This window comes from Peribacillus sp. SRI_006, assembly GCF_057586375.1.
This window is the reverse complement of sequence record NZ_JBYCZT010000015.1, coordinates 1-115,343: the sequence shown is the minus strand read 5'-3', so window position 1 is coordinate 115,343 and position 115,343 is coordinate 1. Positions and strand designations below refer to the sequence as shown.

Below are 115,343 nucleotides of genomic sequence, written 5' to 3'. Positions count from 1 at the left end.
CATTGTAAGGCTGCATTTGAAAGTGGAAAAAATGTTGTCATGACAAATAAAGGTCCTGTTGCTCTAGCTTACAAAGCGCTTTCTGAAATTGCTAGTAAACATGGCGTATACTGGGGATTTGAAGGAACGGTCATGAGCGGAACACCTGCTTTACGTATGCCAATTGCAACGTTGGCAGGAAATGATATCACCGAAATACGCGGAATTTTAAATGGTACAACAAACTACATTTTAACCAAAATGGAAGTAGAGGGTGTGTCTTATGAGGAAGCGTTAAAAGAGGCACAAGAGCTAGGGTTTGCAGAAGCAGATCCTACTAGTGATGTTGAAGGCTATGATGCAAGATATAAAATTGTCATTTTATCAAACTATGTCATGAACGCACCACTTACTGTGGAAGAAGTATCATGCAAAGGGATTACTGACATTACATTAAAAGATATTGAAGATGCGAAAACAGAAGGAAAGCGTTGGAAGCTATTAGCCAAGGCACGTAAAGAAGGCGACAAAGTCATTGCCTCAATTGCTCCAGAAAAAGTCGATGTTACAGATCCGCTTGCCTCAATAAGCGGTGCCACTAACGCGATTGCGTACGAATGTGATCTTTTAGGCACAGTGACTTTAAGCGGTGCAGGTGCCGGGAAAGTTGAAACAGGATTCTCCCTCTTAATAGACTTAATTACCATTGATCGTGAAAGGAAATTAGTAAATATCTAATATAAGAAGGGTGGTAATGTTATGACAACTCAAGTTGCTGGTCGAAAGATGTTTCTTGCGGGTGAATGGGTGAATAGTGACCGAATTATTGAAGTGAGGGATCCACAGGATAACAGTATTATTGATACAGTGCCTGCTGCTTCAGCCGAAGATATGCTTAAATGCATCGAGGCAGCGAAAGAAGGGGCAAAAATTGCTGCTGCTATGTCTGTACATGAACGAATGGAAGTCCTTAATAAAGCAGCCGATTATATCGAAGCGAATAAAGAAAAATATGCAAGAACCATTGCGCTGGAAGGAAGTAAAACAATCCGTGAAGCGACAAAAGAAGTAGCAAGATGCATTCAGACACTTCGAATTAGTGGAGAAGAAGCAAGAAGGATTCATGGAGAGACGATACCATTTGATCAAATGCCAGGAAATGAGAATCGGGTCGGGTATTATTATCGAGTTCCAATCGGTATTATCGGCGCTATTACCCCTTTTAATGACCCATTAAACCTTGTTGCCCATAAAGTAGGGCCGGCGATTGCATCAGGAAATGCCATTATCGTAAAACCGGCAACTGTCACTCCATTAAGTGCTCTTTTACTTGCAGAAGCATTCGCTAAAGCCGGACTTCCTCCAAAAGTGTTAGCCGTGGTAACTGGTTACGGACATGAGATTGGTGACGTTCTTGTGACACATCCAGCGATACGAATGATCTCATTTACAGGTGGGCTTGAGGCAGGAGAAGGAATCGTTCGTAAAGCAGGATTGAAAAAAATCGGTATGGAGCTAGGTTCCAATTCACCTGTTATAGTATTGGAGGATGCCGATGTAGAAGAAGCCGTAGAATCAACGGTTTCCGGTGCTTTTTGGGCAGCTGGTCAAAACTGCCTTGGTGTCCAGCGGATATACGTTCAAGAAGATATTATTAATCAATTTGAAGTAGCATTTGTGAAACGTACCAACCAATATAAGATTGGTGATAAACAATCAGAATCTACCGATATGGGGCCACTTATTACAGAAAAAGAGGCGATACGTGTCGAGAATCTGGTAAATGAAGCCCATCAAAAAGGTGCTGTATTATTGACAGGCGGAACGCGTAACGGGGCATTCTATTCACCGACCGTTTTGAAAAATATACCAGAAGATTCTACGATTGCAAAAGAGGAAATCTTCGGACCTGTTGTTTTGCTTTTCCCGGTTTCGAATCTTGATGAAGCAATTGAAAAATCAAATGGAGTAAGTTACGGATTACAGGCAGGTATCTTTACAAAAAATATCGACAAAGCCCATAAAGCCATTGCAAAGATGGATGTTGGTGGCATTATGATTAATGACAGCAGTGACTACCGAATTGATGCGATGCCGTTCGGTGGTATGAAAAATTCAGGGCTAGGACGTGAAGGGATCAAATTTGCGATTCATGAAATGACAGAACCAAAACTTGTTTGTTATAAATTGTCGAACTCAACGTTCTCATCCTGAAAACAGACTGAAGCCTTTGGTAAGTAAATCAATAAGTTCAGCCATTATGCAATTCATCTATTAGTATAGATAACTTAATAAATTTTAATAATGCTGAACAAGACCACTTATATAACATTCTATTATCATTTATGACAAGTTTTGAATCTGTGGTTGGGTGAAACATTGAAATAATTATCACGTTGAGTAATTACTAAAGGAGGTAATTTATGGATCATGAACAAAAGTTTAAAAAAGAGGATGTCACTGTTGTAGATACTAATATTGCTAAAAAAACCGTTTTTGCGACCTCTCTTGGTAACGCCATGGAATGGTTTGACTTTGGTATATATGCATATTTAGCTGTTACGATTGGTAAAGTTTTTTTTTCAGAAATCGATCCTTCTCATCAGTTGATCTATTCTCTTGCGACTTTTGCTATTGCATTTATAGCACGTCCGATTGGCGGTCTGGTTTTTGGTATGATGGGAGATCGAATCGGGCGTAAGAAGATCCTATCTATTACATTAATCATGATGGCTGTAGCGACTTTAAGCATCGGTCTCATTCCAAGCTACGCCTCTATTGGTATTTATGCTCCTGTCTTGTTAATTATCGCTAGACTAATCCAAGGGTTTTCAACAGGAGGAGAATATGCTGGTGCAATGACTTTTATCGCAGAATCAACCCCAGATAAAAAACGTGGTTTCATGGCGAGTGGTTTAGAAGTTGGAACGCTCGTAGGCTTCTCTGCTGGTGCTGGGTTAGTCACTTTTATTACATTCCTTCTTGGTCCTGAAAAGATGGTCGAATGGGGTTGGCGGATTCCATTTTTGATTGCTGGTCCTTTAGGATTTATCGGTTTATATTTTCGGAATCGCTTAGAAGAAACACCTGCCTTTGAAGCTTTGATGAAAGAAGAAGATAAAAAACACCATACTTCCCTTAAAGAAATTGTTATCGATCACTGGAAACCACTTTTAATTTGCATAGGTATAGTTCTCTTTTATAACACGATGGCCTATATGGTACTCACTTATATGCCAGCTTATTTAACGCAAGAACTCGGTTATGGTGAAACCAAAGGATTGATTCTAATGATTATCGTTATGATTATCATGATGCCTATTATCTTAGCAATGGGACATTTGAGTGATCGTATTGGTCGTAATCTTATTATTAAGGGAGCTTTAATAGGCGTCATTTTACTCAGTGTACCAGCATTTATGATGATTGGTAACGGCAATAATTATATTGTCTTTTGCGGGTTGCTCCTTCTTAGTAGTTTACTCGCTGCATTCCAAGGAGCACTTCCAGCAACACTACCTTCATTATTTTTTACGAAAGTACGTTACGGGTCACTTGCAATTACCTACAATATTTCAACATCATTATTTGGAGGGACCACACCCCTTGTAATCGCTTGGCTCGTTGGTATCACCAAGAATAGTATGTTGCCAGCTTATTACCTAATGACTGTTTGTCTTTTCGGACTCATCATTGTTTCCTTATTTGTCAAAGAAACAGCTGGTAGATCGTTACGTGGATCTATGCCGGCTGTTGAGGATCCAAACGAAATTGGTGAAATTTTGAAAAATCCAGATAAAGCACTATGGTGGAAAGAGGAAGTGCAAGAATTGGAAGAGAAGGATGTCGAGGGAAGTAATCAGGACATAATTTAACCTATACAAAAGTTAGATATCTTTAGGGGAGCTTCAGGAGCGTGTTTACAACGTAAAGAAAATACCAAGGAAGATTCCCCCATTAACTGTTGCATTCTGCCTATTCTTTGCTTGAAATAAATACTGAAGATTAATCTAATGATACAGAATATGAGAAAAAAGATGGAATAAATATTTAAAAAGGGTTCTTTCCATTCTGTACAGTCTGTAGTGCTACCCCACGAAGTAGGTTTAATAACAAGCGATTCAATTTCTTATAGGAACGTACGGAATACCGAACGAGCCTGAACTCATTAAGATTAAGGGATTATTAGAATAAAGAATCACAAGGATAGCAGCCGGGCGGCTGCTTTTTTTTATTATTTTTTCCCTTTGCCTTCCGAATAGTAAAAAAGGGCAGGCAGGCTAACCTCCCAATCATTGAGTGGTTTAACGTATTCAGGCAGCATCATTGCCGATTTACATTTGTAACATTTAGACTATCTATAAGTAGGGGCTTTATGGATCCTATTTGATTACACATTCATTTTCTAGTTTACATAAGATTGATTATAGGAAGTTAGAAACCTATAAAATTAGCTGTCTCAAAATTACAAGTAATCTTATTGTAGTGAGACAGAATAAAAGTGTTAAAAAAAAAGTACACAACTTACACATATCATTTCACAGAACACTCACAATCTTTCGTTGTATAATATAGGTACTCCTTATTTTGATCTCTGAAATGATTGTCCAGGACCAGTCGTATTCAGAGAAAAAGCCTCTAAGATTTTTCCTTAGAGGTTTTTATTGTATCTCATTACTACTAGTAATCTTATATTTTGAGATGAAGTAGAAATTTTATGCTAATGATTTTCTTATTTTTGGATTTCTTGTATCCGCTTTATCTATAGTGATATCTACAGCGTATACTGCTTCCTTAGTCATTGGATTAGCTGCCTCAGTTTTAGTTTTCACCTTTTCAACCTCTTTACCGTGTTTCTCAACTTCTTAATTAGCCATTTCAATTTCTTTTCCCAGTTCAGCCACTAATTTATCAGCTTGTTTAGCTTTTTCTTCTGCATATTTAAGCGTAGCATTTAAATTTTTAATTGAATTGTTAGCTGCAGCAAGCTCTTTAACCTTTGCCTCATATTCAGCTGTTTTAATGGCTAACTGATCCTTTGTGGCCTGATGGTTAGCAGTTTTAGTATTCAATTTTGTTTCCAAAGCTTTGATTTGTTTACTTAAATCTAACATTTGATTTTATTATTCAGTTCTACTTTTTGAGCTTCTAGATCTGCCTTTTGATTCGTTAGATCTGCATTTTCACTCTCAAGATTAGTAATTGTTGCATTTGCTAAACCGATTTCATGGTTAGCATTATTTCTTAGAGTATCTATTTTTTCTTTAAATGATCCTTCCTTTTCTTTGAAATGTACAAAACCATTTCCAAAATCTTTAACCTCTTTCGTTGCGTTATCTAGAATTGGAGATTCTGTGAAAGTTAATCCTAATCCAACTGGTAAACCTGTAATAATAACTCCCGCAATCTTACTAGAAAATAACCCTTTTTAAATTTCCACCTGTTAAATTAAATAATAGTGTAGTTAAGTTTTCGACCAGCTTTGTTTAAATGATTTTGTATAAACGAAACTGATAAGTTAACATAGGAAATGGCTTTTATTTTGTCGTCCTATTTAAGCTATACTGTGCAAATAATATTGAAAAGGTTAAGCAAGTTGGAGAATTAGTGGTCGTATGTATAACACTGCGTACTTCAACTTTTGATGCATAAAATTATTAATAGTATGAAAACAATAAAAACTGATAATACTAAAGATGATTTTCCGGTATATAATGATCACAGTCATGAGCTTAGGAAATACCACGGTAAAACAGATTAAATACCAGTATTCTTATTGATACAAATATGTTGAAAAAAAATACACAAAAAAACAGACGTTTTTTATTGCATTTTACGGGTATTAGTATTAATATTAACATTAACAATTAATGTTCAATATTAGTGAACAAAAAAGTATAATACGTAAAATTATATATAAAAAAGAACGTAAAGTGGTAGAGCACTTACGTTCTAGTAAAAGGGCCACTTATTTTTTGAGATTAATGTAAGTGAGTAGTGCAATAATAAAAATACCAAAATTCCAATCTATCATGAGTGCGACCCCCTTTCTGTATTCAATTGTAATAGAGAAATGTGTAGCTCTTAACAGATTACCCCCAGTAATACTTATAGAGACTACCACTATCTGGTTCAGAATACCATTTTTTCTATATTAACGTCAAGTTAATTGGATATTTTTTCTGATCTTTTTTATATCCATAGACTTTAGTGAATTAACGTATACGTAACGCCAGCACCCAATGGGTGTGGCGTTTTTTTAATTACTATATTTCTCGATTAATTCTGTGATCGCAAGCTTGAGAATATCTCTGATATTTCTGCAGACGATTCAAAGGATAGGTTCTCCTTCGCCAGTTTGATAGTTTATGAGTCTTTTATGGTGATGCAGCGGCATAGGCACTTCTCTCTTTAAATTTAAAGTGTGCATGGATGACCGCATTGGCAGTGGAGTTCATGACAGCATTCATGGTTGCTAATTAAAGTGTCTAACTTTTTGGGTTCACTTCATAAGCAAGAGGGGCACTTTAAATGAATATTGAACAGGATATGAACTATGCAAAAACAATCTATGAAACGTTGACTGACGAGGAAAAGCGTACGGCAACTTTACAAGTTGGGAAACAAGGAGCTTCTCAATTAGCAGAACGTCCAATTGCCGACTTTATCGTTCCTTTTTCTGAAAAAGAAACATTTATGGAATGTTCCAACCGCACAATGTGTTACGTCCACCTGGGCGTTTGGAACACTCTTTCATACTTGGCAGGCCGTTACGCAAGGGAAAGAAAGCTACAAAGAAAGATTCTTTGACGTTATCGATGTCTACAGAAAGTTAATGCTTCGTCTCTAAATGCTCATTATAAAAACTCATATTTTACATGTAACCTTTAAAATAGTTTCGAGGGTATATGATCCCATTCTAGATAACAATAATGATATATGTAAAGTGTTTCTAATTTATAATCCTTTTCACTACTCCTCTTAATACACTTCTTCAAGTGATGTGATTCATTTTTTAGTAAGTAGGCTTTTCTATATCAGAACTCTTTTATAGTTGAGAAAATAAATTGTCAATATATTCCTCATGCAGATACTTATAGAAATTGGCTTCTAAAAAGGCATCAGCCGAATTACATTTCCTTACTCTTCTGCCCTTTTCTTGAGCTTGCAGGAAATTTTTTAACCATTGTTTTATATCACCTTCTTCAGTATATTCTATGGTTTCTCTGTGGGCTTTTATTATCGCCAGCAAGTCGCCAAAGCGTACACCAATTCGAGCAGTCCATCTTTTTTCTAACTGATAAATTCTATTCAAATTACTAACTCTTTCGACAAGAATAGGATCGTCCTGGTTAACTGCACAAATATTCACCCGAAATCCCCCTGGAACACTAGTGAATTTTGTGATTATATTATCAATGGCTGTACGATAATAAGGTAAAAAAACTTTTAAAATGGCACCCGGTCCGTGAGTAGTAATCGGATCTTTCGAACCATGAATTGTCGGGGAGTTACAATCACTACAAATAGGAATTAAATTATGTTGGGAAAACCCTAAGGATGGATACTTTTGTTTTGGGAAATAATGTTCGTTTTGCGCTATAAATGTTTCTTCATATCCCTGAATATTTCCCAGGCACACTGGACATACTTGATATCGATCCTGATTCTTTTCCTTATAATATTTAAGATATATCTCTCGGTTAAAGCCACTAATTTGTAAGCCCGTAATGTATTGATAACTGGATTGGCAAAAAATTTGTGTGTAGAAAGGTTCTATGAAGTTTTTTAGAATTCCCAAAAGATTTTCCGGAAGACACTGAACCTGAAAGCAAAAATCTTGATCATCAAAACTAGTATGAAATGCTAAGTCATTCTCGAAAACTTTTCTCAAAATACTTACTTCAAAAGGAGATACACTAAACAAACCTAGTAGGCCTTTTCGAACAGGCCCCTTCTCTGATCTACTCAGCCCAACAAACCAATCTCCGGTGTTACCAAAATGAGTCTTAAAATCCTCTATATTAAAAGGTCTTTTATCAGGATCCGCTGCATATTCAAAAATTCCATCAATAAATTTGCTCACATGATCAAAGTCTTGACAGCAATCTGGTTGCTCTGTTTGAAGAAGCAATGTTATCACCTCTAAATAAATTAGTCTTCTTCTATTTCATATATGCGATTTCGAATTGAGAATTGTAATCGACCTGGCCCTACCTTTTTCTCTAATTCTTCAAGTTTTTCAATTGTATCGGCTTCTTCTAAAAGTTGAGATAAGCGATTTTTAGAAAATTCTCCAATATAACCTGACGTTCCAAAAATACGCATAGAAATCTCATCTCGACTTGCTCCAAAAGGTGAAATTGTATTAGCTTTAATACGTGGATGACCTTCCTTATCTACTACAAAATGATACAGTTGATTTGGTTCTACATCCGTAAGTACCAATGTTGAATGGGTAGCAATAATAAACTCTTGTGAATTATTAGCTGTTTCATATGTAAATTCGAAAAGGAGTCGAACAAAATCAATGTTCCAGTTCTCATTTAAATAAACATCTGGTTCATCAAAAAGAAATAATGAATCACGCTCATATCTTGATAATAAAGCAAGGCCTAATCTAGCTAACCACATATACTCGCCGTCACTAAGTGAGCCATTTGTCAATAAGTCCTCTTCTTCGTTCAACTGAAAAGCCAAATGGGCAGATAAGAGGAATCCTTCTCTACGGGCGTGCAACAATGTAGTTAATAAAATAATAGGATCATAAGTCTTATCTAACTTCGGCGCATGATATGAAAAACCTTGAGAGCTAGCCATCATTTCGATATAGAACATTGCTACGAGCTCGTGTTTCTCGTTTCCTTCCTCAAGTTCTTCCCATTTCTGAATTGAACTTTTCCTTCTAGTGACCAGGTCGGAAAAATCTGCCTCTGAATCCATTAAGCTTAGAAAGAAGCGTTCCGGAGAAGTTAAATTTTCTGGCCGTTTCTTCAACTCATCAAGAGCCGTTTCTTCAACCACTAATGAAAAGGAAATAGGCTTTATATTACCTACAACGCTAAAAAGTTTATCTCTCAAATCGCAGTATTTTTCTATTGAATCAGAAAACGGTGAACAAGCACACAATGCAATCATTACAAAAATAGCATTTTCACTATCAATAAATAGAAAAGGAGACTCGTCTCTTATTAATTTAAGCTTTCCTTCTAGCAACGAAATCTCATTTGCTCGCTCATTATAGTCCCTATTTGTTTTTGAACCCTCTCGCACATCATAAAGATCACTTTTTAAAGACATCTCCGCAGATTGAATGAGTACATCTTCTAAAATCGTCGTAGGACCAGATGCTTGTGCAATAATTCTTTTTGGGTGATACTGTCGACGTTGACTAAATGGCTTATCTCTTAAAGAAAGGCGTTGTTCACCATGTTCCTGTGTTTTAATAGTAATCATTAATTTTGACTGGAAATCTATATCTTTTTGGTGATCGTTTACTTGTCCTAGCAATAGTGAGTCGCAGTCTCCATTGTCTAAGTCTTCATTATTACAAACCGTTACTTCGGTCATAATATCGTCAACCTCTATCATATAGACTATTTTAAAACGGAATCCCGGTGTCTCGTCCTGCAAAATTCGAGTAAAAATCAAACTAATTGCTTCAATAGCTGCAGATTTTCCTGAACCATTTTTCCCAATAAAAAAACGATATGCCGCAGGATTAATTTTTTCGTCTAATGGACGGAAATTAAGTTTAAAATTATCTAAATGCTTATAATGTTCAATTTCAACATATTTAAGCCTCATTTCTTTTCACCTACCTTTTCGCTTGAAATCCTCTGGTACTTGCCATCGCTCAATCGTTGTTTTAACCTCGAAATTTAGGATATTCTTTGTGCCCTCCTGCTCTGTCAGCTTTGGAAACTCCATCATTTCAGTTTGTTCACGCTCCAACATACCAAATGCTTCAAACAACGTAATTGAATTCTTCCCTTCCTGAACACTAAACTTTTTTGGATAATCATGGCCCTTTAGTTCATCTTGAATTAATTTTGTTGCCTCATGACCTGCTAAAGGCCGGTTTTCATAATAGAAAGTCTCCAGTAACTTTTGTTGTGGTAAAGAGAACTTTTCGAACAACTTACAGAATTGTTGAGGGATTTCTAATGGCCCTTCATAGATATCTATTTCATCAAAGTTATCTGGTTCTGATACGGATGTTTTTTCTTCTTCTGCCTGTTTCAGCTGCTCTTGTTGATGTTCATCTTTATCTTCATTAATTTCTTGCCACTTTGAATCGTCTAACAATCCAGTCAATTCCTGCAAATTACTTCGTATTTCTTGGTCAAGTTCTTGAATTTTCAAAATTAATTCTTTAGGAGTGACATGAGCAACAATTTCTTCCTCTACCTTCTTGTAATGGGTCATGGACATGTTAAAGTTATTGTTTTCTAATTCATCGTAATGAACAAAAAAGAAATTTTTGAATTGCCACTGTTTTGGAGGATGAAAACTTGCTTGTAGTTCATTAGCTCCTTGCTCACTTAGTTGTTGCCACTTTTTCCAATCTTTCTGACGATTTTTCCAACGCAATAGCAAATCTGTGAACGAGCCTTCTCCAGTAGCTGTTGAGCTTTCTTGTGAAATCTCATAGAACCATACGTATGGTGTAGCTAATTCATCGCTCATATTCTGCAATTTTGACAAAAATAAGATTGAAGTCTTGACAAGAGTGAAAGGTTTAAAAATGCCTTGAGGTAACGAAACAATACCTTCAATCCTGTAACTCCTAATAAGCCTACGCCGAAATTCACTTTTGTTTCCAAATAAAATACCTTCCGGTACAATAATTGCCGCTCTCCCTAGTTCCTTTAAGAGAGCAATAGACAGTTCTATAAATAATTGATCTGTCGTACGAACCGAAGTACCTCCAATAAGAGTTGTTAAATAATCCGTATATCGAATAGAAAATGGTGGGTTTACCATAATTACATCATAATTTTTTGTAACTGTTCCCTCTGCTAAGCTATCAGCATGGGTAATAGAAAAATTATTTATATCATGAAAAATTAAGTTATATACAGCTAGCCGTGCCATGGTAGGATCAAAATCTGTTCCATATATATTTGTGTTAACGCTACCTTCTTTTTCTACCAAATAATCGTATGTCCCTAGCAAAAAACCGCCACTTCCACATGCGGGGTCAAATATGGTTTCCTGTGACCTAGGTGCTAACATCTCGACAATGGGTTGAATGACATGTTTAGGGGTAACATATTGTCCCCATTGCCCGATTGTCGTAATTGTTTTTAATAATTCCTCATATAGATCTCCCATTAAATTCAATTCGTATTCTTCAAAAAAATCGTCAACAATTTTATGTGCCTTTACTATAACCCTAGGGTTAGTTACAGTAAATGAAATATCTTTCATATACTCAACCCGGAAAACAGGATATATGCTTTTTAAGCTTCCGATGGCATGATTTAGCACTAACAGCAATTCTTTGAATCGCTTTTCATTTTCAACTGGGTCTTTATCTAGACTATTCACTTTTATAAATTCTTTTAAGTAATACCACAGATCTCGAGCAGTTAAATCCAAGGAAGAGTCCTGATGAATTTTTCCCTTGGAGCTACTTTTTTCAGCTATCAAACGAAAAATACACAGTTGTGAAATCTCTTCTATTATTGTATAAGAGTTATTAATTCCACCTGCCCAAAATACATCAACTAATGAATCAATGACTCCTTTTAGTTTTGTAGTGTTCAATAAATACTTCTCCTCCTTATTTAGTTGGAACTTTATACACATTATGAGCTAAAGTATTATAAAGCTGTTCAGTTACTTGAAAATTACTTTGCACTTTTTTTTCTATTTCTCGAATTTGTCTTACCATACGTGAAAATTCCATTTGAACCTTCATTGGGGGGACAGAAATTTGAATTTGACGAATTGTACCGATACTTAACCCCTTCATAATTGCACCACGATTTAGTTGATTCATTTGCCTAATCACTTCGCTATGGTAATTAAATGCACTTGCAATAAAGTCACAGTGTACTAAGTCTTTTTTTAATGTTAGCGTTGCTAGATGTTTAGTGGTAATAGCATTTGGGATATCATTAGGAACAACTGCTGCTCGCCCTATAGTTCCCATAATAGTTACAAGTACATCTTCTGGATAAGCTGAATATCGGCATAATTTTTTGTATTTTTCCCTAGTAATGTAACGTTCATTCTTACTCCAAACAAATTGTCTCTTAACAGCGTTATCTATTCCTAGTACTAAGACATCTCCATTTTCAGTGAATTCCGAATGAAGGAGCTGACTTCCAAAAGGTCCCGATCTAATATTGGAAGCTAGCTTATCAATAGAAACCTTAGACCACTTCTCATATCCATCTCCCAGAGGTCCTACCTTCTCTTGGAAAACTGCTTGGACAAGTTGACCTATCAAATCTAACTTACTTTTCTCTTTCTTAACAACTTCACTTGTTTTTTCTAGAATTTTGACAAATTTAACTTGAAATTCCCAAGGGGGTAATGGAAGTACCAAGTTTAATAGACGTGATTTATTTAGATGCTTGATCGTAGCTCCTTCTGCATGCTGATTTAGGTAACCAAACTTTAATTTCAAGAAATGGTAGAGATACATATAGTGAACCTTCTTTGAGTTCATAATTTCCATTTTTGCAATAGTTGATCCTACATACCCTTGAAGGTTGGTGCCTACTTGGCCTGCATTCGTACCATCCCATACAATTAATATATCATGAGGTGAACATAGAACGCCTTTTTCGTTAAACCCAAACTCTTTAGGCACTTCTCCACGTAAATTATCGATCTTCAGAATAGGATAAACTATTTCTTCTGTACTTTCCGTCATAGGAGTTACTTTTTTTCCTTTTTTAATTTTAACCAAGTCGCTTAAAGGAACGATGGTTACTTGCGGCATACGAAAGTCACTATTCATCACTTCAAGGTTACCCTTATATTATTAAAATTCATTATTAGCTTCTTTTTCAAGACTCTCACTTCCTTAAAGGTATTTCATGTTCCTCACTTATACACTAGTAGTAATAAAACTTTGAAATGTACTTTATAAATATTAAACTTTAATTGATATTAAAAAAAGTGTTATGAAGTAAGTCAACTCATCATCTATTCTAATCTCTTTGAAATTGTTACTTCCTTTTTGCATATTCTTCTTTGTATTTAAAACTATTTATTCGTTTGATAGGAGTAGCTATACTTGCGCTATCTGATTGACGGCATGAACTGCACGTAACAATCGTTGTCGTTTTTCCTGAATCGGAAACAACCCCATCACACCCAACTGATGATAGTTTGTGAATGGTCTCTCTTGAAACAACATTTTTACATCTAAACGACCATTTTGTACAAAGAAATCTATAATAACATTAATAAAGTCAATTTGATTTGCGCTTAATGTCTTATCCTCTAAAAATTCTGCAAATGCCTCTTTTGCTGCTTTTACGTCCATTCCTAACAGTTCGCGGATTAACCCTATTAGTGACTTTTCAGTACCAAAATGTTGTTGAAATTCCAACTTTGTGCCCGGACGCTCCTGGAATATCATTTTTTCAAGTTCTTCTAAGTCTTGTCGGGTAAGCTGTTTATTTGTTCGAATTTTTTGAATTGCCACGTGTGATTCATGTTGCTTAACATAAGATTTAATATACTTACGATATTCCTGATAGCTAGATTGTACCGGTAACACCGTTGCCTCATGCTCTATGATACTGTCGTGGAAATCTGTATATAAAGGTTTACGTGTAGCCCTGTCCATATATACAATGCAGTTACGAAGATGTTTACGCACTTTTTCCAAAGCCGGAACCGTGAGTCCTTCATAAAAATCTACTTTTTGGATTTGACGAATTAGTTCAATATTATTTTTCACTTCATCGATTGTACGCTTTTTTTCTAGATGTTTTCCAATTTCACGAAGACGAGACATTTGTTGAATATTAATTTTGTTATTTTCTACAAAAGTTAGCTCCATATCATATATTAAATTGTCAAACCGCTTAATTGCCTCTTCATCGTCCAGAATAAGCAGTGGCGTTATATGGTTAATTACCTCACGTGCTTCACTGTTCAAAAGTGATTCCCAAATCTCTTGATTCTCATACTTCTCTACATATTGACGAACCGGGCGTACTGTAAAATGATTTTTATCAAGGGCTTTAACTGCCTTGACCATCTCTTCAATCATAGTTTGTCGTTGTTCTTGCAACAATTCATCATTTCGTAAAGAATCTTTTCCTAGAGTAAGAATTAGCCTTGTTTTTGACTCTGCTATCTTTTGACTTACTGATATCTGTATTTGTGACTCTTTCCCCTCTGGAAATGCTTCAAAGAATTCAATATTGCCACAGAAGTCAAATACATAAAATTCCTCTTTATCTTTATTTGGTCCAAACAAGTTCCCACATAATCGTGTGCCTCTTCCAATCATCTGCCAAAATTTCGCTTTTGAATATACCGGTTTTATTATCAATAGATTTAGAATTTCGCAGATATCAATCCCGGTATCTAACATATCAACAGAAACAGCGATTATTGGAAACTTTTCAGGGTGTTTGAAATATTGCAAAGTCCCTTCCGCATGACGTACATAATTATCGATAATTTGTGTAAATTCGGGTGACATATGTGGATATAATTTATAAAAACGATCTACTAGAAACTCAGCATGTCTGTGATTTTTGGCAAATACAATTGTTTTCCCTATCCTGTCACCTCCGTTAACTTTAAGCCCCTGCTCCATAATCACTTTCCAAATTGCATCTGCCGTCGGCTCATTAAACAACCATCTATTGAGAGCATTTGATTCTATTACTTCTGGCATTACTTCTGTTAATGGATCTGTAAATTCCTCTTCATATCGCAACTTTTCTTCTTCTGACAATTCACTATATTTAATACCATCACGCATATATTTTGTTTTTACTTTAATAGGAACAGCTGGTACCAGAAATTTTTCTTCTACTCCTCGTTCATATTCATAAGCATAGGTTGGTATATTATCCTCTAGTTTAAAAATGCGATATGTATTTTTATCAAGATCAGCTTTTGGCGTCGCTGTCAATCCAACAATATAAGAATCGAAGTATTCAAATAACATACCATATTTTTGGTATACAGATCGATGGGCTTCATCGATGATAATCAAGTCAAAAGAACCTACGGTAAAGCGCTTTTGTCCATTAGGCAACCGCTGTTCCAAAGCATTTATCATGGTTTTATATGTAGATATATATATATTGGCAGAAGTATCGTATTTATCGTTCAGCATATTTGTAATAGGCTGTGTTGGCAAATACTCGGCAAAAGCTGTAGCGGCCTGATTAACCAACTCCCGACGATCTGCAAGAAACAAAATTTTATTAGCCCATTCAGAACGAGTTATTATATCCACAAGTGATATAACTGTTCTTGTTTTACCTGTACCAGTTGCCATTACAATCAATGCATGTCGCTTTCCACTTTCAAATGCTTCCGTGGCGCGCCGTATTGCTTCTACTTGGTAATAGCGATCTGCAATATCATTGTTTAAGGGCTGGTCGCTCAGTTGTAATTTCTTAGTGCGACGTTGAATGATACGGATGCATTGTTCCGCTGTATAAAAGCCATGTACTTTACGAAAATAACTCTCTTTATTTTCTGCAATATATATCTCTAATCCATTTGTAAGAAAGACTATTGGACGTTGGCCAAATTTTACTTCTAATGCATCAGCATAGTATCGTGCCTGTGACCAACCCTCTTTTGCCGATCTAGAAGTTTTTTTTGACTCAACAACGGCAAGAGGTTTTTTATCATCTCCCCATAATATGTCGTCCGCATACCCCCAGTTAGAGCGAGTAGGTAGTCCTTCTATTCTATATTCCGATGTTACATTTTCAAAATCCTTACTCCAGCCTGCTTCTTCAAGCATTTCGTTAATTATGACCCTCCGCGTTTCTGCTTCTGTATACAATGTAATATTATTAGCACGTTCCTTATTAAGTGTTTTAATTTCCTCAATTCTTGGACATAATTCTTCATCTTCTCGTTGTAACTCTTTTATTGCCGCTTGTTTCTGCTGTAAATCCTTCTCCAGTTCTTTTAGTTCTTTTTGTGTCTTTTCCTTAGTAAAAGTATTGGCATGTTGTTGAAGAAGTATTTCATCTAATTTAAGGTCTCCAAAAGGTGCTTCACTGTAATATGTATAAATCCAACTAAGAAAATCGTATAAATACGAAAATACCTTATAAGCCTTCTTTATTCGATATCTCTCACTGCTATGTAGTACCTTATTACCTACCCGACATATATAATCCAGTGTAAACAACATACCAGAATTCAAATTTTGCTGAAATGTTTGTTCCATCAGTAGTTCATTGAGTGTAACTTGTAATGGCATTCTTAATGATTTATCATTAGCATACAGCCAACGTATGGCCAACTCCATAGTGTAACGACTATAGAATATAGACGTATGCGGCGCAGAATATACATGTTTCTCAGCTTCAATCGCTACTTCATATAGTATAGGAAATTTCGATTTTAGAAAGTCCACATTATACCCCATCTTTTCTCCTCCTCATTATTATAAAATATACCCTTACAAGACTTAGGAATGTTTTGTAAGGGTATATTTATCAGTTATTAAAAGTATCTTTTATATTTAATTCACCATTAAATCCTCTTTTTAACAATGATTGATAATTGTTATTTAATAACTGATATATACAGTTCATTTTTTCTTTCTGCTTATTAACTTCTAGATATACTCTTAAGAAATCTTTCTGGACCTCAAGAGGAGGTAGTCTTAGTTCTAGCTCTTTAATTATTTTTAAATTCAATCCATCCATTATCGCTCCTTTGTTCGCTTGCTTGATTTGAGTTAATAGATTAGGATGAGAATGAATAGAGTAGGATAGATACTCTGGAACTAACTTTTTATTATCAACAGTTATAGTTGCTAAATGCTTAGTAGTGATAGCTAACTGTATATCTTTGGGAACAACTGCACTACGCCCAGTTGTTCCCATAATTGTAATTATAACATCTCCGGGTTTGACAGTATATCTCTTTAACTTTTCATATTTTTTATGTGTAATATACCTTCGTTGTCCCCATTCAAAGACATTATTCACAGCATTATCTATTCCTAGTACTGCTACTTCAGGTTCTTCTATAAATTCGGAGTGTTTTAGATCACTACCAAAAGGTCCGGTTCTCATACTTCCTTTCTCCGGACTAACGAGATCCTTAACCTTAACCATTTGCCAAGCTTCATAACTACTGTTCTTGGGTCCCGCCTTCCAAATAAAAAATGATCTCAAAAATTCGTCCAACTTAACAATGTTCTGTTGTTGTAAGTTAATTAGGGTTTGCGCTTCACCCAAAACTTTAGCAATGCGTTTCTGCTCTTCTATGGATGGAAAAGGAATATTAATTTCAAGTAGAATATCCTTTTGAATGTGAGGTACTGTTGCACCTCTACTACGCTCTCTTAAATAGCTCGATTTTGTTTGTAAAAACATACCTATAAATGGAGTATATACTGGCTGTTTCGGTCTCAACACAGCCAATGTACTTCCAATAACACCATTAAGTCCATAGCCTATAGTTCCAGCATTAGCCCCGTCCCATGCTATTATAATATCCTCCTCTTTAGCGAAAACTGCTGTTGTATCTGGGATACAATATTTTATATTCTTATTATTCCTTAGGTCCCCTATTTGGATAAGACGTTCTATTTTTATGTCATTTTTTTTATTGATTTGTTCAACTTTCTTACCTTTTTTTATTTCAAAAAGTTGACCCACTTTCATTTAAGCATATCCTCCAACGCATCCATTTTTTCGATAATTTCTTGATGTATTTTTCTAATATCAGTTAGAATAACCTTTGGATGTTCATATTGCACTTCCTCGTACTTTACTTCTTTATAACGATTAATACTTAAATCGTAATTATTCTTATGGATTTCTTCCACTGGTATAAAAAAGGATTGTTCAGACCGTTTACGATTCTGCTCCCCGACTAAATTGTGGAAACGTGAGATGATATCAGGAATGTCATTATCATTAATTTTATTTCGTTTATCATCTAGCGAATATCCATCGGATTTCATATCATAAAACCAAACGTCGTTTGTCCCACCTGTAGTTGTCTTTGTAAAGATGAGTATAGCCGTTGATACACCTGCATACGGTTTAAATACACCCGACGGCATTGAAATAACTGCTTCCAGTTTGTGGTTATCAATAATTTCCTTTCGCACTGCTACGTGCGCCCGACTACTACCAAATAAAACCCCATCTGGCACAATAACTGTCGCTCGGCCACCAATTTTTAATAACCTTAGAATCAATGGTAAAAACAACAATTCAGTTTTAGCCTGAGAAATCGTTTTGCCTTCTTGCTTTGACTTGGAAAGAGGTATGATTCTTGTCAAGTCTTCTGCTACGACAGAACCTTCAACAGTCCCTTTAAATGGTGGATTCGCAATAACCATAGTATACTTTTCTTCTTCTATATTTGTCTTAGATAACGAATTTTTAAAATAGATGTTTGGATTATCAATGCCGTGTAGATACATGTTCATTGCACCAATACGTACCATAGTTTCATCGTTATCAAATCCATAAAATAAATCATTCTGATATCTATTCTTAAGGTCAGACCTTTCCATATTTGTAAATATGTCTCCGTAATGCTTAAGAATATATTGTAGAGCAGATATTAAAAAACCTGAAGATCCCGCAGCAGGGTCACAAATACGGTCTTCTAGAGTTGGCTGCAACAATTCTACCATCATATTTCGAATATGCATCGGTGTTCGGAATTGTCCATTTCGACCTGATGTAGAAAGTTTCATTAACAGATACTCATATAGGTCACCTAATGTATCAATATGAAGTATACTTTCTGCTGAACCTTTCCGATCTGTATGTGTATGCAGCATTTCAAGAGCTCCAATAAGCAAGTCTATTTCATGAATTATCCTACTAAGAGCAGACGGCTCTTGAATAGCAAGTGCGGCATTTTTTAGGTAGCGGCTAAACCCAACTTCCTTTTGGTCTCTTGTTTTATCCTCACCAAGTGTTTTAATAAATGGAAAGACCTCGTCGCGTATCAATCTATGCATTTCTACGGTATTAGATATTTCTTTAAGGTAAGACCATCGATATTTATGCTGTTGTTCTGTTACAAAAATCGGCTTTTCAATTGGTACTTTTTCCCCTGTAACAAGCTCCATTTCTTGTACGAATGCCTCTTTCTTGATATGAAGTTCATCCAAACCTCGAATGAATAGTAAATATGTAATCTGCTCAATCGCTGTGAGCGGATTATTCACACCATTTGAATAAAAAATATTCCATAAGTGGTCGATCTGATTTTTAATTGCTCCTGCTGTTACCACTATTACACCTCCGACTAAATAAAAAGCTCCATTTACTGAAAAAACTTTATTTAAAATGAAATCTCAATACGTATCGTATCATATCAGTAAATAAGGTTTCCATTCTTTTTCTCGCTTTACCCGTTGTGTAGCGATCCTCAAATTTTACTCTTACTTATAAAAATATCAAATTCCATGTACTTCATTTAGCAATTAAAGATGTTCCTCAAGTGATCACCTTAAAAATTTCAATTGTATTTATGTTAAATGTTCGATCGTATGTTCAGGCTGGGACACGATATAAAAATAACGTCAGTGGCATCTTGAAGATTATAAAAGGTAAAAGACTCTTTCCGTTACCTTTTATATATAGAAGAAACTCGTCAAAAATAATATGATTTTACTGTTTGTGATTGAAAATAAATTAGTGTTTCTAGGAAGCTGTATTATAAAATAATTTAGAAATGTGTTTGGAAAATAAATTTATTTTTGACTGAGGGTTAATTAATTTCAATTCCTAGTATCTTTCAACACCAGTGTGCTTTTCTCCAGTAATTATTTAAAATGTAAACCTCACTTAAAAATTAGAATAATGCTTATTGTATTTCAAAGCTCAGCATAGATTTGCTGAATATCCCCTTCCTTATACTTTTCCAATGTTATAAAACAGACTTTGGTAAAGATTAAATAGCTTAAAGACACACTTATGTTTGACAACATCTACAACGGCATCCTGCGCCTGCTTGGAACCCTTTAACGGGATTCTGGTACAAATATGACCTGTTAGAAACGTTTTTACCTAGCATAGAACAGACTAACTTCTTTAATAAGCGATGATCTTGCTCCACTATGTTATTTAAGTACTTCTGTTGTCTAAGTAGCAAACCACCAGGTATGCTTTTCTCTTTTTTCAACTCTTCAATTGCTATAGGATAAGCCGGATTATTATCGATCGTCATTACACGAGGTTTAGTAACATGGAAAGACCCGCAAAGCCTTCTTGTTTTACTGAGATAAAAATCAATAGTTTGTCCTTTGGAATCCACTGCATAATACAGATACATCCATTAACCTTTTACTTTGATATACGTTTCATCGCCTCTCCCGGAGTCATTTGTTGGCTTAAGATGACGCCGTACCCATTCATCTAATTCCGGTACATATTGATGATAAACTCAACGCATAACCGTTTTGTGAGGAGACATCCATAAGCCGTGTTCTTCCATCTTCTCCACTAAATTAATTACGAAAACTCAAGTTGTACCGCAGATATCATATAGCTGTTAACAAAATCATATCAGGCTGATATATAATGTTTCCACTTGAACAAATTTTGATCTATCACGTACCTTAATTAAGATAAATAGTAATAGTATTTCTGATGTAGAGATTAATTACTATTAATGAGGTTTTTGCACCAGAACCAAAAAATCTTATATTTATTTTATAATCGACAATAATTTTTTCTCAACCCATTTACTGATACTTAACCCTTCTTGTTCAGCTAAATCTGAAATTTTTCCTAACAATTCGATAGGTAATTCAAAACTAGTTTTTCTATTTGGACTACGTAATATCAAAGTATCTTCTTCATGATGCATTTCTCCATTGATTAAATACGGTAAGATATCAGCAATACCAAACACCTTAGATTTTAACGGCTTTTCCCCTGCCCTGACATAGAGTAAAACTGTGTCATTTTGTTCCCTAAGTCGAATGTTTTCCACTCCCCAAATTTCATATAGATAATCAATGAAGGGATAAAATACTACTTCGTTTTTCGGTACCTGAAGCTCCACATAACCTTTATAATCCAAAGGAGGTTGGTGAATCGAGTATGAGGACTTTAAGGTATAATTTTTCATCCCTTCTTCATACGTCAACCACTTTTGGATATTGGGTAGGTAAAAACCAAATACATTATCTTCATTACGAACCACACGTGCCTCTGGTATTCTAGTCGAATGAAATCTTTGATACAAAGCAATGTCATTTTTCGAATCATAATATTCATATTTTTTTGGTCGTTGTGTTTCAGATGGTTTGAGCGATTTTTCTGCTTCCTGATAGGCAGTTTCCGAAATTACATACGTGATTCTTTCATCCCCATAAGGGACAGCCTCAGCATTTATTGAACCATCTTGTATATACTTATAAACACTTTGTACTGATAATCCCAATTTCTTTGCAATCTCATTGGGACTCATACCTGTAGGGAAAGATTTCCTTTCATACACTAATCGATCCACTTCCGCTTTTTCATAACGTGCCTCTTTATGTAATCGATGTGGGTCCAGAATTTTAATGATTTTCTTCTGTTTTCCATAATGATAGACCGTTGCCTTGGATACTCCGAGTAAATCAGCTACTTCTTTTTGTGTATACCATTCCACTTTATCCTCCTCCCATCCTTCTTGATGATCCGTACCTGTTATGGGAACATCCCGTTGATTCCCATTTGTCAATTCCTCATGATACAAGACTGCCTCCGCCTGGCCAAATTTTACACGATATTGGAGACGTGGGTGTTCGATCACTTCCAAAATCACGCCTTCTTTTTTTTCAAATTGTTTAAAGTAGTAAAAGCTCTCTGGGTCTTCTTCTTCCGTACACGTTGGGAGAACATAAACCGTTTCCCCCATTTCATAGGATGTAGTTTGTGTGTTTCTTTCATGGTTTAGTTTATTCATTATTTGTCTATTCACCCTTTATCTTTTATTGCTATATGTCTATATATCTCAGGATTAATTATTTATTCGTATATCAATTATAATATATAGTTTTGATTTAAATAAGTATAATTATAAATCCCTCTTATATAATCATTATATATTTAATGTTTTAATCCTATAATATTATTATAATTATTTAATCTAATTATATACTAATTATTATAGACCTAAATAAAGATAGAATTTATTTAGGTCTTTCATAATTAATTATCTCTTCTCATTTGTTATAATGTAAGTAGGATTCATTAAATGGGATGTATTAAATATAGACTTTATCTTATAAATAGTTGATTTATAAAAGTGAGGGACACAGGTATGCATGAACTGATCGGAAAAACGAAAGAGATTCAGAGCCGTGCATGGAAAAAGCGACTTTCAGACATTTCGATCCATACGTTACAGCAACGATTAGATACGACAGAAAAGAATGGACATCATCCTTTTTCAGATTTTAGCGATATAGACATGTTACAGTGGTTTCTTCAACGACGAGAACATTTAAATCGGGAACATGATAAGTCTAGCCGCACCGTACATGCCTATGAGCGAGAACTAATTCAATTTATTGAACAATTACTTACTTATTCAGCGGAAATCCATGTAGACTTTAAAAAAGTTGTGGACGGTTCCCTCTTTAAATCTCTATCTCCCCGCCACATTCGAAGGTATCAGGAATGGTTATCAGAAAAAAGCCCCTATGTCTTAAAAAAAGGAGCGTATTCCGTTGCCACATTATCCAGAAAGACAACCATCATTAAGACTTTTTTGAAATTCCTGTTCGAATCAAGATATATCACGGAGCCCATTCATGAAGGTTTCTTTAAGGTCAATATCCGAAAGGATGATCGGCCGAACCGTGATTTGGGACCGAAGGAAGTCATTCAGCTACTTGATTACTTCAGGGAAATCAACCACCCCATCATTTTTTCGATTATTCATATTCTAACCATGACAGGCATGCGTAATGAAGAGTTTACAAGACTCCGAGTCAAGGATCTTCAATATGATTCCATTACCAGCTCGTATTTTTTAGAGGTCCTAGGTAAAGGAAATAAAAAAAGGCAAATCCCATTGAAAGAAAAAGGAATGAATAGTATTCGCATGTTCCGTTCAGCTAGAGGAATCGACGATATAGACGCAGCAGAAGGAGACGACCCGCTCTTTACGACCAATACCGGCCGTGCCTACTCTCCCTCCTATTTGTCTCAATACATCACAAAAGCCATTAAGGAGAGTGGATTGCCTTTTTTGAAGTTTCGTTCCTCTTCCATTGGTCCTCATACCTTCAGGCATGCTTTTGCCATCATTTCTCACTTAAATGGAGTGGATGTCTATCAGATTATGAAGAGTCTGGGCCATGAGCAGCTCTCCACTACAGAGATTTATTTGGAGAAGGTTTTTGAAAAAGAACGACATGCGATTCATTTGTGGAAATCAGATGTGTTTGGGGAGTATATATAATAGAAGAAACTCGTCATATTTAGAGAAGTTTTTGCTGAATTTAGGACTCCAATTGACTTAAAAGGATCCATTTAAATAAAAGATATTTCTACTACACCTTGCAAGTAGTTTATTCAAACGTTTATACAGACTTCCAGGTTTAATAATATTAAAAAATATTAGGAAAAGTGTATAACGCGTTATATAACTTTCTATGACCAAAAGAGATAATGTCTAAAGTTGTTAAATCTAAATTAGGTATTTCTTTTATAAAGAATCAAAAGGAGGAACAAGTCATCCAGATGACTTGTTCCTCCTTTTTTAGAATAATCACTTATTGTATTCCAATGCCCAGCATGAATTTAATGCATATTTCCATCTTTAACAATGTTAGAAAAAAACAACCTTCGTAAGGCTCAATGAATCTCGAACCCTTTTATAAAGCCTTTATGTTCTCTTGAATGATTCTTGCGATAGCTTTAAAATCATACTTATGGTTGACTACATCTACAACAAAATCCTGTTCTTCTTCTATTCCCATTATCCATTGATAATGATTAATCTTAAGAAACATAATAAGGGAAGCGAGTGCTGTCCTCTTGTTTGCGCTGTGGAATGCATGATTTTTTGAAATGGATTCGAATAATGCTGCAGCCTTTTCATGAATAGATGGGTAAGCATCATTCTCGAAAACAGTTTGTCTGGGTCTGTTCACAGCAGAATCAAGGAGACCAGGATCTTTTACTCCGATTTGTTCAGTAGGAGAATAAACTTTTATTTGAATGGCATTGATAGCAATAATTTGATTCGTGGAAAGATAGATAATATCCAATGTCATATTATCTATCCACCAATCCTTTGAATGCTTCGTCATGTTCTTTAATAACTTCTGATAACATTTCCATAAATTCTGCATCTACACCTTTAGGTAATTTTACATTTTTATTTTTCCTTAAAATGATTTCTTCACCCTTAAACTCAACCTCTAATTCGTCTCCAAAAGCTAAATTAGCCGTTTTTAACATTTCAACTGGAAACGTAATACCCAAGCTATTGCCAACTTTGGTTAATTTCCTAATAGCCATTAATCTTTCCTCCTTCAAAAAGTTATAATTGTTATTACTATTATAACATTAGTCATTATTGTTTATACTACTTTTATCTTAAATTTGTTAGCCTTCGATCATTCGAACATCCATTTTTTTACTCCATTCTTATTTTTTGCTCTTATTCTATAAAAAACGTTCGTAAAAGTGTACTTTTACGAACGGGCGATATAGCTTTCTTAAACAACATTCATTTCTCCTCAATCAGCTACCACTAGTACATCTAAATACCTCGTCTCGCGAAGAAGACGTTCAACTATGGAGCCTTCTTTTATTTCTTGCCACCTCGACCTAGCTGAATGTCCTATAATTACTTGTGTTGCTTTTTTATGTTTTAATTGTCCCGTTATTTCTTTTACTACTAAACGCCGATGTGTAGCATAATATATTTCAAATATACCTCCTAATCGTTCCGTTAGAACCATGACTCTTTTCAATATGACTTCCTCTTCATTAGACAAGTTTTGATGGTCTTTTACATAAACAACAAACCATTGAGCCTTCAAACGATAAGCTATTCGAAATCCCCTTCGTATTAAACGTTCTGAATCTTGACGTAAATTTACACAAACAAAAATGACTTCCTCTTTTCGCCAAGGTCCTCTTACGCCATTTTTCCGTTCAAATGATTCCAACCGATCATCTACATCGTCTGCTAACTCACGTAAGACTTATTTTTTAAATGATCAAATATTAAGAGTGTGTAAATTCATTGTTAGAATTTAAAATTAAACATTTCTAAATATTATACTTCAATATAGATAATCGATATTGGACTAGGATATGGAAGTTAGAAAGAAAGTTTATGAACTTTTCAAAGAAATTAAAGAATAGGAGGAATAATGTAGTGGATCAAAACAAAACGAATAGAAGTTTTAAGTCGCTAATTGAAATACTATTTGTTTCAACAAGGCTTGGTTTAACATCGTTTGGTGGACCAATAGCACATTTAGGTTACTTTCATAATGAGTATGTTAGACGAAGAAAATGGGTGGATGAAAAAAGCTATGCTGATTTAGTTGCTTTGTGTCAATTCTTGCCTGGTCCAGCTAGCAGTCAGGTTGGAATTGGAATAGGAGTTATGCGGGGAGGTTTCATCGGTGGAATTTTAGCTTTCCTTGGTTTTACAATGCCTTCGGTGATAGCCTTAGTAATATTAGCATTATTTCTCCAAGGAATGGATGTTTCAAATGCAGGCTGGATACACGGATTAAAAATAGTAGCCGTAGCCATAGTTGCACACGCCATTTTGGGGATGTCAAAAAATTTAACTCCAGATATAAAGAGAAAAACAATTGCATTAATAGCCTTGGTTGGGACCTTGATGTGGCAGACTGCCTATGTGCAAGTAGGTATTATTATACTGGCCGCATTGATTGGTTTTCTAACTTCCAATTTTACGGGAAGTTACTTCATCAAATTGGATTGCTCTGTTTGATAGCTTTTATCGGTCTGGTTCTTTAGTGTTTGGTGGTGGACACGTAGTCTTGCCTTTGCTTGAACGTGAATTTGTCCCTACTGGATGGCTAGACAAAGAGACATTTCTTGCTGGATATGGTGCAACACAAGCTGTACCAGGACCATTATTTACGTTTGCAGCATATATAGGTGCCGTGATAAATGGATGGCAAGGTGGCTTATTAGCAACAATTGCTATTTTCTTACCTGCATTTCTTCTTATTTTAGGGACATTGCCATTTTGGGACATATTACGCCGTAATTCTAAAGTAAAAGGGGCATTAATGGGAGTAAATGCAGCAGTTGTAGGCATCTTGATTGCGGCATTTTATAATCCCATTTGGACCAGCTCCATCTTAGCACCTATAGACTTTGCTTTTGCTGCGATCTTATTCAGTATGCTTGTGTACTGGAAATTGCCGCCTTGGGTTATAGTAATAACCGGAGCTATTGGTGGCTCACTTATGACGTTAATATGAATCGAGGTATGTTATTAATTTATCGTTCCTCCTTTTATTGACACATTTTTATCTTAATCATTCTATATTTCTTGTTGAACTAAACTGCCCCGTTAGTTCTATAAGATAAATGTAGAGTTGACACAAATTTTGCAATAAGTTAGAGGGATGAAATAAAAAAGACCTTATTCAGGTCCCGAAGATTGCGATCGATTTAAGAATTCTCTAATTTCATCAATAGATATACCTAACTCTCGGGCATATAATATCAATTCTGCCCATTCCTTATCTAAGCCTTTTTCGATAAATAAAGAATTTGACATGTTCACTCTCCTGATTTTAGATGTTCCAATCTCCCGATAGGATTTACCTGAAATTATTGCCTGATATTAACATTACATATCTTCCCTCTTCTATTTCTTTAAAACCACGTTTAAACATACAATAAAAATATTAAGTGATAAATAATAATATAATAACTCAAGAAAAATAAGATAAATTATAGTAATTAATAATTAACGAAGGTAGTCTCTAACTTAAAATATAGAGTGAACTTTTTTGAAACAAATAGGGTTCATATTTATTCTATATTTCAATCTACATTAAACTACTTAAACCGACATCATTAAACACAATATATTTAGCTTTCCTATTTTACATAATACTGATTAGTAACATAACAGTTAAAAATCACCGATTAAAATAATAATTTATTTTGATATGAATAGACGGTTCTGTAGATTTCAATTAAGTGGTTTATTTTTGAAGATCATAGCTTTCATTGTTGTAGCTTTTTCCTATGCAACTAAAGGGGATTTACTTCAATAACAGGGTTGCTGCGGCATCCTTCCTTATTGAAGTAAAGCACACGTTAGTGATTAAGTTCTGTCTTTTCAATTTACGTTTTCTATTATTAAAACCTTGGTGATTTAGAGTTTTAATAAAAGCTTTACCTTGTGAACACTCCAAAGAGCTAAGGTTACCGTTATAGCTGAAATAATGTATTGTAGGAAGATTTCCATTTCTTGACCACTTGTTGAGTAAGGATCTGGTGTATATATTAATGTTAGAATAATTCCCTGAATTAAATCAGCCATTCCTATTGAAATGAGTACAACGATAAAAATCCCAACATTTTTTTTCATCTTTCTTCCTCCTTTTTACAATACTTACGGAATATACATACAGAAAGTTTCGAAGTTTAATTTTTTATATTTTATTTCATCCCTTTTATAATGTCAGTTAATTAAACTAACCTGCCCCTTTAGTGCCATAAGAAAAAGCTGCCTTAAAGACAGCTCCGATTTTCAGCTAACGCACCCGTTAGTTGAAGAACATTCTATTCACTTGTTAATATTAACTTTCGTGTTTTGGCATCATATATTTTATAACCAATTTCAAACATATGATCTTTTGTAACTGTCACCTCACAATGATAAGGGACTGAACTTCCATAAGCATCAAGTGCAGGAATATCATTGAAAGTAAACATTTCACCTGTATCGAACATTTTAAAGTCAGCTACAGAAGAACGACCTGCTGAATCTATTTCGATAACACATTTCCCGTTGACGACATCATATACCTTTAGCACAACATATTTTAGGCTTGGGACAGTAATCGCTAAAATTAATACACCCATTAAAAAAATTCCAAAGCTTTTACCTACTTTTAATAATGGATAGGCTTTATCATGATACATAGCAACAAAAGCAAATAATGCGACTATTACTAACAAAGTTCCAAGTATGGGCATAAAATAATAAGTAAACATTTTTTCACTTCCGATAACAATTGAATGGAATCTCTTATAATTCTTGTTTCAACTATAAATTTTCACTTGCTTTCATATACGTTTCCCGAACCAATGATGTTTCAATTCATTTGTTGCCAAATTAACCCACAAAAAAGTAAATCCTTATTTAACTAAACTGCCCCTATAGTTGCAAAAGAAAAGGAGCTGCTGATCAGCTCCTGATAATGAAGTAAAGCACCCGTTAGCTTAATAACTTAAAAGAATATAACAGGCTTTTATTTACCTACATATTCAATATTAATCCCATTCACCTTTTTATCCATTTCGTAAGTTTCAGAAGATTTATCATAGATAACTTTTAGGTTCTTTTCATTAAGCCATTCAAATGAAAAATCTTTATCTGACCTAAATGTATTTCCTGATTCATTTTAAAAATCATCATCTTGATTTAAAATCGATAATTGGGGTGAAAATCCCGTTGTCGCACCACAACTTCTTTCGAAAATGTAAGCCAAATTCCCACCACTGGGAGAAGGGATTTTTTGTTTAATATCATTTCCACACATATCCTCAAATAAAAAGTCCAAAAGATATTTACCAGCCATAAATACAAATAATATTATGATTAGCGTCATTAAAATAGTTTTAAATCTTTTTGTCATTAGAACCACCCAAAATTCAAGTAATAGAAATTAGCTTTTAATGTTTTTATTATGTTTCTGCCCCTTTAGTTGCATAACAAAAAGGTTGCTTCAGCAACCTCCCTTATTGAAGTAAAGCATCCGTTTGTTCGATCACAAAAAATATATAACCCACAATAGAGATAAAATGCTTAGTGAAAATGTCAAACCTAGCCCAATTAGTTCCTTTTTTGTTGCCTTTTCTAGTAAATACCGTTCAATTAATATTAAAAACAGCCCAATGATTATGAGGATATAAGCCATTGACCGATAATCATTGTAAACACCGTAATACAAGGTCGAAACAAAGTGGATAATTCCTGCTGTTATCCATAAGAGTAACGCTGGAATAAACAAGGGCTTTATTCTGTTTTTTAATATTTTCATTGTCATATCACTTCTCCATAAAGACATCTTACCAAAAATCATCCTTTATACCTCAAGAAAAATTTTCCTTATCTTATTGAACTAACCTGCCCCTTTAGTTCATTAAGAAAAGGAGCTGCTAATCAGCTCCTTGTATTGAAGTAACGCATTGTTATTTATCGCTTTCTCCTCCAAAACGGAACCCGTTAACATATTATACATATTAAATATGTACGCTCCTTTTATTTTCATACACTAAAGCGTTATGACCCTAAGATAATTAATTCCTAGCTTACTTTTTTGTATGATCAAATATATTTGCCTCTTTAGGCGCTTCGATTTTAAACAGGTCCAAATTAGACTTCTTATCTATTGTTTTAACTGAAATTAGTTTACCTTCTTCGTAAGTTTTACCCTTAATAATCTGTACCTCTCTTACTAAAACATCAGTAGTTTTATCAAACCAAAGCTCAAGTGTTTCTTCATTTGAAATTGTTATTTTGTAGACTTCTGCATCTCTATCTAATATTTTTTTCGTCCCTAACGACTGAATTTTTTCTTTTTCAAATTCAGAAAATATCTTTGATTCAATAGGTGGTCCAGGATTATCATTTGCTTCAATTAAAAATTTATTATCATTTTTTGTGTATGAAGCGATAGTTTTACCATCCGATACTGAAAAATCCCCGTTTTCATTTTCAGTTCGTTCTTGACTACCAGAAATATATGTTGTGATTAGTTCTCCATTGCTGTTTTCTTCAACACTTACTAGTACTTCTTCGGGTGGTATTTCGCTTCCAAATTCCATTTTTTGAAATTTATCAGCCAGTATTACATTTAGAGCGTTTTGAATGGATGCCTTTACAACGGGTGTTGACAATGATCCAATACTAAGCAATAGAATTGCAGCACTTGCAATAAACCCAATTAACCATTTTGATTTTTTTCTATTGTTATTCATTTCACTATAGGCTTTGTTAATTCCTTTTTGACTCATCAGTTCGAACTCTTTGGGTATTTCAATATTTTCAAGTTCTTGTTTTATTTTATTTTTCATAGGATATCCTCCTTATTTAATCTTTTTCTTAACTTTTCTAATGCTCTATACAAGGTAGTTTTTATTGTACCTAAAGGTATATCCAATGTTATTGCGATCTCATTTAAAGTGTAATCATGGAAATATTTTAAAAGAATAACACTTTTTTCAGTTTCACTAATCTCTTCAACCAGAGTTTGTAAATACAAAGATAATGCGATATCTTCTTCTTTACCAATGGTTATTAGTTCCATGTGTTCGGGTTTTATGGAAAAAACTTTATTATGCTGTCTTAACATATCAATAGAGCAAGTTATAACAATCTTTATTAACCATGTTTTAAAATACTTTGGTTCTTTTAAGAATTTGATCGATTTAAAAGCTTTATAAGCTACTTCTTGTACAATATCTAATGAATCTTCTTGAGTTCTCATATAAATAAAAGCAGTTCTATATATTTCCTCTTTATAGTTTTGAAATAATGTTTCAAAAGCATTTTTGTCACCCTTTTGTGCTTTTCTAACTAACCTTTCAATTTTCATCACCTTCTTTTTCTCTTATTACAAATATTAGACGAAAACCTAGAGTATTTGGCTTTACTTTTTTTATTTCATTTAAATATTTTCCATTTTTCCACTTTAATTCGAATGTATGAAAATACTAAGATTCATACGTGCAAAAGGCCGCCAATTGGCGGCCTTCTTATTCAGCTAACGCACCCGTTAGCCATCCATGAATCGCAAAAATCGGCGATTCACCACAAAGAATGAAAATGGTTAGGAAGTGTCAATACTGATACTGACCTTAATCCAGTCAACCCTAATCCATAGACTAATTAATTAACGCTCTCCTCTTTTTTTAAAACGATTGAGCAGGGTCTTCTTAAGTATTGTTATTTTTCATTTTTAAAGAAACTTATTTTCATGGTAGTTCATTAAGGGTAGTTTTTCACTTGAATCGTACATTCAAATCATTGGTACATAAGGGTTTGAAGGAAGAAAGGTCGATGAAGATGACGCAACCAAAAGATGTGCGGCGGATCCGTGATCAGTAGCATTTAGAAAATATGAAATGGGCGCTGAAGCGCCATTGTTCGGAGCGTGATTACATCCTGTTTGTTGCAGGTTGCGAGACTGGCCTGTCGGAGACCCACTCAAGCTCACCACGAAGCAGATCCTGGACCTCAAAGGTAAACAAAACAAGACAAGATTCTCCGGGGCAAGGAAGGCAAGACGCAAAAAATCCGCGACATGTATATCGCGAATTGCTTTCAGAAGGTCTATGAGTATGCCAAAAACGTCCAGACCCCTTATTTATTTCCCCTAGGAAGGGAGAACGCCCCATTACCCCTACTCAGGCCTACAGGTAGCTAAATAAGGCTGAAGAGTTCGCCGGGGTGGAACATGTGGCAACCATACCTTACGGAAAACGTTTGGCTATTGGTTTTACAAGGCCACTAAGGATATTGCTATGCTGCAACGGATTCTGCATCATTTGCATCCATCCGTTACCCTGCGTTATATCGGCATTACGGAAGAAAAAACGAACAACGTATTGAAAGATTTTAGCGTTTTTCACTAATCCATCTTCTTTATTTTCTTCAAGTAATTTTATTCATTTTGATGCAGCAAGAACATTACTTTAAGTAGCTGGATTAGAACCAAGACTGTTGAACTTGTTGAAGTTGTTGTTGAGCTTGTTCAAGCTGTTGCTGTGCCTGTTGGAATTGTTGGGGATTTGTATTAGCTTGAGCTTGAGCTGATTGAAAAGCCTGTTGGGCTTGTTGAGCCGCATTGATAGCTTGCTGATATTGTTGTTTCCGTGTCATTTTAAAAGTCTCCTTCACCATTGACCATTTTTGTTAAAGGCTAACCTTTCACCCTGTTTATTTTGCATAAAAATTTTGAGATTATTCATGTACAAGAAGATCTGTTTGCTCCTTTTTCTTTAATCAAAATGAAAATAGGAGTGAAGGCATGAAGGAGAAAAAGCCTGATCTTCGTGAAGTCAATGAACTGCTGCGTAAAATGAAAGGCGAAAAAGAATAAAAATGCATAAATTCAGATAGAAGGTGATAACTAATTTATAAAAAGACAGGAGTTATTATTGGAATAATCGGCTGCCTATTTTTATTCATCTATGGATTTTACCGTGTGATTTTTAGTATCATTGAGGGATTTAAAATTTTCTCGGGTTGAGGGAAACTGTAAGTTTACGGAGCAGACAACAATAGTAAGTGATTTTATCTAAGTATGATATAATTGTTGTATTACTAATAAGAATAATAATATGTTTTTGGAGGAGCCTGTCACCAAGGGATAATTATGTCCTTTGGTGGCAGGCTCTTTTTGTATTTTTTTAAATATGAAACAAATAATAAATAATGAAAGGTGGTATTTTTGTGCTAATACTTCAGTTAGCCATTATTTTAGTTACAGCCAAAATAGCCGGGAGCTTAAGTGTAAGATTGGGGCAGCCTTCAGTATTGGGGCAACTATTGATCGGCATTGTTTTGGGACCTTCGGTTTTGGGGCTGGTGAACGAAACAGAAACTTTGGCAGAGTTCAGTCAAATTGGCGTTATATTGCTGATGTTTATAGCCGGCTTAGAAACGGATTTGGACGAATTTAAACGAACCGGGAAAGCATCCACATACGTAGGTTTAGGTGGTATCATTGTTCCCCTATTACTAGGGTTTATCGCAGGTATTACATTAAACTTAACAGCTTTCGAATCTTGGTTTCTGGGTTTATTGCTCTCTGCTACCAGTGTTAGTATCTCTGTACAGGCTCTTAAGGAAATGAATCAATTGCAAACCCGTGAAGGAACCACGATTTTAGGGGCGGCTGTTATTGATGACGTGGTTGTGATTATTGCCTTGGCATTCTTAATGAGCTTCGCTGGTGGAGATGTTAATTTAACCACAGTCATACTAAAGAAAGTTTTATTCTTTGCAGGAGCGATTCTTATCGGATGGACGCTCGTTCCTTGGTTCTTGAAAAAGTTCTCAACGTTAAAGGTTTCAGAAACCGTGATATCGTCTGCTCTCATCATTTGCTTTGTTTATGCGTACCTGGCTGAATATACAGGAGTTGCAGCTATAATCGGAGCATATATTGCAGGTGTTGCAATCAGCGTAACTAACTTCAAACACGAAGTTTTTGAAAAGGTCGAAACGATTAGTTATTCTATCTTTGTACCAGTGTTTTTCACTTCTATTGGTGTGACAGCCCAATTTGCTGGCATTGGTGAAAATTTAGGTTTAATTATCGTTCTGAGCTTTATAGCCATAATGACGAAATTAGTTGGTTCATCGCTTGGGGCAAAATTTTCTGGCTTTAATTGGAACAGTTCATTGGGAATTGGGGCTGCAATGGTATCAAGGGGAGAAGTGGCATTGATAATTGCAGCATTAGGACTTGAATCTCATTTGCTGTCCCAAGATATGTTTGCTGTCATTGTCGTGGTGATACTGGTTACAACCATTGTTACTCCTCCAATGATGAAGTGGTTTTTTAAATCAAAAATGCAAACAAGGAATTTGTCATAACCTTTTAGTAGAAGTTAAGACCTCCAAGTTAACTTGGAGGCTTTTGTTTGTTTACACAGTTCAGAATCAAAGTTTTTTCCTGAATCTTTTCCAACATGTGCTTTAGTAAAACGACTTAGGAGTCCATTATCCAGCTAATTTTGTAAACAAAAATAGCGTTAACCCTTTTGGTTAACGCTCTAAAATCGATTTAAAATACATTAATAATTAGTACATGAACCATTCGACTATGCCAAGCTTAAATTTCAATATCAATCTTCATTCTCTTCTTCTTCATATAAATCGTGTTCACCAACATAAATTGGGCCGTTTGCATAATCAATTCTGATTGGCCATTCATACGGAACGGATAAACGGCTTGCTATACCTCTCCAAAATTTACTCGAATCGGTTTCAAAATCTTGAAACTCTTTTAATAGTTCTTTATATGACGCACCGTCAAATTGTATATTCATTTCCTGCAACCTCATGAAAGCCATATGTCTAATTTCAAGCTCTGCTGCCTTTTCCATTTCTTCTTCAGTTGCCACTTCGATAATGGTTCCTGGCGGGGGTAAAATAGCGTAGATATTATCTACTTCTTCTCCCATTTCTTGTGCGGGAATCAATTTATTCCGAATCCGATTAAGCATAAAGTCAACTCCTAATGTTTTTCATCTATTATATATAAGCCTATCGAGCTACGTAAACTAAATAATCTTCATGTTCAACTAAGTACCCGTTAGATAAATAAGAAATATCATTTATTTAGACTTAAGTGCAATACTTAATCATTCTTTACCGATTGATTTTTAATTCTAAAATAGAGTCTTACAAGGATAAGCAGAATTGACCAATTATGAGATATATTATTTTGTCCTGGAAGAGCCCCAAAGCTAAAGAAATAATGACGATAATCATTTCTAGTAACTTTTCTTTTTTTGTTTTTTTCATAAGTGTTTATATCCTCTTTAACAGTGTGATTAGAAAATGAATTTCATATTAAATTGTAGCAATGAATGTATAATCTGTCCTTGGAATTAAAAAGTATTCTTCTTCAACTAACCTGCCTGCCCCGTTAGCTCAATAAAAAAGTGCTGTAAAGAGCTGTAAACATCCCCAATCAATCTATGTTCTTTAACTAATGCGACCCGTTGAAGAACAAACCTAGTTTTTACTTTTTCGACTATAATAAAAAGAAATGAGAAGGTATGTACCATAAAGGCAGGATATAAAAAATATTAAAAGTCCTAAATTAACTGTTCCTGTCTTAAACCAAATAGTTAACGCAGCTAAAATGACTGCTATAAGACAGGCGATAAAACCTTGAGTATGTGGTTTCAAAATCAAAACCCCCGTTCTGTTCTTAAGGCATGTCTTAACCTATTTTAGCTTATTTTTCTATTCTCCTATATGGAGATGTTTCACAATCTTCCTTTTGTACTGGTTAAACAAACCGGACCCTTTAAATAAGCAAAACGATAAGGACCCAATTACTGAATTTTAAGGGTTGAGTTATAAATTCACTTTATGTATGACGCAAGTGAAATTCTTGCGTTTTCTCTAAAAAAAGGCTTTTTTTACTAAATTTCCCCATCATAAAAATCCCAATTTATCTATTAACACAAAGATAAAATTGGGATTTGCTTATTAATTTAATGTAGTTCTACTTACTTTTCCAGCTTCAATTTTAATATTCTAAGAATAGTTATTTATTTGAAAAGTATAACTACCTGGCGTTAAATCAATTATTTGAAAGTCGCCACTTCCATCCGTATAGGTCTGACGGGTCTCAGGTCCACTAAGCTTCACCAATTGATGATCTGCATGATTGGTTGAGGCAGATAAATGACCTTTGGTTGGTGCAATCTTCCATGGTAAATCAGGGACTGAAAAATAAGTGGAGAACGCTGGCTCTGAACTGTAAGATGTTACACTGCTTAATGCTTTGTAAAATTCATTATTCATTACATTATCTTTATTGGTAACAGCATAACTATAAAGACTTACACCACTTAATTTCTTACCTGTTGCAGAAGGTGCTTGAGCTTTTTTGATTTGTGATAAGCCATCTTTAATAGAATTTAAATAAATACCTACTCCAGATAAGGTCATTCGTTTACCTTGATTATTTTTCTCCCACTCTGACCAGTTTTCAAAATAACCTTTTTGATTAGCATCGTATTCTCTAAAGTAATTCATTGGGATAGCTAGATCGATGGATCCCTATTCCTGCCAACTTCGCCAGTCTTGAAGTGCACTGTTCATTGTAAAGGAATTATTCCAATCATCCATTGTCTTTGGACCATTGCCCCAAGCAATCGCAGCTGCAGAAACACTGACAGACGGTTTTGCACTTTGAACAGACGTATATATTTTACGGACCATATTACTGACCTGATCTTTTCTCCACTGTTTCCATATAGGATCAGTCGGTTGTGGTAACCCTGTTTTACGATAGGCTTGATTGTATCGCTGTACACTAACGTCGTTATACCCCCACTCTTCTCCCATATAGCGAACAAGGTCCATGTGAATACCATCCACATCATAGTTTTTAGCAACATTCACTATGATATCTCTTGTATAATCAACAGCTCCTGGATGACCTGGGTCAATCACATAGTCCGAACCACTTGTATAACTTCCCGTATACGTCTTACTCAACCAATTATTTTCTCTTGATTGTTTCAAACCATGTGCATTAAATATATGATTTTGATCTTTAGGAGGGGTTGTTTTGTTCCAAATTGGCATCATTGCAAACCATGCTTGAACTTGGATTTTCGGATTGGCTGAATGTGCTTTTTGAATCAAGTCTGCAAGAGGATCATAGCCACTTTGCAAAAACGAATCTTCCGTTTTTGGTTCAAGCGAAGCATCTCCACGGCGCCTTACCTGTAGAAAAATTGTATTAGCGTTACTTGCTTTTACATCTTTTATTAGTTGATCTACTTGAGCTGGGGTTTTTGCCCCATCATGGAACATATCTACCCAAAATGCTCGATATTCCTTTTGGGGTTCCGGAATAGAATACGTAATAGTTAATTTTGGCTTCAGAGTAGTATAAGTTGAATGATTGTTAGAATAAAAAATCTTTGTGGCCTGTGTTTCATCACGAAATTGAACAGCAACACCCTGATTGGCAGCCCCCCCACTATACCAACTTTTCACAAGGTTTGTGATAAAAAAGTCTTTCCATGAAGGTTTATCAACAATAGCATTTGAAACGTTGCTACCCACTGAAGGTTTATTGTTCCAATTAAGTGTAGTAGCACTCCATGAACTGTTAATAGGTTTAATGTCAACGGTAACTTGATTCGTTGAGTTGTAATATTGATAAAGACTAAGTTTAGCTGAAGTAATGACTGCTCCTTTAGGCAGCGTTGGCAACTTAAATTTCAAAAAGGAGCGAGTTGTTGCAAATGTTTGATGTTTCCCGACAACTAAATATTGACTCGATGAGTAATTAGTAGTAGGGGATTGACTACTAACAAAAGAATCTTCAACATCTGAAGGCGTGCTTACCCATGATTCTGATAGTGAAGATGTGGCTGCTTTAACCTTCGAAACTTTGAATATTGTAAAATTCTCAAAACCAGATAATAAGACAATTAATACAATAAAACCTAAAAAAATTACTCTATTCACATTTTTTGTCTCCTTTTTCTACAATTTTCCTACTAATCTTTTGGTTTCTATTAATATTATATCTGCTAGCGCCTAAACGATGGTGCCTTCACCAAATACAAAGAAGCCGGGCTAGGTTTCTCTCGCCCGGAATCATGGTACAACAACTTCTTTTGATTCGATCGAGGAATGGAACCAGAAATTACCATAAATTTCTTTCCTAATCACTAACGTCATAATCAAATAATTTCGACCCGAAAAGACTCTTGTCCTTAAAAAGGGAATAAAACAGGCTTAATTCTGCCCATCCGTTCTAAATGGAGGTTTTGTAAGTTGTTTGTCTGTTTCTCCTGACATTAGTATACACATAGGTTAAAAAGTGCACGGTAACCGGAGCGAAACTAAAAACATAACTTTTTAATTCTTATCGCAGAGTCGACACAAACTGTGATGTTACTTCAGTTAGTTGAGGTAAAACCACATAGTGGTAAATAATAATCCAGTGATAATGATAAACATACAAATTGTGAATATTCTCATCAGTTAAGACTCCAAAAAATTTAGTTTTTTATGTTTTTTTAGTTGCAAAATAAATAAAGAGAACGGATAGTACCATCCATACTCCAATCACTACAATCACGAAGAAACCTGTATTGATGAAATTCCTATAAATCCAAGTATCATACATTAAATCGCCTCAGTATTGTTTTCATTAAAGAACAAAGTATCGGAAGACATAAGAGCTGCTGTAATAAAGAGAAAAAGAAATAATGGTAGTCTCGGTTCTCAACACGCACCCATTAGTTGCATAAGACCTATTGTAGAGTTGACACAAACTGTGAGATAGAAATTCTGTGTCATAGCATCAACTAAAAGAATAATCAAATTAATATCTTACATTTTATTCTGCTTTTCATATAAATGTAACTTTGTCATAAAAGTTTCCTCCATTTTTTTATACTTATGAAAACCAAAAGAAGAGGCAAGTATAAAACAATGAAACACACGCAGTATGGATTGATTATTTTATCTAATATATATAAGGAATCGACATCGGAAAAAAATATACTGATAAGTAGTATGATTATAGACATTACCCATAAGGGATACTTTTGTTGGACATTGAATAAGCGTTTGACACCCCTGCTGGCAGCCCACAAAGGAATGACCATATTGGGTATGATAACAATGGCCCACCAAGAAACAGTTATGTATTCGAAACGTTGAATAAAGGGTAATTCAATGACGCTGGTCATTGTGAGTGTTGGCCATAGGGAAATGACCAACTGTTTCTGTGAATAAAAGGCTGTTGAAACAAAATAAATTAATAGGAGCAATAACGTAGTGGCTAAGGCTCCTCCGTGAGCATACTTTTTTGATGTTTCAGCATTCTTGATGAATGGATAAAACATCAGGAGCATTTCAAAACCAAGCATTGCTAACGAAACGCTTCTAGTACCTTTCATTATTTCGATTAAAGTATGATCGAAAACAGGAAAAAGACTGGTGAAATCAGCGTATTTAAACCCATATATAGGTACAATTAAAAGCCAGTATGAAACGATAACAGTTAAAAAGGCGATACCAGTAACGGTTCGTAACCCTCCCGTGTGAATATAATAAATCAGGATCAGGAAAACCAAAGCTAACGCCCAAGAAGGTACCTCCTCAAACATCCAAATATGAACAACATTTATATAGCCGATAATGATCGTCATTCCAAGGACAAAAAAATAAATAATGAATAAGAGACTAAAAAAATTCCCTATCCATTTACCCAATGCATAATTATTAGCAGAAATGATATCACCAGGAACAATACTAAAAATCTTATATATAAGCCAAATGAATATCTGAACCATCAGTCCGGCTAGAAGTATGGAGATCCATCCATCCCTTCCCGTCGCCTTTGCTAAATCTCTTTGAAAATTCAACACGCCTAATCCTGTTTGCATAGAATGCACTAAAAAAAATACATACAATGGAGATACTTTATCCTTTTCATTAACACCAACTTGGTTCATAAAGGACCCTCATTTATATCAGTCGAATTTATCATTTTTATAATCTGGCTTTTATAGGTGAGTTTTATTCAAAAAGATACAAACTTTAAGTACACAGTACGAATAAACCGAGAGACAGTACTACACATATCCATAAAGTCACATTGTGACAGCAAACGTCATTCACTGTGCGAGTAAACTTTGTAATAATGCAACTAACCTGCCCCTTTAGTTCCATAAGAAACTTCTATGGCGGCGATTCTCGCCGCCACCATCTACTACGAAAATCTAAACTCAAAATAGAGTCTAACCCTTTAACTCCTTGACGATAATGGATGATAACAATACAACCAGGCTGAACTTTTTTTGGTGGATCTTAAGGAAGATACCCTGTATAAGAAACTGGTTGTGACAGTATGGAAGAACCATTTAGTGTACTGCTAGTACGTATACAAAAATGTTTGTAACAAATCTCCTGTCATATGTATTGTTAATCTTTTATTGAGGTGATTCTCCTATGGAAGCAATGAGTGAACGGTTTGCTGGCCTAGATGTACACCAAGAAACAGTAGTAGCCTGTGTATTATTTGGTCCATTAGATAAAAAGCCAAAAACCTCTATTGAAACGTTTTCAACTACAACAACGGGACTCTTGGCTTTAAGTGATTGGTTAACTACCCTTCATGTATCCGATGTTGTAATGGAAAGTACCGGAGTCTACTGGAAACCAATATGGAATATTCTCGAAGATTCTTTTCACCTTGTTCTTGCCAATGCCAGGCATGTCAAAAATGTTCCAGGGCGTAAAACTGATGTGAAAGATGCCGAATGGCTTGCCAAGCTTCTAAGATGCGGACTTATTGAAAGCAATTTTGTTCCACCGGAGGATATTCGTGATTTACGGTATCTTACTCGTTATCGAAAAAAATTGATTCATCATCGCACATCCGAGCAGAATCGCATTCACAAAATTCTTCAAGATGCTAATATCAAGCTAACATCCGTACTATCAGACATTTTTGGTGTATCGGGACGCCGTATCCTTGAAGCGATTCTAAACGGTGAAAAAATAGAGACCGATGGTCTTCGAAAAATGGTGGATTGGCGAACAAAAGCTAGTATTACGGACATTGCCAGTGCAATTAATGGACGTATTCGCCGTCATCATCGTGATATGTTGCGTTACCATTGGGAGCATATGAGTTATTTAGAAAAAGCCATAGAAGAATTGGAAAAACAAATCGATCAACTCCTATCCCCCTATCGTAAAGAAGTAGAATTATTGGATGGAATACCTGGTGTGAACAAAGCTGCCGCAGCTACTTTTATTGCAGAGATGGGCGTGGATATGTCCGTATTTAAGTCAGCTAAACATCTTGCCTCTTGGGCTGGTGTGAGTCCTGGAAATTACGAAAGTGCTGGTAAAAAAAAACGAGTAAAACCACACAAGGTAACAAAGCTTTAAAAACGATGGCTGTAGAGTGTGTACTAGCGACATCAAGGCAAAATAATCGAATGGCTTCACATCGAAAAAGGATTACCAAACGGCAGGGAAAAATAAAGGGACGAATCGCTTCTGCTCATTTACTATTAACGATTGCTTACAACATCTTAAAAACAGGAGAACCCTATCATGAACTAGGTTCAAATTACCTTGAAGAAAAACAAAATAACAAAGAATTAAAAATGATCGAATACCTAAAAAAGAAAGGATATACAGTCGCTCCATCTGAACAACAAACTGCATAACCAAACCAGTTAATATAACGACATGGTACATTTACGTCCTTCAAAAAATTAGAATATGGTGGGCTTATTTTGTATGGCCATTCACGAATATATTTTCATACAAAAAAGCTGCCTTAAAGACAGCTCTGATCTTCAGCTAACGCACCTGTTAGTTCAACAACAAGGGATATGTTCAATCAAAATTTATGTCACCTTGTTGTTTCGTCTTTTTCTTAATAGTACGAGCTATTTTATCCGAGTTCCACCATTCCTCTGCATTAGGTAAAAGAGAAACAACCTCGCTGGCTAATTTTGTAAAAATGTCAGATGGAACGGGTTCTTCGTCATATCTAAAAGAGTCGTGATCTTCCGTTGGTTCAAGTCGTGTCATAGGAACATGGTGGGTAGTGTTTACCTTATTCGGAGGAAAATGAGGTCCACCCTTAATTGTAAAACCATTGGCTGGTGACGCACCTATTTCAACAATGAACCCACCACCATACTTGTCAAAGAAGAAAGAAATAAGGTCAATTCGGGTTTCTAAAATCCTTCGAAAATGAGGAAAAGTACCTTTAAATCCCTTCTCTCTTAATAATGGAATAAGAATTGATTTCAGTGCTTTAATCATTTCATCACGTCCAGAAGCCATACAAAAACCCCTTTTTTATGATTACTTTAATTTCTCAAATCCTATTATATCCCAATATTCCTTCTTCAACTAAACTGCCCTTTTAGTTGCATAAAGAAAAAGCTGCCTTAAAGACAGCTCCGATCTTCAGCTAACGCACCCGTTAGCTTAATAATTTCTATTCATTTAATTTCAATAGTTCAGAAATAATATCAGAACTTCTTGCCATTAACAAAATAATTGCCAAAACGATAAAAAGAATACCAACAACCTATCAGAAGTAATAATAAATAATAAAATCCCACTCAATCATCTCATAACACTAACCAGATCTTATCCAGCATTTAATAGAGGAACTATTATTATTGATAAACCTAAACTTATTAAGAATGTTATAAGCCAATCTCTTTTTTTCGTCAGTTTAAAAAGTATATTCAGAACCGAACTAATACATATACAAACTAAAAATACGAATAAAACCATAATAAGTTCCAAGTGATCCCCCCCCCAACAATAAGTTTTACTTTATATTTCAACATAAAAAAACCCAAATCCTTTATTGAACTTTCCTGCCCCTTTAGTTCTATAAGAAAAAGCTGCCTTAAAGACAGCTCCGATCTTCAGCTAAAGCACTCGTTAGCTCAATAGCAAATAAATTACAACTCGTTATTTCTCCCAAAGCTTGATCAGTCGACCTTCAGGATCTTCAATCTATATAAACTTTCCAAATTCACTAATCTCTTTTTTCTTTGCAAGAGGCACACCAATATGTTCAAGATGTTTAATAGACTCGTTCAAATTATGTACTTGGAAATTTAACATCACTTGTTGTTCTGTTGGAAAATAACTGTCATTCTCGGTAAAGAAAGAAAAGATCGTCTCATTTCCTAATTGGGGTTTTATCACAGTCCCATTCCAATTTTCTATTTCAATCTTCAACACTCTCTGTACCATTTTTTTACAACTTCAAGATTCTTAGTTCTCCAAAATATTCCTCCGAAACCTTTTATCATCGTATCTGACTCCTGTCTGTCATCAAATTTTAACTATCCGATTACATTAGATATTCGAGATTTAAATATAAGTTCCTTTTTCAACTATACTGCCCCGTCACTTCAATAAGAAAAGAGCCAGTAAAGGAAGCCCTTATCTTTGCCTACTTATAGATTTTGTTGATTAACATTTAGTTCAATCAAATTACCATCAGGGTCAGCACAGAAAATTTGTGCGAATCCACTTTTCCCGTATGGTTTTTCAAGGATTTCAACTGCATTCTGTTTTAACCATTTAAGAGTTTCATAGTAGTTCTCGACTCTAAGGGCAAAGTGACCTTCTCTGCTGGATAATCTTTTATCCTTACGAATCGTCTGTGAAGAGGGATCGACTATCAAGTGAAGTTGATGTCCCCCTATTTCATACCAGGCACCTGGAAAATCAAAATTAGGACGCTGTATTTCTTTTAAACATAAAGTTTTGCCATAGAATTCTTTTGCTCTTTCTAAATCTGTCACGGTAAGACTTACATGATGGAGACATTTATATTTAATCAAAACCTTCACTTCTTTCATTTCAACTAATTTATTTTTTACTTTAGTCGTTTTGTGGCTAAGATGCCCCTCGCACCCCATCTGAAGCTTGATCGGAATTTATACAATTTGGCAACTAGAATCAATAATCCTTCTTCAACTAAACTGCGCTCGATAGATGTATAAAGAAAAAGCTGCCTTAAAGACAGCTCCGATCTTAAGCTAAAGCACCTGTTAGTTTAAGTACATTTCTTCACAATCCAGAAGCGTAGGAATCATATATTTCACCAATGATCCCTTTCAATTGATGGACACCTAAATCAGTATTTGTCATTATAACTAATCCTTTTTCTAAATAGGGATATGCAACCATCATACATTGAAAGCCCACTCCCCAACCAAGCGATGAAATTTCTAGTTCTCCTTTTGAATCATCCAAAAACCCCCCTAGTCCAGACCACTCTTTACAACCTTGGGATGTTATCATTTCTTTTGCTTTACTTACAGGAAGTCCAATCTTACTTTTACCTTTTAAAGAATTAATTAATTCAATAACCAAAATAGATAAATCTGAAGGTGTCGTCCATAGCCCTGAAGCAGCTTGATAAGGGTATATAGCATATTTTCCATCAACTAATTCTCCACTTTTTTTATGACCACAAGAAAAGTTATCGCTTTTCTCTTCTGAAATGGTCATTGCTAATGAACTGTTGTGCATTTTTAATGGTTGAAATATTAGTTCGTCTATTATATCTTCGAAAGGTTTACCAGTCACATCTTCTATCAGTAGTTGTATTATACAATAGCCTGCATCTGAATATTGAAAGTCGCTCTTAGGTTCATAGTTCACTTGAATAGGTACTTTACAATAGGGTGTGTGTCCCTTTAATAGGTCAACGATTGAGGGAATACCGTCATTCGAATTAAGTTCCATAAAACTATCTTCAGGGTCTATAATTCCAGATTGATGACTTAGCAAGTTTCTTAATGTTACATATTGGTTTTCCGTAAATTTATTATCAGGAACTTTCCACGAGGTTAGCTTTTTGTTTATATTCTCATCTAAATCAACAAGACCTTGTTCAGTTAGTAGCAAAACAAGCGTCCCGGTTAAGAACTTACTAATCGAACAAGCACTAAAAATAGAATTACTATTTACAATTTTAGTCGTTCCTGCCTCAAGTAAACCATAGTGTTCTGCCATACTAATTTGAGCGTTATTAATTACTGCAATGCTCAAACCATTTACATTATGATAATCCATACGCTCTTTAATGCTTATATTAGTAATTCCCATCTAACCCCTCCGTTTTTATAACATTATTTTACCATTAGTGGGGATATACGGTGTATTTTATTTCCTATGCTTGTGCAGCTAACCTGCCCCTTTAGTTCTATAAGAAAAAACCAAAATCAGTAATGATTTCGGTTTATCATGTTTATAAACGTTTAACTTTTCTGATTGGACGTTGTCAGGCAAGGATATTCTACTATTGCTGTACTGATTCTTAAAATGTTTTCTATATTTTTAGCTGTACTTCATAGTTAAAAATGGATAATTTTAAAAAACAGAAAACCTTCTTATAAGTACAATCGTCTATTACTAGGGAAGGAAGTGTGAACTGTTTTGGAGGAGTTTGTGTTGAAATGGTCTCAAATGAAAGATGACAAATCCTTACTTGATGAAATCATGTCCCTTTATGGCCAGGATATTCTACAATTGGTCTATTCCTATGTAAAAGATGCGGTTGTGGCAGAGGACCTGACACAGGAGATTTTCATCAAATGCTATAAGGCGCTACCCACGTATAACCAACAATCAAATATAAGGACGTGGCTTTGGAGAATTGCTATTAACCATTGTAAGGATTATAGGAAAAGCTGGTACTTCCGAAATGTTTCGACTGCGGAAGAGGACCAGGAATGGACTTCTACCGATAATGTGGAAGAAGAGGTCATTCAGCAGGATGAAGACATGCAACTTGCTTGTGCAGTCATGGAGCTGCCAATCCAGTATCGCGAGCTCATTTATCTCCATTATTTTCAGGAAATGAAGCTCAAGGAGATTTCTGAAATTACCGGGGTCAAACTTGGAACGGTGAAGACCCGGATGCGCCAGGCGAAAAGAAGGTTAAAAACCTATTGGGAGGAATCCACCGATGGAAGATAAATTAACACGCTTGAAATCGGCAATGAAAAAGCATACATTTCTTGATTTGAAATTCACAGAAAACCATAGAAACTCCATCCATACTGCCATCGAAAAGCAGGATGTAAGTAAGGAAGACATCTTGATTGGTATTTTCAGATCTTTGGATAAGGAAAAAAATGGTTATCAAATTAATGAATCTCTTTACCAGAAAGGCATCCGGAAATTTGAAAATAACGAAGGCTCCTTGTATGCTACGTTGCATGAGCTTGAGAAGGAAGGCTGGCTCCAGTCTTCTTGGGAAACGGAAGAAAGGAAGCTCTATTCCTTGGATGAACGTGCGAAAAAGTGGCTAAAGAAAACGGAATCTAAAAGTGGTTCCGCCTCTGCTAGTTGGCGGACAGCATTTGAAGGAGGAAGAACCGATTGAGAAGCAATCATTTTTTAGAAGAGGTTTCGTCGTATATCCGATCAAAAGAAGCAAAAAAATATATAGAAGCTGAATTAAAAGCCCATCTGCATCAAGCTAAAACTGAACTGATCAAAAAAGGATATAAAGAGGATGAAGCAGAGGAACTGGCTGTCCGGAATATGGGAAGCCCCTCTGACATTGGGCAGAAGATGGACAAGCTGCACAGGCCGAAGATTGATTGGAAGCTGATGAGCATGTTTCTGTTCATGTCAGCTACGGGCCTGTTTTTGTTTTGGCTCTTATTTAAGGATGGTAATTCATTATCAGTACTGAAGCAGGTATATTCTGTCACAGAAAGTGTAATTTTGGCCTGTGTCCTTCTTTTTTTCGATTATCGGAAATTGCAGAGATGGGGCTGGGTTTTCTTTACGATGGGATGTCTGATTCTTTATCAGTTCCAATTTTCCAATGTATTAGTGAACGGCAATCCTCGAATTAATATTGTGGGTTTATTGTCGGTCGATTCGATTGTGGTTCTGCCAATTTTTCTGCTTGCCTGGGCCGGGATGCTGCAATCAAAAAAGATGAATGTTTATTTGGCTGCCATTTTATACGTTTGTTCTGCCTTTTTGTTTATGTTTACAGCCAACGAGCAGGCGGTAGCGATTTATTCATTGATGGTTGCTGTAATGGTCTGGAGGAGCAGCCTAAATAAAAGGAAAATCCTTATCACTGCAGCAGTCCTGCTTACTACATGTGTTTCACTTCTGCTTATATCCTTGAAGGATATAAAGGCCTATCAATTAGAAAGACTTTATTCGTTTGTTACGCCTGAAAAATTCAGTGAGACCTCGGGGTATATGCCTTTAAAACTAGAAAAGCTAATTGAGGATGCCGGATGGATTGGCCATTTTGGTTCCCTCGGAGCGATTGATTTTTCTAATGAAATGATGACGGATTTTATCTTTGTCACAATTACCTATACGCTTGGCTGGGCCGGGGCCTTACTCATGGGTCTGCTGTTTTTATGGATGATCTGGCGAATTTCCCGTATATTCCAAACTGTGAAAGACCCATTTGGGAAAATGCTTGTTTCCGGCAGTTTTGCCATATTCACTGCACAGGTAACTGTCAGCATCGGAATGTCTCTCGGCTTATTACCACTAATAAGCCTATCCCTGCCATTTATGAGTTATGGTGCTTTATCAGCGATGATTAACGCCTTCTTGTTTGGTCTGGTTTTAAGTGTGTATCACAAAAAAGATATTATACTGATGAAGAAAATATGAGAGTATGGTATTGTAGCTCATACTCTCTTTTCTGAAGAAACTAGGAATGGGTAAAGGCCAAGCTTTGAAAGATGCAATGAATCATGAGGATATTTATCAGGTGGAAAATTCCCTAAAAGTTTAATATATAGGAACTGATAAATGATCAGTAAGTCGATTTATCAAAATATAGAATTAATTAAGATCTATGTGTAGTTTTGGAATCAAGATTGATCAAAATTCCCTCCTGAACCCCCATATTAGCGTAAATAAAAAGAATCCATTTTGAAAAGATTGATCGAAATGGATTCTTTTATTGTGATTCAGTATACAGTTATATAAAATAGTTTGATTATTTTTAGTAATCCTTAATGAACTAACGCACCCGTTAGTTTAAGTACAATACTTCACAAACTAACTTTGAAATAAGAAAAAGGTTTCCTTACATAGTACAAAGAAATATTTTGATTGCTTATTATTTATAAACTTTCAGTAAACGTTTACTATGAATAGTAATAAATACAGTCGCTATTTTTAGCATCACCCTATAAATATCCCAAGATTATAGACTTAAAATCTCGTTTTTTAATTCAATTTATCAGAAAATAATAAAAATATTGACAATTAAACGCTTACATTATAATATAAGTTACGTAAACGTTTACTATAAAATTCAGCAATTAACCGAGGAGGAAATTGGGTATGAAAAACAAATTGAAGTGGAGCGGTGTGTTTCCAGCAGTTCTTATCCCTTTTAAAGATGACTATTCTATCGATGAAGAAGGATTTCGTGCTTTAATCCGATGGGTAGCAAGCCATGAAGGAGTCAATGGTATAGTAGTAAACGGACATACAGGAGAAATTATGACTCTACTACCAGAAGAACGTGCAGAAGCTGTACGAATTGCTGCTGATGAATTAAAAGGTCGTATTCCTGTCATTTCCGGAGTATCTGCAGAAGGAACAATTGAGGCCATTCAACATGCTCAAGCTGTTGAAAAGGCAGGAGGTAGTGGAATCCTTCTTATGCCTCCACATTCCTGGTTACGATTTGGTATGCAAGAAGAATCATCTGTTCAATTTTTTAAAGACGTTGCAGAAGCCATTAACATTTCTATTGTTGTTCACCAATATCCGACTTGGACTAAAACTTCTTACACAACTAACCAATTGCTAGAAATGGCTGCAATCCCAAACGTTGTTTCAATTAAAGTCGGTCAAAGAGATATGGCACAGTATGAAGTAGATGTTAGAGCATTGAAAAAGAATGCCCCAGATGTTTCACTTTTAACTTGTCATGACGAGTATCTTTTACCCACTTTAATTCAAGGTATTGACGGTGCACTTGTTGGTTTTGGTTGTTTTGTACCTGATTTAATTGCTGAGTTAGTGAAATGCGTTAATGATCAGGATTTAGTTGCTGCTAATGCTGTCTATGATCGCATCTTTGAATTAAAGCATGCTGTATATAAAATGGATGAGCCTTCCTCTACTTCTCATTTACGTATGAAAGAAGCTATGTATCAACGTGGATTAATTAGTAGCTCCCTAGCTAGACGTCCGGTTTTACCTTTAACAGAAAAAGAAAAAGAGGAAATTCGCCAAGGCTTACTAAATGTAGGATTATTGAAGGATGGAGTTAAATCATAATAGACTTTATATGTAGTGGTTGCAGTCTTGCAACCACTACTCTTTAGCATTTAGGTGGGTCTAGTTTATAATGATGTATATCTATAAACGTGAACCACGGAGGTATGTAATATGAATGTAAGTATAAAAGATGTGGCACTTAAGGCTGGTGTTTCAATAGCTTCTGTATCACGAGTATTAAGTAGCAAGCCTGGTGTTGGTGCTGAAACAGCAGAACGAATTCGTAAAGCGATTGAGGAATTAGATTATCGTCCCAATTTAGGAGCTAGAGGGCTAGCTAAACGAAATACAGGGAATATTGCAGTTGTGGTTCCAAGGGGTTCATTTATACTTAATAACCCATTTTTCTCAACCGTTTTAGAAGGCATAGCAAAAGGTATTGATCAAACGGACTATAACATGTTGATGTCGTTTACCTCTTCTCAGCAAAAACGACTGCTAGAAACTCAATCCGTAGATGGTGTTATTCTTTTCTCGCCTAGAAATGAGGAACTGAGCTTAGAATGGCTAAAAAGTATTGGGTTACCTATGGTTGTAGTGGGAAGTTATTTAGAAGATTCTCCATTTCCTTGTGTCCGCCCCGACGATGAAGATGGAATAAGACAAGCAGTGGTAGCTCTTCATCAACTAGGACATCGCAACATCGGGATCGTTAATGGACCAATGAGTTCTATGCATAGTGTAAGGTGTCTAAACGGATATAAAAGCACGCTGCTAGAACTTGGATTAGATTATTCTTCTGAAAATGTTTTTGAAATTGAGGAGTTCGATGCATTTAAGGCAACAAAAGAAGTGGCTGAATTTTTAAAAGACCACAGAAAAATTACTGGCGTTGTCTGTTCATCAGATTATTTGGCAATAGGTGTGATTAAAGCAGCTTCTATGATTGGGTTATCAGTGCCTGAAGATTTATCTGTCGTTGGTGCTGATGATGTTCCTCTTTCCAACTTTATCACACCATCTTTATCGTCTGTTCATGTTGATTTAGTTGGTATTGGAAAAAGATCCACTTCCATACTGATGGATATGATTCAAGGAAAACATATCAGAAAAAAAGAGGTCGTTTTTAACATGGAATATATTAATCGTGCAACAACTGACGTTCCGAAGATTAAATAAATTTCACATTCAGACTCTAGAAAGATCACTTTTAAGAAATAATCTTGGAGTCTGATTTGTATTACACCTAAATGGAAGCACTTTCATACAAAACATTTAAAAATAACTTTTAAAAAGATTGGAACATTCATTTTTATTAGTAGGACCCCCTTACAAGGAGGATGTTAGTATGGAGATACAGTTGAACCCAATTGAAGGAAATAGGAAATCAGATCGCGCCTCGGAACTACTTACACGCATGGAAAGCGTTCCTTTTTCGCGCTGGCACATCAAACCCCGTATTATCATGGGATCCGCAACATTTTTCGATGCTTTTGATGCCTTATCCCTCGCCTTCGTTTTGCCAGTATTGATTGGTCTATGGAGTTTGACTCCCGGTGAAATTGGTATCCTCATTGGTTCTGGATATCTTGGACAAGCTGTGGGCGCAATATTTTTCGGTTGGCTAGCAGAACGATATGGGCGTGTTTATAGTGCAAAATGGACGGTTTTTTTAATGTCTGTGATGGGTATCGCCTGTGCGTTTGCGGGCAATTTCGAAATGCTGTTGATACTTCGTTTCATACAGGGCATTGGAGTAGGCGGTGAAGTTCCTGTTGCAGCTACTTATATTAATGAGCTCTCACGCGCCCATGGACGCGGACGTTTTTTTATGCTATATGAAATGATCTTCCCTCTTGGATTAATGTTGTCCGCGCAGCTTGGAGCCTTAATCGTACCTAGCTTGGGATGGAAGTGGATGTTCCTGGTCGGTGGTATAGGGGGATTAATTGTTTTCTTATTTTTCTTCAAGCTGCGTGAATCACCTCGCTGGTTAATTTCTAAAGGTAGGTTTGATGAAGCCGAGGGTGTCATCAAAGAGCTCGAAGCAAGTACCGACGAACGCATGCCTGTGACAATGGGTGCGCATGCAGCCACTCAAGCAGTTGCGAAAGGAAGTTGGAAAGAGTTGTTCTCGCCTGTTTACCGCAGTAGAACATTAATTGTCTGGACATTATGGTTTACAGCTTATTTTGTCGCTAACGGACTTAATAACTGGCTACCTAGTCTGTACACAACTGTTTACAATCTTCCTTTAGAAGAGTCTTTGCGGGCAGCATCTGTCACGAATATCGTACAGTTAGTTGCCGTATTCGCTTGTGCTATGCTGATTGACAGGATTGGCCGTAAGAGATGGGCAACCATTGCGTTCCTGGTGGCTGGAACTCTTCTGGTGACACTTTGGGTTAACGGTGCTGAGTCAGCACAGAGCGTAATGTATTTAGGGTCAGCGGCTTATGGCGTCATGGGTACAATCACTGTTCTACTTTACCTGTATACACCAGAAATTTATCCAACGCGGGTAAGGGTCCTTGGTACTGCATTTGCTACAGCCTGGTTGCGTCTCGCTTCTGCTATAGCCCCTACGATACTTGGTTTTATTTTAGGTGCCAGAGGTATATCGACTGTCTTTATGCTTTTTGCTTGTGTTACTGTCGTTGGTGCGTTTATGGCCTTTCGAATGATTGAAACAAGTGAAAAGGTTCTAGAAGATATTGCACCATAGGTAACAATCTCTAAGGGGTAAGGTTGAAAAAACCTTACCTTTAATTTTTTTACTAACGGGCCTTAAGTTCCATAATCTCCTTCTCTATCAATTCGTTTTTATCCTTTTACAGGTGAAAGATAGATAAATAAAAAATGAGTAATCGCATTGTTTCTTTGATAAACCAAAATATATGTTTACTAAGTTGGTATTTTTTTAAAAAAATTTATTATTTACGTTGAAAGGCAGAATACAAATGTTTATAAAATTGGAACATATAGCCATTATTGTTACTAATGTGGATCTTTCTATTCAATACTACTCAGATATGTTTGGATTCAAAGTTCGCCTTCGAGGATCTTCTAAAACAAGAGAGATGGCATTTTTGTACTTGGAAGAACAGCCCAGTATGGAAATTGAACTAATCCAAGACATTGAACCCATTGGTAAGTATAACAAAAGTGGAATTGTTAACCACCTTGCTTTTACAGTAGAAGATATTAATATAGCAATTAACCATTACCAGAAAAAAGGAGTTAAATTTTCATCCCCTCAACCACAACCAACACTAGAAGGTGGACGTATGATTTTATTCTATGGACCTAATGGTGAATTGCTACAATTGGTAGAACGAGCAAAAGATTAAAGATACTTAATTTAAGATGAGTTGTGGTTTATGTGTATTAATAGAAACTATATGTGGAGTTAAAATAAATCCTCGATCGCAGAATATTCACACCCTCGTTAGAAGAAATGAAAAAGCCCCGAATTAAATAAATTCAGGGCTTTTTCATTTCTTCTAATTAGTATTATGCAAACTTATCACCTGTCTTTACCCTAATTTGAAAGTACTATTTACTTCGGCCACCCCATTTTTAGAGATAGGCAACATTTATTTCCTTGTGTTCAAACCTTTATTGGTTTTCTTGAACTAACCTGCCCCGATAGTTCCATAAGAAAAAGCTGCCTTAAAGACAGCTCCGATTTTCAGCTAACGCACCCATTTCTTAAGAAGAATTGCTTATGTGTTATTGTAAAGCATGTCCTTCCAAGACTTACTTACCAAGTTCCATCTCTTTTTTCAACCGGTCCACAAAATGATCATTAATATAATTCCGAATAAACTGATCCTTTTTCTCCAAATCAACGTCTTTTCTAAAAAAGCCCACCCTCTTAAGACGTTGATCCTCCGGCAAGTTGGACCATGCCTGGTTCGCTTCCTCTTCTAGTGAACTTTCAATCTTTCTCTGGATCACCATCGCTTGAAAGCTTTGGTTCTTTCTTTCTTCTATAGATGGTGGTTTGGGCAAGCCGTTTAGTAACTGTTCATATTGGCTTTTCAACTCTTCGACCTTTGCGGTAGCCATTTCTTCAAAAGTTTTCTTTACTTCATCTGTTATCTGTTTTTTCAAAGTCTCCATATTGTCTACATATGGAGCAGGTTTCTCTTTTTTTACAGGGAATGGTCTTAACTCAAAAAAGTTTGAAAGATCATTTGAAATCGCTGATAAGGCCCACTTCTCTTCCCTTCTCTTCTTTATAAACATTGCAATTTTTAAATCTAATTCATCGTACACCTTTTCATTGGTTTCTAGAGTACGATTTATATAATGGAGGCGTTCTTTCTCTAACCGTTTAAACCAACCGTCCACTGTATTAATATGTATATTTTGATTGTTCAGATGAGTTTTTAACGTTTCTACAAAATCGCTAATTTTCCAAAAGGTTTCTTCTGACATTTTTGAACCTCCTAAATTTTTTTGTCTTATTTATTAAAAGTCTCTAAATAATGAACTATATGTAGAACACAAAGCACAAATGGTCTACATATATAACGGTTTTACTGGTAGTAAGAATAATAAGATGCTCTGTTTATGTAGACTATTTATAGATTATAGAGTATATGTGCTCTATATCCTTTTTCTAATTAAGTAAGAAAATGACCGTTGATCGTAGACTCGGAAATTCTCGCCTGGAAATTGGTTTTTAGTATTGAAATGTAGCCTCTTGATTATAGTCTATATGTAGTATACAAAACACAAATGGTCTACATTAGTAACTGTTACAATTAAAGTAGCAGTTAAGTAATGGAATGGAAAAGGGTAATATAATTATCTAGCTGTAGTTCCAGATTCATGTAGGCTATATATGGTAATGCTTTATAGACCATTTATGGATTATAGAGTATATGGGCCCTCTAAGTTTCTTTTCTTAAGTTAGCAACAAGAAATATATGGTGTAGATATTGCCTCTATATTATGGTCTATATGTTGAATACAAAACATAAATGGTCTACATCAGTAATTGTTATATCTGCAGTAACAGTTAAATGGTGAAAAGAATATGATTAAAACAACAGTCTAGTTATGGATATGGATCCGGGTTTATGGTATATAAAGTAATAATTTATAGACCATTTATAGATTATAGAGTATATGTGCTCTATAATTTCCTTTTCTTAAGTAAGATAAGATCATTATTTTGAAACTTGAAAACTACCTATCTAGATTTAGTGAATATATGGAGTAGATGTAGCCTCTAAATTATAGCCTATATGTAGAATATAAAATACAAATGGTCCACATGATTAATAATATTATACAAGACTAGTAACGAATAACAAAATAAAAAAGAATTATAAGATGGCCAACTTTGATTTATTATTTTTTATTTGATCTTATTAAGGAGAAAGTTATAGCCAGTTATGGAGCAGGGGTAGATTGTTCCTTTAAATCACCATCTGTAGCTTAAATCCTTTAAAATTTATAGACTATATATAGCTTACAGAACACAAATGGTCTATATAAAGAGATTCGTTTGGTACAATTTGAGGGGAGGGGTAACATTCTAAGCGATTGAGTAACCAAATAAATGTAGAATACAGGTTTTTTGTGCTCTATATAGCGTTATATATGTATTTGACTTTCTATAAGCAATGTCCTTTCTCTGATTTTGACTGATTTTGTCTATAACAGGAAAAACCCCATCAAAGGATAGGGTTAGTCGTCGTCGTCGTCAAAATCTAAGAATGTTTTTTGTGCAAATCTTTGAATGGCTGCATTTGCTTTAAATGCGGTTTTTTCTTCTTGCTTATTTTCTAGAGGCTGATTAAATTCAAAGGCTTTAGTAGGCTTAGTCACTACCTGATAAAGAAGTTGACCAATCAATGCTTTTGTATTAGGGTGGTTCATCCATTCCTTTTGTTCAGCTGTCAAACCTTCGGGCAAGCTAATGGTGATTTGATCGCTATCTGTATTCCCCAAGGCTTTTTGCGAAACAGCCTTAACAAAGATCGGAGCTATTTCACTACTGAATTTCCTGCCTAATTCCTTTTTCCTGCTTATTAAATACTCACTGACATGTAAAGGGGTATCAGAGGGTAAGCGAAAAGAGATGGTTTTTCCAGGTTCAAATTGTTCCATGGATTTATATCACTCTTTTGTAGCTGCCACGTTTTGTGTAGATATCCCTTTACTTTGTAAATACATAAGCAAAATTTTAAAATAGGCTCGTGTAATCATCCATACGCTGTCATCTTCCGAAACGAAACGGAGAGGGTAGTTTTTGTCGGCTTGATTCAGAGCATTCAAGTAAGGTTTTAACACCAAGGATCCGCCCCCAATTTGATAGGCCAGTCTTATGTCCGGAACATTCCGCCACATATCTTTAATTAATTTATATTCTTCTTTTGCCAAAACGGAGAGTTCTTCATCTATGATATCCTTGATGGAGACCCTATTCCCATTAACCCAGATATGATATTGTTCATCAGGCTGTTCATTTGTGATGATTTCTACGAGCGTGCGTCTACTTTTAATGGTGTATTTGTATTTGGAATAGACTTTCTTGATAATGTTATCCAAATAGGTGGATACACCTCTTTTTATTCCATTGCTGTATTCATTATCCACTTCAGCTTCATCGGTGATGATGGCCGAATCCGTTGATAAGCCCCCAATATCGTTTATGAGTATTGTTTTTCCGATGAGTTCCTCGTTTTTGGTAGAACCGTCATCATTTGTAGTTAAATCCACAAACGCTGCGAATCCTTCCGTATTCACAAGGATTTGTTCGAATTTAATCCGAACAATTTTACCTTCTAGGGAAGGGGTTTTCAAGAATTTTACTTCATGTTGGGAGTTTTTCAGCTTTTTTCGGAAGTCTTTGGCTTTTCCTTGTTTAGTTTCATCGAGGGGCAATCCTGTTGATAAATAATAAGTGGCTTCAATTACACCATCTTCTTCAGGGAATTGTTCCACCGCATCATAAGCAAGGGTTGTCAATAGCATAATGACAGGTTGGTCACTCTCGGATTTATCTTGATCTGGCGTTAATTCGTCATTATTTGGATACTTGGATGCTAACTTTCCGACAGCAAAACTTCCGTTTTTATTTTTCAAGGCGGAAGAAGTAATCTCCACATGTAATCCATTCAATATGTTTTTTTCCATCTCCACAATTTCCCGATCTTGCACTTCTGCAATGACGTTCGGTATGTATACTCGATTTTCAATACTTCCCAAGAATCCTTTCACCGCATCATTACCAACATCAACTGATACAAATCTACCCATTTTTAATAGATTCCTCCTCGGTTTCATTTATTTTCATTGAAATCTAATCTCATTGTATGCTTTTTGTATGCAACTGTCAAATTTGAATGCAAAATGTATGCAAGTGAAATTTCCTCGTTCCGATGTAGGAAGAACAAAACGACAAAACTCTAACGTTTAATCAATTAGAGTTTTGTCGTTTGGATTTTTCTTTTATCCAATTGAGCATTTTTTCATCGTTCTTATTGTTTTGACGCTTATTTTCCTTTCTGAGATATCGCGAAAGGGTAGAGTGGGAAATGCCGATTTCCTCTGCTGTCTGTCGGATACTCATATTTTGGGAGTCCATCATATCTCTCATCGTCTCAGGAGAAAGCGCCAATTCCTTTTCTGGTCCAAAATGAAATGCCTGCTGCTCTGTTTTCGGAAGGCTACTGGTGACCACGGAGGTCACTTGAGATGGAACCTCAAAGGAGTCTTCCATTTCAAGTGTTGGAGCCAACTCATCTAGTGAAAAGTCCTGGGAGAAAAAAAGGTCTTCTGAAATCGAATTTTCGTGACTTATCTGATTCATCCGTTCAATAATTTCCTCATTCACCAAGTGGTTTGAACCTATCATCATTTTTTTCTGATTCTCTTTAACGACTATGTCTGTTGGTAGAATAAGCACATTCAACTTGGTCCAATAGCCTTGGAACCATCCTTTTTTCCCAACTTGTTCTTCATCGATTTCCTCGGTGTAGCTCCAGCTACTGATCACGCTGTCCTTTTGCAATTCATCCAAAACATTTTCAAACTTATCCCTTTTTTGCACCCCGTTATATCGACTGGATATGTCCATTGTTTTCAACAGGGTAGAGACCTTAAACGGTTGATGCAAGGACCTTCTAATGGTCCTGATTTTCCACTGCAGATTCAGGTAGCGGGTTAATCGCTTGTGTTCACGCTGTGTGTAGTGGCTATACTGAAACACTTTTAAATCCAACAAACCCAGTGTGCGATTTGGTCCATCTAAGTAAGGGGTAAGAACAGGGGACGGCTTCACCTGTACGGCATAGATCCCTTTCGCTTCACCGGTCTTTTTATCATAAGCAACACGGATTTTTCCGATTTCGAACATTCTCTGGAAGTCCTTGAATTCATAAAGTTCATTGTCCTGGATATCCTGGGTGTTGATCACCTTTACCTGTTGATTGCCCAGAGAGATCCAAATGCTTGATAGAGCAGCAACCCGTTTCATGATATTGAAGCGATCTTCCTCACGAAAGTCCAGTTCCCGTCCTTGTGCAGTCCGTTTCTTCAGGTTCCTAAGCTGTAAGGCATCATTGCTATGAAACTCAATATAACCATCAATGGACTTGGGTGAGACCATCCATAAATATGTAATTAAGTCAAAGAGGTCGGCGGTCATTTCATCCAATGAATTTATAGTGGATTCTATCAATTCAAGCCACATTTCCTGTTGATCGGAGGCTAGTTCCGCTTTCTGTGATTCTGGGGGCCTTATTTCAGCTAATCCTCTAACGTGTCCACGGTTGTCTATAATCTCGGTTGCCAAGAGACCAGCCTCTCCTTTTTTAAAGTCCTTTTTCTTTGTCACGATGTCTCTCATTAAATGATAATCAATATCCATGCTTGAATAGATATAGTGACGGCTCAAGGCCTCACTTATTTTCTCTTCGTTCGCACTGCGTTTTATCTCATCCATCGGGAATTCGTGTATGAAATGGCCGGCCAATATGACCTTGATTGTATCCTGATAGCTGTCCACGGCCTTTTTTATCATTTCTTTTGTTATAAGTTTTTCGAAGTATAACGTTTGTGTGAACAAGGAAAATAAGGCCCTGAAGCTTGGTCCCATGGTAAAGCCCGGAACCTGATTTTTTACCTCTTCCTCTGTCATACGATAGGCTTCCTGTCTCCATTTGTCCAAAATATAAGGACGATCTTCAAATAAAATCTTTGTTTCTTCGAAAATAGAAATTTTCAGAAACTCATAGTTCAAAATCATACGATCATGTATGTCCTGATACCTCAACAACAACCCCATCCTCTCTATTGCAGGGAATCCTTGGGTGGAAAGATTAGAACCTGTTCATCTAAAATGCACCACTTTTTTATCATTATATCAAGAGTGGGCCACATTTCGAAGAGTAAATGCACCATTTACTACACAGGTTTCGAATTAATGGTGCAAATGCACCAGTTCCAGTCTAATTCCTTCCATACCTCCAATAATAAGGAATGCTGCACAGCTAAACTCTTTAAAACAAGGAGGAATGGTCAGTCACTTCACTATTAGCACGATTTCTTTGAAATTGAGCTTTCAAAATGCACCAATCATTCTAGAAGTGAGCGGAACCTGTGTACCATTTCATAGATGAAATGCACCACATATGCCCTATATGTGGCACATTTATTAGTGATCATGAATTCTTAGAAAATGCCACCTTGAAATCTTTTTGGGGCATATTGAGTATAATTTGCACCAATGCAATGAATTCGAGCGGAACCTGTGCACTATCCCATGAAAGAAATGCACCAAACTTATATTTTCGGAGACAAAGTGAGCGGAACCTGTGTAGGAGGGGGAAGTGTTGGTGAAACAACTATTCAGCAAAGATTTTCTTTTTCTTCACCTTAAAATTGCACTCATTTTTTGAAGGAATATTTAGAGATCGAGCGGAACCTGTATACCAAAAGTGCACCACAAGACCATAAAGGTGAGCGTAACCTGTTTGGAACATTTTTTGGTTTTACGTTCAAGATGCTTAATATGACTGGTTTTTTCAGTAACCTATTCAATTTGATATATGTGCACAATTGGTCCATTATTAACCTTTTTGGTGCAAAATGCGAGCGTAACCTGCATAATAAAAAAATTTAATTTTTTTTTCTTTCCCTTGGGGCTCTAAGCCTCAAGGGCCTTTTTAGTTTTGGTGCATTTCCCTTAGAGAGCACCATTTTTCAAAAGTCGAGTTCGATATACTTTATTCAACAAAAAGTTCCATGCAAGAAGTGGAAATCGGTGCAATTTAATTTAACTTTAGCTGTTTGTATTCAAGTATTAGGAGGAAGGTGCAAATCATGGGAACTCCATTGGCAGAAAATCGTAAAAGAGGCTTTCATTCAATCGTTGAAATCATGCAATTTATGACCCATGATGGCTTGCTTCTATACAAAAGAAGGGGTACACGCCAACCTATAAGCAGGGTGGTTGCATACGAGAAAGCTATGAGCGAATCTAAGAATCATAAAGGAGTGGTCTTCGTATCCCCATCCAAGGCCGAACTTGTGGAGGGAAAAGGCTACGTCGTGACCTCTTACGAAACGCTTCAGGAAAAATATCAAAACCTGTCACACTGGACACCCAATACCTACCGAGGTGGTACATACTATGATTTCAAAAACCGCATCATCAAGGGGCATCAGCGTGAAAACCTAAAACAAATCCATGTTATAGGCCTTGATATAGATTCAAAGGATGTGGATCTGTACGCTCTTTATCTTGGATGTGAGGAATTGGGATTGCCAAGGCCAAATCTCCTGCTGGAAACGCCAAGGGGATTCCAGGTCTTCTTTGTTCTGGAAACTCCCTTTCATATAAACAAAAACCAAGAATACAAGGCTTTAAGAGTGGCCGAACGCCTGTCGGAAAATATTCGAAAAGCGCTTAAGAAGTATGTACCGGTCGATACCGGATGTATCCCTTTCGGCTTCTACCGCATCCCAAGAGAAGACAATGTACTGGATTTCTATGACCAGCCTGCCAATACAAGCCAATTGCTTACCTGGTCCAAACAGTATGAAGAACAGGAGAATAGGAACTTCCTGCGTGTGGTCTACAACAAGAATGCACCAGCAATCGATCAAACATCTTCGGACTGGTATCGTGCGCTTATTAGGGCTACACATATCGAGAAGGGGCATTACGGCTCCAGCCGAAATAATGCACTCATGACACTTGCACTTGCCAATTATGCGAGTGAACGGCCAATCGAGGAAGCCTATGATGAACTGGATCAATTCAACAGCAACCTGGAACACCCCCTTAAGAAAAGAGAATTTGAACGAATCCTGAAGAGTGCTTATTCAGGAAAATATAAAGGGGTAAAACGTACATATGCGGAAGGCTTACTCGAGCTTTGGACAGATGGACAAGCTAAATTCAAGGGAAGGGAAGGCTGGTATAAATTCAAAAAGCCTCGGGAAGAACGAGTGCGATCCCATTATAAGGAGTGGGAAGAGGACATCATTGCCTACCTGGATACCCATACAAGCCCTGAAAATCCGTTTTTGGAGGCTTCTTTGAAAAACCTTGCAGAAACCTTTGGGATTCCCCTATCCACGCTAAAAGAGGTTTGCAAGCACTCTAGTAAACTGAAAAAGTTTACGATTGGCCGAGGACGCGGGGCAGTCACCAAACTAGCAAGCCGTTCCATGCTATTCCAAAACTTGTTGTTATTGCGTAGGAATTACATTCGCCAATCCCAGCTGACGTTTGCGGAATTGCTGCCCCATCCGAATCAATTTACTGCAACCCTTCCAATACCCACATTGGAGGCCGAATTGTTTAGCCATGAAGTGGACATAATATATAGTTCCGGAGCTTCTCCGCCGGATAAGATGACCTCTTGAAAATAATAAGCCAGTCTGCCAATACATATCTATAGTATCCTGCTTGTTGGGTCTTTAATAATTACTGTTCCTCTTTATTCTTAGTGTTTTTCAAGGGGCTAGGGTGTGAAAGTTGATGATCCTTCTTGTTTTATTAGGGAATGTGATGGTGTTTGAATGGGTAATTAAAGCATTATGGGGGAGAGTAGTAGACGTCTAGTTAACTGTTAGTTATTATTTTCATGCGTTATTTTATACATATAGGTGATTTAAGTATGGGTTTTTTTGAGACTTCATCTGTTAATCTTAGATCTCCAGTAATATTTAGTTGTTTTGGTTAAGAAATCTAAACTAGGCATCGTAAGTCCTTATTTTGTTTCATGAGTAGGTGAGTTTAGTATTAGATTTTAATTCGATATAGTCGATAATACACAAGTGATTTCCCAATAATATGGTAATTTTTAATCAATTATCTTTACAAACATTGCCAAACAAATGTACGTTTAGTAGACTGAAAATAAGTAAAAAAATAGCAAATAATATAGATTCATATACGTAAATGGAGGGGTAATGAATCTCTTTGTTATTTGCGGTCTAAAATGACGACCACCCCAATCACACAGGGGCTGAACACCTCCTGTTTATTCTCGTTACTCGCAGAAGACCTCGCCCATACTACGTAAACATAGCCGAGGTCTTCTGCTACTCAAATAAAGGCGGAGGTATTCAAAGTGTGATTGGGGTGGTCAGGTTAGATTTTAGATAATGGGGAGGAGTGATAGTTAGGTAGTTAAAGAGATATGAATTAAGTTCAAGTGATTTAGTTCAAGGTCAAATATAAAAGTTCAAAGATAAAAAAGTTCAAGATCTAGTTTAAGGCCAAAGGAATAAGAAAATGGAGAAATGGTAGGAATGGGAGATTAATATAGAGGGGTTTAATAAGGGCAATCTTATTTTAAAGGATTGTATAAACATACATTTTTAATCCATTCTTATTGTGGTGGTTGACTAAATAATAGCTTAACTGTGTTATGGATTTTTCTTAGTTGTAGTGTTGTGGCTGGTCCTGAATATATTTCAATTTTTATAACTTTAGTTGTGGTTTTACCTGCGGTTTTATTTATGAAAATAGTAACAATTTTGGTAAACTTCAAGAGGGAGAGTGGTTCCTATATTTTCTAGAAGAGGATGATATTTTTGGTATTGCTAAAGTACACTTCATTGAAAGAGAAAGATTTGGAGTATTTATCGTTTATTTTGAGGAATGGTATGGTGACGGCCAAACAAATCATGTTGAAATTCAGGGAGCCGAACATTCACCGTGTTTATCGCAGGCTACGAAAATTAGAAGGCCAAAAGTTTGTCAAGCATGAACGCATTGCGCATAAAGTAGGGGTTTATCTTGGAACGATTGAGGCCAGGAAATTAACGAATGTCCATGTAACCGTTCCAAATAAGGCAACGATCTACACCATGCAGCATGATCTTCTTATTACCGACTTGATCCTGTTTTACGAACTACAATCGGAAAAGCAGGCCGTTGACTTTAAATATCGGACAGAGAGGGAAATTCGTTTTTCTATGATAGGAGAAGGAGATAATCGAAGTAAATTGAAGGCCTACAATGATAATCGGGACCGAATTCCGGATGCCGTTTTCTTTTTTAAAGGAACGGATGGGAACGTTACGACCACTTGGGTTGAACTGGAATTGAACAAGAAAGATCGTAAGCGTTATGATTACAAGTTTAAAATGTTTGATGACATGCTTTCCGGTGAACGACAGGACCATCAGTTTTACTCCTACGATCAGGTGATCTATTTTGCGAATGACGTAAAAATTCATAACGTGATCAATCAGGCCAAACAGCAGTTAATTAATGCCAGCAAGATTACTGTGCGTAATGTACCTTCTATCATTTTGGAAGAACGTTGGGAAGAGGTGTTGCCGGTTGGAACCGATGGAAAGCCAGGGAGAGCCGAAGCAGACTGAAACCGATCGGATCGTTGGAGATCTAGTGGTTTACGGATTAATCGGCATAATTGGAGTCTTGTTTTTTCTTCCGGCCATGCTTGGAATGCTGATTTTTGCGATTCTTACCCTCTTTAAGCGGGATTGGATCTCCTACGTTATTCTTGCAGCCGGGTTCATCCTTTTGTTTTGGCCATTTCAAACAGGGCAACTCCTCAGTTATTTTGGATTGATTTCAGACATGAACATTCCTTATATGTCAGATGTTTTGGAAAGATTCCTCAATCAGGGGGATGCCATTGCCGTGACCAGTACTTCCTATCTTGTTTTACTCGGTTTAGCTTTTCTATTCTCATTTGGATTTTTTATCTTCGCCAAATACTTTTGGAAAAAGCAGGTGACCACCAAATCTGGAGAGGTGAAGATAAAAAAAGAAGAGCAGAAATATAAGGCTTTCCGCAAAAAACGAGTGAAGTTTTTGAATAAGAAGCAAAAACAGTATCGACATAAACCGTCCAAAGAAGTGTTTGTCGGGTACTCAGATTTTAAAGAGCGTGTAACGCTTCATTCAAAAGAGCTCAATTATCACATGCTGGCAACAGGTGGAACCGGTACTGGAAAGACTACGTTGATTGCCTCCCTAATGGAAGCGGCTTTGCAACAGGAAAAACCGATTATTTTCATGGATGGGAAGGGCGAAAGGAAGTCCATGCTTGAATTTAAGGCCTTGTGTGAAGCCTATGGCAGGAAAGTGTATCTATTTTCTGAAATGGACGATCTCACATACAATCCGATCAAGAATGGCACCCCAACCGAAACACGGGATAAGCTCATGTCGCTTTTTAGCTTTTCGAATGAAGGGGATGGGGCTTACTATACCGATATTGCTTCCCGTTATTTACAATTGGTGGTCAAGTTGATTGATGAGGCAGGGGTTCCAAGAGACATCAAGACGATTGCGAAATTAACCAATCATAAATACATGAGCGAATTTTTTAGGGAACATAGCAGCCAAGTAGAAATCGAGGAAGAGTTCGAGGTGGAAGTAGAGGAAGAAGTCATCGTCGAAGGACAGGCGCCACCTACAATGGATGACGATTTAAGCGGTTTTATAGCCAATGCGGAACCAAAGAAGGAAACGATCAAAAAAATGGTTGTAGAGAAACGGAAGCGATATGTCACAAAGCTTGAAGAGGGCATGCAGCATATAAAAAAGGTGTTAGATGACGAATTTCCGGAAGAAATTGTGGAGGGATGCCTGACACGATTGAAAATGCAACTGGGTGAGCTCCTGGAATCCGATCTTGGTCATTTATTTGTTGAAAGGGAGAACGGAATTGATCTTCAAAAAATTACCGATCATAACGACGTCGTCATTTTCAGCATTTCCGGAAGCCGATATGCCGAATACATTAAAAAGATTGGGAAAATGATCATTTTGGATGTAAATAGTTTGGTAGCTTATAGACAAGCCCAAGGGCGTAAATCGATTTTTGGAGTGTATGATGAGTTTTCTGCCTATGGTGACCGCAGGATCGTTGATATCGTCAATAAATCACGTTCTGCTGGCTTTGAATGCATTATCTCCACCCAAACGTTGTCTGATATTGATGCCATTGACCCAATCATGACGGAGCAAATCATTTCAAACTGCAATATTATCGCAACCGGCCGTGTCAATTCCTCCAAAGACGCCGAACGGATCGCCCAAGTTTTTGGTACGTATTCCGACCAGGAAATCACGCAGCAAATTGAAAAGAAATATCCCCGGATCCGTTATGAAGCAACCATGGGGACGGTTCGGGATGTAGAACGGTTCAAGGCGAATCCGAGCGAGATCAAGAATTTGCAAATCGGTGAAATTTTTATCAATCGTAAAATGGTAGAAGAAAATATGGGTGATACCTATTTTCGGCGAGTCTATGTTCGAAATGCACTAGAATTAGGGGGGATTCCACCAAATGAAGCTTCTTGATACGCTCAAGCATGCGGTGAAGAACAATGCAGACCGAGGGCGCAAGAAAGTGATGAAAGATGATAGGCGACTCAAGTCGTCGCGATTTAATGGACGAATGACCTTTAGCTTTATATTTTGGGTTGTACTTTTAGGGGTGATCTTTTTGACCTTTCTATCATGGTCCCGGACAGGCTTCCTGAACGAGAAGGTTAATGGATACCAAGATAAAGCCGCGGCGCAAATCGCGAGCCTGAATGAAGTGGGTTTCGCCAATTCACCGGCTGGTGAAGGTTATTCTAGACAGTTTATTGAAACTTATATCAACGTACCCGATGATGAAAAGAAGCGAGAAGAACGATCCAAGGCACTCCAAAGCTTTCTTGCAGAAGGGTTAGAAGTTGGACAGTTGGAAAACCTTTCGGAGTTTAAAGGGAAACGAGTTTTGAAGAGTGCTAGTTTATATGATGTGAAAGATGTTTCGGAAGCAGCTGCCAGTTATGTGTATCGTATAGAATATGAACTTTTCAAGAGCGTCGAGAAAAAAGAACAGGTGGAAGTGAAGAAGAAAAATAAAAACGGCAAAGTAGAGGTCGTGAAAGAAGAAAAGACCACGAGGAAAAATGAATCGCTAGGAAAGAAACAGCAAATGATTGTCGTTCGGCTTGGGACAGACGGGAATTCCTTTAACGTAATGGAACAACCATACTATCAAGTTCTTCCGAATGATACTCGATTGACGGCCATTGCCGATAAAACCGACCAGGCTGACAAGAATACTGAGATAGAGAGTGAACTTCAGCAGTTCGCGACACAATTTTTCACTTCTTATACGACGAATTCTACTGATGAAATGTCGTATCTCATGGAAACCCCCGAATCTCTTAGAGACCTATACGAGTATAAGGGCCTGGAAGGCTTTGTGGTCTATGACGGGGAGAAAAAAGGGCAATACATCGTGAAGACGCTGGTCCTCTTACAAGAGTCGAATACGGGGCTACAATCAAAACACCCGTTTACCCTTGTTGTGAGCAAGCAAAATAATAAATTTTATGTTCATGAATTAAAACACACTAAAGGAGGATGATTTTCATGCCAGATATTACAGGTCTTACAGATTACGTGTCGTCCCAGGTCGCGGCGGTCTTGTTCATTGTGATGGTTGTCATGATTGTTCGAGCTTTCATATCCCAACGTTGGGGCATGTTCTTCTCTAGCTTCATCTTTGCAGTCGTTTGCTATGTGATTGTCTCCAATCCGGGTGAATTCGAAAGCATGGCCAATGCCATTTGGAATCAAGTGAAAAGTGGAGGGCTTTCATGAGGTCAGCTGCTTATAGCTACCGGAAATTCTTTAAATACCCCTTGAAAATTTGGAAAATTGGAAAAAATGAAAAATCCCTCGTCTTTTCCAAAGGGATTGAGATTAGGCAAATCATGGTTGCACTCGTCCTTTTCAGTGTCTTCTTTCTTTTCAGAGGGAGCATTAACCGAGTCCTTCCAACGACGTTGCAGCTGGCTTTTTATGCCGTGTTGCCTTGGATGATCGCAGGCGCGATCTGTAGAAGCAAATTGGATGGTAAACGACTTGATCGTTTCTTTATTGGGTACTTCCTATATTTGTATACGAAACGATTTAGTTACAGCAGCCATAAACCCGTTTACCAACCACAGATGAAGAAAGCACAATCATACGAGCGATTCCAATAAGGGGGTGATCCCGTGATCCAATTTCCGATTCATTCTTATAAAGACAATGTGATCTATACGCATGAGATGGAGGCTTGGTCTTATTATCGGGTACATGAGAATACAGTAGGCGTGAATGAGCAGGAAGCGGAAAATAACCTGGTGAACCGACTTCAAAGGCTCGCTTGGCAAATGGCTGCCTTTGAGGAAATTGACTATAAAATCGTGCCGATACCTGTGGATATTGATAAGCGTATGGAAAGCCTGCAACAACAATATGAAGGAAAATATGCAGGAACAGGAAAATACTATGCGGAACGGGCAAAAGAAATCTTGCGTGAAGAAGCTAGAAATGTCGTTGAATACAAATTTTTTGTAGGCGTGAAGTTAAAGAAAAGGGAGCTGGATGAAAGTATCATCCGTACGTTTACATCATCCTTTAAGAACATGAACCGTTATTTGCAAAAGCTTGCCGGTTTTGGAGGGCATGAAGTGGACGACCTTACTGCCAGTATGTTCGAGGAATCCGAGGAAGATGCCTTTACGACCTTGAATCATTATCTAGGGGCCTTCAGGGTGAAAGAGAAGGAATTACGTTATATCATCCGTCATCAGTTCGTAAGGGGCCAGAAACAGCCTGAGGGTGACGGAAGTGTCTACAGCCTTACGGAAGGCATTCTCGATCCAGGGAAAGCCGGGTATCTCCATATCAGTCAACTGGATGATGAATCATGGTGTGCTTTCCTTCCTGTTTCAGAATTTCCTGTTGATCTAAGCCATAAGGAGTGGGCTTACTTTTTTCAGTCCTATCATTTCCCAGTAGAAGTCAATATGAGGACCATTTACAAAAGGAAAAAAGAGGATGAGAACCAAACCAATACCATAAAAAAGAGATTTCGCGATCAGGACGCTCAATTGATCGAAGCGAATGAGGATGATGACAGTTTAATCAATACGGGACGTGAGCTCCTGCATGAACTGGAAAATGAAATTAAAAACCAAGGAAAACCACTTCTTAGAACGCACATCCACTTTGTTGTATATGGTCCAACAAAAGAAGAAGTCCGAAAACGAGCCAGAAGGCTCAAATCAGATTTTAAGGATCAGCAAATTGAACTTGTGCAGCCACTTGCGGACCAACTCCTTTTATTCCATCAATCGTTACCAGCAGCCAAGATTATAGCAGGGGATTGGGAGCAGATCCTTACGCCTGAATCCTTTGCCGAATCCCTTTTCTCCCTTACACGAAAAATCGGAAATACCGTGGGATTCTATCTCGGTAAGAATTTATCGCATGATGGGGAAAGCATGGAAAGCTCTCCCTCTCTCGTCTTTTACCATCCGTTCCTAGCCCACTTGGGTTTAAAGGGGTCCAAGTATTCCTCCCCGCATGTGACCATCTCGGGACCGACTGGGATGGGGAAATCATATCTACTAAAAGATATTTTATTAAATGCCGTCTTTTTCGGAGCGAAAGTCCTGATGACGGACCCGAAGGACGAGGTGGAAAAGAAATTTAAGCAAGCCCTTACGCCTGAAATGAAGCGTACCGCCCCCTTCTTTCAAGAATTAATTGAGAGTTTCAACTATATCACTCTATCAAGCGAGAAGAAGGATGCTGGAAAGTTGGATCCACTTACTTTCCTTGAAGGGGAAGAGGCGCAGGATGCAGCCGTTAGTGTGCTTGAATACTTATCGGAGCTTCAATCGAATGAAAGGAATGTGAAAACGGCCATTTATAAAGGGGTTCGTCATGTCCTTCAACAGGAAGAGAAGCCAGGCCTTCTGAAAGTCGTACGTTATTTGCAGGCAGCCGAGGATCAAGACATTAAAAATGTGGGAGATCTACTTTATGAGATTGGAACAAACGGGATTGCAAAACTGATGTTTTCAGAAGGTGAAGTTGTCGGAATCAGCCTTGATGAACAGGTGAATATCTTGCAGATTCAAAATTTAAACCTGCCGGACGAAGGCGAAAGGGCGGCCACGAGGGATGAACACATAGCCGTTGCCCTCATGCAGCCACTGGCCAAGTTCGCAACGAAATTCGCGCGGGATGATTCGGTCGTCAAGATGACGGTGTTTGAGGAAGCATGGATGCTCATGAATACGGGTGCCGGGGATCGCCTAATCAATGAATTACTTCGTACAGGACGTTCCTTACGTTCTGCCGTTTATATTGTCACACAGTCTACGTATGAATACAACAAGCCGCAAATCAAAGAGAATATAGGCACGAAGTTTGCTTTTAAAGCGAAAACAACCGAGGAAGCTGGAAACATCATTGAATTCCTTGGTATGGAAGATAACAAGGCCAACCGGGATATGCTGAAAAACCTTTCGGAAGGCCAATGCATTATTGAGGATATGTACGGGCGAACGGCCAAGATTCAGACGGATGTCTTGTTTGATGAGTGGATCAGCGCCTTCAATACAAAAGAAAGTGATCGTGGTAGAGCTGAGACCGAGGAGGCGTTCATATGAAAAGAATATTCATCTCTTTTATTGCTTTGATGTCACTTTTAACCGGTTGTAATCAAAGCGCATCAACTTCTGAAGATATTTCGAAACTAGCTTATGAGTGGGAAAAAGCAAATTTCAATCGGGATTATGATTTACAGCAAAAATATATTTATAAAAAGGGGTCCTATGAAGCCTATAAAGGAGATAAAAAAATCAATTCGGGATTAAAGTATGAAGATATTCGCTATGAAATCTATTTCGATGAAGATTTAGAACAATATTATGTTTTTACCGATTTTAAAAATCCGAATGGTGAAAATTCAGTAGAGGATAATATAGTCCTTCGTAAAAAAGATGATGAATGGAAAGTTGATACCAGCGAAAGTTTGGATATCGTCCGTGAAGATATATCAGAGAAGCTTGACCGGGAAGCGTGCATTAACTGCAAATAAGGAGGGATTGGATGCAAGCCCTTAAACAAGGCTTTTGTTTAGTGCTGTTGGTTCTTCTCTTGCCAACATCGTCCAATGCAGAAGATGCGGCCCCTACTGTTCCGAAAAAAGAGGAAACAGTGGGCCGTGTGACTTTGGAAAGTAAGGAATATCCTCTCTATCATTATCAGATGGAAGCAGATATCGGTGACGGTATTACGGAAGCTGGTGATAATGCATTACATGCCATTAATCAAGGAATGTGGGGATTTAATAAAACGATTGCCAGTTTTACTTTATATTCCGTTAATCAGCTGATGTCCTTTGATTTAATTGGCAGCATTGTGGATGAAGCTGGAATCATGAGTGAACGAATCTATGAGGTTATGTCCGGAACGTTTTTATCCTTGTTTGTCATTTTAGTTGGGGGAACAGCTGCCTGGCGTTACCTTGTCAATCAACAAGTCGGCCATGCGGTGAAATCAATCCTTGGCGCCATGTCTATCATGGTTATTACTTTTTGGTTTTATGCAGATGCAATTGGAAACATTAAATGGCTGAATGATCGGGGGGCGGAGCTCGAAGGGATTGCAAGCTCTGCAAACGTTTTGGTCAGTTCTGATGAGTTCGACAGCAACGCTGCCTATGATTCGAAAGAAGGAATTGCGGTGTTGGAAAATCAACTATTTAACTTAATGGTGAAGCGTCCATATTTACTCTTGAATTATGGATCAACAAAAGAATCTGAAGTTGTAAGTGAAAATCCTAATCGGGTTAATAGTCTTTTGGAAATCAAGCCTCATACTGAAGAAGGCAAAGAGGAAAGAAAAAGGATTGTTAAAAAAGAAGTTTCCAATTATGACAACAAACAAATGTCTGCCAGTTTTAGCGGTGAACGGTTCGGATACTTGATTGTCACGATTCTTTCCACCATTGCACTTTCCATTCCAATCCTGTTATTAGGGGTCTTTAAGTTTTTACTTCAAGTATGGTTCCTAGCGTTAGTCATTTTCACAGCCATTCCATTAATTCTTTCTGTCATCCCTTCTTATGGTGAAACGGCCTTGAATCACGGGAAGAAGCTTGTGGGCGTATTACTTATGAAAGCAGGATTAGTCCTTTTGATTGCCGTCATTACTGGACTTGTCACTTTGCTTTACGAATCCGTAAAAGTGACGAATGGTGTAGAAGGGTATGTCTTTGTAGTCTTTCTTATCTGCATGACCATTTGGGGATTGTTCAAATATCGTTCCGAAATCTTTGAGGTTGCTTCTGCAGGCATGGTTCAAGGTCAGCAAGTTGTGGAGAGAGCAACAACCAATACACTTGATAAGATGGGGGATGCTGGTGAAACAGGATTCAAGGGAGCTAAAAGAATGGTCGCCAAAGCTTATAGAAGCCATCAAAATAAAAAGCGTCAAGAAGAATATCAGTCGAGAAAAGAAGGCACGGGCCGAAAGACCCTTACCCATCCATCCGTAGCAAACAGTGGAAGGTCAGAACATCGAAAAGTGGTTGGTGAGAATTCACCTCAAAAACCAGGTGTAGGAAGAAATCAAGGGCAACAAGCAATCGGAAAAGGGTCAATCAATACAGCAACCGGTTTAAATACAGGAATGGCCAACCGATCGGCTTCACGAAATGCGGGAGCTGCGATTGTGAATTTAAAGGATTATAAAAGTGAAAAGGATGAAGGGGCAACAGGCAAAGGACCAGTCAGTGGCCACCTTTCACAAAGTTCTGAGCATACGGTTTCGGGAGACCGTAAGCCGGGTGCGAACCCGCCGAATTCAACTATTCAAGAGAATAATAGAAAACCAGAACAACCTAAGCCTCCCAGGCAACGGACAGAGGGGGTATATGACCCTGGAAATCAACCTTCCCCGCATCGTAATCCAGCTACAAAAGTGGAAAGCAAACAAGAAGCGGCAGCTTCAAGAGAACCAGTCAAACACCTAACGCAATGGGAAATCCAAAAGAAGATTGATGCTAGAAAAGCTAAATTATCACCTTCCGTATCCGTCAAACGTTCGGAGGGCAGGAAACCCAAAGCCAAGGAGGCCGAAAAGGATCGAAAATGATAATTTGAGAGACGTGAGTAGTTATCATGACTGGTATGTTTGTGAACATACACACTCATTGTTTTGTCAGAATCTCTTTTTAGAAAGGAGTTCCTATGCAAGGCGTTTTAAAGAAAGGTGCAAAGGCCGCAGGAACCATTGCCATTCTCAAAAACCCTTTATCTTGGATCATTGCAGGCATCCTTCTCCTCCTTACATCGCTCTTCGGATTTGCCTTGTTCATTTCAATCAGCTTGGGCGGTGAGAACCAGCTTGAATCAGGTATGTCTGAAGGGGCAGGGGGAACAGCGCAGGTGTCTTCTGAAGTCATGCGATACGAGCCGTTAATCCGGAAATATGCGGAACAAAATGGGGTTGGTGAATATGTAAAAATTATCCTGGCCATGATCCAACAGGAATCAGGTGGACGTGAATTGGATGTGATGCAATCTTCCGAATCAATCGGGCTCCCACCCGGTGCCATTACCGACCCGGAGTATTCCATTCAGGTAGGCGTGAAACATTTTGCAGAAGTGATGAAGCAAGCCAAAGGTGATGTAAACCTAGCTTTGCAAAGTTACAACTTTGGAGATGGATTTATCGGATACGCATTGGAGCGTGGAGGCTATTCCAAGGAAGTAGCCACCCAGTTTAGTCATAGGATGGCTGCTAGGGAAGGGTGGAGCCGTTACGGTGATGTGAATTATGTGGACCATGTCATGCAATATTACAAGGTTGGAAATGGAAGCGTGGTTGTCATGGGGGACGGTTCGCAATCTTTTGATGTAGAGGAAGTTCATAACATCATGAAACAGTACCTCGGCAGACCCTATGTATGGGGAGGCAGGACACCAGCAGCAGGAGGGTTTGACTGCAGTGGGCTGTTGGAATTTGCTTTTGCACAGGTCGGCGTGGATATGTACGGGACAGCTCAATCGCAGTACAACAAAACAAAGCCGGTTTCAGAGGAACATATAAAGCCGGGTGACTTCGTTTTTTTCTCCACCTATAAGCCAGGGGCTTCGCACGTTGGCATGTATGTGGGAAATGGTCAATTTATCAATGCCAATAGCAGTGGTGGAACTTCTTATTCGTCCGTTGAAGAATGGAAAAACTTATATCCCTTCCTAGGTTTTAGACGGATCTAGAAATGGAGGTGCAGGGCATGGAGCCAACCCAAAAGAAAAATTTCTTGCTTTTAATGATAGTATTCATCATTGCTGCTTTGATTATTATGTACGTTTTCAGTTTGCGTTCACAGCTACAGGAAGTCAGAGCCAATCAGGGGAACTATGAAGAGCAGATTCAATCCCTATCCTCCATCCAAAACACGGATGCTTTAAAGGTGAACCGCCAGTTTCTGGAGAGTTTTTTCACCTATCAAACTACTGCCGAACGGTATAAAAAAGTTGAACCATTCATGACCGATCAAGGATTCAAAGCGACCCATCCTTCCGGAACAGAACTTCCAGATTCGGAAGAATCGGTGAAGTCGTCCATGGTGGGCCTGAAGCCATTTGAATATCAGACCTCTAAAACGGAAGCTGAATTTTTTAATGAATTTAAACTCACTACGGAATTTAACAATGTGGCTGCAACCGACACGGTTATCGTTAAAACTTCGCTCATTTTTGTGAAAGAGCAAGGATGGAAGGTTGATGATGTTGAGTTCATTGGTCAATTAACTGGACATTAAAAAAAGTTTGTTTGAGTTTTCCTATTACATTTACACCTACATTTCATATTATTAGAGACTTGGTAATTGAATTAGTATGTGTGTGTATATGAACCATTATTATGTAAGTTTTAGCAAACATCGGCCTCGTTTCTACATAAATATGGTATAATTACCGTATGTAACTGGCCGGGTGGGAGGTTGCCCTAACCCTATCTCTTATATCTAAGAGTGAAGGGAGGTGACCGCAATGGATATTCTAAAAGACGTACTAGTGGAAGTGGCTAAAACAGTTGCCAATTCGACAGTTGTTTATTTATTTAGCTTGCTTCCTGCTAAAAAAGTCCAAAAGAAAACCACCCGTTCTCTGTCCAAAAAGCACGGGCGGCCTTCTAATAAGCGCAAAATTTAGGAGCAACCGACCCACTTTGGATTGGTTACTAAGGCGAGATGTTAGCGCATCTCGTCTTTTTTATATATTCCACATTATAACATAAATATACGAAAAACATAAAAAAGAAACTTGATTTTCAATAGTTCTTCTTTTATTATTCTCTGGTTATATGGTCCTTTTCCGTTCTTCTTTAGAACCTCACGAGTAATTTCTTTACCTATCATTACTTCCCTCCCTCACCCGAAAAGACAGCCGGGGATGTCCCAAGTCTTCTAAGAAAGTAGCAGCATGTATTGGAGAAGGGCTTTTATTTGTACTTTTTAACCAAATCGAGGATATACAATTTGGTGACCAGACCGACCATATGCAGCCCCACGCCCCCCTGGGTAGCCCTTCGCCATATTGAAGGGTTGATGGATCTCCTCGCAGCCGTTCCTTTTATCTATCCCCACTTTTGAGACTTGCTGTCGCTAATATGCTGTGTGTACTGGTAGGTTGTATATCGAGTAGCCCCCATCTATCCTTCTATAAGGTCGTACTGTTGAGTTAGTGGCGTTGCTCAATTCCAGTTATACCAATAGATGGGGTGCTGGTTACGTGGGGGGAAAAGGCAGCCATAACGCAAAATAGCCCTTGCTCCAACTTTTTTAAGGCTGGTAAATAGATTCTTTACTCATCACCTCGGAGGTGGAATCATAGCAAGCAATGTATCCAAAAATTTGCGTGTGGGATGCAGAATATGTCAGCTTTACAAAGAAATCCCCATAAAAAAACCGAACCTAATTTTCAGTTCGGTTTTTGAAGATGAGACGTTCCAATGAGTGGCAATACATTCGGAACATGTATAGTATGTGCTCCGTGATCTTATTTTATTCGATTACAAGGTACTAATTACTATGCCATCGAACGGGAATATTATTCAAATTCAATGATAATTGTCGGATAAATAAAAACCCCCGTACCAGCTGCTTTATGGCTGATATAGGGGCATGCAATAAGTTTGAGATTAGTATGTCACGGAAAAGGAATATTATTCAAACTGTTTTAATGTTGCCAGAACACACGAAAACCCCCGAGATACTGAGGGACCTTCAGTACCATTGGGGGGATTGTAAAACAAAATAATGAAGTTAAACGGAAGGACTACATTCTATGTCCATAGTGAAGAATGGGTGACTTCCCAGAATTGGGCCTGGAACGGGCTATTGGAGAAGGGCACTTATTTGTACTTTTTAACCAAATCGAGGATAGCAATTTCAATAAGATCGGATTTATTGATTTTCTGTTGTTCTGCGAAGCTATCCAGCAAAGCACCAACCTCCTCATTTATGACAATCGTCTTCCGTACCTTTGTGCCTTTTTCTAAATTCACTACCCTTTGATACAAGTCATCTCCATGACTATCTTGCTGGTCGTTAAGAACATATCCTCTTATTAAATCTCTAAGAATCGCTCTTTCTTCTGGTGTGAATTCCATGTGAATCGAACTTTTATCTTGAGTTCGTACGCTATTCACATCGAGGGGAATAGGATGTGAATCCTTTTTCGTGTCGTGTGAACTTTGATTCACATTGAATGCCTGTATAGGTGTAGTCTGTTTCACCTTAGGGTGACTATTCTTCGATTTGATGAACTCAAACACTGATGTATAAAGAGGTTCTTCCCCTTCACCTACATAGTGCCAGCCCTTTTGACCAGAGTTTCGATACTCGTATCCAGCATTGTGTAAAGCTTCTTTTAACTTTTTCTCACCAATATGAACTTTCTCTTTTGCGATCTTGGCTATGGTATTTCCGGTTATCAATAGGTCGTCCAATATTTCCTTGATTTTCATGATTCACATTCCTTTCACACTAATATCACTCTTAATTCACCTATTCTACATTCTGCTGTGAATTCCCTCCGACATTTCAAATGGAATTACCAAATGTCCTCACACCATAAATTCCTGTTCAGTTCTAGCCAATGTCTTTCAAACGTTCTAGATCTAAAATTAGTTCTTTAATGTGATTTTGATTCCTTTAAAAAATGGATCCCCCCCCCCCCCGGCCATTGATGTTTTTTCTCTAGCTACCCTTCTGGAGAAACTACTAAGATGAACAACCATGCAACACTAAATCGAAGAATAAGAGATGATTGTTTTCTAGTAATCCTTGGAAATGAAAGCGCTTTCTGTTATAATGACAATGGGTTGGATGGCATGTGTGGCTGTCATAATATCTGGCGTAGGCGGGGCCGATATTGGAAGAGGACTTAGAAGAAAATATGTTTTTTTAGCTGAATAAAATCATACATAAATCATAAAAATGAAAGACGATAAACCCCTTGGCTCCCAAGGGGTTTATTTTGTTGTAACTGCGAACAACATCGCTAAGTTTCGCCGAAAAAACCAATAAAAAAGTAAAAAAATATGGGGACGCAAAGGGGATATTGATTAACATTTAGTGATAGTAAATATAAGATTATGTAGTCGTAATGCCTAAACTCCGTTATCTTAACAGCAATTTTTTCAACTATTTTAGTTGATTCTCTTGACTGGTTTTAGGTTTTTTGACTTGCTGAAGTGAAGCAATGAAACGGCTGGAAGGCTATAATTAACAAGGTTCTACAAAGATTCTGATAGTTTTCGCTATACCGTAAAAAGTAAAAAAGCCCAGCCCATTATTAGGCTAAGCAGGTTTACCGCAAGATCAATTATTGCTATCACTAGCCCTAAGTCCACCTTACTTGGAGTTTGGATTCGTAGAGACATCTTAAATTACTGAAAAAAGATTAATCAAAACATGCCCTTATAATATTTAATTGGATTATTCTTTTATAAAAAAGATTGATCATTTTTGTGTTCCTTAATCAACTGACACAGTTCGCCTATTATACATATACATCCCATTGCAAAGACAGGGGATGTAACGGCTCAATAAGGATGATCACTATCTCCACAATAACACTACTTAGCTAGGGTAGATTAATAGACTATTGACTAATTATGTGGAAAGTAGAACTTTTAATAAGGAAACATAATAATATAATATAAACATGTTTGGAGTAGATTAACTGATTAGACGGGATTAAAACTATAACAAACCATGAAAAGGATGTGAATAAAATAAGTGGTAGATAATATAAATGCATATGAAAAAAAAATCCTATCTCAAAATGGAGAAGACGGAGTACTTGAGGAACTATTTAATCGGATAGGTACTACAAATAAATTTTTTGTGGAATTTGGAGTAGAAGAGGGAATTGAATGTAACACTTCTTATCTCTCCATGTATAAACAGTGGAGTGGATTATTAATTGAAGGAAGTACTGAATCTTATACTAGATTAGTAAACAACTATAAAAGTAAAGGACTACATCAAGTTGTTTTAGTCCAAGATTTTATTACAAAAGAAAACATAGGTAAGTTGTTTAAAACAAATAATGTACCAACTGAATTTGATCTATTGTCCATTGATATAGATGGAAACGATTATTGGGTTTGGAAAGAACTTGGTAATTATAAACCGAGAGTTGTTGTAATAGAGTATAATGCTGCTTTTTCACCACCAAAAAAGTGGGTGATGCAATATAACCCTACACATTATTGGAATGGAACAGATTATTTTGGAGCAAGTCTTACCTCTTTAACCGCATTAGGAAAACAAATGGGATATGGACTTCTTGGTACAGATTCAAATGGTGTGAATGCCTTTTTTTTAAGAAAAGACCTTATTCAACAATCAGGATTTGCGGAAAAAACACCTGAAGACGCATACAATTCATTAAAATATGGATGGTATAATGGGAAAAATGGACATCCACCAGGATCTGGTCCATTTCTAGAGATATAAAAAAGAATTAGAATTAGACATTTTGATCTTTATGTTATCTGTGCATCAGTTACTGTAGTAGACGATAAACCCCTTGGCCCACAAGTGGTTTATTTTGTTGTAACTGCGAACAACATCGCTAAGTTTCGTCGGAAAAACCAATAAAATAGGGGGACGCAAAGGGGACATTGATTAACATTTAGTGATATCACTAAATAACTGTTTTTTTATTATCATTTAAGACCCATGTCAGCCCACCTGAAAGAAATTAACGATATCATGTAAAACACTAGGCTTTGCCTAGGATATCACCCTCGGTGATATCAGTTTTTCCTTATGCTCTTTCTCTCTTTTCTCACTCTTCCCAGAACTTCATAGCTTTTTTATCATCGGTATAAACAGTTACGTGTTTTTGTTTCGTTAAGTTTTGATAAGGTTCGCCTTCGCCAGTTAATTTACGAAGCTCTTCATGCTGTTTTTCAACCCGATTTAACAGCTTATTTAATTCAGGAAAATCAATTTTTTCTTTCTTCATATCATCACTCCTTTAACAACACAATTTATCAAATCCTTAAGGCTTTTTAAAACCCATTAAAGACTTTTAGCCGTCAAAAACCTTTTCAATACGAGGGTGTATTTATTCTAACAAATATCAGAATTTGAATAATAATTTCCGTTCGATGGCATATTAATTACTACCTTGTATTGTTAACTGCAAATACCCTTGTATCAGCCATAAAGCAGCTGGTATGAGGGTATTCTTATTTCTGACCTTTATCCTCCCATAGAAGAATAGAAAGAAATAGAAGGAGAGAGAACAGGCTAAGCAGGTTTACCACAACGTTCCGGGCGAGTAACAGAATCCTTTACTAGGACATAAGATATATTCCTTTTAATAACTTCATTATTTTGTTTTAGAATCCCCGAGTGCTGCCAAGTTCCCTCAGTACTTGGGGATTTTCGTGTGTAAAAGGTTTTTGAATATTGGTTTCGTGGCATACTAAGTTTAAACTTATTGCAAATGCCCCTGTATCAATCCGTAAAAAAGCTGGTACGGGGGTATTCTTATTTGTCCTACCCCCCATAGAAAGAGCATAAGGAAAAACTGTCCCCAACTACGTTGTGGTCCTAGGCAAAGCCTAGTGTTTTAATGGGTACATGAATTATTTACAGGTGGGCTGACATGGGACACCTGTTTTTTCTCAAGTGGGCTGATATGGGACTGACTATTTTTCTTAAAGTAACGTTCTTGCCGAAATGCATAAAATCGCTTTAAGAAAATTAAGATATGTTTTTATTGAGATATGCTAATTATAATGTCCTTTTACATTTATCTTTAACTTCACTAATTTTGGGCTCTTTACTATTTTTCCTGCTAATCTCCATAAAGAATATAAAAAAGGGTATCCTTTCCGAAGCTATGTATTATGAGATAGGTTTAATAAAGACAGTTACAAGTCCAATACTTATTCATCGCCGTCACCTTTTTTTATGTTAGAAGTCTTAATTCCACGTGATGTAGGAGGCAGTGGCCTTTGATTATCGCCTTCCCTTTTCAGGTTATTATTGGAGCTTACAAATTTGGGTCTGTATTTAAACGCCCACATTGGTCTCCTGAAGAACGTATCGCCTAGTCCTTCCGGGTTAAGTGGAGCAAGTGGTGACATATAAGGAACTCCGAATGAACGCAGGCTACATAAATGAACTAGGATGACAAAAAAGAATAAATTCATACCATAAAAACCCATTGTACCTGCGCAAATGATAAATACGAACCGCAGCAGGCGAGCAGCAGTTGCCATGGTATAGGAAGGGGTCGCAAAACTTGCAATGGCCGTGATCGATACGATGATGACCATTGCCGGTGATACAATTCCAGCCTGAACTGCCGCCTGCCCAATCACCAGAGCACCAACAATGGACATAGTCGCCCCAATGGCTTTGGGCATCCTAAGGCTTGCTTCTCGTAAAAGTTCAAATGTTATTTCCATGATGAATGCTTCGATAACTGCCGGAAAAGGAACGGAATCCCGTTGTGCTGCAAGAATGACGAGCAGCTTTGTAGGAATCATTTCTTGATGATACGTTGTAGCTGCTACATAGACAGACGGGGCAATTAGCGAAATAAAGAAAATAGAAATACGTAAAAAACGTATAGCTGAGGCTATATCAAAGCGAGCATAGTAGTCCTCGACAGATTGAAAGAACTGAATAAATAACGCAGGCGCCACCAAGACAAAAGGCGTTCCGTTAACAAAAATGGCTACCCTTCCTTCAAGGAGATTGCCAGCGACCTTATCCGGTCTCTCCGTATGATCCAGGGTGGGGAATGGGGTCATGACCTGATCTTCTAGCAATTGTTCAATATATCCTGATTCAAGAATACTATCGATATTTATTCCTTTTAGACGCTCTTTGACCTCTTCGACGATTCCTTTTTTTGCAATCCCATTTATATACATAATGGAAACATCCGTCTTTGTCACAGTGCCTATTTTCATCGACTCTATCCATAAATCCGGACTGTTAATGATGCGGCGTACCAGGGCAATGTTTGTTGCATTCGATTCAGTAAACCCTTCTCTTGACCCACGGACCACCGAATTTGTGCTTGGTTCCTGGACAGAACGCCTTTCTCCCCCTTTTGTACTGGCAACCAGGGCTATGTTTATGCCGTCAACAAAAATGATGCTATCCCCTGATAATAATGATAAAAATAATTTTTCCCAGTCCATGACGGTTTCTACACCGCCGACTGAAACCACATCTTCAGAGATCACGTCGAGCGCTTCATGTGGAAGTAGCCTTTCTTTTAGATGAGGATTTTTCATGATGGATTCAATTAAAAAGTCCGTAACGCTTGGAGTATCAATCAGACCCTGCACATACAAAATAGTCGTTTTAATCTCAGGATTTTGACTGATTTTCAACGTTCGGATAATAATGTCGGGGCTATTACCCGTTTTCTGCTTCACCTTCCAGATTGGCTGAGATGGAGCTGTCAATAAGTTCAGGTGTTTTACTTTTAGATTGGTATTTTTCATCAATCTTTCGCTTCTCACGTGTCTTCATTTGTCCTTTTTGTTTGAAAAAAGAAACCATAGCAGCACCAGACCTCTTACTTTCCTTTTTCTTTCTATTCTGTCCCAAAAAAATTCCTTTATGAGGCAGTTTTAGGGGGGGCAACTTTAAAGGATTTCTCAATACTAAAGCCCAGTTTCTCGTTTATAATACTAAGAAATTGGGCTTACTATCTTTTGAAATAGGAATCTAATGAAGAATGGTGTGTCCCAACTTACTGTAAAACTGTTAGTACATTTACATCACCGATTAGTGAAATACACTAAAATGTTTCAATACGTTGTTTGTTTCTTCTTCCGTAATGCCGATATAACGCAGGGTAACGGATTGATGAGAATGATGCAGAATTCCAAATTATCGTACACTCAAATCATTGGTACATAAGGGTTTGAAGAAAGAAAGGTCGATAAAGATGACACAACCAAAAGATGCTACAGGTTGAATGGTTAAAACCTCTTTATAGTTGGACAAATGGGGATCTGGAAGGGTATTTTTGCGAACAGCACTATTACCAGGTAAAAGCTTTTAATGCCCGGCAGAAGCAAGCATATGAGGAATATAATAAAAAAATGAACCTTTTTAGAATATATAGTTAATAAGGAGATACCCCCGTTTTTAAGACTGGGATTCTCCTTTTTTCTTAAGGACAGTCAGTAATAATAATATTAGTATCAGAGGTTTGTGTTAATCCAGAGTTAATTGAGGGGGCCCCACCGGGTGGAAATGCGTCTATGATGAACTGGAAATTATCGTTTTGTCCTGGTGTTGGGCTTTCTAGCAAAATTAGTTGAAAAGTTGCTACTACTGGAGTTCCCCCAGCTGGGATAAAAATCCCCGTGCCTTGTGTGCTCTGTGAAAAATCTCCTTGAAAATCCCCGCAACTTGGTGGGACAATTGAAGTTGGTATAAAAGAAAAGCTTTGATTTCCATCTGATAAGTCAGAATCAACAAAATTCAATGTGATATTGCTCCCTGCGTTATTACAAGTGGGACAAATAGAACCATTGAGTGAAAGGATCCCTGTTTCTGGAGTCCCTGAAAATATCAAAGTTGCCTGCTGATTAATCGTAAAAGTTGAAGAACAATCACACGGTACAGCAGGATTGAATTGGAAGGGAGGTCCTGGAGGTCCTTGAGGTCCTCGGGGCCCTGGGATTCCTTTATCTCCTTTGGACCCTTGATGGATAGGGGGGCAACAACAGATTCTATTGAAACAGCGGGGACAGCAAAAATTAGAATTTGATGACATAAAATTCACCTCCTGAAAAAACTTTACGATATTATATAAATTGGAAACTAAAACTGATTGGACAAGACTGTGAAAAGGGAATTTGTATTTCTTGATAAAACAGCTGGCATTAAATAACCTCGATAGATTATATAAATAAAACCCAAACCTGGTAGTTAAGGGGGGATTTTCACTGTTTGTACTATATTGTACAAGCAGTTCTTCTTTTAATGAATAAAATACCTCGAAAATAAAAAAAAAGAGGTGATTAAAATAAACCATTTTAATCCTATTCCACATTGTAAGCCTTTTAAAGATACAACATATGATCATCTTAAAAAATGTGTTCATAAGAAACACGATGATTGTTGTAAGAAAAAATGCTGCGATGATGACCATCACTCTGATTGTTGTAAGAAAAAATGCTGCGATGATGACCATCACTCTGATTGTTGTAAGAAAAAATGCTGCGATGATGACCATCACTCTGATTGTTGTAAGAAAAAACGCTGGGATGATGACCATCACTCTGATTGTTGTAAGAAAAAACGCTGGGATGATGACCATCACTCTGATTGTTGTAAGAAAAAATGCTGCGATGATGACCATCACTCTGGTTGTTGTAAGAAGAAACACTGGGATGATAAATGTTGGTAGTTTGTTAGCTATGATCTAGTACTTGATCAGGTACTTTTTATTTCTTTAATCTTTTAATGGGAATAAACCTCGATAGAATATATGCATAAAAAAACCCCGGTGACTAGTCGGGGGTTATCGGTTTATCTGGTGAGGTTATTCCTGTATAATTATGGTATGACAATCCAATCGCGGGGTTAGTCATATTCCTTTTTATTTTGTTTTTTATTCAGGCCCATAGAAAAGAGCGTTGCTTCTTCCTCACTTTCCGAAAAGTCGAGAGAGGAAGCCTTTTTTTCTGCTTTAATTGCTTCTATTTCCTCTTTAGCTGCAGCCACTTCTTTTTAGTGGTTTCCACCTCTTCTTTAGCCATTAATAAGAGCTGATTTTCTTTTTGTTCCAGCTTTTTTACCACGGAAGCGGATACCCAAAAAAACGTGTATAAAAGTCACATAATCAATCTTCGTATGTATATTGAGTTGCTTTTTCATTACCAGGGACACCTCTCTGATTTGGAAGATCGTATAGTGGCCCTGGCAAATGAACTGGAAGAATATAAGATCATCCAATCGATTCCCGGCATAGGAGAAAAAATCGCAGCCACGATTATCTCTGAAATTGGTGAAATCGATCGGTTTAATCATCCGAAAAAACTGGTTGCCTTCGCTGGAGTAGATCCAAGTGTTCACTCATCAGGTAAGTTTACGGCAACCATTAATCGTATTACTAAAAGAGGTTCGAGCAGATTACGTCATTCTCTGTATCTTGCCGTATTATGCGGCATAAGAAGTTCAAGGAACAAAAAGGTTAAAGCCTTCTATGATAAGAAACTCCTATGGAACTAACAGGGCAGGATAGTTCATTAAGATGTATAATATTGGATATATTTAAGGGGGGATTTTGATGTTAATTAGAGAGATAAAACCTGAGGATGCTGAAAGTTTTGATTGGCTAATGAAGCAAGTTGAAACTGAAGCTGATTTTATGCTTATGGAACCAGGAGAAAGAAAAGGGTCTCCTGAACAACAACGTAAATGGTTGGAACGAATGGACAAAGAGGGTAATTCAACGGTACTTGTTGCAGAACAAGAAGGTGGACAGTTAGTAGGATATTTAGCAGTCATTGGCGGAGATACAAGAAGAACCAAACATTTAGCCTACCTAGTTATAGGTATTTTAAAAGAATACACAGGGCGTGGTATAGGAACAAAGCTATTTCAAAGGTTAGAAGAATGGGCAATAACTCATAATATCTTACGGTTAGAACACAGTAGTCATTCAAAATGAAGCAGGAGTATCTCTATATAAAAAAATGGGTTTTGAGATAGAAGGAATAAAAGGAAACTCACTAATGATAGATGACACACTTTTCGACCAGTATTTTATGTCCAAATTATTATAAGGTCTTGCTAAAATAACAGGTGCTTTACTTCACTACCAGGAGCTAACAGCAGCTCCTTTTCTTATGCAACTAAAGGGGCAGGATAGTTGCATAAGCCATAAATGCAGAATTTATATTTTACATAAAAAGGTAAAACAGGTAATATGAATTTAATAACAAATACGATGAAGAGAAAAGTAAATAAAATCAATTCTTTCTAGAGAGCTCCGTTTGGTGGAAAGGAGTAAGGATGATTTATTGAACCAAGCCTCTGAGTATCATATTGGAACCTTTTTGGGGATGGTGTGACGGGAGCTCCCGTTATAGAGCTAGGGTATAGGATTTCTGTACCTGATAAGTTTAATATGGTGACATATTAATAAACTGGGGTGGTACCACGATTTTTAAATCTCGTCCCCAAGACTTAGGTCTTGGGGGTGGGATTTTTTTATTTGTATCTAAACTATTTAAATCAAAAGTATAGGTTAGGTCTCTAACAGAAAGGTTCTATATTTTAATAAGAATAGAGGGAGATAAGATGGTTTTGAAGAAAAAATTTGCGTCTTGGAAATTCCCATCAATATTGTTACTAGGAATTGGAGTCTCAAATGTGGGTGAATGGATTTATTTCATATCTCTTAATTTAATTGTTTTGGATATGACTGGCTCTCCTCTTGCAGTATCTGTTCTATACATCATCAAACCCTTGGCTACTTTATGTACGAATTTTTGGGCTGGAAGTATTATTGACCGATTAAACAAACGAAAACTAATGGTTTTTTTTGATATCTTCCGAGCTATATTTATAGCTTTATTACCTTTTATGCCATCCATTTCCCTCATTTATTTAGTAGTATTTATCATAAATATGGCGAGTTCTATGTTTGGTCCGACATCAATGACTTACATTACAAAATTAATTCCGCAAGAACAAAGAAAACGATTTAATTCCCTTCATAGTTTAGTTACTTCAGGAGCATTTTTAATAGGTCCATCTGTTGCAGGATTATTGTTTTTAATTGGTACTCCAATATTTGCAATCTATACAAATGCAATAGCATTATTTTTATCAGGTATGATTACGTTATTAATGCCTGATTTAGAAAAACAAACAGTTGTTTCCTCAACGAATAATAAACTATCAATGGAAATAATAAAAAAGGATTGGTATGTGGTAGTTGATTTTAGTCGTCAATATAGATACATAATGATGATTTACTTTTTGTTTAGCTGTGTGATGATTATTATGGCGAATGCAGTAGATTCTCTTGAAGCAGCATTTGCCAAAGAGGTACTTTTTTTGTCAGACAGTGAATATGGTTTTTTGGTCACTATTGCTGGGGTAGGTATTGTAGTTGGATCAATAACTAACTCATTGATAGTTAATAAGATAAAAACCTCACTATTAATTGGTGTGGGGTCTGTACTAGTCTCAACTGGGTATATTATTTATTCTATTTCAAGTACGTTTATCATTGCAGCAGTAGGTTTCTTTATCTTAGCTTTTTTTATAGCTTATGCTAATACGGGCTTTCTAACATTTTATCAGAACAATATACCAGTTGATGTAATGGGGCGAGTGGGGAGTGTTTATAGCTTATTTCAAGCGATTTTAGTAATCACGGCAACAAGTATTATGGGAGCTGCGGCTCTGGTTACTTCAATTCAAACTGTTGTGATTTCAGGTGTCTTGGTTATGATGATACTCTCCTTAACGTTGTGTATATTTAGCTTGTTACCCTCAAAAAAACAATTATACCAGCCTGAATCTGTTAGAACTAAAAGTTTTTAAACAGAATTATTAGAAGAAAACATCCCAACCTTAGTGAACTAACGGGTGCTTTAGTTCATTAACAGGGGTTGCTTCGGCAGCCCTTTTCTTATGGATCTAAAGGACAAGATACCCAAATAAAAAAATACACATTTACTATATTTTCGTAAAATAGAATGGAGGGAAGGGTGGGGAATCATGAAAAAATATTTAGGGATTATTTCGTTTACTTTAATTATCTTGGTTATTTGTTTCTTTGCTGCGAATATAACACGAGTAATTGATCCTGGAGTAACAACTTTTCGTATATTAATGATATTTGGAATTATTATATCCTTCTCTTTTTCTTTTCTTAGTGAGAAAGGACTTTGGAGAAAATTTGCTTTAGGTCTTAGTATATTCGTTGGTTTAGTTTACTTTATAGCCGTCGAATTAATGAGAATAGTATTCCAGGGTAATGGATTTTAAATTGTTTATTCAACAAACAAGTGCGTTAGCTAAAGATCGTAGCTGTCTTTAAGGCAGCTTTTTCGTATGGAACTATCGGGGCAGGATAGTTCCATAAGAAATTGACTATTGGTTAATTGTGGAATATAATTGCATTAAAAGGAACGTACGTTCTTTTTTGGTGGAGTAGCTTTATGTGGAAAAAATAAACTATGAAAATTATGATTGGAGAGTTAGTAGATGAAAATAAAAAAAGTTTATCTATATGTATTTAATACAATGTCAGACTGGGAATATGGATATTTAATTGCTGAACTAAATTCAGGAAGATATTTCAAAAAAGATTTAGCACCTTTAAAAGTAATTACAGTAGGAGCGAATAAAGAAATTATTACTACGATGGGGGGACTGAGTATAAAACCAGATATTTCTCTTGATGAATGTAACTTTGATAGTAAAGATCTTGTAATTCTACCTGGAGGTAATACTTGGGGAGAAGCTATTCATCAACCTATCTTGAAAAAAATTGGCGTGGCTTTAAAGCTTGGCACTATTGTTGCTGCTATTTGTGGTGCTATTGAGGGACTAGCGAATATGGGATATCTAGATTCTAGAAAACATACAAGCAATAGCTTAGAGTATATTAAAATGGTCTGTCCCAATTATAAAGGAGAAAATTTTTATGAGATGGAACCTGTAGTAACGGGTGAAAATTTGGTTACTGCATCAGGAGTAGCTCCTTTGGAATTTGCGATGGAAGTACTGAAAAAATTAGATGTATTTGCACCAGATACATTACACTCGTGGTATAACCTAAATAAGACTCACAAACCTGAATGCTTCTTCCAACTAATGAACTCAATAAATAAGTGATTTTAAAAATCAACTTGGCAGTTTTATTTTACTTGAAATAACCTCTATACTTTATGCGATGCCAAAGTATAGTTTTAGTACATAACATAAAATTTTAGAGAAGTTAATAGAGATTGTAAAGAAATGTACTTAAACTAACGGGTGCGGGTGCGTTAGCTGAAGATCGGAGCTGTCTTTAAGGCAGCTTTTTCTTATGCCACTAAAGGGGCAGAGTAGTTCAAAAAGCATAGTTTCTTCGGTAACTACTAACTTTAAAAAGGTATATTTTACCAAATAACCTTTACTGCTCACAAGTTATTAAATGTAATAATCCGGGTAAAAATTAATATTCCAACTGAAAGGAGAGTTGTATGTTACATCCAGAAGAGGTTTACCTTGTTTTAAGGGATAAAAAACTGCTGCTAGAGTTAAAGGAACAAATAAATAACTCTCATATTTTCTACTTATCAATGATTAATGATCAGCTTTTATTAATTGAAAATGCTCTAAATGAATGTAACATTGATTCTTCACTATATTAAAAAGGGGAATCCGAAGAATAGTTGTTTTTTTTTTTGTCTTTATTTCCTCGTGATGCTTCTTCTTCTAAGTAGTTTGAATTTTGGAAATCTTATTTAGATAAATGGTCAGCAGCCTTCACCGAAGAAAGAGGCGATATTTTAATCGTTGAATCTGATGGCGAAATATTGAAATACATAGCAATAGTTGAAGGCTAGAGCCAACGGCATTACTAATGATAAGTCTATAAAAATGTGAAGATATACACTTAAACTAACGGGTGCTTTAGCTGAAGATCGGAGCTGTCTTTAAGACAGCTTTTTCTTATGGAACTAATAAAGGGGCAGGTTAGCTCAAGAAGGATATTAGTAGTGATAAATAGAATGCTTTATACAAACTTAATCGTATAGAAAAACTCTTCTATACAAAGTTTCATGCAAAATAAACGGAGGGAGTAGCTAATGAATATTCGTATTTTAAAAGAGTCTGATGCCCATTTATACCAGGAAGTGCGATTAAATGCATTGGAAATTAACCCCGAAGCATTTGGTTCAACATATGAGAGAGAGGTGGGATTTTCATTAGAAACGGTAAAGGAGCGAATAAAACCAATAAGGGACAAGTTCATTGTAGGTGCTTTTGATAATAGAAAATCTTTAGTTGGAATTGTTACTTTTATACGTGAAAACAATCTCAAAACCAAACATAAAGGGACTGTTTTTGGAATGTACATAGCTCCAGGCAATCGAGGTCAGGGTTTAGGGAAATCATTAATGAATGAACTTATAAGTAGGGCGAAGAATTTTGATGGATTGGAACAAATAAATTTAACTGTTGTATCTGCTAATGACTCCGCAAAGAAACTATATAAGTCTTTGGGCTTTGAAGTATATGGTACAGAACGAAATGCCTTAAAGTATAATGGGCACTATTTTGATGAGGATTTGATGGTTCTAAGGTTAACTGAAGATCAGAGCTGTCTTTAAGGCAGCTTTTTCTTATGGCACTAACGGGGCAGTTTAGTTCAACAAGAATACCTAGCCGATGTTTTTTGCTGTTTAAGAATAATGGTGATTTTTGATAACTCTTCGAAATCTTACTTTCAGTTACCTGTCAGATGGTAAGAGATATAGGAATAGTATATTACTTGGATTAATAAAATTGAAACAGAAAGAAAAATGAGGTGATTTTATTTTAGAAAAACTCAGGAAAATTAATATGAAAACTGCTGTATTTATGGGACTTATTTTTTACTCTTTGACTATCTTAATCCACATTCTTATTATAAACAAAAGTATTCCATTCACATGGGTTAATGGTGGAAGGTCTGAATCATTCGCTGAACAGCTACCAATATCTGTTATAAATCTCGTTATTTCTATTATTGGAGTAGTTTTTACGCTGATTGTTGGTAGAATTAAACTATATAAATACAAAAGAGGAATAACCGTTATATGTTGGTTTTTTGTTGTACTTTGGTCTTTTGGATTTATACAACAATTGTTTGGAACACCTTTTGAAAAAATGGTTTGTTCGTTAGTATTGCTTATTGGAGTTATCTCGAACTTGCGTATGGCGATTGAAAAAAAATAGATGTAACTATTTAATTAATAAGTGTGTGAACAATTACACTTAAACTAAAGGGTGCGTTAGTTCATTAAGAACCCCTGAAAAAGGAACTCCCAGGGTCCTATATTTTTTTACTGAAATTCAACATTATCGATTAAGAGAGCCTTTCATAAAAACGCAACGTATAGATGGGAATTCCTGAATTATCAGGAATTCCCTAGTATAAAAGCTAGTCGGTATATAGATTAAAAATAAACTAAATAAGTTCAGACCATATATACTATGGTCTGAACTTTATTTAGTAGATAGCTATTTATCAAGTAGTTTTGTTACGGACTTATTATTTTCTTTTGTGTATAAGTAATATCGTCAATCGTATTTAGATAATTATCAATTACACCAACAATCGACTCGACACATCCATCTTCAAATGGAGAAATTATATTTGCTATTTCTACCAATTGTAAGAACGATTTACTTCCACCTTGCTCACAAATTTTTAAATAATCGTTCCATGCTTCTTCGTGGTTTTCAATCATTTTTTTCCAAAATTGAAATGCGCAAATTCGAGCTAAAGCATAATCAATATAATAGAAAGGATTTTGATAAATATGCCCTTGGCTCTGCCAAAATCCACCATTTTCTAAATACTCATTGTCGCCATATTGGAGATGTGGTAGGTATTTCTTTTCAATCTCTCTCCAAATTGCATGTCGATCAATTGGTGTTAATTCAGGTTGCTCGTACATACGATGTTGAAATTCATCAACTGCTACACCATAAGGTAAAAATAATAACGCACCACTTAAATGAGAAAAGTAATATTTCTCTTTATCTTCTTTAAAAAAGTTTTCCATCCATGGATAAGTGAAAAATTCCATGCTCATTGAAAAAATTTCAGCAGCTTCAAATGTTGGTCCAGCGTATTCTGGAATATCAAAATGACTACTTTTATACTTTTGGAATGCATGACCTGCCTCATGTGTTAGGACTTTAATATCGTGTGATACACCACTAAAGTTTGAAAAAATAAACGGGGCTTGATGACTTGAAATATATGAACAATATCCACCACTCACCTTTCCTTTTTTCGCGGTTACGTCCATGAGGTCATTTTCTACCATATAACGAAAGAAATCATTTGTTTCAGGTGAAAGTTCTTTGTACATAGCGATACCCTTTTCAATAATCCAGTTCGCATCTCCCTTAGGAATTGCATTACCACTTGGAAACTCAAATCCTTCATCATAGAACATCAATGTATCAACATTAATACGTTTACGTTGACGCTCTTTCAACTTAGAAGCAATTGGTACAATAAACTGTTCAATTTGTTTACGGAAATTCTCTACCATCCCCTTATCGTAATCCGTGCGATTTATTCTCGCATACCCTAACTCAACAAAGCTTGGAAACCCAAGTTTTTTCGCAATAGTTGTTCGTACTTTAACGAGTTTATCAAAAATATCGTCAAGTTCTTGTTTGTTTTTTACAAAAAAGCTTGTATGCATTTTGACAGCTTCTTTTCTTATATCCCTATCGCTATGAACTATAAATGGTTGTAATTGTGCAAGTGTATATTCTTTTCCAAGAAATGAGATTTTGGCTGAGGAAATAAGTTGTACATATTGGGAGGTTAAATGATTCTCTTGTTGGAGATCTTCGATAACGTCATCACCATATGTTTTCAATTTTTGCTCTGCAAGTTTAAAAAGTTGAGTACCATATTGTTCCTCTAATTCACTACGAAATGGTGAAGCCACTAACGCTTTATAATAATTGGTTTCATATCCTTTTAAGATTGGGAGAAAATCATGAAAAAAATTAAGTTCATTTTTATAAAATTCATCTGTCGTGTCAATTGAATGTCGAATGGAACAAATACATCCCATTGACATTACTTCATTACGAATTTGATTAATTTCTTTAATCATTTTTTCTTGTTCTTGAGCAGTTGAGGAGAGTTTGAATTCTTCAATCGTTAAATGGAACCTTCTCTCTACTTCTTCACGATTTGGGCGAGCGTACTGGAAATCTGAAAATGCCACCGTCATTCCTCCTTCTAAATAATAACCACTTTGATAATTTCCTTTTATTAGTAAAACCTTATCATTAAAATAGTTAAAGTTAAAGTTACAAAAGAGATATTCAGTTTGAAAAGGATTTTGTTGTTCAACTAACAGGTGCTTTATTTCAATGCTAGGAGTTGATTAGCAGCTTTTTTTCTTATGGAACTAACGGGGCAGGTTAGTTCCCTAACATAAATTGGGAATATATGTGGTAATATGGGAAGAAATATATTAAAGTAGGTAATTTGTTTTGGAACTCTTAACAGAAAAATTAATTCTTATATCTCTATTTATATTTATTATCCATTCTATCGAAACACTTGCATATGCAGTCAGATTATCTGGTGCAAGAGTAAGATTGTTAGCTTCAGCTCTATCCTTATTTAACTTGATGGTTATGATTTCTCGATTAGCGAATATGATGCAGCAACCATTTACAGGGAGCCTGGTTGATAATGCTCCTAAAGTAAATACACTAGAGTTTGTTGAAAACCAATACAGGATCATTATTGGTTCATCAACATTAGGAACAATAATAGGTATTCTTTTACTTCCTACTTTTATTGCTATTTTTTCAAGGGCTATTGTTCATTTATCTGAAGAAAGAGGTTCTATACCATCTTTGATTAAAAAGGGGTTAACTTTCGAATACATTAAGCGTGGGATAAAACACATTCATTTACCAAAGTTTTCTTACTTAAAGGATATTAGATTAAAAGATATTCCCATAAGATTGTTTTTAATTAATATGGTAATAACTGCAATCTATACAATTGGAGTGTTATCTGCGTTATATGCTGCTTTAATAGCTCCAGAAAGGGCAACAACGGCTATTATGGCATCGGGCCTTATAAATGGAATAGCTACAATTTTACTTATAATTTTTATTGACCCTAAAATATCTATCCTTGCTGATGACGTAATAAATCAAAAGGGCAGTTACCTTAATCTCAAGGGTGTATCTCTTATGATGGTTACTTCTCGTTTATTAGGAACGATTCTAGCCCAAGTATTTTTTATTCCAGGGGCAGGATATATTGTGTGGTTTACTAAATTTATTGTCTAATAAATATCTGATTTGTATGTTGATATCGCTAGAATTGTTTTACTATTTTGAGTATAACTACTAAAGGAGTATTGAAATGATTAGAGGACTATATGAAGCACATCTGCCTGTAAGTAATTTACAGGAATCGATTAAATTTTATCAAAAGCTTGGTCTAGAACTCGCTAGTGAACAAGAAAAATTGGCTTTCTTTTGGATTGTAAAGGGGGAAAGTTGGTTAGGTCTTTGGGAAAATGAAACAGTAAATCTTCCATATCACCCATCCATTCGTCATTTAGCATTTAAAGTAGATAAGTGTGAAATTGAAAGAGTGAAGGCGTGGCTAGAATCTGTAAATATTGAAGTTCGTACTTCTTTTGGTTTCTCTCCAAAGATGCAACCGTTAGTATTTAAAAATAATCCACATCATGCTGCTGTTTATTTTTATGATCCCGATGGCAATTCATTAGAATTAATAACACCACTAGATATGGAACTTCCTGATAACGAAAAAATGATGATGTTAGTAGATTGGAAAAAGAAACACATGAAATAAAAAGCCCTTATTTAAAGGAGAATTAGGAATTTTAATTTTTTATTTCCACAATCGGGCTTGATTGTTGAGCAACACAAGGAAATAATTTAAACCTTTTTATAAAAGTCTCATACTTGGTTAAAGTGAAAACCTCCATTTTGATCAATCTTTTCTCAAAATGGAGGTTTTTCATGTGCTGTTAAATAGGATGGACTAGAATTTCTTTATCAACCTTTATTCCAAACCTACAGGTAAAATTAGTAGCAAAGAAATTCTTGTGGGGAGGGTTATATGGAGCAAGTAAATTTTTTTGACAACAGTCTTTTTTACGAAAAGGTAAAGAAAACTTTCTACTTACACAAAAAGTTAATCAAAGAACGTTTGCCAGAAGCTGATGTCCAGCACGTTGGAAGTACAGCTGTCCCTAATTGCCTTACAAAGGGTGATTTAGATATACAAGTGCGTGTTACTACTGAACAATTCCAAATGGCAGTTCAGACACTTTCAGCCTTATATGAACTAAATGAAGGTAGTGTTAAAACCGACAGTTTCAGGGCATTTAAAGATGATTCAACCGTTCCTCCTCTCGGTGTGCAATTAAATGTAATTAATTCTGAATTTGATTTCTTTTGGAAGTTCCGAGATGTTTTATTAATAAATGATAAATATCGAAAGGAATACGATGATTTAAAGAGGAATTACGAAGGAAAAGAAATGGATGAGTACAGGGAAGCCAAAAATGAGTTTTTTCAAAGAATTATTGAAACACCAGAGTTTAAAAAACTGTGATCCTTAATGAACTAACGGGTGCGTTAGCTGAAGATCGGAGCTGTCTTTAAGGCAGCTTTTTCTTATGCCACTAAAGGGGCAGGATAGTTCAATAAGCGTAGAGTATTCGTACTGTGTACTTAAAGTTTTTAACTATTTGAATAAATTTCTCTTATAAAAGCCAGATTATAAAAATGAGAAATATGAGTGATACAAATGAGGATCCCGTATGAACCAAGCTGGCGTTAATGAAAAGTATAAGGTATCGCCATTCTATGTGTTATTTTTAGTGCATACTATGCAAATAGGATTGGGTGTGTTAAATTTTCAAAGAGATTTAGCTAAGGCGACAGGAACGGATGGCTGGATCTCCATACTCTTAGCCGGCCTGATTGTTCATATATTAATTTGGCTTATATATAAGATTTTTAGCATTGTTCCTGGTGATATCATTTCTGCTAATCATTATGCATTGGGTAAATGGATAGGGAATTTCTTCAGCCTCTTATTCATTGTTTATTTTTTTATCCTTGGAATGACGATCATTATCGGCTATATAAATGTTGTTCATATTTGGATGTTTGAGGAAATACCTTCTTGGGCGTTAGCTTTGGTTTTCCTGATCCTGATTTATTATATACATACGGGAGGGTTCCGAACTGTTACGGGGATCGCCTTTTTATCTGTAGTCCTTTCATACTGGCTTTTATTTGTACCATTATATGGTTTCAAATACGCTGATTTCACCAGTTTTCTTCCTGTTTTCGATCATACTTTAATCGAAATAATGAAAGGAACTAGAAGTGTTTCATTATCAATGCTTGGTTTTGAAATGATCCTGATGTATTATCCATTCATCAAGAGTGCCGAATCATCAAAAAAGTATGCCCACGGAGGAGCCTTAGCCACCACGTTATTGCTCCTATTAATTTATTTTGTTTCGACAGTCTTTTATTCACAGAAACAGTTGGCCCTCGTCCTATGGCCAACACTCACATTGAGCAGTGTCATCGAATTACCCTTTATTCAACGCTTCGAATATATATTGGTTTCTTGGTGGGCCATTATTATCATACCGAATATGCTAATCCCTTTGTGGGCTGCCAGCAGGGGTGTCAAACGCTTATTCAATGTCCAGCAAAAGTATCCCTTATGGGTAATGTCCATAATCATACTACTTATCTGTATTCTTTTTTTCGATGTCGATTCCTTATATGTATTAAAAAAAATAATCAATCCATACAGCGTGTGCTTTATTGTTTTATACTTATCTTTTCTTTTGGTTTTAATAAGTATAAAAAAATGGAGGAAGCGTTTATAACATAGCTTCATTTTTATAAAAACAGAATAAAATGTAAGACAGTACGTTGATTATCCATTTAAATGATGCTATTATACAGAATTTCTTTCTCACAGTTTGCGTAAATCTGAGATATGTCTTATTGAACAAAAGGTGTGATAGTTAGTTCAAGACCGGAGCTGTCTTTAAGGCAGCTTTTTCTTTATGCAACTAACGGGGCAGTTTAGTTGAAGAAGAAAACGAATTGATTGGTGTTGAATTAAATACCTAACTATATTTTTTATACAAAGATGTAACTGCTAGGCAGAATAAAATATTTAGACAGTTGGTCAGAATATATTGAAAAAGGAAAAAGAGTCGACAAAGCGACCCTCCTCTAAGATTCTCCGTATTTAACTTATTAAGTATTTATTCAACGCTTGTTGTAAAGTTCCTAATGTTTGTGCTTTTTCATTTAATCTCATTCCTAAGCGTATCATATTGCTAGCCACTTCAGGTCTTAACCCGGTAATCACAGTGGTACATCCCATTAATGAAGTGCCGTCAATAATCTTCATTAAATGATCAATTACCTCAGTCTCCATTTCCATAATTCCAGATAAGTCCATAATCAATGGTGAATATTTAATTTTCCAATCTCTATTAAAACTTTTTCCTCTAGAATATTCGTTCGGTAAAGATCAATCGCACCAATTAAAGGCAAAATACATATAGTGGGTGTTATTGGGATTATTGGTACAGAAAGATTTTCGACCAATTCTCTTTGAGCCGTTATCAATGAATCTTTGTATTGAGAATATGTGATAAAAAAAACATTTAAAAACCTGTCTACTTGATTATTTATTTGTTTTTCTACCGAAAAAAACTCTTCATTAATAACGTGATTCATTACCTCGTTATATCCTTGTAGGAACTTCCACAAAGTTCTTCGAATGGCTTGCACCCACTCTAATTTGAAAGTTAATGGTATTTCGTGTGTCGCCCAAGCTATACCTTCTTGTTTAGCAAATGATTGAAGCTCTTGTTCTTCACCCTCAATAATGTATCGAACCAGCCTACCGGCATTATTTATCAGGTCAATATTACCGACCATTAATATTTCTTCAATTTTGTCTTTCACATTAGATGATTCGTTTAATAATGAATCTTCAAAATCCTCGTTATTTTCTTCGATGAAATTCATTAAGTTATATATATCAAGTGACAAATCCATAATTAAATCTCCTCTTTTTATATATGCCAAATCATAAATACCCTATTATTTTAATTACTAAACCCATTTACACAAAAAACTTCTAATTTAAAGGAAAATGGATGATATTTATGTTAATTAATATTGTGAAGATTTCTACTTAAACTATCGGGTGCGTTAGCTTAGGATCAGAGCAGTCTTTAAGGCCGCTCTTTCTTTATGCAACTATCGGGGCAGGTTAGTGGTAGTAGAAGGTAATCAGGTGTTAATTAGAGAAAAAGGTAGTAATAAATATAAAATTAAATACTTGAGGAGAAAAGGATGGCTCATAATGGGATAGTTTTAGTAGTTAGTGTTTCAATATTCAGAGATGATGAAGTCTTAATAATTAGAGAAAATAAACCAACTGCTATTGATAAGTGGAACTTTCCAAGTGGACGCATTGAATATGGTGAAGACATTCTCTATTCAGCTCGTAGGGAGGTAAAAGAGGAAACAGGCTATGATGTAAAACTTAATGGTACAACGGGTGTATATAATTTTATCAGTAGTACAAACAATCAAGTAATTCTATTTCATTTTACTGGTGAGGTTAATGGTGGTTCATTAAATCTTGAAGAAGATGAAATTTTAGACAGTAGATGGATTAAGGTGAATGACCTTGTGAAATTTGATAATGAAGAACTACGTGAACCCATGGTACTAAAGCAAATAATAGATAACTTATTAAAAGAGAAGGTACATTCAATTAGTATTTATAATGAACAACTAAGTAAATAATTCATATTAAGCTAACAGTCCTTTACTTCATTACCAGGAGCTGATCATCAGCTCCTTTTCTTATGGAACTAAAGGGGCAGGATAGTTGCATAAGAACTGGTATAATTTAGAGAAAAGTAAAGGTTAGAAGTGAATTATGGCTTTCCTTATAATAGCAATCTTATTAATATTTTTATTTGACTTTACAAAAATGAGAAATCAAAATCAAACAATAATTAAACAGAATGAAAGGGTCATCTCCTCTGTTGGAAGAGATTAAAAATAAAGGCTAAATATCAAAAAGAGCAAAAAAAGACCTCAAATAGTAGAGGTCATTTCATATTTTGACTTATATTTTCTGGAATCATAACTACTTCCGTTTTCAAATCAACAGGTCTGAATGTTTCATCAATACATTCTTTCCAATACTCTAAATGCTTCTTATCTATCCAGTGGTCTGATTCCTGCACTTCTTGTCCGCCTTGACCCTGGACAGAGTACCAATATAAAAACTCATCACCACTTAGATGTTCTCTAAATATAGTTTCAACATACATTTTTTCGGCTTCAAGAGTTATCAGCACATCATTCATATTTTCGTTTAGAAACTTTAACCATTCATCTACCCGTTCCGATTTACCTTCCTTAACTCTAAATCTTGTTAGTTCTACATTCATATTTCTCCCCCATTTAATTAGTTATCTTGCTTATATTACATATTTTAGCAGTTTTTAACCTAACAGGTGCAATAAGGGAGTTGCCTTGGCACATCTTTGTCTTATGGAACTAAAGGGGCAGGATAGTTGAAGAGTCTGTTGATCTTTATTCAACAATTGGGCCATTTTGTTAAAGATACTTCTTAAAGATGGTTGGATATTTATGTTAAAATCAGGGGGATATACATTAATCTAAATCAGCAGAGGTACACATATATAAGAGTATTGTGAAATTTAGAGAGGGGAGTAACAAAAGATGGCATTTGCCGTAGGGTATGGAATTGCATTTATAGGAGCACTTGTAGCTTATCAACTTAGCAAAGGTAAGTCGAAAAAAAGAAAACTCATTGTTTGGGGTATTGCTCTTATGTTGGCAATTTCGCCATTCTTATCTTTTGCGGTAGGGCTAACATACGCATTTACTGTTGGGAATGGTTGGGCAGCTTTGATTATGTGGTACTTGTTCCCATTCGGTTTCATCGTAGGACTTATTATGCTACTGGTAGGCATATTTAAGAAAAAAGAAATAGAGAATGTCATGTAACTTCTTCAACTAAAGGGCGCGATTCTTAAAGAAATTTCACTTTTCTTAATGAACTAAGGGTGCGTTAGCTGAAGATCGGAGCTGTCTTTAAAGGCAGCTCTTTCCTTATGGAACTAAAGGGGCAGATTAGTTGATTAAGCCAGTTGTATTTATTATATTATGCTAATTACCCCGACCATTTATATAATTATTCCTAACCTGTTACATTAGCAATACAACGCTCCACATACTCGAGTACTTCTTCCGAAATCGGGTATAGGCCCGTTTCCTTAGAGGGCAGTTTTCTGACTTCCCAGAACTTATCCATCAACTTCGTATCTCCTTGAAAAGTATCATTTGATATTTCTATTAACTCGCAAGCAATTTGATGACCTTCGTCTGATTCAGGTTTAATATCGTGTTTTATACACCACTCAATTCGTCGTAGCAAAGAAATATACTGATGTGTTGTCCAATCATTGTTGCCGAGATTTGGAATTGTCTCTTGCAAGATTACCTTTTCATCAACTTCAAAATAGTCAATCCATTTTTTAGAGCTATTTTGTGAAATTTGAATAAGTTGAGAGACACGTTCCCAAGACAAAGATTCTTCCAAGTCAATCATATTAATTAAAGATTTTGTATTAGAAATGCTTGTTTGAAGTTTGGAAAGTCCATCTTGTAAATAATTATGATGCGAAATTAGAATTTGTTTATAGGATAGTCTATCTAATAAATCGCGAATATTTTCGAGTGGAAGTGAAAGTGATTTTAGAATGATGATTTTTTCTAATTTAAACAAATCCTCTTCTGAATAATATCGTCGTCCATTATCATCCTTAAAACTTGGTGTGAGGAGATTAATTTGATCGTAATAACGAAGTGTGCGAACGGAGAGATTTCGCTGTTTTGATACCTGTCCTGTAGTCCATCGTTTCATTTCATTCCCTCCTAAAATTAAAGCTTGCAGGTGACGTAACGTCATCTAATATAGTTGGATTATACCATATAAAGGAAGAGTGATGCCGGTTGAAAACAACTGAAATGAACTGGAAGGAAGAAGACCGTTGGGGTTTGAAAGAATTTATATTTTTAATGTTACTTGAATTTGTATTTGTAATTGGGTGTATTAAATTCGTTGTTCACCCAATTTATTCTCACTGGTTCGATAATGTTCTATATGCTGGAACATTAATGGGATTGACAATAGCAATTATTCTAATTTTAGGTGTTTATTTTATTGCTCTCCGCCCGAAAAAACTTTCTTGGAGTGAAGTAGGGATAAAAAAATTCACTGTGAAGGATTGGAAAATCATTGTTGTATTTTCTGTTATCTTAATGGTTGGTGCCGTGATAATTGTAGTGCTTACTAGTTTTATAGGGAATTCGTGGGAGAACAGCAAAACAGAGGCAATACAGCAAAACGTAACTTTCGTTACGGTTCTAATTGCCTTTATCTCTGCCGCAGTTATCTCACCAATATACGAAGAAATTTTTTATCGCGGTTTTTTATATCGCTGGTTACGTACACGCATAGGATTTATTGGAGCAATTTTACTTAGCTCAACAATCTTTACAATTATTCATATTCCAACATATAATGTAATGCCAGTAAATTTCTTTAGTGGTATCATTTTTGCTTTAGCGTATGAACGAACTAATTCGATCTGGCCATCAGTTATTATTCACGGTTTAACTAATGGAATTATGGTTTTGTTGACAAGTTTGGGATAAAGATATTGTTATGAGTAGCCGGAACATACAATGCGAACTACCAGATACAAGAGATGAAAAAGATTAATTATGTAAAATCAACAAAGTTTGTGAAGGAATATACTTAAACTAACGGGTGCGTTAGCTGAAGATCAGAGCTGTCTTTACGGCAGCTTTTTTATTATGGCACTAAAGGGGCAGGTTAGTTCAATTAGCGTTGTGTAGTCGAAGTATGTTGTAAGTCTGTTAATATTCAATCAAGATTTTCAAGGGATTAATTCTCCCTTCACTCAATTCCTCAAAACATCGGCATATTTCTTGTTTGGTTATTTTACTTTCGAATATCTTTTTTAAAAGGGAGCCAGTCTCTTTTACGCTGTTTAAATACCATTCTGAGTGTTTTCTATAATCATAACCATCACTTGAACCGACTATTTTTAATTCTTTAATATAAAACTCTGGTTGCAATTCAAATTTTTCCTTGTTTCCATCTGAGAGGATACAAATTTCACCATCTTTGCGTATTGATTGTTGAAGTGTTTTAAATGCTTCATTGCGAGCAGAACACTCAATAGCATAATCATAAAAATCTTTAGGAGAACTAATTCCGTTTTTAAAAACATTATTCGCTCCTAAAAATCTAGCTAGATCGCTTCTGCTTGAATTGGGTTCAACCACATCAATATACTCAACACTAAAATAGTTTTTCAAAAAATAAACAGTTAATAATCCCATAGTTCCCATACCTGTAATTAAAACTTTATCTGTTTTTTTTGGATTAAGTTTTAAAACCCCTTTAGCAGAATCACATGAGAGTATAATAAGCAGCGCATGAGAATAATGAAGATTATTTGGAACTGGAATGGCCTTTTCCTCTTTAGTAACTCCATAATCTTTGTGACCATAAAATGCAACAACTCTGTCACCTATCTTTAAATTTTTTACTTCTTCACCCACGTCTATAATTTCTCCGTAACTTTCATACCCAGTTTCCTTAGGATAAGTTGGTGTGGGATCCGTTATATCGTTTTCCATAAATTGAGGCAACTCTGCCCCAATGCTAATAGACCCTGCAATAGTTTTTATTAAAATTTCATCTTTTTTTAGAGGCGGTATAATATTTCGGACCCATTTCAAATTCTTTTTTCCTAATAACACTAGTGAATTTTGTTCCATAACCTACACCTTTCCTTAAAAAATATGTCTACAGCATACTTCTATATGTTATTATTACTTATACAAATATTACCATTATAAATAAACAAACACCCCCTCTTATATTAGATTTTTTATTATATATCACAATGAAATACAAGAATTATTCATTTGAAACCAATGTAAACAAATATTCTTTCTCTCAGAAAATTATATAAGAGGGGGTTGTTTGCATTGAAGAATAAATCATTTAATGTATTGATGGCTGGACAATCTTTAGCAAATGCTGGAGATGTTTTTTATATTGTTGCGCTCATAACAAGCGTTTACAAAGTAACAAATTCTTTATTTTATGTTTCGTTGGTTCCTGTAATAAATATGCTTGGAGGGTTTTTAGGAGGTTTATTAGCACCACTACTCATAGATCGATACAAATTAAAAAAGATTTTATTTAATTCTCAATTAGTTAAAACTTGTATCTTACTTGTGCTAACCCTGTACGTATCATTATTATTATCGGAAGATTCAATTGAAACGGTTTATATAATTATTTTCTTTATCACTTTTTTAGATAGTTTCGCTAATCCAGCAAGTAGTGCATTAATACCTCAACTTGTTTCGGAAGAAAACTTATTAAAAGCAAATAGCCTTATGTCTTCTATATATCAATTCATTCAGATGGGTGGATGGGCTGCAGGTGGTATATTAGCAGCATTTTTGCATTCGAATGGGCTATTAATGTTGACGTTTAGTTTGTATGTATTATCAACATTCTTGCTGGCATTCGTTAAAGTCGAAGAAAAGAAACAATCTGAAGAATTTGAAGAACTATCAGTAAAGGAAAGTAAAATGACTTCAATGTTTGAAGGCTGGAGAATAATTGCAGGAGATAAGAGGCTGCGTGTCCTCCATTTAACGCTAATTTTTAGTTCTATAGCTAGCCCAGTTTGGGTATCGTCCATTCTATACCCTTTTATAAACATAAGGCTAGGTGTAGGAACTGAGTGGTGGGGTTATATAAACACCTCTTTATTATTTGGATTATTTCTAGCCGGAATACTTGCATATAGACAATCTGATTTCATTAACAAAAATATTCGGAATGTGCTATTGCTTGGAGGCTTTATGGTCTTTCTAATGACTCTTTTATTTGGACTTAATGTAAATCCCACCATTTCTCTTTTACTGATTGGTATGTTTGGTTTATTCGAAGAACTGAGGATGATTTCTATTCATACAATCATCCAAAGTTTATTTAGGGAAAAGCTTTTGGCTAAGGTTTATGCAGTACAGAGTACTTTAATAATGGTAACGTTCGGGATATCAACTCTTATGATGGGGATACTTGGCCAGCGATACAGCATTGTAGTTGTATTTATTGTTGCCTCGATATCCTTAAGTTTTTCATTTATTAATCTTATTACCTCTAGAAAGCATTTAACAATATCTATAGATGAATCTAGCAAAAACTTTGAAAACCAATTGTAAATATTTTAGACAATAAGCCAACGGTTCCGTTGGCTTATTTAATGTAGAATGTCTTTTGTTTCGTTATGACACAAACTGTGCAATTAGTCTTAATGAACTAACGGGTGCGTTAGTTCATTAAGGATCACAAAAATAATCAAGCTTTTTATAAAATAATCAAGAAGATTAAAAAAAAGTTGTGTTCGAAAAAGGGGAGGATATAGATATTTCCTTCCCCTTTGTGTTTACTGATGAATTTATATGACTGTATATAATGTACTCGATTTTGTATCTCAAAACAGTTAGAGATTAAATTGGTGCGGTTTTGAGTGGATTAATAACTCTATGTACTCAAATTCATGTCCCCAATGTACTTATCTTTGTGTCTTCGTACAAGACCCGTTCGAAATATGAAATTGAAAATTTATATAAACCGTATCTGACCTACCAGGGTAGACTTACATTTTATTTAACTATGTATAACTGTATTAAGTTACCTATGGATTCGCCAGGGTGCTTCGTTTAGCAGCCGGATACTTTTTCAAAGGTTTCCCCCTGTAAATTGAGAATCCTTAAACTCCTGCAAGGATTTCTTGTCAATCACCCATCTATCTTTTTCCCTTTCTGCCTTAAAATGTCCAGTTCTTGCCCAATAGGTAACGGTTGCCTTACTAACTCCTAAAATCTCTGCTGCTTCGGGTATTGTTATCTTGTTAGACTTCTTTTTCATGAACTACCCCCCAAAAAAAACCTTATCGTTTTAAAGCTCATTTAGCCTTTACTGGGCTTTATAACACTTATTATAAGGTAAATTAACGCCCCGTATACGGTACGTTAGGGGCCAATATATGAACGTCAACAGCGCTACCAATATAATCAGTTCCACCCTAAAACAAAGGGGATGACTACTTATAGTTTTACATAAACTAAACTCCATAATTCCAAATAGGAGCAGATATATAAATGGCCAATGACAAAAATAAAAAAGATGAACCTCCTAATTTCACATGGGGAGGATTTTTTATATTGCTCATTTCATTTGTTTACTTTGTTTTCATCTTTCCAATTTTGATGCAGTGAATGTACAAATCATTTACATTAACGCACATTTAATACCCAAGCTAATAAGGTCAAAATACACCTTGAACCCCCCCAATTACTTTACATATTTTCACAATCATTTAAAATGCTTGTTTTACACAGACTAAAACAGGGTGATGAAATGTATGATACAGCTTTTTATCAGAAATTCTTAAATACTGAAATTGGAATTGTAGTTCTATTTGTAACTGGAATAGGCTTTAATATTTTATTGTGTTGGTGGTTCTGTAAAATAGATGATGAACAGAAAACGAACTCTTATGATATAGGTTCAGGTAGTTCTGATGTTTCATCCGAGTCAAGTTCAAGTGGTACAGGTCAGGATTCAACAACAACCAATGGTTCCAGTTCTTCTAATACTGGTTCAGGCAGTAGTTCTAGTGGTTCTTCAAATAGTTCAAATAGTTCAAGTGGGTCAAGTTCAAGTGGTGCTGGTGCGGTTGCAGTATCAGCCAATTCTTCTAGTTCTTCCAATAGGGGTGGCTCTTCTTCGTAAAATAACGTGTCGCTTAAGACGATTATGAGGGCGATTGACTTTTACTTAATGCGAGTTACCACCCCAACGCTATCAAGTTTAAATTTTATGCACACTCAAAATGAAATTTTCTTTTAACATTTATCGTTTTTGGGGTGACCTGATTGATATGGCTGTCCCCCTAGAATATAAAAAGGGTGGTATTGGAATGAGTAAGAGAATAGTCAAAAGGATTTTTGTAGTTGCTTCCACACTTTCGTTTTTTAATGGAGCGTTGATAGGTTTTCATCTTATGTTTTATCCAAATGTAGGATTTCCAGATTCGGAAGGCTGGAAATCCATGCTTTTTTATTTTGGTTATGGTTTATGGTCACAGTATATCGTTTTGCATTTTTTAAACGAACAAGGCGATCAAGAGGAAAGTGAGGAAAGTAATTAAATTGTTAAAACAAACCTTTCCCCTTCTTTTGGGATGTAAGGGCTGTCGCTTTTTATGTTTTACACTTTTTTCTGATAGACCCAATTAGTATGCATTTTATGTCAAATCTGCGAAAAGTCTTATAGAACAAACAGGTGCTTTGGTTCATTAACAGGGGTTGCTACGGCAGCCTTTTTCTTATGGCACTAACGGGGCAGGTTAGTTCAAGAAGCGTATGTATTCGAACTGTGACATTCCTTTAGTTAAATCTTACAGTAATATTTTGGATTTTGTTGTTATCGGGATAATTTTGATCCTCTTCGTTCACGCTAAGTAAAAAGTATGATACTGGGATTTAAAGTCATTTTAAACAGCGTTATTCTAAAATACGTAAACATACCCCCGGCGGGACTGCTTGATAAAGAGGGGGGGCTTTTTTTACTCCTCCCTATAGGTTTGTTCAATATTCAATTTATGACAGGACCTCTGCATGGATTGAAACTCTTTTTAAGCCGTGTGGAGAGTTTATGGAAAAGTAAAAGCTCGTGAATGAGGTGGATATTGTTTACCTCATGCAGTAGAAAGGAGGAAGATGATGGAGAAAGGGGAAATTTCATCTCTACAGATGGCATTCATGATGTATCCGACGATTGTGGCAACGGCTATTCTCGGAGTTCCAAGCATCACAGCCAACTATGCCAGAACCGATTTATGGCTTTCCCCCATTTTTGCTGCGCTCATAGGGTATCTGACGGTATATATCGCTATTAAACTGCACAAGCTTTATCCGAAACAAACGGTGATCCAATTCAGTGAACAGATTATTGGGTTGATTCCGGGGAAAATTCTCGGATTTTTATTCTTGTTTTTTTAGGGGCTAATCCTTAGAACCTACGGAGAATTTGTTGTTGGCTCTTTTTTGGTCAATACCCCGATTAGCGTGATCATGGCATCGCTGGTACTCCTCTGTGCCTTTAGCGTTCGCGGAGGGATAGAGGTGTTGGGGAGAGCTGCCCAATTGTTTGTACCTGTTTTTATTTTCCCAATCATTATCTTAATCCTCTTACTGATCCCTGATATTGAATTCAAGGAAATATTCCCGATATTGGGGAATGGAATTATGCCTCCAATCAAGGGAGCGATTGTACCGGGTGGATGGTTCAGCGAGTTTTTCCTGATGATTTTTCTCCTCCCTTTCTTGGCTGACAAGAAAAAAGGGATGAAACACGGGATGATGACTGTGTTTACCGTGATGATGACGTTAATTGTGGTGAATCTTATAGTTCTATTTGTACTTGGGTCAACAACATCCACAAAGAATTATCCATTGATGAATGTATCTCGGTACATCAGTGTGGCCGACTTTTTTGAACATGTAGAGTCCGCCGTCATGGCGGTATGGATAGTAGGGGCGTTTGTGAAAATTTCCGTTTTTTATTATGCATCTGCTATAGGTACAGCACAGTGGCTGAACCTCTCCGACTATCGGCCTGTTGTATGGCCGATAGGGATTTTGATTGTCATATTCAGTTTTTGGTCGTTGCCCAGCTCTATGGATGCTGATCGTAATGATATCAACGTCTTCCCTTTTCATGGAATATTGATACAAACGATTATTCCTCTGTTATTGTTAGTGATTGCTGTTATACGGAAAAGAAATAGAAAGGGAGTCGATTCAAGCTAATATTTCATAACGTTTTTAATTTCTCCTTTAATGTAATTTAATGATATTAGGTCCTAGCAACTACAGCTAATTTGAACCTTCTACCCGCACTTAATGAAAGTAACCTATTTAGAAAAATTCACTTCTATAATTCCCATATTGTTCTGAATAGGAGGCATCATTCCAGTGCCCTTTTATAAACAGAATCAGAAATCACAATAAGTCTTATGCAACTAACAGGTGCGTTAGCTGAAGATTGGAGCTGTCTTAAGGCAGCTCTTTCTTTATGGAACTAAAGGGGCAGGTTAGTTTAACAAGATTTTAATACTTGGACAAAGTCATTATAAATAAATGTTAAAATGTTCATATGATTTTGTGAAGAAAGAGGTTCGCTATGTCAAAAAATGTGAAATGGTTTACAATTCTTATTCCTACTTTTTATTTCCTTATCCCGTTAATATTGAAATTTAATTATGATTCTAGTTTTTTACGTATAAAATTCATTGAGCTTTATATCAATTGTATTCCTATAACAGTTTGTGTAATATTTTTGATAAAAAAAACGATAGTAAATAATTTTTATAAGTTAGTCGTTCTAACTGCTTTTATTGTGTATTTATGCTCATTACATCAGGTAGTTACCTTTATTCCAGTGTGGCATTATTTGGAAGGTCGAGTTATATCTTCAACAACTCCATTGCTAAATTTAGTTCCTTTTAAAACAATTTTAGAATCAGAAATTTCACAACTAATGGGTCCTTTATTAATGTTGACCCCATTAGCTTTTGCACTAATGTCTCTTAGCATCTTAACAAGTAAAAAAAAGACTATTATGGTTACAATGCTTATCTCTATTGGGATTGAACTAATTCATTTTATTGAAAATTCTACAGGGTCAGCGTTTTTATTATATGCTCGTTCAACAAACATTGATGATGTCATTCTAAATACCCTTGGAGGTGTGATAGGGGTATATATCTATCTTTTGTTTAATCATTTTATAAGTAAGGGGCAATCTGAAAGGTTGCAAATTTGAACTAACGGGTGCGTTAGCTGAAGATCAGAGCTGTCTTTAAGGTAGCTTTTTCTTTATGGAACTATCGGGGCAGTTTAGTTCAACAGTAACTTGGAAGGATTTTCTCCAAAAAATGCCGAATTTACAATAATATACATTTTTGTTTTTAGGGGGATCGTTATGTGGGAGAGAATGTTTATAAGTACATCTCGTGGAAAGTTTGAGATCTTTACCCAAGGAAAAGGAGAACCAGTGTGTATTACCCATTTATATAGTGAATTTAATGAATTAGGTTATTATTTCGCCGACACTTTTGTAAGTCAATTCAAAGTTTATCTAATAAACTTAAAAGAAGCAGGAAACTCTTGCAAAGCAGGTATAGAAGATGAATTAAGTATGAAGGAAACCTCTAAGGATTTAGAGGCTATTAGAGAAGCGTTAAATTATAATAAATGGTGCTTTGCAGGGCATTCAACTGGAGGAATGCTTGGTTTAATTTATGCAACAATGTTTCCAAAATCTCTGACAAAACTATTAGTTGGAGGAGCAACTGCTACTAAAAGATATATGGAACACGAAGGCAGTATTTATAGTCCTCGTAGTCCACTAAATAAAAAACTTAAAAAGATTTTTGCTGTATTAAAATCTCCTGACTCTACCACTGAAGAGCGAAGAAATGCTAACAGAGAATGGACTAATATGTCTTTATATAACATAGAAAGATGGGATGAATATTTTAAGAAACCGAGCAGTGGAAAAGTTGTACAAAAAAGGCTAGATTATTATTCCTTTAATGACTTGCCAAACTACGACATTCAAAATGAACTGTATCAGGTTACTATCCCGACCATTGTTTATTGTGGAAGATACGATGCCCAATGTCCTCTTATTTTTTCTGAAGAAATAAATGCAGGTTTAAAAAATTCCAAACTTTATATTTTTGAAAAAAGTAATCACGTACCGTATTTAGAAGAGAAAGAAAAATTCCTTCAGATGGTTTCTGATTTCAAAGGGCTGACAACAAAAACCTATTCTTAATGAACTAACGGGTGCTTTAGTTCATTAACAGGGGTTGCTGCGGCAGCCTTTTTCTTATGGCACTAACGGGGCAGAATTGTTGAACAAGAGGTATGATATAAGTATTGGGGTGATTGTATGAAATATACTTGTCCTTGTTGTGGATTTAAAACATTAGATGAAGAACCAACTGATACATATGCAATTTGCAAAATATGCTTTTGGGAAGATGACGGTGTTCAATTTCGGGACCCTGATTACGAAGGCGGGGCAAATGAAGTTTCATTAAGGCAGGCACAAAAAAACTTCATTAAGAGTGGGGCATGTGAAGAAGGCTGTATTAAATTTGTAAGAAAACCTAATGAGAAAGAAGTAAAAGACCCTGTTTGGAAACCCTTAATTTAAAGAAAGTCTTCAGCTAATGGGTGCTATACTTCAAGAGTAATACTGCTATCTTGGCTGTCGGGAGAGGATTTATGAAAACAAGAAACAAAAGTGCTGCTAAACTATTCTATGCATTATCAATATTTCTTTTGCTTTTCGCTGCCTATGATTACCTAACTGGATGTATTGGTTGTGTAAAAATTGATTTACGCTATTTCTTTATCTCATTATTTGTAGCATTAGTTTTACATATGACAAAAGAAAGAAAAGGGTATGAAGATTGAGTTAATGAACTAACGGGTGCGTTAGCTGAAGATCAGAGCTGTCTTTAAGACAGCTTTTTCTTATGGCACTAACGGGGCAGGATAGTTCTACAAGCACAGTGTAATCGAACTGTGACGCAATAACTTTTTCTAACAAAATTAAATAAAGGAAACAAATTAGAAACACTTAACTATTAAACTTATTTTTATCTTTCTTTTTTTGATACTCAATTAAGTATGAAACCGGTATTGCGCCAATGAAGACGCCAATTGCCCTAAATAAAGACTCTTGCGTAAAAAAATCCGTGCCTTTTATGGTATAGCTGTAAATAGAGAAACATAAGAAGCAAAAAAGACCGACTAAAAAAGGAACAAGGATATGTTTATAAAATTTCATAGCAAGCATAACCTCCTCAAATGTATAAAGTTGTGTTTACCCTTTTTTAGAATTTTTTAACATAAATTCCTTTTGTAAAGTAATACATAAAAAAAAGTGCGTCTAAACAGTCTGCAATGAATTTTACTTTTACGCCTACAAAATAATCAATAAGAGAAAATGAATGGAGATACCTGTGCCCGTTGTTTGTTGCACAGTTTGTGTCAACTCTGCGATAAGTCTTAATGAACTAACGGGTGCGTTAGCTGAAGATCGGAGCTGTCTTTAAGGCGGCTTTTCTTAATGAACTAAAGGGGCAGATTAGTTGAAGAGAGGTTTTTAACTTGTGTTTAACAATCGGGCCATATTCTTGTAGAAGTGAAACATAAAAATTGTCTAAATGGGGGCTAGAGCATTTTTGGCAACAAAAACCGTACTCCAATTTATAATACAATTGGAGTACGGTTTGATTCATATTGAGAAGTCGTACATCACATACTAATTTGTCTACGATTAACTAAAAAATATATTTTTTAATTCATTAATAGTTAAAATAATAAATAGTAAAATACTAACGCCTAGCGCAATATTAGATAGCCACTGATGACGATCAAGCGTACCAATATATTTTTTCTTGTTAAGTAAATAAAGCAAAGTAATTGCCATAAAAGGCATAAAGATAGATCCTAGTGCGCCATATGCAATGATTAATCCAACAGGTTTTCCTATGAAATGTAGTAACATTGGAGGGAATGTTAACCATAATACATAGAAACGATATGCCTTTGTTTTACTTAAATCACTATTACTAATGTCTTGATGACGAATTAATCTAATGAAATCGGCAAATAAATAAGGAACACCATTCCATACTCCAAGTACAGAAGTAAATGAAGCTGACCAGAATCCAATTAAGAATAAATATTGAACAGATGGATGTAGTTCATTACCTAAGATTGAAGCAAACTCTACTAATCCCTTTTCTCCACTAATATTAACATCTGTTCCATATAATAATCCCGCACCCAATACAAGAAGTGAGATTGTAAACAACGCAGTAACTATATATGCAATCGCAGAATCATAGCGAACCGCACGTATAAAAGATGATCCCTTCCATTTATTCTCTTGTAACCAATAACCATAAGAAGCCATTGTTAGTGAACCACCTACACCACCAATTAAACCGAGAGCATATACTAATGACCCTTGTGGAAGTGTCGGTACAGCAGTCCCCCAAATACCACTAAGTTGTGGGACGACTAGAAGGGCAGATCCAACAACTGTGATAAACATGATTCCGATTAACCCGTTCATGATTTTTTCAAATGTTTTATATTTTCCCCACCATACTAATATAAATGCTAATAATCCATGGATGATTGCCCATTGAGTTAAAGAAAGTTGAGGGAATAATACCGCCATAGCAAGCGCACATGAAGCTGTACCGGCAGCACCATAAACAAAGCCCCAAATGACTGAATAAACACCAAAATAACCTGTTGCCCATTTACCCATTAGGTGCCAGCCTTCTAATATAGTTTTACCACTTGTTAAATGCCAACGACCAACGCCTTCATTTAAAGCGAATTTAAGAATAGAACCTATAAGAATCGCCCAAAGAAATACTAAGCCATAATTTGTACCTGCCACAAGTGCGGCAACTAAATCACCTGCACCTACGCCAGTAGCAGCAACGATCAATCCAGGTCCAATAATGGAAGTTTTTTTTACCCCCAGATCTTGCTCAATTTGTGTATGTTTTTGTTCTATCATTGTAATCCCCCGTTGTATTCTTGATGATAACCTTTTCAAATTTTATTCCAAAATTAAGAGTTAAATAAAAATGGCCTCCTTTTCTATATAGAAAAATAAAGTGAAATTGATCACTTTGTGGATCTAAGTTGTTATTGTAAAATTCTTTTTTCTTTATTTTAACTATTATATCATTGATTATTTTTTAAGAAAATTAATAATTTTAGTAATATAATGATAATTATTAATTTTAAAAAAATACAAAAACTCTCAAAAAAAAGAAAGTAGTACTGGACTTATTGAATTTTAAAGGTGTTTCATTACGAATAAAGTTGATGCTTTTACAATAAAGATGTTTAAAACGCCAGTTGTTTTATTCCTTTAAAGGGCGCTTTTCTTTAATAAGAAGGCGTCCTTTTGTATTGCACCAGATTCTAGAACAACACATTTTAGGAATCGGATTATGTTAAAGTTTAGAAGAGATTGTGAATGTTTCTACTTAAACTATAGGGTGTGTTAGTTCTATAAGGATCACTAAAAATAATCATACTATATTATAAAAACTTTATACTAAATCACTAGAAAAGAATCCATTTTGATTATCTTTTTCAAAATGGATTCTTTTTATTTACGCTAATATGGGGGTCAGGAGGACCTATTGATCAATCCCTACAGTTGATTCTTTTACGTGCAAAATGCAAATTATCTCCAAAAGTAACACTTTTCAACAGTCTACTGTGTACCCAAAACTTACAAGGTATTTCTATTTCTTGAAAAGCTGTTCGACATGTGCTTTCAGATACAGGAAACATATCTGATATAGCAACACATGATATGTCTTACTTTTTTTCCTATTTCGTACTCTGTTTCAAACGAATGATGTTCATTTTAAATATCAAATAGATATTTTTGTTGTTATTTCCTAAAAACACCCTACTATAATAGTAGGAGGTAGCATTTGCCATGAAAAGAATACTAGTGTTTCTAGCTACATTTATGTGTTTGTTATGGATTCTTGCACCATTTTTAAAAGGTCAATTTCAAGAGGAACCAAAAGTCTCGGAAACAAAGGCAGAAAATAAAAAGAAACTTAAACCCGACAACGCTTCATCTCAAGCTCATACACCTGTTCCGAAACAAAAAGTAACTTCAGCAACCATAGGCGCTGTGGGAGATATTTTAATTCACGATAGGGTGTATATACCCGCCCGCAAGTCAAACGGCTCGTATGACTTTAATCCGATGTTCCGATTTGTGAAGCCCTATCTGGGGAAAACGGATATTACGGTGGCTAATCAGGAAACGATGATTGGCGGGAAAGAATTAGGGCTTTCCTCATATCCTTCCTTTAATTCACCAGTAGAGGTGGGAGATGCTCTAAAGGCAAACGGGGTTGATCTCGTGACAATCGCCAATAACCATACACTTGACAGAGGAGAAAAGGCCATTTTGAATGCGCTTAACCACTGGAACAGTATTGGGATGCCTTATACAGGAGCTTATCAATCGTCTGAAGACCAGAAGATCATTCGAATATTAAAAAGAAACGATATTACCTTTTCGTTTCTCAGCTATACGTATGGAACGAACGGGATTCCTGTTCCTGCGGGGAAGTCGCATCTTGTGAATTTAATTGATACCACGAGAATCCAGACGGAAGTTAAAGAAGCAGAGAAAGTTTCAGATGTCGTTGTGGTCAGTCTGCATTTCGGCAAAGAGTATGAACGGTTGCCTAATGATGAACAAAAGCTGCTTGCTCAAACGACAGCTAATGCAGGTGCTGATATTATTATTGGCCACCACCCACACGTTTTGCAGCCTGTTTCATGGCTTACAAAACCAAATGGCGAACGGGCATTTGTTGCTTATTCGTTAGGGAATTTCTTATCCGGCCAGCTGGGAGATTACAAAGACATCGGCGGTATTATGCAAATTGGCGTAAAGAAAATCCAAACCGGGGATGATGTGAAAATCGAACTGCAAAATCCAAAATTCCTGCCAACCTGGGTCAACCGCCCATATGAGATCATTCCAATGAAAACCTTAAGTGATCAGTCTGACAAATATAACGAAATCCAAAAACATATGAATCAATTCATGCCTGAACTGTCATTTGATTTTTAATGAAAGTACAGTCTTTGGCATTGGAAAAAACTAATTGTTTTACATAATGAAAAAGCCACCGGCTATGTAGCCGGTGGACCGCATATTCCTCCTAATAAGGTAAACACTATTCACCATGTTCCAGCTAAACGGCTTGAACCAACAGATGAACATAAAAGGTTGCTGCGGCAACCTTTTTCTTACGGAACTAACGGGGCAGTTTAGTTGAACAAGAAATAATGTAAAATTCATAAGAATTGTCGAGGTGATTGTATGAAATATACTTGTCCTTGTTGTGGATATAAAACATTAGATGAAGAACCTCCAGGAACGCATGATATTTGTAGAATTTGTTTTTGGGAAGATGATAATTACCAATATGAATATCCAGATGAAGACGGTGCAAATAAAATTTCTTTTAGAGAGTCACAACAAAACTTTATAAAATTTGGCGTTAGCGATCTAGATTTTTCGGAAAATGTAAGAAAACCAAATAATTCCGATATAAAGGATCCAAATTGGAAACCGATATGAGTTTATATAGGGAATTATTAAACTAACGAGTGCGTTAGCTTAAGATTAGAGCTTTCTTTAAGGCAGCCTTTTCTTTATGCAACTAAAGGGGCAGGTGAGTTTTTTGTTAAATTACATCATTTTTATTATAGCGTTTTTAATTATTGCAATAGTGTTTGAACGTTGGTTGAAGAAGAAATTAAAGATTGACAAAAGTAAGGGTCATTTTTACAAAAGTGTTAATAAATTTCAGAAGTGGATTGAAACGTCTATGCTAATTGCGTTTCTTATCTTAATATGGTTTGTTGATAATACTATCCCCTTGCTTATTGGCTACTTCCTTATTTCATTAAGTTTCCGTACTTTCATGGAATGGCAATATAAAAGAGAAAAAAAGGAATACATTTTAACTCTATACTCTATGTTTATTTACCTTTTTGTTTTGGTCACAGGCTTTTACTTAATTTAATATTATCTAAATAAAAACAGCCCCAATAAGGGACTTTTTTACTGTGTCCTTAATGAACTAACGGGGCAGGTTAGTTCATTAAGGAAATTTATGAAACTATTGAGGCTTTCTAGTCGTAGAATAAGTTATCAGATAATTATTGTTAAAACCTCGTTGGAAAAGATATATCATTCTCAAGTTTATTAAGGAGGTATAAAATCATCAAATTAATTATTGAGGTTGACTCAAATATTGATTTAGATATTGAGTGGATACATTTAATTCTTTTAGCTAAAGAATCTGGTATATCTATTGATGAAATTAAAGAATTCTTAAATCAATCTTCGGGACCTCGATAAGGTCCTTTTTTTATTTTCACCTTTTATGCTGTTGTACAGTTTGTGTCAACTCTACAATAAGGCAGGTTGCTGAGGCTTCCTTTTTCTTTATAGAACTAACGGGGCAGTTTAGTTGAAGAAGAATAATGGGTTATTATGGTAATATGTGATTATAGGGGGGCTATCTAAATGAAAAATTTAATTATTGGTATCATAGTTTTATTGGTACTTTGGCTAATACTTCCGTTATTTAATATAAACTCATCATATTTAATTCCTAATGTAATTGAATGGGCTACAAAGTTCATACTTCCGTGGATAGTATTGTATTGGATTATCAGACTCAATAAAAATTTAGAAAAAATTTAATAGCCTTTATTGAACTAAAGGGTACTTTAGCTGAAGATCAGAGCTGTCTTTAAGGCAGCTTTTCTTTATGGAACTATCGGGGCAGTTTAGTTGAAGATATAAATGGTGTGATTTGGATAATAGTAGATTTTAGAGGTGAAATATGGAAATTTCAAAAAACGCTAAAATATTAAATACAATCTGTATACTTCTTGTTACTATTCATATGCTTGTTTTGTATGCGTTGGTTTTTATGACAGATAAATTGGATACAAGGTTTGGACAAATATGCTCTCTAATTGCATTGGTGTTAGGAATTTTGTTTTGCTATAAAGCCTTCAAAATAAAGTCACCATTACGCCATACCTTGCTGATCACAACGTTTTTAATGTCGTTAATAGGTGCGTTAATCCTTCTTGTATTCTTGATTGCTTGTTTTTAAAAGGAGTGTTTTATGCCCCCTTATAGCATCAGTCTATACGAAAACACCCAAAATAAAAAAGCATAGTTTTTCAACTAACGGGTGCTTTACTTCATTACCAGGATCTGAACAGCAGTTCCTTTTCTTATGCAACTAAAGGGGCAGTTTAGTTTAATAAGGATTATAATCTGGTTGTAGGAATAGAACCTATAAGGCGGTAAATAAAATGGAAACAAATGCTTTATTTTACAAGATTCAAAAGAGAACTATTTCGACTGAGGATTATGTAAATTGGTCGCACAACTTGATAAAAACCGACGTGTCATCACCATCCGTAAATATTATTTCTTCATTTCCATTTGACGAAAATATTTTCGAAGTGGAAGTTTATTTTAAAAGAGCTTTGAATGAATTGGTAATAGAGAAACCAACCCTTGAGATATGTGCTAGAGCCTATATAGGTCATTTAGCAAATGAAATTATTAAAGAAAATAACCATTCATTGACCTTTGATTTTGCTTATATGATTTATCGGATTGTTGCTTCGGATTTAGATTATCCAAATGATTTGATGGAGTGGTATGAGATAAGTGAAATGATTGATGAACTACGAAATGGTGATATACCTTTAGAGTTTAATGAGAACGATGTAATATCAAGGATTAAAAATGAGGCAGGTAAATATTTTATTAAGGATTAGTATTTCTTCTTCAACTAACGGGTGCTTTAGTTCATTAACAGGGGTTGCTACGGCAGC

Annotated in this window: 97 protein-coding genes, 8 pseudogenes and 1 other annotated feature (1 of these 106 running past the window's edge); of the genes and pseudogenes, 59 read left to right on the top strand and 46 right to left on the bottom strand. The window is 36.0% G+C overall.

Annotated elements, in window-relative coordinates:
- The 3 genes from AC2YHV_RS21225 to AC2YHV_RS21215 form a co-directional block, all read left to right on the top strand.
- Nucleotides 1-717: the 3' portion of a homoserine dehydrogenase gene (locus AC2YHV_RS21225; RefSeq protein ID WP_487374058.1), read on the top strand. The gene continues 339 nt to the left of window position 1, outside the view; 717 of the gene's 1,056 nt are visible here — the last part of the coding sequence; its start codon lies off the left edge, out of view; it ends in the stop codon at nucleotides 715-717.
- A gap of 21 nt (nucleotides 718-738) precedes the next feature.
- A complete protein-coding gene (locus AC2YHV_RS21220; protein ID WP_487374057.1) occupies nucleotides 739-2,193 on the top strand; it encodes an aldehyde dehydrogenase family protein in 1,455 nt (484 codons plus the stop codon).
- 209 nt (nucleotides 2,194-2,402) lie between these two features.
- Nucleotides 2,403-3,854, top strand: coding sequence for an MFS transporter (locus AC2YHV_RS21215; RefSeq protein ID WP_487374056.1), 1,452 nt, complete (start codon nucleotides 2,403-2,405; stop codon nucleotides 3,852-3,854).
- 990 nt (nucleotides 3,855-4,844) lie between these two features.
- Here AC2YHV_RS21215 and AC2YHV_RS21210 read toward each other — a convergent pair.
- On the bottom strand, nucleotides 4,845-5,093 hold the full coding sequence (locus AC2YHV_RS21210; protein WP_487374055.1) for a hypothetical protein: 249 nt from the start codon (nucleotides 5,091-5,093) through the stop codon (nucleotides 4,845-4,847).
- Between the two features lie 1,417 nt (nucleotides 5,094-6,510).
- On the opposite strand from AC2YHV_RS21210, the gene AC2YHV_RS21205 reads away from it, so the two are divergent.
- Nucleotides 6,511-6,789 carry a hypothetical protein gene (locus tag AC2YHV_RS21205; protein ID WP_487374054.1) on the top strand — a complete coding sequence of 93 codons (279 nt, stop codon included), beginning with the start codon at nucleotides 6,511-6,513 and terminating at the stop codon, nucleotides 6,787-6,789.
- A 238-nt stretch (nucleotides 6,790-7,027) separates the two neighbouring features.
- On the opposite strand, the gene AC2YHV_RS21200 is transcribed toward AC2YHV_RS21205, so the two are convergent.
- The 9 genes and pseudogenes from AC2YHV_RS21200 to AC2YHV_RS21160 all read right to left on the bottom strand — a co-directional run bounded on the left by AC2YHV_RS21200 (nucleotide 7,028) and on the right by AC2YHV_RS21160 (nucleotide 22,095).
- Nucleotides 7,028-8,113: a hypothetical protein gene (locus AC2YHV_RS21200; protein WP_487374053.1), complete on the bottom strand. Its 1,086-nt coding sequence runs from the start codon at nucleotides 8,111-8,113 to the stop codon at nucleotides 7,028-7,030.
- A gap of 20 nt (nucleotides 8,114-8,133) precedes the next feature.
- Nucleotides 8,134-9,786 carry an AAA family ATPase gene (locus tag AC2YHV_RS21195; protein ID WP_487374052.1) on the bottom strand — a complete coding sequence of 551 codons (1,653 nt, stop codon included), beginning with the start codon at nucleotides 9,784-9,786 and terminating at the stop codon, nucleotides 8,134-8,136.
- A 6-nt stretch (nucleotides 9,787-9,792) separates the two neighbouring features.
- Nucleotides 9,793-11,751 (bottom strand): HsdM family class I SAM-dependent methyltransferase, encoded by a 1,959-nt coding sequence (locus AC2YHV_RS21190; protein WP_487374051.1) that lies wholly within the window; start codon nucleotides 11,749-11,751, stop codon nucleotides 9,793-9,795.
- 16 nt (nucleotides 11,752-11,767) lie between these two features.
- Entirely contained in the window at nucleotides 11,768-12,955 is a 1,188-nt protein-coding gene (locus AC2YHV_RS21185) for a restriction endonuclease subunit S (RefSeq protein WP_487374109.1), read from the bottom strand.
- A gap of 273 nt (nucleotides 12,956-13,228) precedes the next feature.
- On the bottom strand, nucleotides 13,229-16,582 hold the full coding sequence (locus tag AC2YHV_RS21180; RefSeq protein WP_487374050.1) for a type I restriction endonuclease subunit R: 3,354 nt from the start codon (nucleotides 16,580-16,582) through the stop codon (nucleotides 13,229-13,231).
- A gap of 70 nt (nucleotides 16,583-16,652) precedes the next feature.
- Nucleotides 16,653-17,831, bottom strand: a complete 1,179-nt coding sequence (locus AC2YHV_RS21175; protein WP_487374049.1) for a restriction endonuclease subunit S — start codon at nucleotides 17,829-17,831, stop codon at nucleotides 16,653-16,655.
- Nucleotides 17,828-19,426, bottom strand: a complete 1,599-nt coding sequence (locus AC2YHV_RS21170) for a class I SAM-dependent DNA methyltransferase (protein WP_487374048.1) — start codon at nucleotides 19,424-19,426, stop codon at nucleotides 17,828-17,830. The genes AC2YHV_RS21175 and AC2YHV_RS21170 overlap by 4 nt, the downstream gene beginning before the upstream one ends.
- Before the next feature lie 776 nt (nucleotides 19,427-20,202).
- Nucleotides 20,203-20,750: pseudogene (locus AC2YHV_RS21165) on the bottom strand (IS6 family transposase); the annotation flags it as partial.
- 94 nt (nucleotides 20,751-20,844) lie between these two features.
- Nucleotides 20,845-22,095 carry a helix-turn-helix domain-containing protein gene (locus AC2YHV_RS21160; protein WP_487374047.1) on the bottom strand — a complete coding sequence of 417 codons (1,251 nt, stop codon included), beginning with the start codon at nucleotides 22,093-22,095 and terminating at the stop codon, nucleotides 20,845-20,847.
- A 357-nt stretch (nucleotides 22,096-22,452) separates the two neighbouring features.
- Between AC2YHV_RS21160 and AC2YHV_RS21155 the strand changes: the two genes are divergently transcribed.
- Nucleotides 22,453-23,598 carry a tyrosine-type recombinase/integrase gene (locus AC2YHV_RS21155; protein WP_487374046.1) on the top strand — a complete coding sequence of 382 codons (1,146 nt, stop codon included), beginning with the start codon at nucleotides 22,453-22,455 and terminating at the stop codon, nucleotides 23,596-23,598.
- Between the two features lie 415 nt (nucleotides 23,599-24,013).
- Here the strand turns inward: AC2YHV_RS21155 and AC2YHV_RS21150 are convergent, their stop codons facing one another.
- The 3 genes from AC2YHV_RS21150 to AC2YHV_RS21140 all read right to left on the bottom strand — a co-directional run bounded on the left by AC2YHV_RS21150 (nucleotide 24,014) and on the right by AC2YHV_RS21140 (nucleotide 25,318).
- Nucleotides 24,014-24,415, bottom strand: coding sequence for a type II toxin-antitoxin system death-on-curing family toxin (locus tag AC2YHV_RS21150; protein WP_487374045.1), 402 nt, complete (start codon nucleotides 24,413-24,415; stop codon nucleotides 24,014-24,016).
- 1 nt (nucleotide 24,416) lies between these two features.
- The gene (locus AC2YHV_RS21145) at nucleotides 24,417-24,662 is read right to left on the bottom strand and encodes an AbrB/MazE/SpoVT family DNA-binding domain-containing protein (RefSeq protein ID WP_379111196.1); all 246 of its coding nucleotides are present in this window, start codon (nucleotides 24,660-24,662) and stop codon (nucleotides 24,417-24,419) included.
- 221 nt (nucleotides 24,663-24,883) lie between these two features.
- Entirely contained in the window at nucleotides 24,884-25,318 is a 435-nt protein-coding gene (locus tag AC2YHV_RS21140) for a hypothetical protein (RefSeq protein WP_487374044.1), read from the bottom strand.
- A 170-nt stretch (nucleotides 25,319-25,488) separates the two neighbouring features.
- On the opposite strand from AC2YHV_RS21140, the pseudogene AC2YHV_RS21135 reads away from it, so the two are divergent.
- Nucleotides 25,489-26,620, top strand: a pseudogene (locus tag AC2YHV_RS21135) (chromate transporter).
- A gap of 164 nt (nucleotides 26,621-26,784) precedes the next feature.
- Here the strand turns inward: AC2YHV_RS21135 and AC2YHV_RS21130 are convergent.
- The 6 genes from AC2YHV_RS21130 to AC2YHV_RS21105 form a co-directional block, all read right to left on the bottom strand.
- Nucleotides 26,785-26,922 carry an anti-repressor SinI family protein gene (locus AC2YHV_RS21130; RefSeq protein ID WP_144477654.1) on the bottom strand — a complete coding sequence of 46 codons (138 nt, stop codon included), beginning with the start codon at nucleotides 26,920-26,922 and terminating at the stop codon, nucleotides 26,785-26,787.
- 606 nt (nucleotides 26,923-27,528) lie between these two features.
- On the bottom strand, nucleotides 27,529-27,744 hold the full coding sequence (locus AC2YHV_RS21125; RefSeq protein ID WP_487374043.1) for a hypothetical protein: 216 nt from the start codon (nucleotides 27,742-27,744) through the stop codon (nucleotides 27,529-27,531).
- Nucleotides 27,745-27,938: 194 nt separating this feature from the next.
- Nucleotides 27,939-28,373, bottom strand: coding sequence for a hypothetical protein (locus tag AC2YHV_RS21120; RefSeq protein ID WP_487374042.1), 435 nt, complete (start codon nucleotides 28,371-28,373; stop codon nucleotides 27,939-27,941).
- A 410-nt stretch (nucleotides 28,374-28,783) separates the two neighbouring features.
- A complete protein-coding gene (locus AC2YHV_RS21115; protein WP_487374041.1) occupies nucleotides 28,784-29,017 on the bottom strand; it encodes a hypothetical protein in 234 nt (77 codons plus the stop codon).
- 676 nt (nucleotides 29,018-29,693) lie between these two features.
- Entirely contained in the window at nucleotides 29,694-30,458 is a 765-nt protein-coding gene (locus AC2YHV_RS21110; protein ID WP_487374040.1) for a hypothetical protein, read from the bottom strand.
- Nucleotides 30,455-30,979, bottom strand: coding sequence for a sigma-70 family RNA polymerase sigma factor (locus AC2YHV_RS21105; RefSeq protein ID WP_487374108.1), 525 nt, complete (start codon nucleotides 30,977-30,979; stop codon nucleotides 30,455-30,457). Before AC2YHV_RS21105 ends, AC2YHV_RS21110 begins: the two co-directional genes overlap by 4 nt.
- Nucleotides 30,980-31,503: 524 nt before the next feature.
- On the opposite strand from AC2YHV_RS21105, the pseudogene AC2YHV_RS21100 reads away from it, so the two are divergent.
- Nucleotides 31,504-32,018, top strand: a pseudogene (locus AC2YHV_RS21100) (tyrosine-type recombinase/integrase).
- A gap of 73 nt (nucleotides 32,019-32,091) precedes the next feature.
- Here AC2YHV_RS21100 and AC2YHV_RS21095 read toward each other — a convergent pair.
- The gene (locus AC2YHV_RS21095) at nucleotides 32,092-32,265 is read right to left on the bottom strand and encodes a DUF2524 family protein (RefSeq protein WP_328145745.1); all 174 of its coding nucleotides are present in this window, start codon (nucleotides 32,263-32,265) and stop codon (nucleotides 32,092-32,094) included.
- A gap of 573 nt (nucleotides 32,266-32,838) precedes the next feature.
- Here AC2YHV_RS21095 and AC2YHV_RS21090 point away from each other — a divergent pair.
- Nucleotides 32,839-33,987, top strand: coding sequence for a cation:proton antiporter (locus tag AC2YHV_RS21090; protein WP_487374039.1), 1,149 nt, complete (start codon nucleotides 32,839-32,841; stop codon nucleotides 33,985-33,987).
- Nucleotides 33,988-34,238: 251 nt separating this feature from the next.
- On the opposite strand, the gene AC2YHV_RS21085 is transcribed toward AC2YHV_RS21090, so the two are convergent.
- The 4 genes from AC2YHV_RS21085 to AC2YHV_RS21070 all read right to left on the bottom strand — a co-directional run bounded on the left by AC2YHV_RS21085 (nucleotide 34,239) and on the right by AC2YHV_RS21070 (nucleotide 39,620).
- On the bottom strand, nucleotides 34,239-34,619 hold the full coding sequence (locus tag AC2YHV_RS21085) for a hypothetical protein (protein WP_328145743.1): 381 nt from the start codon (nucleotides 34,617-34,619) through the stop codon (nucleotides 34,239-34,241).
- Between the two features lie 1,045 nt (nucleotides 34,620-35,664).
- Nucleotides 35,665-36,168 carry a carboxypeptidase-like regulatory domain-containing protein gene (locus AC2YHV_RS21080; RefSeq protein WP_487374038.1) on the bottom strand — a complete coding sequence of 168 codons (504 nt, stop codon included), beginning with the start codon at nucleotides 36,166-36,168 and terminating at the stop codon, nucleotides 35,665-35,667.
- Between the two features lie 24 nt (nucleotides 36,169-36,192).
- Entirely contained in the window at nucleotides 36,193-37,617 is a 1,425-nt protein-coding gene (locus AC2YHV_RS21075) for a DNRLRE domain-containing protein (RefSeq protein WP_487374037.1), read from the bottom strand.
- A gap of 911 nt (nucleotides 37,618-38,528) precedes the next feature.
- A complete protein-coding gene (locus AC2YHV_RS21070; RefSeq protein ID WP_487374036.1) occupies nucleotides 38,529-39,620 on the bottom strand; it encodes a GerAB/ArcD/ProY family transporter in 1,092 nt (363 codons plus the stop codon).
- A gap of 496 nt (nucleotides 39,621-40,116) precedes the next feature.
- Between AC2YHV_RS21070 and AC2YHV_RS21065 the strand changes: the two genes are divergently transcribed.
- Both AC2YHV_RS21065 and AC2YHV_RS21060 read left to right on the top strand, forming a co-directional pair.
- Nucleotides 40,117-41,064, top strand: a complete 948-nt coding sequence (locus AC2YHV_RS21065; protein WP_487374035.1) for an IS110 family RNA-guided transposase — start codon at nucleotides 40,117-40,119, stop codon at nucleotides 41,062-41,064.
- A 5-nt stretch (nucleotides 41,065-41,069) separates the two neighbouring features.
- Complete coding sequence (locus AC2YHV_RS21060) at nucleotides 41,070-41,348, top strand: hypothetical protein (protein ID WP_487374034.1); 279 nt, start codon at nucleotides 41,070-41,072, stop codon at nucleotides 41,346-41,348.
- A 172-nt stretch (nucleotides 41,349-41,520) separates the two neighbouring features.
- Here AC2YHV_RS21060 and AC2YHV_RS21055 read toward each other — a convergent pair whose 3' ends face one another.
- The 4 genes and pseudogenes from AC2YHV_RS21055 to AC2YHV_RS21040 all read right to left on the bottom strand — a co-directional run bounded on the left by AC2YHV_RS21055 (nucleotide 41,521) and on the right by AC2YHV_RS21040 (nucleotide 44,778).
- On the bottom strand, nucleotides 41,521-41,976 hold the full coding sequence (locus tag AC2YHV_RS21055; RefSeq protein WP_487374033.1) for a DUF4304 domain-containing protein: 456 nt from the start codon (nucleotides 41,974-41,976) through the stop codon (nucleotides 41,521-41,523).
- A 690-nt stretch (nucleotides 41,977-42,666) separates the two neighbouring features.
- Nucleotides 42,667-42,968: pseudogene (locus AC2YHV_RS21050) on the bottom strand (VOC family protein).
- A gap of 147 nt (nucleotides 42,969-43,115) precedes the next feature.
- Nucleotides 43,116-43,505, bottom strand: coding sequence for a VOC family protein (locus tag AC2YHV_RS21045; protein ID WP_251543951.1), 390 nt, complete (start codon nucleotides 43,503-43,505; stop codon nucleotides 43,116-43,118).
- Between the two features lie 229 nt (nucleotides 43,506-43,734).
- Nucleotides 43,735-44,778 (bottom strand): serine hydrolase domain-containing protein, encoded by a 1,044-nt coding sequence (locus AC2YHV_RS21040; RefSeq protein ID WP_487374032.1) that lies wholly within the window; start codon nucleotides 44,776-44,778, stop codon nucleotides 43,735-43,737.
- Nucleotides 44,779-45,108: 330 nt separating this feature from the next.
- Between AC2YHV_RS21040 and AC2YHV_RS21035 the strand changes: the two genes are divergently transcribed.
- The 7 genes from AC2YHV_RS21035 (at nucleotide 45,109) to AC2YHV_RS21005 (ending at nucleotide 52,250) form a co-directional block, all read left to right on the top strand.
- Nucleotides 45,109-45,651, top strand: a complete 543-nt coding sequence (locus AC2YHV_RS21035) for a sigma-70 family RNA polymerase sigma factor (protein WP_487374031.1) — start codon at nucleotides 45,109-45,111, stop codon at nucleotides 45,649-45,651.
- A complete protein-coding gene (locus AC2YHV_RS21030; RefSeq protein WP_487374030.1) occupies nucleotides 45,641-46,060 on the top strand; it encodes a PadR family transcriptional regulator in 420 nt (139 codons plus the stop codon). The genes AC2YHV_RS21035 and AC2YHV_RS21030 overlap by 11 nt, the downstream gene beginning before the upstream one ends.
- Nucleotides 46,057-47,331, top strand: a complete 1,275-nt coding sequence (locus tag AC2YHV_RS21025; protein ID WP_487374029.1) for an FtsW/RodA/SpoVE family cell cycle protein — start codon at nucleotides 46,057-46,059, stop codon at nucleotides 47,329-47,331. Before AC2YHV_RS21030 ends, AC2YHV_RS21025 begins: the two co-directional genes overlap by 4 nt.
- Nucleotides 47,332-48,012: 681 nt before the next feature.
- Nucleotides 48,013-48,960 carry a dihydrodipicolinate synthase family protein gene (locus AC2YHV_RS21020; RefSeq protein WP_487374028.1) on the top strand — a complete coding sequence of 316 codons (948 nt, stop codon included), beginning with the start codon at nucleotides 48,013-48,015 and terminating at the stop codon, nucleotides 48,958-48,960.
- A gap of 111 nt (nucleotides 48,961-49,071) precedes the next feature.
- On the top strand, nucleotides 49,072-50,079 hold the full coding sequence (locus tag AC2YHV_RS21015; RefSeq protein ID WP_487374027.1) for a LacI family DNA-binding transcriptional regulator: 1,008 nt from the start codon (nucleotides 49,072-49,074) through the stop codon (nucleotides 50,077-50,079).
- Nucleotides 50,080-50,248: 169 nt separating this feature from the next.
- Nucleotides 50,249-51,625, top strand: a complete 1,377-nt coding sequence (locus AC2YHV_RS21010) for an MFS transporter (RefSeq protein ID WP_487374026.1) — start codon at nucleotides 50,249-50,251, stop codon at nucleotides 51,623-51,625.
- Between the two features lie 235 nt (nucleotides 51,626-51,860).
- Complete coding sequence (locus AC2YHV_RS21005) at nucleotides 51,861-52,250, top strand: VOC family protein (RefSeq protein WP_487374025.1); 390 nt, start codon at nucleotides 51,861-51,863, stop codon at nucleotides 52,248-52,250.
- Between the two features lie 409 nt (nucleotides 52,251-52,659).
- Here AC2YHV_RS21005 and AC2YHV_RS21000 read toward each other — a convergent pair whose 3' ends face one another.
- The 4 genes from AC2YHV_RS21000 to AC2YHV_RS20985 all read right to left on the bottom strand — a co-directional run bounded on the left by AC2YHV_RS21000 (nucleotide 52,660) and on the right by AC2YHV_RS20985 (nucleotide 58,198).
- On the bottom strand, nucleotides 52,660-53,343 hold the full coding sequence (locus AC2YHV_RS21000) for a MerR family transcriptional regulator (RefSeq protein WP_487374024.1): 684 nt from the start codon (nucleotides 53,341-53,343) through the stop codon (nucleotides 52,660-52,662).
- Nucleotides 53,344-54,603: 1,260 nt separating this feature from the next.
- Nucleotides 54,604-55,026: a hypothetical protein gene (locus AC2YHV_RS20995; protein ID WP_487374023.1), complete on the bottom strand. Its 423-nt coding sequence runs from the start codon at nucleotides 55,024-55,026 to the stop codon at nucleotides 54,604-54,606.
- 9 nt (nucleotides 55,027-55,035) lie between these two features.
- Nucleotides 55,036-56,178 carry an Alp7A family actin-like protein gene (locus AC2YHV_RS20990; RefSeq protein ID WP_487374022.1) on the bottom strand — a complete coding sequence of 381 codons (1,143 nt, stop codon included), beginning with the start codon at nucleotides 56,176-56,178 and terminating at the stop codon, nucleotides 55,036-55,038.
- Nucleotides 56,179-56,338: 160 nt separating this feature from the next.
- Nucleotides 56,339-58,198, bottom strand: a complete 1,860-nt coding sequence (locus AC2YHV_RS20985; protein WP_487374021.1) for a helix-turn-helix domain-containing protein — start codon at nucleotides 58,196-58,198, stop codon at nucleotides 56,339-56,341.
- A 1,046-nt stretch (nucleotides 58,199-59,244) separates the two neighbouring features.
- Here AC2YHV_RS20985 and AC2YHV_RS20980 point away from each other — a divergent pair.
- The 12 genes from AC2YHV_RS20980 to AC2YHV_RS20925 all read left to right on the top strand — a co-directional run bounded on the left by AC2YHV_RS20980 (nucleotide 59,245) and on the right by AC2YHV_RS20925 (nucleotide 73,428).
- On the top strand, nucleotides 59,245-60,795 hold the full coding sequence (locus tag AC2YHV_RS20980; protein WP_487374020.1) for a primase C-terminal domain-containing protein: 1,551 nt from the start codon (nucleotides 59,245-59,247) through the stop codon (nucleotides 60,793-60,795).
- A gap of 1,176 nt (nucleotides 60,796-61,971) precedes the next feature.
- Nucleotides 61,972-62,766 (top strand): hypothetical protein, encoded by a 795-nt coding sequence (locus tag AC2YHV_RS20975; protein WP_487374019.1) that lies wholly within the window; start codon nucleotides 61,972-61,974, stop codon nucleotides 62,764-62,766.
- Complete coding sequence (locus AC2YHV_RS20970; protein ID WP_487374107.1) at nucleotides 62,735-64,720, top strand: type IV secretion system DNA-binding domain-containing protein; 1,986 nt, start codon at nucleotides 62,735-62,737, stop codon at nucleotides 64,718-64,720. The genes AC2YHV_RS20975 and AC2YHV_RS20970 overlap by 32 nt, the downstream gene beginning before the upstream one ends.
- The gene (locus AC2YHV_RS20965) at nucleotides 64,707-65,786 is read left to right on the top strand and encodes a conjugal transfer protein (RefSeq protein WP_487374018.1); all 1,080 of its coding nucleotides are present in this window, start codon (nucleotides 64,707-64,709) and stop codon (nucleotides 65,784-65,786) included. Before AC2YHV_RS20970 ends, AC2YHV_RS20965 begins: the two co-directional genes overlap by 14 nt.
- 5 nt (nucleotides 65,787-65,791) lie before the next feature.
- Nucleotides 65,792-66,022 carry a TcpD family membrane protein gene (locus tag AC2YHV_RS20960; protein WP_016236199.1) on the top strand — a complete coding sequence of 77 codons (231 nt, stop codon included), beginning with the start codon at nucleotides 65,792-65,794 and terminating at the stop codon, nucleotides 66,020-66,022.
- Nucleotides 66,019-66,408: a TcpE family conjugal transfer membrane protein gene (locus AC2YHV_RS20955; protein ID WP_487374017.1), complete on the top strand. Its 390-nt coding sequence runs from the start codon at nucleotides 66,019-66,021 to the stop codon at nucleotides 66,406-66,408. The genes AC2YHV_RS20960 and AC2YHV_RS20955 overlap by 4 nt, the downstream gene beginning before the upstream one ends.
- A 12-nt stretch (nucleotides 66,409-66,420) precedes the next feature.
- Complete coding sequence (locus tag AC2YHV_RS20950) at nucleotides 66,421-68,871, top strand: ATP-binding protein (protein ID WP_487374016.1); 2,451 nt, start codon at nucleotides 66,421-66,423, stop codon at nucleotides 68,869-68,871.
- Nucleotides 68,868-69,302: a hypothetical protein gene (locus AC2YHV_RS20945; RefSeq protein ID WP_487374015.1), complete on the top strand. Its 435-nt coding sequence runs from the start codon at nucleotides 68,868-68,870 to the stop codon at nucleotides 69,300-69,302. The genes AC2YHV_RS20950 and AC2YHV_RS20945 overlap by 4 nt, the downstream gene beginning before the upstream one ends.
- Nucleotides 69,303-69,313: 11 nt before the next feature.
- Nucleotides 69,314-71,362, top strand: coding sequence for a CD3337/EF1877 family mobilome membrane protein (locus tag AC2YHV_RS20940; protein ID WP_487374014.1), 2,049 nt, complete (start codon nucleotides 69,314-69,316; stop codon nucleotides 71,360-71,362).
- Nucleotides 71,363-71,457: 95 nt separating this feature from the next.
- Entirely contained in the window at nucleotides 71,458-72,489 is a 1,032-nt protein-coding gene (locus AC2YHV_RS20935; protein WP_487374013.1) for a bifunctional lytic transglycosylase/C40 family peptidase, read from the top strand.
- Between the two features lie 17 nt (nucleotides 72,490-72,506).
- The gene (locus AC2YHV_RS20930; RefSeq protein ID WP_487374012.1) at nucleotides 72,507-73,037 is read left to right on the top strand and encodes a hypothetical protein; all 531 of its coding nucleotides are present in this window, start codon (nucleotides 72,507-72,509) and stop codon (nucleotides 73,035-73,037) included.
- A 229-nt stretch (nucleotides 73,038-73,266) separates the two neighbouring features.
- On the top strand, nucleotides 73,267-73,428 hold the full coding sequence (locus tag AC2YHV_RS20925) for a hypothetical protein (RefSeq protein ID WP_016236194.1): 162 nt from the start codon (nucleotides 73,267-73,269) through the stop codon (nucleotides 73,426-73,428).
- Between the two features lie 1,201 nt (nucleotides 73,429-74,629).
- On the opposite strand, the gene AC2YHV_RS20920 is transcribed toward AC2YHV_RS20925, so the two are convergent.
- Nucleotides 74,630-75,244, bottom strand: coding sequence for a ribbon-helix-helix domain-containing protein (locus AC2YHV_RS20920; RefSeq protein WP_487374011.1), 615 nt, complete (start codon nucleotides 75,242-75,244; stop codon nucleotides 74,630-74,632).
- A gap of 1,276 nt (nucleotides 75,245-76,520) precedes the next feature.
- Here AC2YHV_RS20920 and AC2YHV_RS20915 point away from each other — a divergent pair.
- A complete protein-coding gene (locus tag AC2YHV_RS20915; RefSeq protein ID WP_487374010.1) occupies nucleotides 76,521-77,243 on the top strand; it encodes a hypothetical protein in 723 nt (240 codons plus the stop codon).
- 334 nt (nucleotides 77,244-77,577) lie between these two features.
- Here AC2YHV_RS20915 and AC2YHV_RS20910 read toward each other — a convergent pair whose 3' ends face one another.
- The 3 genes and pseudogenes from AC2YHV_RS20910 to AC2YHV_RS20900 form a co-directional block, all read right to left on the bottom strand.
- The gene (locus AC2YHV_RS20910) at nucleotides 77,578-77,757 is read right to left on the bottom strand and encodes a hypothetical protein (protein WP_487374009.1); all 180 of its coding nucleotides are present in this window, start codon (nucleotides 77,755-77,757) and stop codon (nucleotides 77,578-77,580) included.
- Between the two features lie 931 nt (nucleotides 77,758-78,688).
- A pseudogene (locus tag AC2YHV_RS20905) lies at nucleotides 78,689-80,324 on the bottom strand (spore germination protein).
- Between the two features lie 619 nt (nucleotides 80,325-80,943).
- Nucleotides 80,944-81,261 carry a hypothetical protein gene (locus AC2YHV_RS20900; RefSeq protein WP_487374008.1) on the bottom strand — a complete coding sequence of 106 codons (318 nt, stop codon included), beginning with the start codon at nucleotides 81,259-81,261 and terminating at the stop codon, nucleotides 80,944-80,946.
- A gap of 595 nt (nucleotides 81,262-81,856) precedes the next feature.
- Here AC2YHV_RS20900 and AC2YHV_RS20895 point away from each other — a divergent pair.
- The gene (locus AC2YHV_RS20895; protein WP_487374007.1) at nucleotides 81,857-82,207 is read left to right on the top strand and encodes a hypothetical protein; all 351 of its coding nucleotides are present in this window, start codon (nucleotides 81,857-81,859) and stop codon (nucleotides 82,205-82,207) included.
- Between the two features lie 157 nt (nucleotides 82,208-82,364).
- On the opposite strand, the gene AC2YHV_RS20890 is transcribed toward AC2YHV_RS20895, so the two are convergent.
- Nucleotides 82,365-82,505, bottom strand: coding sequence for a hypothetical protein (locus AC2YHV_RS20890; protein ID WP_487374006.1), 141 nt, complete (start codon nucleotides 82,503-82,505; stop codon nucleotides 82,365-82,367).
- Nucleotides 82,506-82,532: 27 nt separating this feature from the next.
- Nucleotides 82,533-82,658 carry a hypothetical protein gene (locus AC2YHV_RS20885; RefSeq protein ID WP_487374005.1) on the bottom strand — a complete coding sequence of 42 codons (126 nt, stop codon included), beginning with the start codon at nucleotides 82,656-82,658 and terminating at the stop codon, nucleotides 82,533-82,535.
- Between AC2YHV_RS20885 and AC2YHV_RS20880 the strand changes: the two are divergent.
- The 8 genes and pseudogenes from AC2YHV_RS20880 to AC2YHV_RS20845 form a co-directional block, all read left to right on the top strand.
- Nucleotides 82,596-82,997, top strand: a pseudogene (locus AC2YHV_RS20880) (transposase); the annotation flags it as partial. The gene AC2YHV_RS20885 and the pseudogene AC2YHV_RS20880 sit on opposite strands and share 63 nt — an antisense overlap.
- 73 nt (nucleotides 82,998-83,070) lie before the next feature.
- Entirely contained in the window at nucleotides 83,071-83,454 is a 384-nt protein-coding gene (locus AC2YHV_RS20875) for an N-acetyltransferase family protein (RefSeq protein WP_487374004.1), read from the top strand.
- Nucleotides 83,455-83,724: 270 nt separating this feature from the next.
- Nucleotides 83,725-83,970, top strand: a binding site (T-box leader).
- A gap of 122 nt (nucleotides 83,971-84,092) precedes the next feature.
- The gene (locus AC2YHV_RS20870; RefSeq protein ID WP_487374106.1) at nucleotides 84,093-85,340 is read left to right on the top strand and encodes an MFS transporter; all 1,248 of its coding nucleotides are present in this window, start codon (nucleotides 84,093-84,095) and stop codon (nucleotides 85,338-85,340) included.
- Between the two features lie 177 nt (nucleotides 85,341-85,517).
- Complete coding sequence (locus AC2YHV_RS20865) at nucleotides 85,518-85,787, top strand: hypothetical protein (RefSeq protein WP_125161921.1); 270 nt, start codon at nucleotides 85,518-85,520, stop codon at nucleotides 85,785-85,787.
- Between the two features lie 219 nt (nucleotides 85,788-86,006).
- Nucleotides 86,007-86,639, top strand: coding sequence for a type 1 glutamine amidotransferase family protein (locus tag AC2YHV_RS20860; RefSeq protein ID WP_487374003.1), 633 nt, complete (start codon nucleotides 86,007-86,009; stop codon nucleotides 86,637-86,639).
- Between the two features lie 350 nt (nucleotides 86,640-86,989).
- Nucleotides 86,990-87,160 (top strand): hypothetical protein, encoded by a 171-nt coding sequence (locus AC2YHV_RS20855; protein ID WP_202187490.1) that lies wholly within the window; start codon nucleotides 86,990-86,992, stop codon nucleotides 87,158-87,160.
- Nucleotides 87,161-87,598: 438 nt separating this feature from the next.
- Complete coding sequence (locus tag AC2YHV_RS20850) at nucleotides 87,599-88,123, top strand: N-acetyltransferase family protein (protein ID WP_487374002.1); 525 nt, start codon at nucleotides 87,599-87,601, stop codon at nucleotides 88,121-88,123.
- Nucleotides 88,124-88,355: 232 nt separating this feature from the next.
- On the top strand, nucleotides 88,356-88,730 hold the full coding sequence (locus tag AC2YHV_RS20845; RefSeq protein WP_375564507.1) for a hypothetical protein: 375 nt from the start codon (nucleotides 88,356-88,358) through the stop codon (nucleotides 88,728-88,730).
- 305 nt (nucleotides 88,731-89,035) lie between these two features.
- On the opposite strand, the gene AC2YHV_RS20840 is transcribed toward AC2YHV_RS20845, so the two are convergent.
- Complete coding sequence (locus AC2YHV_RS20840; protein WP_487374001.1) at nucleotides 89,036-90,754, bottom strand: M3 family oligoendopeptidase; 1,719 nt, start codon at nucleotides 90,752-90,754, stop codon at nucleotides 89,036-89,038.
- A 271-nt stretch (nucleotides 90,755-91,025) separates the two neighbouring features.
- Between AC2YHV_RS20840 and AC2YHV_RS20835 the strand changes: the two genes are divergently transcribed.
- From AC2YHV_RS20835 to AC2YHV_RS20820, 4 genes are all read left to right on the top strand, one after another.
- Complete coding sequence (locus AC2YHV_RS20835; protein WP_487374000.1) at nucleotides 91,026-91,841, top strand: lipid II flippase Amj family protein; 816 nt, start codon at nucleotides 91,026-91,028, stop codon at nucleotides 91,839-91,841.
- Between the two features lie 76 nt (nucleotides 91,842-91,917).
- Complete coding sequence (locus tag AC2YHV_RS20830; protein WP_487373999.1) at nucleotides 91,918-92,376, top strand: VOC family protein; 459 nt, start codon at nucleotides 91,918-91,920, stop codon at nucleotides 92,374-92,376.
- Nucleotides 92,377-92,646: 270 nt separating this feature from the next.
- Nucleotides 92,647-93,144 carry a GrpB family protein gene (locus AC2YHV_RS20825; RefSeq protein WP_487373998.1) on the top strand — a complete coding sequence of 166 codons (498 nt, stop codon included), beginning with the start codon at nucleotides 92,647-92,649 and terminating at the stop codon, nucleotides 93,142-93,144.
- 208 nt (nucleotides 93,145-93,352) lie between these two features.
- Nucleotides 93,353-94,444: a GerAB/ArcD/ProY family transporter gene (locus AC2YHV_RS20820; protein WP_487373997.1), complete on the top strand. Its 1,092-nt coding sequence runs from the start codon at nucleotides 93,353-93,355 to the stop codon at nucleotides 94,442-94,444.
- A 371-nt stretch (nucleotides 94,445-94,815) separates the two neighbouring features.
- Here the strand turns inward: AC2YHV_RS20820 and AC2YHV_RS20815 are convergent.
- A pseudogene (locus tag AC2YHV_RS20815) lies at nucleotides 94,816-95,636 on the bottom strand (STAS domain-containing protein).
- Between the two features lie 300 nt (nucleotides 95,637-95,936).
- Here AC2YHV_RS20815 and AC2YHV_RS20810 point away from each other — a divergent pair.
- Nucleotides 95,937-96,395 carry an NUDIX hydrolase gene (locus AC2YHV_RS20810; protein WP_487373996.1) on the top strand — a complete coding sequence of 153 codons (459 nt, stop codon included), beginning with the start codon at nucleotides 95,937-95,939 and terminating at the stop codon, nucleotides 96,393-96,395.
- Between the two features lie 311 nt (nucleotides 96,396-96,706).
- Here AC2YHV_RS20810 and AC2YHV_RS20805 read toward each other — a convergent pair whose 3' ends face one another.
- Entirely contained in the window at nucleotides 96,707-97,051 is a 345-nt protein-coding gene (locus AC2YHV_RS20805; protein WP_487373995.1) for a DUF6176 family protein, read from the bottom strand.
- A gap of 295 nt (nucleotides 97,052-97,346) precedes the next feature.
- On the opposite strand from AC2YHV_RS20805, the gene AC2YHV_RS20800 reads away from it, so the two are divergent.
- Nucleotides 97,347-97,634, top strand: coding sequence for a hypothetical protein (locus AC2YHV_RS20800; RefSeq protein ID WP_487373994.1), 288 nt, complete (start codon nucleotides 97,347-97,349; stop codon nucleotides 97,632-97,634).
- Between the two features lie 193 nt (nucleotides 97,635-97,827).
- Here the strand turns inward: AC2YHV_RS20800 and AC2YHV_RS20795 are convergent, their stop codons facing one another.
- Nucleotides 97,828-98,553 (bottom strand): MerR family transcriptional regulator, encoded by a 726-nt coding sequence (locus tag AC2YHV_RS20795; protein ID WP_487373993.1) that lies wholly within the window; start codon nucleotides 98,551-98,553, stop codon nucleotides 97,828-97,830.
- Nucleotides 98,554-98,642: 89 nt separating this feature from the next.
- Between AC2YHV_RS20795 and AC2YHV_RS20790 the strand changes: the two genes are divergently transcribed.
- On the top strand, nucleotides 98,643-99,347 hold the full coding sequence (locus tag AC2YHV_RS20790) for a CPBP family intramembrane glutamic endopeptidase (RefSeq protein ID WP_252270635.1): 705 nt from the start codon (nucleotides 98,643-98,645) through the stop codon (nucleotides 99,345-99,347).
- A gap of 225 nt (nucleotides 99,348-99,572) precedes the next feature.
- Here the strand turns inward: AC2YHV_RS20790 and AC2YHV_RS20785 are convergent, their stop codons facing one another.
- Complete coding sequence (locus AC2YHV_RS20785) at nucleotides 99,573-100,502, bottom strand: zinc-dependent alcohol dehydrogenase (RefSeq protein WP_487373992.1); 930 nt, start codon at nucleotides 100,500-100,502, stop codon at nucleotides 99,573-99,575.
- 213 nt (nucleotides 100,503-100,715) lie between these two features.
- Here AC2YHV_RS20785 and AC2YHV_RS20780 point away from each other — a divergent pair, with 213 nt between their 5' ends.
- Entirely contained in the window at nucleotides 100,716-101,969 is a 1,254-nt protein-coding gene (locus tag AC2YHV_RS20780) for an MFS transporter (protein ID WP_487373991.1), read from the top strand.
- Nucleotides 101,970-102,489: 520 nt separating this feature from the next.
- Here the strand turns inward: AC2YHV_RS20780 and AC2YHV_RS20775 are convergent.
- Entirely contained in the window at nucleotides 102,490-102,678 is a 189-nt protein-coding gene (locus AC2YHV_RS20775) for a helix-turn-helix domain-containing protein (RefSeq protein ID WP_367411839.1), read from the bottom strand.
- 492 nt (nucleotides 102,679-103,170) lie between these two features.
- Here AC2YHV_RS20775 and AC2YHV_RS20770 point away from each other — a divergent pair, with 492 nt between their 5' ends.
- From AC2YHV_RS20770 to AC2YHV_RS20740, 7 genes and pseudogenes are all read left to right on the top strand, one after another.
- Nucleotides 103,171-103,545 carry a hypothetical protein gene (locus AC2YHV_RS20770; RefSeq protein ID WP_487373990.1) on the top strand — a complete coding sequence of 125 codons (375 nt, stop codon included), beginning with the start codon at nucleotides 103,171-103,173 and terminating at the stop codon, nucleotides 103,543-103,545.
- Nucleotides 103,546-103,732: 187 nt separating this feature from the next.
- Complete coding sequence (locus AC2YHV_RS20765; RefSeq protein WP_487373989.1) at nucleotides 103,733-103,963, top strand: hypothetical protein; 231 nt, start codon at nucleotides 103,733-103,735, stop codon at nucleotides 103,961-103,963.
- A 571-nt stretch (nucleotides 103,964-104,534) separates the two neighbouring features.
- Nucleotides 104,535-105,626: pseudogene (locus tag AC2YHV_RS20760) on the top strand (GerAB/ArcD/ProY family transporter).
- Nucleotides 105,627-105,999: 373 nt separating this feature from the next.
- Nucleotides 106,000-106,641 (top strand): VanZ family protein, encoded by a 642-nt coding sequence (locus AC2YHV_RS20755; RefSeq protein WP_487373988.1) that lies wholly within the window; start codon nucleotides 106,000-106,002, stop codon nucleotides 106,639-106,641.
- A gap of 159 nt (nucleotides 106,642-106,800) precedes the next feature.
- Entirely contained in the window at nucleotides 106,801-107,658 is an 858-nt protein-coding gene (locus AC2YHV_RS20750) for an alpha/beta fold hydrolase (RefSeq protein WP_487373987.1), read from the top strand.
- A gap of 117 nt (nucleotides 107,659-107,775) precedes the next feature.
- On the top strand, nucleotides 107,776-108,042 hold the full coding sequence (locus AC2YHV_RS20745; protein ID WP_487373986.1) for a CPCC family cysteine-rich protein: 267 nt from the start codon (nucleotides 107,776-107,778) through the stop codon (nucleotides 108,040-108,042).
- A 71-nt stretch (nucleotides 108,043-108,113) separates the two neighbouring features.
- Nucleotides 108,114-108,305, top strand: coding sequence for a hypothetical protein (locus AC2YHV_RS20740; protein ID WP_487373985.1), 192 nt, complete (start codon nucleotides 108,114-108,116; stop codon nucleotides 108,303-108,305).
- Between the two features lie 166 nt (nucleotides 108,306-108,471).
- On the opposite strand, the gene AC2YHV_RS20735 is transcribed toward AC2YHV_RS20740, so the two are convergent.
- Together AC2YHV_RS20735 and AC2YHV_RS20730 are read right to left on the bottom strand one after the other, a co-directional pair.
- Nucleotides 108,472-108,681, bottom strand: a complete 210-nt coding sequence (locus AC2YHV_RS20735; RefSeq protein WP_487373984.1) for a hypothetical protein — start codon at nucleotides 108,679-108,681, stop codon at nucleotides 108,472-108,474.
- Between the two features lie 492 nt (nucleotides 108,682-109,173).
- The gene (locus AC2YHV_RS20730; RefSeq protein WP_202187497.1) at nucleotides 109,174-110,436 is read right to left on the bottom strand and encodes an Nramp family divalent metal transporter; all 1,263 of its coding nucleotides are present in this window, start codon (nucleotides 110,434-110,436) and stop codon (nucleotides 109,174-109,176) included.
- 942 nt (nucleotides 110,437-111,378) lie between these two features.
- Between AC2YHV_RS20730 and AC2YHV_RS20725 the strand changes: the two genes are divergently transcribed.
- The 5 genes from AC2YHV_RS20725 (at nucleotide 111,379) to AC2YHV_RS20705 (ending at nucleotide 115,286) form a co-directional block, all read left to right on the top strand.
- Complete coding sequence (locus AC2YHV_RS20725; protein ID WP_487373983.1) at nucleotides 111,379-112,539, top strand: CapA family protein; 1,161 nt, start codon at nucleotides 111,379-111,381, stop codon at nucleotides 112,537-112,539.
- Between the two features lie 252 nt (nucleotides 112,540-112,791).
- Nucleotides 112,792-113,052: a CPCC family cysteine-rich protein gene (locus AC2YHV_RS20720; RefSeq protein WP_144481125.1), complete on the top strand. Its 261-nt coding sequence runs from the start codon at nucleotides 112,792-112,794 to the stop codon at nucleotides 113,050-113,052.
- A 76-nt stretch (nucleotides 113,053-113,128) separates the two neighbouring features.
- Nucleotides 113,129-113,500 (top strand): DUF4181 domain-containing protein, encoded by a 372-nt coding sequence (locus tag AC2YHV_RS20715; protein ID WP_487373982.1) that lies wholly within the window; start codon nucleotides 113,129-113,131, stop codon nucleotides 113,498-113,500.
- Nucleotides 113,501-113,664: 164 nt separating this feature from the next.
- Complete coding sequence (locus AC2YHV_RS20710) at nucleotides 113,665-113,838, top strand: anti-repressor SinI family protein (protein ID WP_487374105.1); 174 nt, start codon at nucleotides 113,665-113,667, stop codon at nucleotides 113,836-113,838.
- A gap of 974 nt (nucleotides 113,839-114,812) precedes the next feature.
- On the top strand, nucleotides 114,813-115,286 hold the full coding sequence (locus tag AC2YHV_RS20705) for a hypothetical protein (RefSeq protein WP_487373981.1): 474 nt from the start codon (nucleotides 114,813-114,815) through the stop codon (nucleotides 115,284-115,286).
- The last annotated feature ends 57 nt before the right edge of the window (nucleotides 115,287-115,343 follow it).

Bases quoted from the DNA above. Each gene is read 5' to 3' on its own strand.
- AC2YHV_RS20755 (WP_487373988.1), top strand. From the start codon at position 106,000: ATGTCAAAAAATGTGAAATGGTTTACAATTCTTATTCCTACTTTTTAT.
- AC2YHV_RS21060 (WP_487374034.1), top strand. From the start codon at position 41,070: ATGGCTGTAGAGTGTGTACTAGCGACATCAAGGCAAAATAATCGAATG.
- AC2YHV_RS21195 (WP_487374052.1), bottom strand. From the start codon at position 9,786: ATGAGGCTTAAATATGTTGAAATTGAACATTATAAGCATTTAGATAAT.
- AC2YHV_RS21020 (WP_487374028.1), top strand. From the start codon at position 48,013: ATGAAAAACAAATTGAAGTGGAGCGGTGTGTTTCCAGCAGTTCTTATC.
- AC2YHV_RS20730 (WP_202187497.1), bottom strand. From the start codon at position 110,436: ATGATAGAACAAAAACATACACAAATTGAGCAAGATCTGGGGGTAAAA.
- AC2YHV_RS21015 (WP_487374027.1), top strand. From the start codon at position 49,072: ATGAATGTAAGTATAAAAGATGTGGCACTTAAGGCTGGTGTTTCAATA.
- AC2YHV_RS21070 (WP_487374036.1), bottom strand. From the start codon at position 39,620: ATGAACCAAGTTGGTGTTAATGAAAAGGATAAAGTATCTCCATTGTAT.
- AC2YHV_RS21110 (WP_487374040.1), bottom strand. From the start codon at position 30,458: ATGAAAAATAAAATAAAACAAGAACTTGAAAATATTGAAATACCCAAA.
- AC2YHV_RS20820 (WP_487373997.1), top strand. From the start codon at position 93,353: ATGAACCAAGCTGGCGTTAATGAAAAGTATAAGGTATCGCCATTCTAT.
- AC2YHV_RS21065 (WP_487374035.1), top strand. From the start codon at position 40,117: ATGGAAGCAATGAGTGAACGGTTTGCTGGCCTAGATGTACACCAAGAA.
- AC2YHV_RS20805 (WP_487373995.1), bottom strand. From the start codon at position 97,051: ATGAATGTAGAACTAACAAGATTTAGAGTTAAGGAAGGTAAATCGGAA.
- AC2YHV_RS21150 (WP_487374045.1), bottom strand. From the start codon at position 24,415: ATGACATTGGATATTATCTATCTTTCCACGAATCAAATTATTGCTATC.
- AC2YHV_RS21005 (WP_487374025.1), top strand. From the start codon at position 51,861: ATGTTTATAAAATTGGAACATATAGCCATTATTGTTACTAATGTGGAT.
- AC2YHV_RS21120 (WP_487374042.1), bottom strand. From the start codon at position 28,373: ATGTTTACTTATTATTTTATGCCCATACTTGGAACTTTGTTAGTAATA.
- AC2YHV_RS20855 (WP_202187490.1), top strand. From the start codon at position 86,990: ATGTTACATCCAGAAGAGGTTTACCTTGTTTTAAGGGATAAAAAACTG.
- AC2YHV_RS20920 (WP_487374011.1), bottom strand. From the start codon at position 75,244: ATGAAAATCAAGGAAATATTGGACGACCTATTGATAACCGGAAATACC.
- AC2YHV_RS20795 (WP_487373993.1), bottom strand. From the start codon at position 98,553: ATGAAACGATGGACTACAGGACAGGTATCAAAACAGCGAAATCTCTCC.
- AC2YHV_RS21155 (WP_487374046.1), top strand. From the start codon at position 22,453: ATGCATGAACTGATCGGAAAAACGAAAGAGATTCAGAGCCGTGCATGG.
- AC2YHV_RS20745 (WP_487373986.1), top strand. From the start codon at position 107,776: ATGAAATATACTTGTCCTTGTTGTGGATTTAAAACATTAGATGAAGAA.
- AC2YHV_RS21040 (WP_487374032.1), bottom strand. From the start codon at position 44,778: ATGGGAATTACTAATATAAGCATTAAAGAGCGTATGGATTATCATAAT.
- AC2YHV_RS21175 (WP_487374049.1), bottom strand. From the start codon at position 17,831: ATGAAAGTGGGTCAACTTTTTGAAATAAAAAAAGGTAAGAAAGTTGAA.
- AC2YHV_RS20875 (WP_487374004.1), top strand. From the start codon at position 83,071: ATGTTAATTAGAGAGATAAAACCTGAGGATGCTGAAAGTTTTGATTGG.
- AC2YHV_RS20935 (WP_487374013.1), top strand. From the start codon at position 71,458: ATGCAAGGCGTTTTAAAGAAAGGTGCAAAGGCCGCAGGAACCATTGCC.
- AC2YHV_RS20785 (WP_487373992.1), bottom strand. From the start codon at position 100,502: ATGGAACAAAATTCACTAGTGTTATTAGGAAAAAAGAATTTGAAATGG.
- AC2YHV_RS20990 (WP_487374022.1), bottom strand. From the start codon at position 56,178: ATGGGTAGATTTGTATCAGTTGATGTTGGTAATGATGCGGTGAAAGGA.
- AC2YHV_RS20740 (WP_487373985.1), top strand. From the start codon at position 108,114: ATGAAAACAAGAAACAAAAGTGCTGCTAAACTATTCTATGCATTATCA.
- AC2YHV_RS20860 (WP_487374003.1), top strand. From the start codon at position 86,007: ATGAAAATAAAAAAAGTTTATCTATATGTATTTAATACAATGTCAGAC.
- AC2YHV_RS20970 (WP_487374107.1), top strand. From the start codon at position 62,735: ATGGAAAGCCAGGGAGAGCCGAAGCAGACTGAAACCGATCGGATCGTT.
- AC2YHV_RS20735 (WP_487373984.1), bottom strand. From the start codon at position 108,681: ATGAAATTTTATAAACATATCCTTGTTCCTTTTTTAGTCGGTCTTTTT.
- AC2YHV_RS21105 (WP_487374108.1), bottom strand. From the start codon at position 30,979: ATGAAAATTGAAAGGTTAGTTAGAAAAGCACAAAAGGGTGACAAAAAT.
- AC2YHV_RS20925 (WP_016236194.1), top strand. From the start codon at position 73,267: ATGGATATTCTAAAAGACGTACTAGTGGAAGTGGCTAAAACAGTTGCC.
- AC2YHV_RS20720 (WP_144481125.1), top strand. From the start codon at position 112,792: ATGAAATATACTTGTCCTTGTTGTGGATATAAAACATTAGATGAAGAA.
- AC2YHV_RS20955 (WP_487374017.1), top strand. From the start codon at position 66,019: ATGAGGTCAGCTGCTTATAGCTACCGGAAATTCTTTAAATACCCCTTG.
- AC2YHV_RS21085 (WP_328145743.1), bottom strand. From the start codon at position 34,619: ATGCTTAATCGGATTCGGAATAAATTGATTCCCGCACAAGAAATGGGA.
- AC2YHV_RS20800 (WP_487373994.1), top strand. From the start codon at position 97,347: ATGGCATTTGCCGTAGGGTATGGAATTGCATTTATAGGAGCACTTGTA.
- AC2YHV_RS20910 (WP_487374009.1), bottom strand. From the start codon at position 77,757: ATGAAGAAAGAAAAAATTGATTTTCCTGAATTAAATAAGCTGTTAAAT.
- AC2YHV_RS21210 (WP_487374055.1), bottom strand. From the start codon at position 5,093: ATGTTAGATTTAAGTAAACAAATCAAAGCTTTGGAAACAAAATTGAAT.
- AC2YHV_RS21180 (WP_487374050.1), bottom strand. From the start codon at position 16,582: ATGGGGTATAATGTGGACTTTCTAAAATCGAAATTTCCTATACTATAT.
- AC2YHV_RS20885 (WP_487374005.1), bottom strand. From the start codon at position 82,658: ATGAAAAAGCAACTCAATATACATACGAAGATTGATTATGTGACTTTT.
- AC2YHV_RS21030 (WP_487374030.1), top strand. From the start codon at position 45,641: ATGGAAGATAAATTAACACGCTTGAAATCGGCAATGAAAAAGCATACA.
- AC2YHV_RS20850 (WP_487374002.1), top strand. From the start codon at position 87,599: ATGAATATTCGTATTTTAAAAGAGTCTGATGCCCATTTATACCAGGAA.
- AC2YHV_RS20960 (WP_016236199.1), top strand. From the start codon at position 65,792: ATGCCAGATATTACAGGTCTTACAGATTACGTGTCGTCCCAGGTCGCG.
- AC2YHV_RS20775 (WP_367411839.1), bottom strand. From the start codon at position 102,678: ATGAAAAAGAAGTCTAACAAGATAACAATACCCGAAGCAGCAGAGATT.
- AC2YHV_RS21095 (WP_328145745.1), bottom strand. From the start codon at position 32,265: ATGACACGGAAACAACAATATCAGCAAGCTATCAATGCGGCTCAACAA.
- AC2YHV_RS21080 (WP_487374038.1), bottom strand. From the start codon at position 36,168: ATGAATTACTTTAGAGAATACGATGCTAATCAAAAAGGTTATTTTGAA.
- AC2YHV_RS21220 (WP_487374057.1), top strand. From the start codon at position 739: ATGACAACTCAAGTTGCTGGTCGAAAGATGTTTCTTGCGGGTGAATGG.
- AC2YHV_RS21010 (WP_487374026.1), top strand. From the start codon at position 50,249: ATGGAGATACAGTTGAACCCAATTGAAGGAAATAGGAAATCAGATCGC.
- AC2YHV_RS20930 (WP_487374012.1), top strand. From the start codon at position 72,507: ATGGAGCCAACCCAAAAGAAAAATTTCTTGCTTTTAATGATAGTATTC.
- AC2YHV_RS20895 (WP_487374007.1), top strand. From the start codon at position 81,857: ATGATCATCTTAAAAAATGTGTTCATAAGAAACACGATGATTGTTGTA.
- AC2YHV_RS20945 (WP_487374015.1), top strand. From the start codon at position 68,868: ATGAAAAGAATATTCATCTCTTTTATTGCTTTGATGTCACTTTTAACC.
- AC2YHV_RS20940 (WP_487374014.1), top strand. From the start codon at position 69,314: ATGCAAGCCCTTAAACAAGGCTTTTGTTTAGTGCTGTTGGTTCTTCTC.
- AC2YHV_RS20715 (WP_487373982.1), top strand. From the start codon at position 113,129: ATGCAACTAAAGGGGCAGGTGAGTTTTTTGTTAAATTACATCATTTTT.
- AC2YHV_RS20845 (WP_375564507.1), top strand. From the start codon at position 88,356: ATGAAAACTGCTGTATTTATGGGACTTATTTTTTACTCTTTGACTATC.
- AC2YHV_RS21055 (WP_487374033.1), bottom strand. From the start codon at position 41,976: ATGGCTTCTGGACGTGATGAAATGATTAAAGCACTGAAATCAATTCTT.
- AC2YHV_RS21145 (WP_379111196.1), bottom strand. From the start codon at position 24,662: ATGGCTATTAGGAAATTAACCAAAGTTGGCAATAGCTTGGGTATTACG.
- AC2YHV_RS21205 (WP_487374054.1), top strand. From the start codon at position 6,511: ATGAATATTGAACAGGATATGAACTATGCAAAAACAATCTATGAAACG.
- AC2YHV_RS21115 (WP_487374041.1), bottom strand. From the start codon at position 29,017: ATGACAAAAAGATTTAAAACTATTTTAATGACGCTAATCATAATATTA.
- AC2YHV_RS21160 (WP_487374047.1), bottom strand. From the start codon at position 22,095: ATGAATAAACTAAACCATGAAAGAAACACACAAACTACATCCTATGAA.
- AC2YHV_RS20810 (WP_487373996.1), top strand. From the start codon at position 95,937: ATGGCTCATAATGGGATAGTTTTAGTAGTTAGTGTTTCAATATTCAGA.
- AC2YHV_RS20995 (WP_487374023.1), bottom strand. From the start codon at position 55,026: ATGGAACAATTTGAACCTGGAAAAACCATCTCTTTTCGCTTACCCTCT.
- AC2YHV_RS20980 (WP_487374020.1), top strand. From the start codon at position 59,245: ATGGGAACTCCATTGGCAGAAAATCGTAAAAGAGGCTTTCATTCAATC.
- AC2YHV_RS20765 (WP_487373989.1), top strand. From the start codon at position 103,733: ATGAGTAAGAGAATAGTCAAAAGGATTTTTGTAGTTGCTTCCACACTT.
- AC2YHV_RS21000 (WP_487374024.1), bottom strand. From the start codon at position 53,343: ATGTCAGAAGAAACCTTTTGGAAAATTAGCGATTTTGTAGAAACGTTA.
- AC2YHV_RS20770 (WP_487373990.1), top strand. From the start codon at position 103,171: ATGTATGATACAGCTTTTTATCAGAAATTCTTAAATACTGAAATTGGA.
- AC2YHV_RS20705 (WP_487373981.1), top strand. From the start codon at position 114,813: ATGGAAACAAATGCTTTATTTTACAAGATTCAAAAGAGAACTATTTCG.
- AC2YHV_RS21130 (WP_144477654.1), bottom strand. From the start codon at position 26,922: ATGTCAAATTCTTTATTTATCGAAAAAGGCTTAGATAAGGAATGGGCA.
- AC2YHV_RS21185 (WP_487374109.1), bottom strand. From the start codon at position 12,955: ATGAATAGTGACTTTCGTATGCCGCAAGTAACCATCGTTCCTTTAAGC.
- AC2YHV_RS20725 (WP_487373983.1), top strand. From the start codon at position 111,379: ATGAAAAGAATACTAGTGTTTCTAGCTACATTTATGTGTTTGTTATGG.
- AC2YHV_RS21125 (WP_487374043.1), bottom strand. From the start codon at position 27,744: ATGAAAAAAAATGTTGGGATTTTTATCGTTGTACTCATTTCAATAGGA.
- AC2YHV_RS20750 (WP_487373987.1), top strand. From the start codon at position 106,801: ATGTGGGAGAGAATGTTTATAAGTACATCTCGTGGAAAGTTTGAGATC.
- AC2YHV_RS20865 (WP_125161921.1), top strand. From the start codon at position 85,518: ATGAAAAAATATTTAGGGATTATTTCGTTTACTTTAATTATCTTGGTT.
- AC2YHV_RS20965 (WP_487374018.1), top strand. From the start codon at position 64,707: ATGAAGCTTCTTGATACGCTCAAGCATGCGGTGAAGAACAATGCAGAC.
- AC2YHV_RS21215 (WP_487374056.1), top strand. From the start codon at position 2,403: ATGGATCATGAACAAAAGTTTAAAAAAGAGGATGTCACTGTTGTAGAT.
- AC2YHV_RS20825 (WP_487373998.1), top strand. From the start codon at position 92,647: ATGGAGCAAGTAAATTTTTTTGACAACAGTCTTTTTTACGAAAAGGTA.
- AC2YHV_RS20830 (WP_487373999.1), top strand. From the start codon at position 91,918: ATGATTAGAGGACTATATGAAGCACATCTGCCTGTAAGTAATTTACAG.